Below are 106,294 nucleotides of genomic sequence, written 5' to 3'. Positions count from 1 at the left end.
GGCAAGTACTTATGTATTTTTGCGTATTGTGCCGCATGGCGGGCTCAGCGTACTCTTTCGGGCGGATGACAACGCGGCTCAAGCCGCGGATGACTAGAATGACGTAGCGGTATCGTGAGGCGACGTGAAGTTCACCCGTTGCGATATCAGCCGCAATGATCCGGCGGCCTGCGTACACGTTTCGGGTTTCCATAAAGGAAGGGACATACAGATGAACAAGGTCTATCCAGGCGCCGCCGAGGCGCTGAAGGACATCGTCAAGGACGGGCAGACGTTCGCCGTCGGCGGCTTCGGGTTGTGCGGCATTCCTGAGGCGCTGATCGCTGCGCTGCGCGATTCGAAGGTGCAGGGCATCACCTGCATCAGCAACAACGCGGGCGTCGACGGTTTCGGCCTCGGCCTGCTGCTCGAGACGCGTCAGATCAAGAAGATGATCTCGTCGTACGTCGGCGAAAACAAGGAGTTCGAGCGCCAGTACCTGGCCGGCGAACTCGAGCTCGAATTCACGCCGCAAGGCACGCTCGCCGAGAAGCTGCGCGCGGGCGGCTCGGGCATCCCGGCGTTTTTCACGAACACCGGCTACGGCACGCAGATCGCCGAGGGCAAGGAAACCCGCCAGTTCGGCGAGAACCACTACGTGCTCGAACATTCGCTGACCGCCGATGTCGCGCTCGTCAAGGCATGGAAGGCCGACAAGGCCGGCAACCTGATCTATCGCCGCACCGCGCGCAACTTCAATCCGATGTGCGCGATGGCGGGCCGCATCACCGTCGCGGAAGTCGAAGAGATCGTCGAAGTGGGCGAGCTCGATCCGGACGCGATCCATACGCCCGGCATCTTCGTGCAGCGCATCGTGCTGAATGCGCATCCGGAAAAACGCATCGAACAACGCGTCGTCCGCGCGAAAGGAGACTGATCATGGCATGGACTCGTGACGAAATGGCCGCGCGCGCGGCGAAGGAACTGCAGGACGGCTTTTACGTGAACCTCGGCATCGGCTTGCCGACGCTGGTCGCGAACCACGTGCCGGCGGGCGTCGAAGTGTGGCTGCAGTCGGAGAACGGTCTGCTCGGTATCGGCCCGTCGCCGACCGAAGACGAAGTCGACGCCGACCTGATCAACGCCGGCAAGCAAACGGTGACGACGCTGCCCGGTTCGTCGATTTTCTCTTCGGCGGATTCGTTCGCGATGATTCGCGGCGGCCACATCAATCTCGCGATTCTCGGTGCGATGCAGATCAGCAGGAAGGGCGATCTCGCGAACTGGATGATCCCGGGCAAGATGATCAAGGGCATGGGCGGCGCGATGGACCTGGTCGCGGGCGTCAAGCGCGTGGTCGTGCTGATGGAGCACGTCGCGAAGGGCGATCAGCACAAGATCCTCGAAGAATGCACGCTGCCGCTGACGGGCGTGGGTGTGGTCGACGAGATCATCACCGATCTCGGCGTGATCGAAGTGACCGAAAACGGCTTGAAAGTGACCGAACTCGCGCCGGGTGTGAGCGTCGACGAAATCAAGGCGAAAACCGGCGCGCCGCTCGATGTGAGCGCGGTGAGCTGACGCGGGTTGAACCGCCGCTGCGCGCGTCGGCGCGACCGCGCTGCGGCAACGGTGTGTTCCGGACGGGCGAGACGTGAGTCTCGCCCGTTCTGTTTTTGGCGCGCGGCGGCGGATGCGCCGGACGGTTGGATCGACCTTCCTAAGCCTTCTGGCCGATGCTTGCCGCGCGACGAAGCGGTTTACAATCGTTTGCAGCCCAATCCGCAGCGTCTTTGCAAGGACACCAGATGACCGCAACGACTTCCGCTTCCACCACCGGGCGGCCCGCGCCGCGTCAACGTTACGTGCGGTGCGCGAGCGCTGCCGGCCTGCATCGCGTCGCCTATACCGAGTGGGGCGACCCGGACAATCCCCGAGTGTTGCTGTGCGTGCACGGACTCACGCGATCGGGGCGCGATTTCGACCGCCTCGCCGCCAACTTCGCGGACACCTATCGCGTCGTGTGCCCGGACGTGGTTGGCCGGGGCTTGTCGTCGTGGCTCGCGAACCCCAACTTATACGCGGTGCCGCAGTACGTCGCCGACATGGTCACACTGATCGCGCGGCTCGACGTCGACACCGTCGACTGGTTCGGCACCTCGATGGGCGGCCTGATCGGCATGGGGCTCGCCGGCCTGCCGGACACGCCGATCCGCAAGCTGCTGCTGAACGACGTCGGGCCGCATCTGGAGCCGGTCGCGGTCAAACGCATCGGCGATTACCTTGGCAAGCCCGCACGCTTCGAAACGCTGCAGCAGGGCGTTGACTATGCCGCGCAGCTCGCGCAGAGCTTCGGACCGCTGACTCCGGACGAATGGCGCGAAATCAATACGCCGTTGCTGCGCGAAGATGACGGCGCATGGGTGCTGCGCTATGACCCGCGCATCGCGCAGCCGTTCGCGGCGGTCACCGAGGAAGCGGCGAAGCTCGGCGAGGCGGCGCTGTGGCATTCGCTCGCGTCGTTCCAGGGGCCGGTGCTGGTGGTGCGCGGCGAGCAGTCGGATTTGCTGTCGCGTGAAACGGTCGCGAAGATGGTGTCGACCGCGCGTGCCGCATCGAGCGTGGAGATCGCCGGCGTTGGGCATGCGCCGGCGTTCCTGGCGGCGGACCAGATCGCGCTCGCGAGGGAGTTCTTCATCGGTTAGGCCGCGAACGCGTCATAATATTGAGTTCCGCATGACGATTTCATCGGCAGTGTCGTGTGGGACGTAGTTCGATTAACCCCTCAGCTCAGGACTTTTCATGGCAGTCATTCGTTATCACGTCGGCAAGCGTCTCTCGGAAATGGCCGTGCACAACGGCACCGTGTACCTCGCGGGTCAGATCGCCGAAGACGACGATCAGGACATCGCCGGCCAGACGCGCGAAGTGCTCGGCCACATCGACCGTCTGCTCGCCGAAGCGAACAGCGACAAGTCGCTGTTGCTGTCGGTGCAGATCTATATCGCGGACATGGCGCATTTCGCCGGCATGAACGCCGTGTGGGACGAGTGGGTCGCGCAGGGCGACACGCCGCCGCGCGCGACCGTCGAGGCAAAGCTTGCGAATCCGAAGTGCCTCGTCGAAATCGTCGTGATCGCGGCGCAGCGCAACTGAGTCGCGGCCGTCCGGCAGCACCGTGGTTGATTTTCCGTTGAATCGTCTGGCCCGGCGGGCCGTCGCACCATGAACACCGATACCGTTCCGAGCGCGCCTCATCCCCATCGTTCCTTCGACGAAGCGATGGCGTTCGTGCGCGAACATGCGGGCGAGGTGCGGCTGTCGTCGGGCGAATTGCTCGCGGATCACGCGGCGGGCACCGCGTCGATCATGCGCAAGCTCAACGTCGATCCGCCGGCGGTGCTGGCCGCTGCGCTGTTTGCGCTGACACCGCATCTGCGCGATCCGGAGCGCGTGATCGCCGACGACTTCGGCGAAGAAGTCGCCCAACTGGTCGGCGACGTACGCAAGCTGCTGCGGCTCGGCACGGTCAGTTTGCGCGCGGCGCAAAACGCGATGCCCGAGGCCGGGCGTGACGCGCAGGCTGCGCGCCGCGTGCAGGTCGAGGCGCTGCGCAAAATGCTGCTCGCGTTCGCGCAGGACATTCGCGTCGTGCTGATCCGCCTCGCGTCGCGGTTGCAAACGCTGCGTTATTACGCGGCCGCGAAGCTCACGCCGTCGCCCGACGTCGCACGCGAAACGCTCGATATCTACGCGCCGCTCGCGAACCGCCTCGGTATCTGGCAATTGAAGTGGGAGCTCGAGGACCTCGCGTTCCGTTTCGAGGAGCCGGACACCTACAAGCGCATCGCGAAACTGCTCGACGAGAAGCGCGTCGAGCGCGAGAGCTATGTCGCGCAGGCGATCGAACGCCTGCAGCAGGAGCTGGCCGCCGCGCATATCCGCGCGGAAGTGAGCGGTCGGCCGAAGCATATCTACAGCATCTGGCGCAAGATGCGCGGCAAGGAGCTGGACTTCGCCGAGTTGTACGACGTGCGCGCGTTTCGCGTGATCGTGCCGGACATCAAGGACTGCTACACCGTGCTCGGCATCGTGCACAACCTGTGGCAGCCGGTGCCGAAGGAGTTCGACGATTACATCTCCCGGCCGAAGCCGAACGGCTACAAGTCGCTGCACACCGTCGTGATCGGCGACGACGGCCGCGCGTTCGAAGTGCAGATCCGCACGCAGGAAATGCATCGCTTCGCCGAATACGGCGTGGCCGCGCACTGGCGCTACAAGGAAGCGGGCGCGCGCGGCTATGGCGGCACGTTCACCGCGAGCGAGAAATACGACGAGAAGATCGCCTGGCTGCGACAGCTGCTCGCGTGGAAGGACGAGGTCTCCGAGGGCGAGCATGGCGAAGCGGGTTCGGCACAACCGTGGGAGCAATTGCGCCAGGCCACGCTCGACGACGATCACATCTACGTGCTGACGCCGCAGGCGCGCGTGATTCCGTTGCCGCACGGCGCGACGCCGATCGACTTCGCATTTCACCTGCACAGCGAGCTTGGGCATCGTTGCCGCGGCGCGCGCGTCGACGGCGCGATGGTGCCGCTCAACACGCCGCTGCAGAACGGCCAGACGGTCGAGATCGTGGCGGTGAAGGAGGGCGGTCCGTCGCGCGACTGGCTTAATCCGCAACTTGGCTATCTGCAAAGCCCGCGCGCGCGGCAGAAGGTGCGCGCATGGTTCAACGCGGTGGAGTTACAGGAGCACATCGCGAACGGTCGCGCGATGGTTGAAAAAACCCTGCAGCGCGAAGGCAAGACCTCGGTCAATCTCGATCAACTGGCCGCGCGGCTCGGTTTCAAGACCACCGACGACCTGTTCTCCGTGGTCGGCAAGGAGGAGTTCAGTCTGAGGCTCGTCGAGCAGGCGTTGCAGGATGCGCCGCCGCCCGAGCCCGAGGTCGATGCGCCGGAGAAGTTCGAGAAACGCAGCAGCGGCGCGAGCGTCGCGCGCGGCGCATCCACGGGGGTGCTGGTGGTCGGCGTCGATGCGTTGCTCACCCAGCTCGCGCGCTGCTGCCGGCCGGCGCCGCCCGACGACATCTGCGGATTCGTTACGCGAGGCAAGGGCATGTCGGTTCATCGCAGCGATTGCGCGACGTTCCGCCGGATGGCGGAGCGCGCGCCGGAGCGCGTCCTTCAGACGGCGTGGTCGGCGGACGTGATGAGCGGCCGCGGCCATTCCGTCTACCCGGTCGACCTCAGCATCGAGGCGACGGACCGGCAAGGTCTGCTGCGCGATATCTCCGAAGTATTCGCGCGGGAAAAGATGAACGTGATCGGCGTAAAGACGCAATCGCGCCGCAATGCCGCGTTCATGCAATTTACCGTCGAGGTGTCGAGCTCCGCGCAGATTCAGCGCGCGTGCACGCTGCTGGGCGAGATCACGGGTGTCGTGCGCGCGACGCGCAAGAACTGAGGCGCGGGCGGTTGGAAAAAGCCCCGCTAGCGGCGCGACGGATTAAAGTCGCCGCATAAAAGTACTTGCCAAGCTGCGCTATACCCCATATAATCTCGTTTCTTCAGGCTCGTAGCTCAGCTGGTTAGAGCACCACCTTGACATGGTGGGGGTCGTTGGTTCGAGTCCAATCGAGCCTACCAACGAAAATGAAATTCCGGCCTCGCTGGGGTTTCGCAAACTGCAGTAAGCGCTTTGAGCGCAAAAAGGCGAATACGGTTATGACACCGCGAACGTTGACCGAAACCACTTCGGAGCGACGCTAGTCGAGGACCACTTTCGCCAGTGAAGTTTGCATAAAATGTGAATGCGGCCCCTCGAAAGCGGGGCCGCATTTTTTTTTCTTTTTGACCCTGGTTGTATGTGCCGCCGCCGGTCGGCACCACGGAGAACGCAATGGTTTCGATACGCTTGCCCGACGGTTCTGTTCGACAGTACGAGCATCCGGTGACCGTCGCCGAAGTGGCCGCCTCGATCGGCCCCGGTCTCGCGAAAGCCGCGCTCGGCGGCAAGATCGACGGGGAGCTGGTCGATACGTCCATGCTGATCGATCACGACGTGGCGCTCGCCATCGTCACGGAGAAGGACGCAGACGGTCTCGATATCATCCGCCACTCGACGGCGCACCTGCTCGCGTACGCGGTGAAGGATCTGTACCCGGAAGCGCAGGTCACGATCGGCCCGGTCATCGACAACGGTTTCTATTACGACTTCTCCTATAACCGTCCTTTCACGCCGGAAGATCTCGAAAAGATCGAAAAGCGCATGCAGGAACTCTCGAAGAGGGACGAGCCGGTGTCGCGTCGCGTGGTGTCCCGCGACGAAGCGGTCGAGTACTTCAAGAGCATCGGTGAAAAGTACAAGGCCGAGATCATCGAATCGATCCCCGCTAGCGACGAAATCAAACTGTACTCGCATGGCGCCTTCACGGACCTGTGCCGCGGCCCCCACGTGCCGTCCACCGGCAAGCTGAAGGTCTTCAAGCTGATGAAAGTCGCGGGCGCGTACTGGCGTGGCGACTCGAAGAACGAGCAGCTGCAGCGCATTTACGGCACGGCCTGGACGAAGAAGGAAGACCAGGAAGCGTATCTCCACATGCTCGAAGAAGCCGAGAAGCGCGACCATCGCAAGCTTGGTAAGCAGCTCGACCTGTTCCACATGCAGGACGAGTCGCCGGGCATGGTGTTCTGGCATCCGCGCGGCTGGACGCTGTGGCAGCAAGTCGAGCAGTACATGCGCCGTCGCGTGAACGACGCCGGCTACCTGGAAATCAAGACGCCATTGATCATGGACCGCTCGCTGTGGGAAGCGTCGGGCCACTGGCAGAACTATCGTGAAAACATGTTCACGACGGAATCGGAAAAGCGCGACTACGCGATCAAGCCGATGAACTGCCCCGGTCACGTGCAGGTGTTCAATCACGGTCTGCGCTCGTATCGCGATCTGCCGCTGCGTTACGCGGAGTTCGGTTCGTGCCATCGCAACGAATCGTCGGGCGCGCTGCATGGACTGATGCGTGTGCGCGGCTTCGTGCAGGACGACGCGCATATTTTCTGTACCGAAGATCAGTTCATCAGCGAATCGATCGCGTTCAACACGCTGGCAATGAGCGTCTACCGCGACTTCGGCTTTGATAACGTCGAGATCAAGCTGTCACTGCGCCCGGATGCGCGCGCCGGCACCGACGAAACTTGGGATCGCGCGGAGCAGGGACTGCGCGAGGCGCTGACGGCCTGCGGCGTCACGTGGGAAGAGTTGTCCGGCGAGGGTGCATTCTACGGCCCGAAGGTCGAGTATCACATCAAGGACGCGCTCGGCCGCTCGTGGCAGTGCGGTACGCTGCAGCTCGACATGGTGTTGCCGGAGCGGCTGGGTGCCGAATACGTTGCCGAAGACAACAGTCGCCGTCGCCCGATCATGCTGCACCGGGCGATCGTCGGATCGATGGAGCGTTTCCTCGGGATTCTGATCGAGCACCATGCTGGTGCAATGCCCGCTTGGCTCGCGCCGATGCAGGTCGTTGTGATGAATATTGCGGAAAGTCAGGCCGAATACGCGCAGGCGCTAGCCCAATCGTTGCAAAAACAAGGGGTTAGAGTCGAGGCCGATTTGCGCAACGAGAAGATTAGCTATAAAATACGCGAGCACACGCTGGAAAAGGTCCCCTACCTGTTGGTGGTCGGCGACAAGGAGCGTGAAGCGCAAACGGTAGCCGTGCGTGCCCGTGGTGGTGTCGATATGGGTGTAATGCCTGTTGACGCCTTCATTGAGCGTCTGCGCCAGGACGTGCAGTCGTTCAACTGAGCCACTTGGTACCCGGCTCGTTTTTTTTAATTTTTAGAGGAAACGTAACATCGCTACTGATAAGTCTGCGCACCGCATCAACGGTGAAATTACAGCACCCGAGGTGCGACTGGTCGGCGTCGAGAACGAACCGCTCGGCATCGTGAAACTCGCTGATGCGTTCCGCATGTCGGAACAGCAGGACGTAGATCTGGTCGAAATCGCTCCGCAAGCTGTTCCGCCGGTTTGCCGCTTGATGGACTACGGCAAGTTCAAGTACCAGGAAGCGAAGAAGCAACACGAGGCCAAGCTCAAGCAGAAGGTCATCCAGGTCAAGGAAGTCAAATTCCGCCCAGGTACCGACGACGGTGATTACAACGTCAAGCTGCGCAACCTCGTCCGCTTCCTCGAAGACGGCGACAAGACGAAAATCACGTTGCGTTTCCGTGGCCGCGAAATGGCTCACCAGGAAATCGGCATGCGCATGCTCGAACGCCTGCGCACCGACCTCGACGAAGTCGGTCAGGTCGAGCAGATGCCGAAAATGGAAGGGCGCCAGATGATCATGGTGCTCGCTCCGAAGAAAAAGAAGTAAGCGCGAAGCAGTTGGCCGGAGCGACGGCGTGCCATGTGGCGCGCGCTCCGCCGGCGCAAGGTTGTTTGATGCTGTGCTGGGTGTCCGGCTTGGTGTCGGAAGGTTTCGGAACGTCGCGCATGCAAGTGCGCAGTGGTTCCCGAAAAGCGGCCGCTGGCGGTATCGGCGGTCTGCATACCAAGTGGAATGGGTTTCGAAGGGCGGGAAATGGCCATCTGGCCGACCGCACACCCATGTCCATCTAATAATGGAGTAGTCATGCCGAAGATGAAGACCAAGAAGAGCGCTGCAAAGCGCTTCGTGGTGCGTCCGGGCGGTACCGTCAAGCGCGGTCAGGCCTTCAAGCGTCACATTCTTACCAAGAAGACCACCAAGAACAAACGCCATCTGCGCGGCTCCACGGCAGTTCATGATTCCGATCTGAACTCCGTTCGCGCAATGCTGCCGTTCGCTTAACCCTTAACCGACACTCATAGGAGCGAAACATGCCTCGAGTAAAACGTGGGGTTACCGCACGGGCCCGTCACAAGAAGATCATCAAGCTGGCCAAGGGTTACCGCGGCCGTCGCAATAACGTCTATCGCATCGCCAAGCAGGCGGTCATGCGCGCAGGCCAATACGCCTACCGCGACCGCCGCAACAAGAAGCGTGTGTTCCGCGCACTGTGGATCACGCGTATCAACGCGGCGGTGCGTCAGCACGACATGACGTACAGCGTGTTCATCAACGGCCTGAAGAAGGCGTCGATCGAACTGGACCGTAAGGTGCTGGCCGACATGGCTGTGTTCGACAAGGCTGCTTTTGCTGCGATCGTTCAGCAGGTGAAAGCCGCCGTTGCAGCCTGATTGCGCTTCTGGCAATTAAAACTGCGTGGTTCGTTGCAGCGAACATCCGGTAGTCTCGGTGACGCTGCAACAAAAACGGGGCTCCTCACCGAGCCCCGTTTTTGTTGGTAGAACCAGTTTTGTTTCGATAGAACACTGACGTTGAAATGATGGGATCAATGGATCTGGACCAGATTGTCGCCGACGCGCAAAAAGCCTTCGCAGAAGCCCCCGACGTCACCACCCTCGAGAACGAGAAAGCGCGCTTCCTCGGTAAGGCGGGTGCGCTGACCGAGCTGTTGAAGGGCCTTGGCAAACTCGATCCCGAAACGCGCAAGACCGAAGGCGCACGGATCAACCTCGTCAAGCAACAGGTCGAGGCCGCGCTGACGGCACGTCGTCAGGCGCTCGCCGACGCACTTCTGAACCAGCGTCTCGCTGCTGAAGCGATCGACGTCACGCTGCCGGGCCGCGGCGCCAATGCGGGTAGCCTGCACCCGGTGATGCACACCTGGGAGCGCGTCGAACAGATTTTCCGTACGATCGGATTCGACGTGGCCGACGGCCCCGAGATCGAAACCGACTGGTACAACTTCACCTCGCTGAACAGCCCGGAAAACCATCCGGCGCGTTCGATGCAGGACACCTTCTACGTCGACGGCAAGGATGCCGACGGCCGCCCGCTGCTGCTGCGCACGCATACGAGCCCGATGCAGGTGCGCTACGCGCGCACCAACACGCCGCCGATCAAGGTGATCGTGCCGGGCCGTACGTATCGCGTGGATAGCGACGCGACGCATTCGCCGATGTTCAACCAGGTCGAAGGCCTGTGGATTGACGAGAACATCAGCTTCGCGGACCTGAAGGGCGTCTATACCGACTTCCTGAAGAAATTCTTCGAGCGCGACGACATTCTCGTGCGCTTCCGTCCGTCGTATTTCCCGTTCACCGAACCGTCGGCCGAGATCGACATGCAGTTCGAAACGGGCAAGAACGCGGGCAAGTGGCTCGAAATTTCGGGCTCCGGCCAGGTGCATCCGACTGTGATCCGCAACATGGGTCTCGACCCGGAGCGCTACATCGGCTTCGCTTTCGGCAGTGGCCTCGAGCGTCTCACGATGCTGCGTTACGGCGTGCAGGACCTGCGCCTGTTTTTCGAAAACGACCTGCGTTTCCTGCGTCAATTCGCGTGACCCGGCGCGCGCGAGCGCGACGAAGCATCAATCGCGGCAGCGCACCTGGCGCGCGCCGCGAGCGTCCCCGGCAGAGCTCGCTGAACCGGCGGAAGACCACCGGGCTTTACGAAGCATCTGCCGGACGTGGACCTAACCTGATCACAACGTACACAGAACCATGCAATTTCCGGAATCCTGGCTCAGAACTTTTGTCGATCCGCAACTGACCACCGACGAGCTGTCGCACGCGTTGACGATGGCGGGTCTCGAAGTCGAAGACCTGCGGACGGCCGCGCCGCCGACCTCGAAGATCGTCGTCGGCCAGGTGCTGGAAGTCGTCAAGCACCCGGATGCGGACAAGCTCAACGTGTGTCAGGTCGACGCTGGCACCGGCGCGACGCTCAACATCGTGTGCGGCGCGCCGAATGTTGCGCCCGGCATCAAGGTGCCGGTCGCGCTGGTCGGCGCGCAACTGCCGCCGGCCGAAGAGGGCGGCGCACCGTTCGCGATCAAGCTGTCGAAGCTGCGCGGCGTGGAAAGCCAGGGCATGCTGTGCTCGGCGCGCGAGCTGAAGCTCTCCGAAGATCACAGCGGTCTGATGATCCTGCCGGAAGACACGCCGATCGGCCAGGACATCCGCGACACGCTCAATCTCGACGACACCGTTTTTGAAATCAAGCTGACGCCGAACAAGGCCGACTGTCTGTCGGTATTCGGCGTCGCGCGAGAAACGTCGGCGATTACCGGAGCGCCGCTGCGTCCGCTCGAAATCAAGCCGGCTCCGGTCACGCTCAACGAAACGCTGCCCGTGAAAATCTCCGCGCCCGATCTGTGCGGCCGTTTCTCGGGCCGCGTGATCCGCGGCGTCAATGCGCGCGCGAAGTCGCCGCAATGGATGGTCGAGCGTCTCGAGCGCTCCGGCCAGCGCAGCATTTCCGCGCTCGTCGACATCTCGAACTATGTGATGCTCGAGCTGGGGCGTCCATCGCACGTGTTCGATCTCGACAAGATCCACGGCGGCATGGACGTACGCTGGGGCCGCAAGGGCGAAACGCTGAAGCTGCTGAACGGGAACACGGTCGAGCTCGACGAAACGGTCGGTGTGATCGCCGACGAGCAGCATATCGAAAGCCTCGCGGGCATCATGGGCGGCGACAGCACCGCGGTCACGCTCGACACCACCAACATCTATCTCGAGGCCGCGTTCTGGTGGCCCGACAGCATTCGTGGTCGCTCGCGCAAGTACAACTTTTCGACCGATGCAGGCCATCGCTTCGAGCGCGGCGTCGACTACGCGACGACCGTCGATCATATCGAGCGCATCACGCAGCTGATCCTCGACATCTGCGGCGGCGAAGCGGGTCCGGTCGACGATCAGATCGTCAACGTCCCGAAGCGCGCGCCCGTGAAGATGCGCGTTTCGCGCGCGAACCGCATCATCGGCGTCGCGATCGATGTCGATGAAATCGCGCAGATCTTCACGCGCCTCGGCCTCTCGTTCGAGCGTGACGGCGATACGTTCTCGGTGATGCCGCCGTCGTACCGCTTCGATATCGAAATCGAAGAGGACCTGATCGAAGAGGTCGCGCGTATCCACGGCTTCGAAAAGATTCCGGCGCGCCCGCCGGTCGCGACCAGCGAAATGCGCGCGACCAACGAGACGCAACGCTCCATCCACGCGATCCGTCATGCGCTCGCCGCGCGCGACTACGCGGAAACGGTGAACTTCAGCTTCGTCGACGCCGAGTGGGAGCAGGACTTCGCAGGCAACAGCAACCCCGTGCGTCTGATCAACCCGATCGCGAGCCAGCTGTCGGTGATGCGCACGACGTTGTTCGGCAGCCTGATTCATGTGTTGCGCACGAATCTGAACCGTCGCGCGGCGGACCGCGTGCGCGTGTTTGAAGCAGGTCGCGTATTCCTGCACGATCCGTCGATCAAGGCCGGCGAGCTGACCGTCGAAGGTTTCGCGCAGCCGAAGATGATCGGCGCGCTCGCCTATGGGCCCGCGCTCGACGAGCAGTGGGGCGCACCGACGCGTGCCGTCGACTTCTTCGACGTGAAGGGCGACCTCGAAGCGCTGGTCGCACCGGCGCTCGCGCGGTTCGCACAGGCCGAGCATCCGGCGCTGCATCCGGGACGCAGCGCGCGTATCGAATTGAATGGTCGCGCAGTGGGCTGGATTGGCGAATTGCATCCGCGCTGGATGCAAAAATATGATTTGCCGCATGCGCCGATTCTGTTTGAAATCGAAGCGGAAGCATTAATGCAGCGGGTATTGCCGATTCCGTCGGAAGTTTCAAAATTCCCGCCGGTACGACGTGATATCGCGGTGGTCGTCGATCAGAAAATCGAGGTTCAGGCGCTGCTCGACGAGCTTCAGAAGGCCCAGTCCGAACCGGCCTGCAAGGCTGTCCAGAAGGTTGCACTTTTCGACGAATTTCGTCCAAAATCAAACACTTCCGGTGGTCTGGCCGCGCACGAGAAAAGCCTTGCGTTCCGGGTGACCTTGCAAGATACTGGCGGAACCCTTCAGGATGAAACGGTCGATCTGGCTATTCAAACTCTGGTGGAACGTCTAGCTCGAGTATATGGCGCACGGTTGCGCGGATAACCCGCATTTAACAATTGAACGGCTGTTTCCGCATCCATTGTTTTACGCTTGGCGCGCCATTTGATAGATATGAATGAAATGAACTCGAGTGATTTCGAAGCCCTTCTTACGGCGCAACGCAGCGCCATGATTCGAGATATTCCGACATCATCCGCCGTCGTTTCCAATGAAACGCCGACACTCACCAAGGCGGAACTTGCCGAGTTGCTGTTCGACAATGTCGGGCTCAACAAGCGGGAAGCGAAGGACATGGTCGAGGCTTTCTTCGAGGTGATCCGCGATGCGCTCGAGAGCGGCGACAGCGTGAAGCTGTCGGGCTTCGGCAACTTCCAGTTGCGCGACAAACCGCAGCGTCCCGGCAGAAATCCGAAGACGGGCGAGGCGATTCCGATTGCGGCACGTCGCGTGGTGACGTTTCATGCAAGTCAAAAACTGAAGGCGCTCGTCGAAAACGGCGCCGAAGCGAGCTTCTCGCGCGCTGATTGACTGGCGCGCTTTCGGGCAACCCATCACGGCTAACTGACGATGACAGCGACGATCGAAAAAGTCGTCTTGCCTCCGATTCCGGCGAAGCGGTACTTCACGATTGGTGAGGTCAGCGAACTTTGTGGGGTAAAGCCTCACGTGCTGCGTTACTGGGAGCAGGAGTTCACCCAGTTGAGGCCGGTCAAGCGGCGCGGCAATCGTCGGTATTATCAGCATCACGAGGTGCTGCTGATCCGGCGGATTCGAGAGTTGCTGTACGAGCAGGGTTTTACGATCAACGGGGCGCGCAACCGGCTCGATTCGCATGGCGGCGGTGGGCCGGATGCGGTGGTCGAAGAGGGTGAGGCTACCGCCGGAGTCGCGGGTCAGGTGCAGGCATCGGCGGCAACGGTTGCGGTCGATGTCGAGAAGTTACGCAAGGAACTGCAGAACGTAATCGATCTGCTGGGCCACTAGTTCATGGACTTGTTCGCTTTGTTCGTGTCGAGCGGTTCTAATCGAATGAAGTGTCTGTTATAATTTTTCTTCTGTTCGGGGCGTAGCGCAGCCTGGTAGCGTACCTGCATGGGGTGCAGGTGGTCGGAGGTTCAAATCCTCTCGCCCCGACCAAAAAGATCAAAAGGACTTACGGTGAAAGCCGTAAGTCCTTTTTTCTTGCCCGTCGCGCGGGGCAGCGTTTCCCGCTGTCAACGCTGCGCCCACGCTCATCTGCATCCCGAAGCCTCGATTGCTTTGCTCATGCGCTCGGTTTCGGCTGTCTTGCACATCGCGACCACCGTGGGCAGCATCGACCCGCCGCCCCATTCTCGAGAAGCCGATTTTTTGCAGTTGGCGTCACGGCGCGTTTTCCACGCGGTGAGCCTCTTCTCGATCGCCGCTTTGCAACTCGCCGACACCGCGGCCTTGCCCTTGACGAGCTGCTCCAGCTTCTGCTCCGCGACGATCTGATCGCGCCACGCGCACAGATTCATGCTCATCTGATTCGCGTCGCAATGCGACAGGGCCGCGTCGACCTCACTGGCGGGCAGTCCACTGAGGGTTGCGATGACGTCGGCCGGATTGGATGCGGCGGCCAGTGCCGAACTGCTAACAAGCGCAAGCGCGACACACAGCCGCCTCATTGCCGGCTCTGCATCAGGAACGACGCCGCTTCTTCGCGGCAGCGATTTACCAAGCCTGGCACTCGCACTGCCGGTAGCCGTCGCCCGTGGGCATCGCGAGGATGTACATAGTCAGCTCCTCAAGAATAGGCGAGTGCAATCTGGCAGACTTGTCACCGGCACGCGTTCGCATTCGCAAGCGCACACGAATCACCGCCCTTGAGCCCCCAACGCCACAAACCGCTCCAGATGATGATCCTCATCCCCAAGCTGATGATCGATCATCACGAGCCGCTTCGCGTAATGCGCGAGCGGCAGTTCCCACGTCATACCGATCCCGCCGTGCAACTGGATGCATTCCTCCGCGACTCGCGTGCCGATCCGGCCGATGCTGTACTTCGCCGCCGACACCGCGCGCTCGCGCGCGTTTCGTTCACCGTCGAGCGCCGCCGCCGCGTTGATCACCGCCGAGCGCGCCTGCTCGATTTCAAGCAGCAAATCGGCCATGCGATGCTGCAACGCCTGGAAGCTGCCGATCGGCACGCCGAACTGCTTGCGCGTGCGCAGATAGTCGAGCGTGTAGTCTTTCGCGACGTCCATGGCGCCGACCGCTTCCGCGCACAGCGCGAGCACGCCGCAACTCACCGCATATTCGAGCGTCGCAAAGCCGTGATCCACTGAGCCGAGCACGGTGTCGTCGCCGAGCGTGACGTCGTCGAACGTCACTTCGGCCGCGCGTCCTCCGTCGATCTTGCGGTAGCCGCGCACGCTCACACCCGTCGCGTCCCTCGGCACCAGAAACAGCGTGATGCCGGCTTCGGCATCGTCCTCGCCGCTCGTGCGTGCCGAGACGAGGAACACCTGAGCATGCTCGCCATGCTGAACGACGGCCTTTGCGCCGTGCAACGTCCACACGCCGCTGTTGCCATTTACGCTGCGGCGCGCGCGCGTCGTCGCGACCCGGGCAAGCTCGTAATGACTGTCCGGCTCACCATGCGCGAGCGCAACGATCCGCGAGCCGTCGATCAACGAACCCAGCGCCGCATTCTGCAGGTCGCTGCCGCTGCGAGCGATCGCCCGGCCGACGACCAGCGTATCGAGAAACGGTTCGACGACGAGCCCGCGGCCGATGCTCTCGAACACCACGGAAATATCGAACCCGCCGCCGCCAAAACCGCCGCTCGCTTCGTCGAACAGTGCGCCGATCACGCCAAGCTCCGCGAAGCGTGCCCACAATTCGGTGCTGAAGCCTTGCGTCGAGCGTGCGATTTCATCGCGCGTCGCGAAGCCGTACTGCTCGCTGATAAACCGATTCAGCGTATCCGCCAGCATGCGGCGGTCTTCGGTGTGCTGGAAATTCATGACGTGCGCCTCTTACAGTCCGAGGATCATTTTGGAAATGATGTTCTTCTGGATTTCGTTCGAGCCGCCGAAGATCGACAGCTTGCGATTATTGAAGTACTGCGACGCGGCACTCGCGGCTTCGTCGGGGCCGACCGGCACGCCGTCGAAGCCTTCGTGCAGCGCTTGCTCGACGAATGGCTGCGCATAAGCGCCCATCGCACGCCGCGTCAGCGACGAGATCTCCTGACGGATCTCGGTGCCGCGAATCTTCAGCATCGAACTCTCGGCACCGGGCACGCCGCCGCCCGCCACGGCCGCGATCACCCGAAGATTGGTCGTCTTCATGTTCTCGAGATCGATCTCGACGCGCGCCATGCGTGCCGCGAACGCCGGATCCTCGGCGAGCGGCCGGCCGTTGCGCAGCTGTGTCGCGGCGATCTTGCGCAGACGGTTGAACGCGGCGACGGAAAAGCCGACGCCGGCGATATTGGTGCGCTCGTACGTCAGCAGATATTTCGCGTAGGTCCAGCCCTTGTTTTCTTCGCCGACGAGATTTCCGACCGGCACGCGCACGTCGGTGAAGAACACTTCATTGACCTCGTGCTCGCCGTCGAGCGTGATGATCGGCCGGACTTCGACGCCCGGCGTGTTCATGTCGATCAGCAGAAAGCTGATGCCTTCCTGTTTGCGCACGTCGGTCGCGGTGCGCACGAGGCAGAAGATCATGTTCGCGTAATGACCGAGTGTGGTCCACGTCTTCTGGCCATTGACGAGGTAGTGCTCGCCCTGCGCGTCCTTGCCGCGCACCGCCGTCGTCTTGACCGACGCGAGATCGGAGCCCGCGCCGGGCTCCGAATAGCCCTGGCACCACCAGTCGGAACCATCGAGAATGCGCGGCAGCCAGTGACGCTTCTGCGCCTCGCTGCCGTACTTGATCAGCACCGGCCCGAGCATGTTGACGCCGAACGGCACGACGCGTGGCGCGCCGGCGAGTGCGCATTCGTTTTCGAAGATGAATTTCTGCACTGCGCTCCAACCCGGGCCGCCGTACTCTTTCGGCCAGTGATTCGCGAGCCAGCCTTGCGCGTTCAGAATCGCGTGCCACTCGGCCATGTCGTCGCGCGTCAGACGCCGCCCGCCGTGCACCTTGCCGGCGAGACGTCGCGGGAGCTTGTCGCGCAGAAACGCCAGCACGCTGGCGCGAAACGCTTCTTCCTCGGAGGTGAAGTTCAGATCCATCGCAGTCGTTCCGTCAGTGTTCGTGGTGGTTCAGGCCGTCGTGTTCAGGCTCGCGAAATCGGCGCCGCGCTCGACCAGCTCGACGAGCAGCGGCGACGGCCGCCAGAACAGCGGGTCTTCCTTCGCGAACTCGCGGATGTCGGCGAGAATCGTCGGCAGGCCCACGCTATCCGCGTATTTCATCGGACCGCCGCGGTAGCGCGGAAAGCCGTAGCCGTACAGCAGGGTCACGTCGACGTCGAGCGGGCGCAGCGCGATACCTTCGTGGACGACGTTCGCGCCTTCGTTGATCATCGCGGCCAGATAGCGGCGCATGATCTGCTCGTCGGTGAAGCTGCGCGGCGTGATGCCCGCGCGCGCACGCTCGGCGTCGATGATCGCCTCGACTTCGGGATCGGGCATGCCGCCGCGCGATCCTTCGGGGTACAGATAGAATCCGCGGCCGGTCTTCTGGCCGAACCAGCCGCGCTCGCACAGGCGGTCGGCGATCTGCACGTAGCGCGCGTTCGGGTCGCGCGTGGCCGCGCGGCGTTTGCGCGCCGCCCAGCCGATGTCGCCGCCCGCGAGGTCGACCACCTGAAACGGGCCCATCGGCAAGCCGAACGCCCGCACCGCCGCGTCGATCTGATACGGCGATGCACCGTCTTCCATCAGCGCGTCCGCGGCGGCGCGGTACACGGCAAGCAGGCGATTGCCGATGAAGCCGTCGCACACGCCGGCGCGCACCGGCGTCTTGCGCAGCTTCTTCGCGAACTCGAACGCGGTCGCGACGACGTCGGCGCTGACCTGCTTCGGCACCACGACTTCGAGCAGCTTCATGATGTTGGCGGGCGAGAAGAAGTGCAGTCCGATTACGTCGGCGGGGCGCGAGATGCTGGCTGCGATCGCGTCGATGTCCAGATACGACGTGTTGGTCGCGAGCACCGCACCGGACTTGCAGACGCGATCGAGCTCGGCGAATACGGCCTTTTTGACGTCGAGATCTTCGAACACGGCTTCGATCACGAGGTCGGCGTGAGCAAGCGCATCGTACGACGTGCTGCCGCTCCAGCGCGCCATGGTCGCGGCTTTCTTCTCAGCGGTGAGGCGGCCCCTGGCGATCAGCCCGTCGTAGACCTTGTCGATGTGCGCGCGGCCGCGCGCGAGCGCCGCTTCGTCGCGTTCGATCAGCGTGACGGGCAGCCCCGCGTCGAGCACTGCGACCGCAATGCCCGCGCCCATCGTCCCGCCGCCGATCACGCCGATCGCCTCGAGCGCGCGCGGTTTCGCGTCGCGCGTTTCGGGCGCCTTCAGCACTTCGCGCTCGGCGAAGAATGCGTGAACCAGGCCGGCGCGCTGCGGGCTGTCGAGGCATTGTAGGAACAGCTTGCGTTCGAGCTTCAAGCCCTCCTCGAAGGGCTGTTCGATCGCGGCTTCGACGGCATCGACGATTTTCAGCGGCGAGAACAGGCCGCGCGCTTTCTTCGCGGTTTCGTCACGCGCTTTCGCGACGGCGGCGCGGCTCGCGGCGCGATCGATCAATGCGGCGGCGTCGCGCGTGCGGCGTACCGGCGCGTGCGCGGCGAGCAGCTCGTGCGCGTAGGCGAGCCCTTCGGCGAGGATGTCGCCGCTGTCGCCGAGACGGTCGACGAGGCCGAGCGCGAGCGCCTCCTTCGCGCTCGCGTGACGGCCGCTCAGCATCAGGTCGAGCGCCGCCGGCGCGCCGATCAGACGCGGCGTGCGTTGCGTGCCGCCCGCGCCAGGCAGCAGACCCAGCTGCACTTCGGGCAGGCCGAGCTTCGCGCCGTCGACGGCGATCCGGTAATGCGCGGCGAGCGCCACTTCGAGCCCGCCGCCGAGCGCGGCGCCATGCAGCGCAGCAATCACGAGTTTCGTACATGCCTCGATGCGGTTGCACACGTCCGGCAGCGAAGGCGGCACCGGCGGCTTGCCGAACTCGCGAATCTCGGCACCGGCGATGAAGTTGCGCCCCGCGCCGACGATCAGCACGGCTTCGACCGCGCGGTCGGCGTCGGCGGCTTCGATCGCGGCCAGCAGGCCGCGCCGCACGTCGGCGGATAGCGCGTTGACCGGCGCGTGGTCGATCGTGACGAGCAGGACCTTGCCGTGCAATTCGCGCGTGACGACGTCGGCTGAGGAGGAAAGGGTCATCGTAGGTGTCTCCGTTTGAGGATGGCGAGGCGCGCCGGATCGTCCCATTCTGGAGTGGTCAACGTTCATTGACAATTACACCGTTGATTGACAGACTGTCAAAATTATTTTGACAAAGACTGGGCCATGGACGTCAACTCGCTGACCCTGCTCGTCGACATCCTCGACGCCGGCAATCTGAGCGAAGCGGCGCGCCGGCTCAAGATGAGCCGCGCGAACGTCAGCTATCACCTGAATCAGCTCGAGCGTTCGGTCGGCCTGCAATTGGTGCGACGCACCACGCGTCGCGTCGAGGCGACCGAGATCGGTCTGCGGCTCTACGAGCACGGCCGCACGATCCGCAACGCGCTGCTGGCCGCGCGCGAGTCGGTGACCACACTGGGCCAGAGCCTGCAGGGGCGCGTGCGGCTCAGCGTGCCGAGCGGCTATGGCCAGCTCGTGATGTCCGACTGGCTGATCGCGTTCAAGCGGCTGTATCCGGGTATCGTGCTCGATGTGATGTTCGAGAACCGTGTCGAGGATCTGATGCGCGACGAGATCGACATCGCGGTGCGCGTGATGTCGGAGCCGCCGCAAAACCTCGTCGCGCGGGACATGGGGCCGGTCCGGTACGTGGCCTGCGCATCCCCCGAATTCGCGCGGACACACGGCCTGCCCGCGACGCTCGACGACCTGCGCACCGCGCCGCTGATTACCGCGGCCGTGATCGGCAAGCAGTTGCGGCTCGCCGCGTATCTGCGCGACGAGCGTCATGAAGTCCTGCTCGAACCGACGATTATTTCGGAAAACTTTCTATTTTTGCGCCAGGCGGTGCTGGCCGGTCTCGGTGTCGGACTCGTGCCCGACTACGTGGTGCAGGACGATCTGAAGCTCGGCGCCGTGCTGACCGCGCTCGATGCCTGGCGGCTCAGCATCTTCGGCACGCACATGTACATGCTGTACATGCCGGATCGGCATCACACGCGCGCGGCGGCGACGTTCATCGACTTCGTGCTGGAGCAGGCGCAGGGCTCGGGCAGGGGCGGCGCGAACTGAAGCTGCGAACTCAGGCGCCGAGTCTGCGCGCGATGGCCGTCGTGACCATCGGCACGCCGACGCGCAGCAGCTTGCGCACGCCTTCGTCGCTACCGACTTTGCCCACCGCGTTGTCGATCATCGCCTGCATCACGCTCGCCGGATAAAATTCGCGAAACAGCGTGTTGGCGCCGGTTTGCTCGAACACGTGGTGCAGGAGCGACCCAACGGGGGGGCCGATGCGCTTGAACAGGCCCATCTTGACCACCCGGTTGTTCCACAGATGCAGCGTGTAGGCATTGGAACAGAGCGCCGCGCACTCGTCGAAATAGCGCGGCAGGAACACCTTGTAGTAATCGTTGAAGTGCACCGGATAGAACAGGCTTTCGGGAAGACCGGCCTTCACGCCGTAGATGGCGGTCAGCAGACGCGGGCCCGTGTCGCCCCATTTCAGTGCCCGGCCTTTCATCGCTTCGACCCGTTCGATCGCCTCGTGCAAGCGCGGCTGATCCGGATCGAGCCTCAGAATCGCATTACAGATGCTCGACTGGGTTTCCCGGCCGATCAGATCGCCCTTGGCGTTGAGATCGAAATCGCGTAGCAGCAGCATGTCGGTATCGACCCAGATCTCATCGGTCTTCGTGAACATCACGAAGCGGAAATAGTCGGTGAAATGCTGCATCGACGGCACGCCGTGAATCGGGAAGTCGTTCAGCGAGTCGCGCGGCAGTATCGTGGTCGCGTCCTTCGCGATCACGCCGGGCGGCAGAGTGTCGATCGGCTCGTAGCTATAGAGCGCGACCTCGCTGCCGTACAGCGTGAACGAATTCAGACAGGCGATCTCGTAGGGAGAAAGTTCCGGGCCATGCCAGAACGATGCAAACCTTGCCTTGCGCATATGTCATCCAGGGTAGCGATCATGCGGCGCAACATGCGCGCCGAACCTGTGTAACGATCCTAGACGGGCACGGCACAGGTCAGATGTAAAGGGCATGAATCGCACAGGAGTTGTCGCAAAACGTTGAGTTCAGCGCCACGAGTCGGCGATTATGAGCGGGACTATGTCGTATCTGGCGAATTCAGTTGCGCACGGCAATGCATCAACTGAGTGCGCAAGGTCGTGGGCTAAACTGCGGAACACCGGTCGTGCGCGCAGACCCAGCAAGCGACGGACCATGCATCACGCCATGCAGCGACAACGATGATATCAGGAGACCCGATGAACCTCGACGGCGAGACTTACGATTCGCTCACGGCCAGATTCGCGTGGCGTATTCCACCGCGCTACAACATCGGCGTCGACACATGCGACAGGTGGGCCGATGGCTCGGGGCGTCTCGCGCTGATCTACGAAGACGCCGACGGCCGCGCGACCCGCTATACGTTCGACGAACTGAAAGCCCTGTCCGACCGCTTCGCCAATGCGCTGCTCGCGGCGGGCGCGCGGCGCGGCGAGCGCGTCGGCATCTTTCTGTCGCAATCGATCGAAACGGCCATCGCGCATCTCGCGGCCTACAAGGCCGGCATGGTCGCGGTGCCGCTGTTCGCGCTGTTCGGCGTGGACGCGATCGAGCATCGGCTCGGCGACAGCGCTGCGGTCGCGCTGATCACCGATCACGCCGGCGTGCAAAAGATCGACGAAATTCGCGGCGCGCTGCCCGAGTTGCGACACGTGTTCAGTGTCGATATCGAGCAGGATGACGATGCATCGGACGCGCCCGTGCGGTCGTTCTGGCAGGCGTTGAATGGCGCTTGCGCCGAGTTCACGCCGGCCGACACCGCCGCGGACGATCCGGCGATCATCATCTATACGTCGGGCACGACCGGAAAACCGAAGGGCGCGTTGCACGGGCATCGCGTTTTGCTCGGGCACCTGCCGGGCGTCGAGATGTCGCAGCAGGGCTTTCCCGCGCGCGCGACGCTGATGTGGACGCCCGCGGACTGGGCGTGGATCGGCGGTCTGTTCGACGTGCTGCTGCCATCGTGGCATCACGGTGTCGCGGTGCTGGCGCGCCGTTTTGCGAAATTCGACGGCCACGCCGCGTTCGATCTGCTCGCGCGTCACGCGGTCTCCCATGCGTTTCTACCGCCGACCGCGCTGAAGATGATGCGCGGCGTCGAGCGGCCCGCCAATCTGCGTCTCGCGTTGCAATCGGTCGCGAGCGGCGGCGAATCGCTGGGCGAGGAACTGATCGGCTGGGGGCGCGACGCACTCGGCGTGACGATCAACGAGTTCTACGGGCAGACCGAGTGCAACGTCGTGGTGTCGTCGTGCGCGGCGCTGTTCGAGCCGCGCTTCGGCGCGATCGGGCGCGCGGTGCCGGGGCACCATGTCGCGATCGTCGATGGCGCCGGCAACGAGCTGCCGCCCGGCGCGATCGGCGATATCGCGGTGGCCGCGCCCGATCCGGTGATGTTTCTCGGCTACTGGCGGAACGTTGCGGCCACCAACGACAAATTCCGCGGCAGGTTTCTGCTGACCGGCGATCTCGGCACGCGCGACGCGGACGGCTTCATTCGCTTCGTCGGTCGTGGCGACGACGTGATCACGAGCGCCGGTTACCGGATTGGGCCGGCGTCGATCGAGGATTCGCTGCTGCGTCATCCGGCTGTCGCGATGGCGGCCGTGGTCGGCGCCCCCGATCGCGAGCGCACCGAAATCGTGATGGCGTTCGTCGTGCTGAAAGCGGGTTTCGTCGGCGACGATGCACTCGTGCGTGAGATCCAGCAGCACGTGAAGACGCGTCTGGCCGCGCACGAATATCCGCGCGAGATTCGCTTCGTCGAAAGCCTGCCGATGACGGCCACCGGCAAGGTGATCCGCAAGACGCTGCGCGAGGCGGTGACGCACGGTCCGGACGCGATCCCACCGGCGAAAAACTGAGTCTGCTACGATGACCAACCCACGATGGGAATCACAGCGGAGAGATTGGATGCGCCCCGAGAGTGCAATGCGTTTCGACCAGGAGTTCGCGCCACGCATTGCCGAGGCGATCGCCGCGTGTATCGCAAAGACCGTGCATACCGACGTGTTGCCGCATGGCGAACAGGGTCAGCCCACCCGCGTGCGGATTCACGCCACGCCGCTCGATGAGCTCGGTCATTACCCGCATCCGTTGAATCTGTATCTGACCTGGGACAGCGACGAAATAGAAAGGCTGATGGGCGAGCAGGGCGCGACGCGTTTCGCCAGATATCTGGCCGCGCTGCCGCGCAAGCTCAATGCGTGGACCCAGGCGCGCGAACTCGATTTCTCCACGCACACGCAGGGTGAGCCGGTTACGTTGATCGGCGGGCTCGATTTCGAATCGTAGACGCTCGCGCGCGATTGCGGGCTTGCGTTCGAGAGCTGGATAAAAAAACGGCCGCTGTGCTCGAAGAGCCAGCGGCCGTTGCTTTTGCAGCGTTGGGTTACAGCGACGCTCAGCCGCCCAGCGCCGGATCGCTCATGCTGTTGTTTGCCGTCTCGACATGACCGGCGATGCGGCGCGCGAACGTCGGGTCCGTATCGACGGTGATCGCGAGATCGTACCAGCCGTATGCGTTGCGCAGATCGAGGTACAGATTGTCGGTGTCGCCGCCGCGCACCGAACGCTTGATCACATGGCTCGCGTCGTACGCGTTGACGATCGTGAACTGGCAACGCGCGCTGCCGACGTTCTCGAGCCGCAGTTGCAGATTGCCGTTCGCGACATCGTAGCCTTCGGCGACGGCCGGCCGTGCGGCGTCCGAACCATTCCACCCGTTCCGTGCGACCACCTTGCCCGCGAAGCGGCGCAGGAAGCCGTTCGGCCCGTGCACGCTGAAGTCGTAGCTGCCGTCGGCGTTGAGCAGCAGCGCGTCCTGCAGATGCTTGCCCGCTTCGACGGTATAGCTGCGCGGCGCGTCGGCGCTATTGGCCGCGTACACGAGGAACACCGCGCCCGCGCGGCCCGTGTTGACGAAGCGCATCGTCAGCTTGCCGTTCGAGCCTTCGTCGACGCGCACGAACAGTTCGTACGGCAACGCGCGCGCCGGGCGCACGCCCGCTTCCTGCTTCGGCACCGTCTGCACCGTCGGCGGTTGCGGCACGTAGTCCGGGTGACGGTTCTGGTCGGCCGGCACGTAGCCGCTCGTGCCCGGCAGCGACGGCACCGACGCGTTCGGATTCGCGAAGTTGAACGCGGAGGTCAGATCGCCGCACACCGCGCGACGCCACGGCGTGATGTTCGATTCGCCGAGATTGTGCTGCTGGCCGAAGCGCTTTTCGATGAAGCGGATCACCGACGTATGGTCGAACACTTCCGAGCACACGTAGCCGCCTTTGGACCACGGCGAGACCACCAGCATCGGCACGCGCGGTCCGAGCCCGTACGGCCCGGCGACGTTCTTCGCGTCGCCGGCATAGATTTCGTGCGTGATGTCGACGCTCGACAAACCGTTCGCGCTCGACGCGGCCGCGAACGGTGCGGCGATGTGATCGAAGAAGCCGTCGTTTTCGTCGTAGTTGATCAGCAGCACGGTCTTGCTCCACACGTCCGGGTTCGACGTGAGGATCTGCAGCACCTGATCGATGTACCACGCGCCGTAGTTGGTCGGCCAGTTCGGATGCTCGCTGTACGCTTCGGGCGCGACGATCCACGACACCTGCGGCAGCGTGCCGTTCTGCACGTCGCGCTTCAGAATGTCGAAGTAGCCGTCGCCGTTGGCCGCGTTGGTGCCGGTCCGCGCGTTGTCGTATAGCGGGTTGCCCGGCTGCGCGTTGCGGTACTGATTGAAATACAGCAGCGAGTTGTCACCGTAGTTGCCGATGTACGCGTTCTGCGTCCAGCCCCATGAGCCGTTCGCGTCGAGCCCGGTGCCGATGTCCTGATAGATCTTCCACGAGATGCCCGCGTTCTGCAGCACTTCGGGGTAGGTCGACCAGCCGTAGCCGAGTTCCGAATTGTCGATTACCGGACCGCCGCCGCTGCTGTCGTTGCCGACCCAGCCGCTCCACATGTAATAGCGATTCGGATCGGTCGGGCCCATCAGCGAGCAGTGGTAGGCGTCGCAGATCGTGAATGCGTCGGCGAGCTGATAGTGGAACGGGATGTCGTCGCGCGTCAGGTAGGCCATCGTGGTCGCGCCTTTCGACGGTACCCACTGATCGTTGCGGCCGCCGTTCCATGCGGCGTGCGTGGAGCCCCAGTCGTGCGCGAGATCCTGCAGGAATTGCAGGCCGAGGTTCGGCGCGCTCGGACGGAACGGCAGCACGTAGCCGATACCGCTGGCATCGGCGGTTTGCGGCTGATACCACACCGGCTGGCCGTTCGCGAGGTTGATCGCGCGCGTGTCGCCGAAGCCGCGCACGCCTTTGAGCGTGCCGAAGTAGTGGTCGAACGAACGGTTCTCCTGCATCAGCACGACGATGTGCTCGACGTCGCGGATCGTGCCGGTCCGGTTGTTGGCCGGAATCGCGAGCGCATTGCGGATGCCCGGCGGCAGCATGCTCAACGCGGTGAAGGAACCGGCGGCTTGCGCGGCCGAGCGCAGAAAATCACGACGATTGTTTGAGGTCATGGTTGGGGCGGTGGTGGCTTTGATCTTCGGTGGAGGAAAAAGGCACGGGGACGACAAGTTGCGGTACTGAAACGGCGATGCTGCGTCGGACGCGCGAAGGCGGGCTAGCCGCCGCGCGCGGCGCGATTCTCAATCGACGGTATGGATGACGGGGCTGGCCAGCGGCGGCGAGGTGGCGGACAGCGCCGTGCCGGCTCCGGATGCGGGTGCCGCCGGTGTCTGGATCGTCAGCGTCGGCGGCGCGGAGTCGGCCGGCGGCGGGGCGATCGATGGGTCGCCGGGGTTAGCGGCGGAATGGTCGGTTGAACTGATCGTATTCGTGCTGGCGGGCGGGGCGTCGTCGCTGCACGCTCCTGCTAGCGCGCACAGCGCGATCACCGCGATGGCGCCCGTCAAACGTTTGCGACGGGGCGCACGAATCGGCGTCGACACGAAGGGCATGGCACTGTCTCCTGGCGGGGAAGGGATGCCTCGCAATCGATGTGCCGAGGTCAGCGATGCAGCAGCATAATCGCCGATCCGTGTAATTTTTATGAAGTATCGGTAACAGACGGGCGCCGCTTATCGTTGTGCGCGCACGAACGCCGCGATGGCGTCGTTGAGCGCGGCGGGCGCGTCGCGATGCGGTGAGTGTCCGCATGCGTCGAGCTTCACGAGTTGCGCGTGCGACACGCGCGCGGCGATCGTGTCGATCTGCGCCATCGTGCCGTAGTTGTCGTCGTGGCCCTGGATCGCGAGCAGCGGTCGACGGATCGGCGCGAGCGCCTCGACGATCGACCAGCGCCTGAACGCAGGGTCGAGCCAGATATCGTTCCAGCCGTAGAACGCGGAATCGACGTCCGCGTGATAGCGGGCGAGCTTCGCGCGAAGATCGGTGGTTTCGTAAAGCTGCTTCGTTTGGGCGATGCTCTGCACCGAGATGTCTTCGACGAATACGTGCGGCGCGATCACGACCGCGCCCGCGAGCGCATCGGGGTACAGCGCCGCATACAGCAGCGCGATCGAGCCGCCGTCGCTATGACCGATCACCCACATGCGTTGGCGTTGGCGCAGGTCGATATCGAGCGCGTCGAGCAGGGTGGGGAGAATGTCGCGCGCCTGGGCGGTCATGAAATCGACCGGCCATTTGTCGTCAGGCGCACGCGCTGTCGAGAGTCCGTAGCCTGGCCGCGAATAGACGAGCCCGCGCATGCCGAGTCGCGCGCACAACGTCTGCGGCCAGTCGCGCCACATCGCGATCGAGCCGAGACCTTCGTGCAGGAATACCGCGATCGGCGAATCGTCCTGCTGAGCATTCGCCTGCTCGTTGACCCAGCGGTACTCGATGCGCAGCGGTCCATGCGATGCGCTCGCCGGCAGTTCGGCAAGGCGGCTGGCGGCACTCGCGGAGGAAGTGGCAGGGGCGGTACCTCGGTTCTGCATCAATGAATCACCTATGACTGTTCGCGTAGCTTGAAGCGTTGAATCTTGCCGGTGGCGGTCTTCGGCAGATCGTCGGTGAACACGATGTCGCGCGGGTACTTGTGCGGCGCGAGCCGTTCCTTGACGAAGGCCTTCAGTTCCTCAGCGAGCAGGTCGGACGGCATGAAGTCGCGCTTGAGCACGACGAACGCGCGCGTTTTCACGAGCCCGCCATGATCGACGCCGACCACCGCCGCTTCGAGCACCGCCGGATGCGCGACGAGCACCATCTCGACCTCGACCGGCGACACATATTGGCCGCTCACTTTCAGCATGTCGTCGCTGCGGCCCGCGTAGACATAGCAGCCGTTCGTGAGACGCCGATATTTGTCGCCGCTTCTGATCCATTCGCCGAGAAACGTCGCGCGCGTTTTCTCGCGATTGCTCCAGTACATCAGCGCCGCGCTCGGCCCCTTGATGAACAGATCGCCGACTTCGCCATCGGGCACCGGCCGCCCGGCTTCGTCGCGCAACTCGACTTCGTAGCCCGGCACGGGGCGCCCGGTCGTGCCGTATTCGACTTCGCCCGCGCGATTCGACAGGAAGATGTGCAGCATTTCCGTCGAGCCGATGCCATCGAGAATCTCGGCGCCGAAGTGCGCGGTGAAGCGTTCGCCGACGTCGCGTGGCAACGCCTCGCCGGCCGACGCGCACACGCGGATCGCGACGTCGGCGCGCGCGGGCAGGTTGGGCGACACCAGCATGTTCGCGTACAAGGTCGGCACGCCGTAGAACACGGTCGGGCGATGCCGGACGAGGCGCGCGAAAATCGCCTCGGCGGTCGGACGCTCGGCCATCAGGATCGCGGTCGCGCCGACCGACAGCGGAAACGTCAGCGCGTTGCCGAGTCCATATGCAAAGAACAGTTTCGCCGCCGAAAACACCACGTCGCTCTCGACGATGCCGAGCACCGGCTTCGCATACAGCTCGGCGGTCCAGTACAGATTCGCGTGCGTATGGACGGTGCCTTTCGGCTTGCCGGTCGAGCCCGACGAATAGAGCCAGAACGCGATGTCGTCCGCGTTGCTTGCACAGCCTTTGCCGGCGGGTAGCGCGGTGTCGACCAGCGTTTCGAAGCGGGGCGCCGCGAGCGGCGCTTCGGTGGAGGCGTGAGGTTGCGAGACGATCGGTTGGCAGCCGTCGTCGTCGATGCTGCTCAGCGCCTCCGTCACGTTAGGTAGCAACGGTTCCGATACGATCACCGCTCGCGCGTGGCTGTGCGTCAGCATGTACGTATAGTCGGCGGCGCTCAGCAAGGTGTTCGCGACGACCGGCACGATGCCGGCGTAAAGCGCGCCGAGAAATGCGACCGGCAGCGATACGGTGTCGAGCATCACGAGCAGCACGCGTTCCTCGGGATGTACGCCGAGCGCACGCAGTGCGCTGGCGCAGCGCCGCGCGCGCTGTTCGAGTTCGCCGTAGGTCATCGCGCCGTAGTCGTCTATATAGGCGACTTTGCTCGCGCGCGCTTCGTTCAACTGGAACAGATGCCTCGCGAAGTTGAACAGCGGGGGCGGCGGCGCAACCGGCTCGCGTGCGCTCGTTTCCAGCAGGGCTTCCATATGTCTCCTCCATCCGTGGACACGGTCCGGCTCTTGTGTGATCGTGATCTGCTCGCGGCTCACGCGCGCGTGAATTCGATCGCCCCTTGCGGCAGCAGATACAGCACCAGCGCCCGGCCGTTCGCGACGGTCGGACGATGCGCCGAGCCGGGGCCGTACACGCACCAGCCGGCCGGATGGCCGTCGAACGTCGCGCCGTCGGTGAGGGGCATGATCAGATCGATCTCGCCGTGCAGATGGACGTGGTGCGGACCGGCAATGTCCTGCATGTCGACGACGTCGACGGAAAAGCCGTGCGTGTCGGGCAGCGCCTTGAAGATGCGGCCGTAGCGGATGCCGCCGGCCTCGCGGTTGCACAGCCAGCCTTCGGCGACGCCGCTGCGGCATGCGTTCGCGAGTTCGTGAAAGGTGGGGCTGCCGGCGGGCCAGGTGTCGTTCAGCCAGTCGGCGAGCGCGGCGTCGAGCGGCCGCCCGGCGAGTTGCCCAGTGACGCCTGCGATCAGGCGCTGGAATTCCTGTGGGGACATGCGAGCCTCCAGAAGCGCGCTCACGCAGGCCGGCCGCCGGGTCGCCGGCCGCCGGATCGCCGGCCGCCGGAACTTGGGTGCATGCGTATTGCGGCGCCGTCTCCGTGACGCGGCCGGAATGCCAAGGCGGCGCGCGACTGTGTTTGTGATTGGATCAGCTTTTGGCGAAAATTAAACCGTTCACCTGGTGCGTGTCAAGCACTATAGTACATGTATCGTAGTCACGAGGTCGCAAAACATGAATCAAAAGTACCCTCCCGCACCGTTGGACGAAACCGACGACGGCGCGGCCCGCGCCGAACGCACCGAGCGCGCGGGTGAACGCACGGCCGAACGTGGCGGCGAGCGCGAAGAACGCGATCCGTTCCTGACCGCGATGGGCGAGCGTGTGCGTCTGCTGCGCGCGCGCCGCGGCATGACGCGCAAGACGCTGGCGGCCGAAACCGGTTTGTCGGAGCGGCATCTGGCGAACCTCGAATCGGGCGTCGGCAATGCGTCGGTGCTGGTGCTGCGGCAGCTCGCGGCCACGCTGAACTGCTCGCTCGCCGAGGTGATCGGCGACGAAACCACCGCGTCCGCCGAATGGCTGCTGATCCGCGAGCTGCTGCGGGGGCGCGACCAGGCGGCACTGCAGCGCGCGCGCATCGCGCTCGCCGAGATGTTCGCGCAGGCGCCGCGCGACCCGCACCGCAAGGACCGCATCGCGCTGATCGGCCTGCGCGGCGCGGGTAAGTCGACGCTCGGGCGCATGCTCGCGCAGGAGCGCAAGGTGCCGTTCATCGAGCTCACGCGCGTGATCGAACAGCTCGCGGGCTGTCCGCCGTCGGAGATTCATTCGCTGTACGGCCCGAGCGCGTATCGACGCTACGAGCAACGCGCGCTCGAGGCGGTGATCCATGAGCATCCGCACGCGGTGATCGCGTCGCCGGGCGGGCTCGTGTCGGAAGCGGGCACGTTCAACGTGCTGCTGTCGCACTGCTTCACCGTGTGGTTGCAGGCGACGCCCGAGGAACATATGCGCCGCGTCGTCGCGCAAGGCGATCTGCGGCCGATGTCCGGCAACCGCGAGGCGATGGACGACCTGAAGCGCATCCTTGCCGGGCGCGCCGAGCTGTACGGACGCGCGGACATGTCGTTCGACACCAGCGAAAAGACGCTCGCCGATGCGTACCTGCAGTTGCGCGACCGTCTCGCCGCGCGGCTCGCGGCGGAAGCCCCCGACGAGGCGCGCGTGAACTGACCGATCGTGGGCGCCAGGGTTTCCCCGTAAAAATGCACTAAAGTGCTTTACGCTGGTATGACGATGCACTATTGTTCAAAAAACAGATTGTATCGTCCAGTCAGGAGACGCCCCATGTCCACAGCACCCACCGCCATTGCTCAGGCCGCGCCGGTCGACTATCGCACCGACCCGTCGCAGTACAAGCATTGGAAGCTCAGCTTCAACGGTCCGGTCGCGACGCTCGGCCTCGACATCGCCGAGGACGGCGGCATTCGCGACGGCTACAAGCTGAAGCTCAATTCGTATGATCTCGGCGTCGACATCGAGCTGCACGACGCGATTCAGCGCATTCGCTTCGAGCATCCGGAAGTCCGCACGGTGGTGGTGACGAGCCTGAAGGACCGGGTGTTCTGCTCGGGCGCGAATATCTTCATGCTGGGGCTGTCATCGCACGCGTGGAAGGTCAACTTCTGCAAATTCACGAACGAAACGCGCAACGGGCTCGAAGATTCGTCGCGCCATTCGGGGCTCAAGTTTCTTGCCGCGGTGAACGGCGCGTGCGCGGGCGGCGGTTATGAACTCGCGCTCGCCTGCGATGAAATCTATCTGATCGACGATCGTTCCTCTTCGGTATCGCTGCCGGAAGTGCCGCTGCTCGGCGTGCTGCCCGGCACCGGCGGACTCACGCGCGTGACCGATAAGCGCAAGGTGCGCCACGATCGCGCGGATATCTTCTGCACGGTGGTCGAGGGCGTGCGCGGCGAACGCGCGAAGGCCTGGCGTCTCGTCGACGAAGTCGTGAAGCCGAACCAGTTCGAGCAGGCCATTCAGGCGCGCGCGCTCGAACTCGGCGCGCACAGCGATCGTCCAGCCGATGTGCAGGGCGTCGCGCTCACGCGCATCGAACGAACGGATCGCGAAGCTGGCCTCAGCTATCAGACGGTCGACGTCACGATCGATCGCGCGAAACGTGTGGCGACCTTCACCGCGCGCGCGCCACAGACCGAGCAACCGACCGGCATCGCCGCGATCGCCGCGGCCGGCGCCAACTGGTGGCCGCTGCAATTCGCCCGCGAACTCGACGACGCGATCCTCTCGATGCGCACCAACGCGCTCGACATCGGCACCTGGGTGTTCAAGACCGAAGGCGACGCGCGCCATCTGCTCGCGGTCGACGCGACGCTGCTGCAGCACCGGGATCACTGGTTCGTGCGCGAAACGATCGGCATGCTGCGCCGCACGCTCGCGCGCCTCGACGTGTCGTCGCGCTCCATCTTCACGCTGATCGAGCCGGGTTCATGCTTCGCCGGCACGTTCGCGGAACTCGCGTTCGCCGCCGATCGCATCTACATGGCCGCGCTGCCCGACAACGAGGACGAGGAGCCGGCGATCACGCTGTCGGAAGTCAACTTCGGCCTGTATCCGATGGTGACGCATCAGTCGCGGCTCGCGCGGCGCTTCTACGAGGAAGCCGAGCCGCTCGACGCGGCGCGCGCGCTGATCGGCCAGCCGGTCAAGGCGCTCGACGCGGAGCGCCTCGGTCTCGTCACCGCGTCGCCTGACGATATCGATTGGGCCGACGAAATCCGCATCGCGCTCGAAGAACGCGCGGCGATGTCGCCCGATGCCTTGACCGGCCTCGAAGCGAATCTGCGCTTCAATGGGCCGGAGACGATGGAGACGCGCATTTTCGGCCGTCTCACCGCCTGGCAGAACTGGATCTTCAACCGGCCGAACGCAGTGGGCGAGAAGGGTGCGCTCAAGGTGTACGGCAAGGGCAGCAAGGCGCAATTCGATGTGTCGCGGGTGTGAGATGCGCCGCGCTCACTCCGCCTAAACGACGCCGCCTGCCGATACGCGCCTCTCGCCACTGCAGCTTCCGAACAGGGAATTGACCCAGGGAACCGACCATGTCCTCGATCAACTACAGCGAAAAGATTCCGAACAACGTCAACCTCGCCGACGACCGCGCGCTGCAACGCGCGCTCGAACAATGGCAGCCGAACTTTCTGTCATGGTGGGGCGACATGGGCCCGGAAGGCTCGCACGGTTACGACGTGTATCTGCGCACCGCGGTCAGCGTCGATGCGGGCGGCTGGGCGCACTTCGACTACGTGAAGATGCCCGAGTACCGCTGGGGCATTTTCCTCACGCCGGGCGAGCAGGATCGCACGATCCACTTCGGCGAGCACAAGGGCGAAGCCGCGTGGCAGGACGTGCCCGGCGAGCATCGCGCGAACCTGCGCCGCATCATCGTCACGCAGGGCGATACGGAACCGGCCTCGGTCGAGCAGCAGCGTCACCTCGGTTTGACCGCGCCGTCGCTGTACGATCTGCGCAACCTGTTCCAGGTCAACGTCGAGGAAGGCCGCCACTTGTGGGCGATGGTGTACCTGCTGCATCGCTACTTCGGCCGCGACGGTCGTGAGGAAGCCGAAGCCTTGCTCGGCCGCCGCTCGGGCGACGAGGACAACCCGCGCATTCTCGGCGCGTTCAACGAGAAAACGCCGGACTGGCTCGCGTTCTACATGTTCACGTACTTCACCGACCGCGACGGCAAGTTCCAGTTGTCGGCGCTCGCGGAGTCGGGCTTCGATCCGCTCGCGCGCACGACGAAGTTCATGCTGACCGAGGAAGCGCATCACATGTTCGTCGGCGAATCGGGCGTGTCGCGCGTGATCCAGCGCACCGCTCAGGTGATGAACGAACTCGGCACCGACGACGTCGCGAAGATCCGCGCGGCCGGCGCGATCGATCTGCCGACCATCCAGCGCTATCTGAACTTCCATTACTCGGTCACGATCGACCTGTTCGGCGCCGATCATTCGTCGAACGCGGCGACGTTCTATAGCTCGGGTCTGAAGGGCCGCTACGAGGAAGGCAAGCGCGACGACGATCATCGCCTGAACGAGCATGCTTACAAGCTGCTCGACGTGCAGGACGGCAAGCTCGTCGAGCGCGAAGTGCCGATGCTCAACGCGATGAACGAAGTGCTGCGCGACGATTACATCAAGGACTCGGTTGCGGGCGTTGGGCGCTGGAACAAGGTGCTCGAGAAGGCCGGCGTCGACTTTCGCATGACGGTGCCGCACAAGGCGTTCAACCGGCAGATCGGCACGTTCGCCGGCACGCGGGTGTCGCCGGACGGCCGCGTGCTCAGCGAAGCCGAATGGGCCGCCAACGAAGCGAACTGGCTCGCCATGCCGGAAGACCGCGCGTTCGTCGCTTCGCTGATGGGCTGCGTCGCCGAGCCGGGCAAGTTCGCGAACTGGATCGCGCCGCCCGCGATGGGCGTGAACCGTCAGCCGGTCGATTTCGAATACGTGCGCTTCAACTGAAGCAGGCGAAGCACGAAAGGCTCGCTGCACGCGCGCCGTATTACCAGGTGGAGGAAGTCATGAACGGGCCAGTATCGGTCGAAGTTCTGCGGCAGCATCTGATCGATCCGGAGATCTGCATTCGCTGCAATACCTGCGAAGAGACCTGTCCGATCGATGCGATCACGCACGACGACAACAACTACGTCGTGAAGGCCGACGTCTGCAACGGCTGCATGGCCTGCGTGCCGCCGTGCCCGACCGGCGCGATCGACAATTGGCGCACGGTGCTGAAGGCCGACGCGTATTCGATCGACGAGCAGTTTACGTGGGACGTGTTGCCCGAGCAGAACACGATGGCGGTGCCGGCTGAAGAACCGGTGGCCGCGTCTATCGCGGGCGACAGCGCCGCCGAAGCGGACGGCATCGAAGTGGATACCGTGCGCGGCGCGCTCGTGCCGCCGTGGTCGGCCGCGAAGCCGTACGTGAATCTCTACACGCATAAGGCGCCGACCACCGCGACGGTGGTCGGTAACTACCGGCTCACCGACAGCGCGACGTCGAGCGACATCCATCACATCGTGCTCGATTTCGGCTCGATGCCGTTTCCGGTGCTCGAAGGCCAGTCGATCGGCATTCTGCCGCCGGGAGCTGCCGCCGACGGCCGCGTGCATCATGCGCGCCAGTACTCGATCGCGAGTCCGCGCGACGGCGAGCGGCCCGGCTATAACAACGTGTCGCTGACGGTGAAGCGGGTGTCGCAGCAGCACGGCGACGCGATCGACGGCGTGTGCTCGAACTATCTGTGCGATCTGAAGAAGGGCGACGTGGTCAACGTGATCGGTCCGTTCGGCAGCACCTTCCTGATGCCGAATCATCCGAACTCGCATCTGCTGATGATCTGCACGGGCACCGGCTCCGCGCCGATGCGCGCGATGACCGAGTACCGCCGCCGCAAGCGCCTCAAAGGCGCGACCGGCAAGCTCATGCTGTTCTTCGGCGCGCGCACCAAGGAGGAGCTGCCGTACTTTGGACCGCTGACGAATCTGCCGAAGGATTTCATCGACACCACGCTCGCGTTCTCGCGCACCCCGGGACAGGCGAAGCGCTACGTGCAGGACGCAATGCGCGAACGTTCGGCCGACGTCGCGAACCTGCTGAAGGACGACAACACCTATATCTACGTGTGCGGCCTCAAGGGCATGGAGGACGGTGTGCTGCAGGCGCTCAAGGATATCGGCGAGCAGCATCAGCTCGATTGGGAAGCGTTGTGGGCGAAGCTGAAGCGGGAAGGGCGGCTGCATCTGGAGACGTACTGAGCGGCGCGCCGACACGCCGACCCACACCGAAAGCTCCGCGAAAAGGCTCCGCAAAGGCTCGTGAAAGCATGAGCGCTTGCGGGGCCTTTTTGCCTGCGCCATATGCTTGACGGCAGAGCGCAGCGGCTGACCTGTGCGGATCGACGCACCGCGCGCGAAGCGCTTTGAAAATCGCGGACGGTTTGCTACAGTCGGCCCACACAGCCGGCCGCACGCCGGCACTCCCCGCCAAACGCGGCAGTCCGCCACCTGCGCAGGCACTCAGACGGAGCCGTCCGATGAAGCCGATTCGTTCACTTGCGATGATTGCGCTGTTGCAGGCAGCACTCGCGCATCCGGCTAGCGCCGACGATCTCGCGCGGATCAAGGCATCGGGCGTGTTCCGGATCGGCACCGAAGGTACGTACGCCCCGTTCACCTACCACGACGACGCGGGCAAGCTGACCGGCTTCGACGTCGAGCTTGGGAGCGCGATCGCGCAGCGTCTCGGCGTCAAGCCGCAATTCATCGAAGGCAAATGGGAAGGACTGATCGCCGGTCTCGACGTCAATCGCTACGACGCGGTGATCAACGAGGTCGCGATCACCGACGAGCGCAAGCTCAAATACGATTACTCGGAGCCGTACATCACGTCGCACGCGGTGCTGATCGTCGCATCGGACAACACGACGATCAAATCTTTCGACGACCTGAAGGGCCGCAAATCGGCCAATACGCTGGCCAGCAACGTCGGCAGGATCGCGGCCGCGCACGGCGCGCAGGTGATTCCGGCGCAGGGCTTCGACGAATCGATCGATCTGCTCGTCGCGGGGCGCGTCGACGCGACCGTCAACGATTCATTGTCGTTTCTCGACTACAGGAAGCGCGAGCCCGAGGCGAGGATCAAGGTCGTCGCGGTCGATACGTCGCCCGATAGCAGCGACAAGTCGGCCGTACTGATCCGCAAGGGCAATCCGAAGCTGCGCCTGGCGATCGACGACGCGCTCGCGGGCATGAGAAAAGACGGTACGTATCAGCGGATTTCGCTGAAGTACTTCGGCCGGGACGTGTTTCATTGACCGTCGGCCGACGTTGACGGGGATAAATCCCCATTAAAAAAGAAGGGGCGTCGAAACGCCCCTTCTTGGTTGTCGTCAGCCCGTCGAACATGCGGCGTGCCGCACGTTCAACGCGGCAGACGCTGCCTCACACCGTCGCGTCGCTCAGCGCGGCGTCGAAGAAGCGCTCCTGGGCATCCGTGTTCACGCGTGCATACGCGCGGTTCACGCCGCTGATCACCGCGCGGATCGACGCGGTGATCAGGTTCGCATCGACACCGACGCCGAACGCGCTGCCGGCCACATCGGTGCCGGCCATTTCGGCGATCGCGATCGCGCGCGCATCGGCGCCCTGCGTGAGCGCGCGTTCCTCGTAGTGCTGGATGCGCACGGGCACGTCGAAGGCGTGCATCAGCGCGTCGAGCGGGCCGTTGCCGGCGCCGCTCAGCACGCGCGGCGTGCCGTTGATTTCGACGTTGAGCTTGATGTGCTCGCGGCCGTCATGCTCGGACAGGCTGTGGCTGATATAGCGGACCGGCTCGGCCGTGCACACGTATTCCTGCTGGAACAGTTCCCAGATCTGCGCGGGCGTGACTTCCTGGCCGCTCTGGTCGGTGAAACGCTGCACGGCCGAGCTGAAATCGACCTGCAGACGGCGCGGCAACACGACGCCGTAGCTCTGCTCGAGCAGGTACGCGATACCGCCCTTGCCCGACTGGCTGTTCACGCGAATCACGGAGTCGTAGGTTCGGCCGAGGTCGCTCGGATCGATCGGCATGTACGGCACTTCCCAGATCGCGTCCGGCTTCTGCGCGGCGAAGCCCTTCTTGATCGCGTCCTGGTGCGAGCCCGAGAACGCGGTGAAGACGAGATCGCCGACATACGGATGACGCGGATGCACCGGCAACTGCGTGCATTCCTCGGCCGTGCGCGCGACTTCGTTGATGTTCGAGAAATCGAGCTCGGGGTCGACGCCCTGCGTGTACAGGTTCAACGCGAGCGTGACGAGGTCGACGTTGCCGGTGCGCTCGCCGTTGCCGAACAGACAACCTTCGACGCGATCCGCGCCTGCCATCACCGCGAGCTCCGCGGCGGCGACGGCCGTGCCGCGGTCGTTATGCGGGTGGACGGAGACGATCAGCGAGTCGCGACGCGCGAGATTGCGGTGCATCCATTCGATCTGGTCGGCGTAGACGTTCGGCGTGGCCATTTCGACGGTGGCCGGCAGATTGACGATCGCCTTGTGCTCGGGCGTCGGTTGCCAGATGTCGAACACCGCGTCGCAGACTTCCTTCGCGAATTCGAGTTCGGTGCCGCTGAACACTTCCGGGCTGTATTGCAGCGTGAAGTGCGTGTCCGGTTGCGCGTCGGCGAGGCGTTTCATCGTGCGCGCGGCCTTCTGCGCGAGTTCGATCACGCCGCTCTTTTCGAGGCCGAACACGATCTTGCGGAATTCCGGCGCGGTCGCGTTGTACAGATGGACGATCGCGCGCGGGGCGCCGCGCAACGATTCGAAAGTACGCTCGATCAGATCGTCGCGCGCCTGCGTGAGCACTTCGATCGTCACGTCGTCGGGAATATGGCCGCCCTCGATCAGTTCGCGCACGAAGTTGAAATCGGTCTGCGACGCCGACGGAAACGCGACTTCGATTTCCTTGAAGCCGATCTGCACCAGCGTCTTGAACATGCGCATCTTGCGCTCGGCGTTCATCGGCTCGAACAGCGCCTGGTTGCCGTCGCGCAGATCGGTGCTCATCCAGATCGGCGCGCGCGTGATGGTGCGCGACGGCCACTGGCGATCCGTCAAATTGATTGGCTTGAACGAACGGTACTTGGTAGCAGGGTTTTTCAACATTTTCATCATCCGGGGGAGAGACCGTGGAATGGGCGTCGACCGGACGACGAAAACGCGATACTGGGCCGCCGGTCGGAAACCGGGGCTGGGTCAGTTACTGGGGATTCAAGCGGTGCTTCGGTGTATCAGAGAGAAGCGGACGCGCGCAGCAGCAGACCTAGCCCGGTAGAGCGGGCTAGTAGTAGCGATAGGGTGGTCTGGGCGCGGTACATAGTGCGCAATGGGAACATATTATTGAGAAAGCGTCAAGGGCGAGGTGGAGTGGGCCGCGGCCTGCTCGGCTGCAGAAGGAGGCGAGCGGCCGCTCGCATGGAAGGTGCCGTGGGACGCTCGCGCGGCACTCGATTCAGGGGTGAGCTCACGAGGCGTCGTCAATTCACAGAGCAGGAGGTGAACATGAAAAGGGTAGCGAAGATATCCGGCCTCGCGAGGATCTGCGCGTGCGCGGCGTTGGCATGTGGGTTCGCCGGGCAGGCCGGCGCGCAGGGGCTCAGCGCGCAGAACGACATGAACGCGCCGCAGAACAGTACAGGTCTGATGCCGCAGGCGGCGCGCGGCAGCGAGTATCCGACGCATGGCAACCAGCAGGCGGGCGAGCTGAATCTGAATCCGACCGATCCGCGTGCGCAACTGGTCAACGGCTTGCCGAACAACGCGAGCGCGGGCGGCTATGGCGCGCCGCTGGCGGGCCTGCGTACATACGTGCAACCGCCCCAGCCGGCGAATTGAGACTGGCGAAGCAGGATCGGCAGACGAAGACTACGACGCTGAAGGCGGCAAGCCGAAGCCGTTGCGTGCCGCGCAGTCTTCGTCGACGCCCCGCGTTGATCACGCGCCGGACCAAAGTCGCAACGTATCGCTGTTCACCATCACCGATACGCCTATCGTGACGAGGATCAGCGGCAGCAGCGCCGAGCCGTAGCGCCGGATCGGCGCGCCGAGCAACGGGTGGTCGACCAGCCATGCCGCGCCCGCGCACCAGAGCCCGATCATCACGACGAACACGAGCGAAACCAGCGCGTTCTCGGCGGGCGTACGACTCGCGTACAGCGGCACGTAGACGGCGAGGTTGTCCGAGCCGTTGGCGATGGCGACGCTCGCGACGGTCCAGCTCGATGAGCCGCGAACGGATGGCGGAGCGCTTGCGCGGCTGTCCTCGCCATCTTCGCTGGCGTTGCGCCGCGCGTGGCCGGGACCGAAGCGCTGCCAGGCCTTGTGCAGGCCCACGACGATCGGCAGCAAGCCGAGCAGGCCCACATAACCGGCCGGCAGGCGCGTGAGCAAGGCCGCGAGCACGAGCGCCGCGGCGACGAGGATCAAAGAGCCCGCGTACTGTCCCGCGACCACGCGGCGCCGCTCAACGCCCGTTTCGGTCAGAAAGCCGAGCAGCACGAACAGGTTGTCGATATTGGTCGCGGCGTAGGCGACGATCGCGAGCAGGACGAGGCTGAGCATGAAGAAGCCGGGATCGTTACCGGGAGTAGAGTCGTTTTGAATTCGCCGCGCAATGTGGGCAACCGGGCTGCCGGCTGCGCCATCGAGCGCGCGACCGGTCAACACAATGCCGATGCGCTGGGTCAAGGTCAAGCGGCAGGCGGGCGTGAAGCCGGGCGACGGGGTCGTAAGCTACAATGACCGAGGCTTGGAACAACGGAACATCGATGAAGATTCGCCTTCTCTCTATCGCCTGTGTCGCGAGCGCCGCGGCGCTGCTGGCGGCCTGCACGATCGGTACCCGCAACTCGGGCGCATGCGAACAATTGATGCGCAGCAAGCTGGCCGAGGCGTCGTCGGGGATGTCGTCGGATACGCTGCGGGTCACGCATCGCGGGGCCGCGATTCGCGGCTCGCGCGTCGTGGTGGAAGGGACGATCGAGCACCGGGTAAGCGCGTCGGAGGTGGCGGTCTCCGCGCCGCTCGCGGCATCGGCATCGCAAGCGGCGACGGACGTCAACGTGGCCGCGAAGCAGGCCGAGCCGAAGAGGGTCAGCACGCCGGCCGCCGCCGAGTGCACGTTCCACGGCGAAGAGCTGGACGTATTCCGCTGGCTCGCGCCGGCAAAGTTGGCCGCGCCGGCCGCGCCGGCTGCGCAACCCGCCAGCGCGGCGGGCTGAGTTCCCGTCCGCGTCTCGCGCCATCGCTGCGCATCCAACCCAATCAACCTCAGAACGCGTAATACGGTCCCTGGCCGGCCGACGTATTGCGCGCCGCAATCGCCGTGTAAATGCGTTTGCCGTAAAAGAACGGCAAGCCCCAGCCGAAGCCCTGACTCGAATTGCCGGCGAGATTGTCGAACGCGTTGTTCGACGATGAGAACAGCGTGCTCGAATTGGCTATGTCGAATGACACCGTGCTCGACACGCCATCGATGCCGGTGATCGATGCGCTCGCCGACTGCGTCGAAGTCGGGCAGTACCAGAAGCCGCACAACGGGAACTGCGTCGAGTGGAAGAACAGGCCGTTCGAGCCGCTGTCGAGATAGCTCACCGCATAGGTCTGACCGCCCGAGTTCGTCGTCACGTAGCCGGTCGCGGCGTTCGCCTTCAGGACGTTCGGGCTCGTCAGCGTGTTGTTCGACTGGGTGCCGATGCCGAAGATCAACGAGCCCGACACGCTGGCCGCGCCCGCATCGGCGACGGCCGGCAGGTCGATCACGACGCCGTTGTTGTCGAGCGGGAAGCTGCTGACCGGGTTGGTCACCTGCTGTGCGAGCGGCTGCGCGGTTGCGGTGCAGCCGCTCGTCGTGCAGCTGTAGTACCAGCGCGGCAATGCGGAGTTCGAGCAACCGTCGCCGCAGTCGACCGGGAACAGGCCCACGCCGAGGATCCCGTTCGAGTGCAGGCTCGACACCGTCAGCAGCGACGCGCCGGAGTTCGCGCAGTCGGTGGGTGCGGCGGGCAGCGCACTGTCGGCGATTACCTGGATCGGAATCGATGACGCCTGTTGGCCGGCCATGCGTACGTCCGCGTTGCGGATCGAGCCCCACGCATAACCGCTGCCGAATACCGCGCATTCGGCGCTCACGCCGCCGCCCGCGGCGATGGTCGGCAGCGACAGGGTCGTCGGCAGCGCCGATGCGAGGATGCGCAGGCCGTTCGAGCCGGTGTCGACCTGGATGTCGTCGATTGTCGCGCAGTTGCTGGTGCCGGCCTGGCAGACGGTGACGCTCGTCGTCAGCATGTTGCGCGTATTGCCGGGCGATACGCCGACCGTGACCAGCTGCACGTTAGGCGTGGTCGATTGCGGCACGTTCGCGCTCTGCGTCGTGTTCGACGCGCTCGTGGAACTGGTCGACGAGGTCGGCGCGGTCGCGGACGGCGTCGGGCCCGAGCCGGACGAGCCGGACGAGGAACTGCCGCCTCCGCCGCCGCAGCCGACGAGGGCCGCGCAGACGATCAGAAGCAGGGCATGGAAACGCAAGGCGGATTTCATGGCGTGGCGATCCGTCGGGTGGAACTCAGGCGTTAAGGGGGCGCGAGCGACGCGTGCGGGGCGCACGCGTTACTGGATGTCGTCGGAGGTGACGCCGGCGGGCAAAGCCGCCGGCAGCCACGCGCGGCCGACGTAGCCGCGCATCGGTCCGCCGGACTCGACGATCACGTCGGCGCGCGTGACCCGCGACGAATGCAGATTGCCGCTGCCGGCCGCCGCCGCGGCGCCTGTCTTGTACGAGTCGCCGTATTTGCCGAGTAGCGCGTGCAGATCCGGCATCGTCGGGCCTTGCCACGCGTAGGCGACGATCAGGCCGGTGCTGGTTGCGTATTCGTTGATGGTCGTATTGCCAGCGTCGGTCCACGTGCGCTCGCGCAGTGCGCCATTGAGCAGCGTGCGCGGCGCGCTCGCGCCCGACACCGCCTGGCTCGGCATCGTGCCGCCCAATTCGGCATGCGCGCCGAAGCTCGCGCAGCACGCGACGACGGCGATCGCCGAGGCGATCGCGGATGGATTGAGACAGGACTGGGACATGAGGCCTTCCTCGTTTGGCGCCGGATTTTTTATTGAGATAACTCGATTAATCTAGCGCTGGTTTTTTCTGGTCTTTGCACATCGCGGCGGACAGGACCGCACGCCATGTTTAAAAACAAGCCGCATGCAGACCGGAAGCCCTTATTCGGCGGGCCTCCGGCAAAGACTTGGGAATACTCCCAAGGTCAACCCGAAAGTGTTATTGAGTGTTAAATTTACCTCATAAGAAGGCAAATAGCATGATGGGCGCGGACTTTTTTCCCGTGGTCGCTTCGTAGCCGTGGCATGCGGCGATTCGCGGGCAAACCCCAGTTTTTGCACAGGCCTCGCCGGGACCGGTAAAATGTTGGGTTGATCCACGGAAACTTGCCGTGGCGTAGCGGAAGGATTCCCCGAACATGACTGATTTTCGTCTCACCAAGCGGTTTGCAGTAATGCTCATGGCAGGCGGGCTGGTCGCCGGCTGCGGCACCTCGTCGCCGACCAAAATCGACTATAGGAGCGACTCCCGTTCGAAGCAGGTATCGCTTGCCGTACCGCCGAACATGATCGACGAGACGGCCGATCAGCGTTCGCTGCCGCCGCAGGGCGGCGAAACCTCGCTGTCCACGCTGAAACAGGTGCAGGCACAGGCGCCGGCCGGCGACGCGGTCGCGGTCGTGCCGCCCGTCCAGGGCATCCACATCCAGCGCGACGGCACCGAGAGCTGGCTCGTGATCGACAACAAAACGCCCGATCAGGCTTGGCCGCAAATCCGCCGCTTCTGGCAGGAGCAGGGCTTCCTGCTCGTCGTCGACCAGCGCGACAAGGGCGTGATGGAAACCGACTGGAACGAAACCCACGCGCAGATCAACGACGGCTTTATCCGCAACACGCTGTCGAAGGCGATGGGCAACAGCTACGTGAGTTCGGAGCGCAACAAGTTCCGCACGCGTCTCGAAGCGGCGCCGAAGGGCGGCACGTATGTGTTCGTCAGCCAGAAAGGCATGCGTGAGGCGATCACCGGTACGAACAACGAGTCGACCCAGTGGCAACCCAAGCCGAACGACCCGGCGCTCGAACAGGAATACCTGAAGCGCCTGATGGTCTCGCTGGCGCGGGCCGATTCGGGTAGCAACGCGGGTGGCACGCAGAACGCCGAGCTGTCGCCCGCGGGCACGCAGATCGCGCCGAACGCGGCGACGGCGGGTGCGAAGTCGGCGACGGCCGCCGTTGTCGCGCAGAACGTCGCGCTCGCGGCGCAACCGCCTATGCCGGACGCGGATTCGGCCAACAACACGTCGGCGCAGCTCTCATCGACCGAACTCACGCTCGGCGAGCCGTATGACCGCGCGTGGCTGCGCGTGGGCCTCGCGCTCGATCGCAGCAATTTCACGGTCGACGATCGCGACATGAGCCGCGGCCTCTATTTCGTGCGCTACGTCGATCCGAAGGATATGTCGTCGGCCGAGCAGGGCTTCTGGAGCCAGGTCTTCCACGGCAAGAAGGAGAAGGTCGCCAGGCAGTATCGCGTGAACGTGCGCGCGGTGACGCCGAACCAGACCCGCGTGGCCGTGGTCGACGACAAGGGGCAACTCGACGAAAGCTCGCAGGCCAAGCAGATCATGAGCCTGATGGCCGACCAGCTGCACTGATACGAGAGGCTCGCGGCCGACGCCGCCGGTTCGACGAAACCGCCCGGAGAAATCCGGGCGGTTTTTTTTGACTATGCATTTGACGCGCGAAGGGCCCGCGCGTGAGCCGATGTAACGTGACCGGATCGGCAAGCCGCGACCCGGCGCGGTTGCCGATTGACTCCGTGCGCTCAGGTATCCGCGCGCCGCGTCCCCATCCACGGCAAGCGCTTGACTACGCCGGTCGCCAACGCGGTGCCGACCAGAATCACAGCGCACCCTTCGAGCATGCCGGGCGACACCGTCTCGCCGAGAAACAACGCGCCCCACAGAATGCCGAAGATCGGAATCACGAAGGTCACGGTGATCGCGCGCGTCGGCCCGGCGACCGCGATCAGATGGAAGAACAGCATGTACGCGATGCCGGTACAGGCGACGCCGAGCGCGATCACCGCGCCCCACGCGCGCAGCGAGATCGGCGCGGCGGGCCAGTAGATGACCGCGAGCGGCAGCAGCACGATCGTCGCGCCGATCATCGTGCCGGTCGCGACGGTCAGCGCGTCGACGCCAGTCAGGTGACGCTTCGTGTAGTTGGCGGCGATGCCGTAGAGCAGCGTGGCGCCGAGCGCGGCGCCGGCCGCGAGCGCGACGCTCAGCGGCGAGGCGGCCGAGCCGGCCGGCGCCGCGATCTGATCCCACACGAGCATCAGCACGCCGAGAAAGCCGACCACGAGACCGAGCGTGCGCAGTGCGCTGAGCCGGTCGCGCAGCCACAGGAAGCCGACCAGCGCGCCCCACAGCGGCGCGCACGCATTGATCACCGACGTGACGCCCGCCGACAGTGTCAGCTCGGCATACGCGAACAGGCAGAATGGTGCCGCCGAATTGACGATACCGACCACGAGCAGCGGCACTGCGCGCGTGCGCAACACGGTGGCGGACTGTTGCAGCGGCCGTCGCGCGATCAGCACGATCGCGAGAAAGAGGGCGCCGATGCCGACGCGCAGCGCCATCAGCGGCGCGACGCCGAAGTCGGTCACGCCGACGCGGATGAACAGGAACGATGCGCCCCACAGGGCAGCGAGGATCAGCAGTTGCAGCAGGTTTCTGGTTTTCATTGGAATGGCGCCGCGCGCAGTTGAGTCGGGACGACAGCTCATCGTAACAGTGCGATCGCGCGAATCGTTTCAGTACAGGATGAAACGGCAAGATCCGGGAGACGGCCGCGTCCGGTGAGGTCGATGGTAAGCGCTGCGAGGGCGCGCGCCAAACGAGCAATTCTCGCCGATATGTGAGAAAAATTGCGATCGACGGAACGGCAGTGGGGATGGGATCGGAAACGGCGCCCGCGATGCGCGGGCGGCCGTCCGAAAAGATGTGAATTGCATTGCACCGTTACTGGCGCGACCTCAATGCGGAATCATCCATTGCAGGACGTTCTGCTGCGCCCAGACGAGCACGCCAAGCAGCACCGTTAGCAGAATCGAATGTTTGAAGGTCTTGGCGAACACGACGCCTTCCTTGCCCTTCAACTCGGTGGTCGCGACGCCGGTCGCGATGTTCTGCGGCGAGATCATCTTGCCCATCACGCCGCCCGACGAGTTGGTCGCCGCCATCAGCACCGGATTCAGATTGAGCTGGTTGGCCGCGACTACCTGCAGATTGCCGAACAGCGCATTGCCCGACGTATCGCTGCCCGACAGGAACACCGCCACCCAGCCGAGAAACGCCGACACGAGCGGAAACAGCGGCCCGACCGACGCAACGCCGAGACCGAGCGTGTAGGTGAGTCCCGAGAAGTTCATCAGGTAAGCGAGGCCGACGATCGTTGCCACGGTCAGGATCGCGATGCGCGTTTGCACCCACGTATCGGAGATCGCCTTGCCGAACTCGGCGGGCGAGAGCCGTACGACGAACGCCGTGATGAGCGCGGCGACGAGGATCGCGGTACCGGTCGCGAGCGGCTGGAAGTCCCAGATCGCGCCGTACGGCGTGTTGTAGAGCGTGATGAACACGGCCTTGTCGAGACCGGGCCACGACACCTTGATGTCGCCGATCGTGAAGATCCTCGCGATCGTCCAGATGATCACGACGACCGACACGATGATCCACGGATACCAGCCCTGTGCGCCGCCGATCTTGCCACGCACCTCGCTGATGCGATCGACGTTGACCGCGAATTTCGGATCGACGGCGGGCTTCCAGACGCGCAGGAACGCAACGGTGAGGATCAGCGAAACCAGCGACGACAGCACGTCGGTCAGGCTGTAGTTGATGAAGTTCGAGACGACGAACTGGGTCAGCGCGAAGCTCAGGCCCGAGACCAGCAGCACCGGCCAGATCCGCAGCATGTTGCGAAAGCCCGCGTACACGGCGATCACATAGAAGGGCAGCAGGACCGCGAAGAAAGGCAATTGCCGCCCGACCATCTTGCCGAGCACATCGGACGGCAGATGCGTGACCGCGCCGAGCACCGTGATCGGCACGCCGAGCGCGCCGAACGCGACCGGCGCGGTGTTGAAGATCAGCGTGAAGGTCAGCGCTTCGAGCGTCGGAAAGCCGAGCATGATCAGCAGCGAGCTCGTGATCGCGACCGGCGTGCCGAAACCCGAAATGCCCTCGAGCAGCGCGCCGAACGAAAAGCCGACCACGACGAGCACGATGCGCCGGTCGTTCGGCAGGTTGTCGATCATCCACAGGCGGAAGGCCTCGAAGCGTCCCGAGCGCTGCGCGATGTTGTACAGCAGGATCGCGGTGAACACGATCCACATCACTGGCCAGATCGCGAACACGACGCCAGCCGCGACCGAGTTGAACGCGAGCCCGACCGGAAACTGCCAGACGAAAATCGCCACGATCAAACCGATGATCAGTCCCGCGAGCGACGCTTGCCACGCGGGCCTGCGCGCCCAGCCGAGCAGCGCGAGCACGGCGATGATCGGCAGCGCGGCGACGATGAACGACGGAAAAAGCGAATTGCCAACCGGAGTGAGTAGTTGATGAAACATCACGTCTCCTTCGTTGTTGTGTAATTCGACGCGGGGGATTGCGCATGACGGCGCGTCGCTCTGATTCGGCGGACGCTCGCAAGTGGCCTCGACAAAGCGGCGTCGCCCGATTTAAGCGGGTGCTGCATGAAACCTTCCAAGGATAGAGCGCCTTACCGGCGCGTCAAGCCGGGAAAGTACGGGCGGGGTATGCGCGGTGGAGGGCGATACGCGCGGAAAAACGACTCATGAAGAAGCGCGCGCGCCGGCAGTTGAAGTGCCGGCGCGTGCACGCTCCGCGACGAAAGAGGACAGGTCAATGCGAGTGGCCGCCCCCATGACCGCCCCCATGACCGCCCCAATGGCCGCCCCAATAACCGCCAATGCCGATCGCAATCGACGGTCCGTAGTAGGCGGGGTAGCCGTAATAAGCGGGATAAGGATAAGCCGGCGGCGGATAGTAGGCGGGATAAACCGGCGGCGCCGCATACACGGGCGCGGGGACCGCATAACCGGGCGGCATGTCTTGCGGTGCGACCTGCATTTGCGCCTGGGCTTGAGGCGGCTGCTGTTGATCGGTCGCCGGCGCGGTTTGGTCGGCTGTGGTCGCGGGCGCGGTCGAATAGTACGACGGGTAATAGCCGGCGGGATAGTAGCCGGCGGGGTAATAGCAGCCTGCAAAAAAGAGACTCGAGGCGAGCACGCAAATCGCGGTGGCGGGACGCGCGAATCTCGCGGAAAAACCGGACGAATCGCGTGGCGTCGAGAGGCGCACCACGCAACGATGGGTGACGACGCGGGACTTCATGGCGCGCTCCTCGATGAACCGATGCCGCCTTGCGCGACGTCGTTATGAGGAGCTTACGCTCTTGCCGCGGCAGCGCTGTGGCAAAACCGCAACCGCATATTTCAGCCTATTCCCACGTGCGTTGTCGGGACGAGGGCGCACCGCATCCGCCGCCCTCGGCAGTCCGGATCGTGGTCCGAAAAAATGGTTTGCTGTCCTGTATGAATCGTTAGACGCGTCATCGGACGCAACGCTCACTTGCCGCTCACTTGCCGACCTGGTTACCGATGACGCCGCCTACCGCCGCGCCGCCCAACGTCGACAAGCCGCTGCCACCGATCGCCGCGCCAGCGGCGCCGCCGACACCCGCGCCGATCGCGGTATCGCGTGTGCGTGGGGACATGTCGCCGCATGCCGCGAGACCCGCGACAAGTGAAAGGGCGGCTGCGACCGTACCAAGACGAGTACCGAGATGACGGATCGATTTCATGATGCTGACTCCGCTCGTTGTTGGAAACAGATGTTTCCTTCTCTCAGCACACAACGTGCCTGCTCGATGCGGTGGAAAAGAAAAGCCCGCCATGCCGGCGGGCTTCGATACTGCACTGCTGGTTCGCGCGAATCGCGCAACCCGCTTATTGCCGCTGATAAATCTCCGCGCCTTGCTTCATGAACTCGATCGACTTTACCTCCATGCCTTTCTTCAGCGCTTCGTCGTCGGTGACGCCTTGTTGCGCGGCGAACTCGCGTACGTCCTGGGTGATCTTCATCGAGCAGAAGTGCGGGCCGCACATCGAGCAGAAATGCGCGACCTTGGCCGAATCCTTCGGCAGCGTTTCGTCGTGGAATTCGCGCGCCTTGTCCGGGTCGAGACCGAGATTGAACTGGTCTTCCCAGCGGAATTCGAAGCGCGCCTTCGACAGCGCGTTGTCGCGCACCTGCGCACCCGGATGACCCTTCGCGAGATCGGCGGCATGCGCGGCGAGCTTGTACGTGATGATGCCGGTCTTCACGTCGTCCTTGTTCGGCAGACCGAGGTGTTCCTTCGGCGTCACGTAGCACAGCATCGCGGTGCCGAACCAGCCGATCATCGCGGCGCCAATGCCCGACGTGATGTGGTCGTAGCCCGGCGCGATGTCGGTGGTCAGCGGCCCGAGCGTGTAGAACGGCGCTTCGTCGCACCAGTCGAGCTGCAGGTCCATGTTCTCCTTGATCAGCTGCATCGGCACATGGCCCGGACCTTCGATCATCACCTGCACGTCGTGCTTCCACGCGATCTGCGTGAGTTCGCCGAGCGTCTTCAGCTCGCCCAGTTGCGCTTCGTCGTTCGCGTCGTAGATCGAGCCGGGACGCAGGCCGTCGCCGAGCGAGAAGGCCACGTCGTAGGCCTTCATGATTTCGCAGATATCTTCGAAATGCTCGTACAGGAAGCTTTCCTTGTGATGCGCGAGACACCACTTCGCCATGATCGAGCCGCCGCGCGACACGATGCCGGTCATCCGGTTCGCCGTGAGCGGCACATATTGCAGACGCACGCCCGCGTGGATCGTGAAGTAGTCGACGCCTTGCTCGGCCTGCTCGATCAGCGTGTCGCGGAAGATTTCCCAGGTGAGGTCTTCAGCCTTGCCGTTGACCTTTTCGAGCGCCTGATAGATCGGCACCGTGCCGATCGGCACCGGGCTGTTGCGGATGATCCATTCGCGCGTTTCATGAATGTGCTTGCCGGTCGACAGATCCATCACCGTGTCGCCGCCCCAGCGGATCGCCCACGTCATCTTGTCGACTTCCTCGCCGATCGACGATGTCACCGCCGAGTTGCCGATGTTCGCATTGACCTTCACGAGGAAGTTGCGGCCGATGATCATCGGCTCGCTTTCCGGGTGATTGATGTTGTTCGGGATGATCGCGCGGCCGCGCGCGATTTCCTCGCGCACGAATTCCGCGGTGATTTCGGTGAGGCCGTTCGGACCGAACGCGCTCGCGCCGAATGCCTGGCCGGGGTGCTGACGGCCCATCATCGCGGCGAGCTTCGCGCCGTTCGGGCCGCTCGTCTTCAAGGTCTCGAGGTACTCGGCACGGCGCTGGTTTTCGCGAATCGCGATGTATTCCATTTCCGGCGTGATGATGCCTTGCTTCGCGTAGTGCATCTGCGTCACGTTCCTGCCGGCAATTGCACGGCGCGGCGTGCGATGCAGTCCCGGAAAACGCAGCTGCGCGGTGGCCGGATCGGCGGCGCGCTCGCGGCTGAAGCTGCTCGACAGACCGGTCAGCGGCTCGGTGTCGCCGCGCTCCTCGATCCACGCCTCGCGCAGCGCGGGCAGACCCGCGCGGATGTCGATCCTGGCGTCCGGGTCGGAGTAGGCGCCCGACGTGTCGTACACGTAGATCGGCGGATTCTTTTCGCCGCCGAAGCTGTCGGGCGTGTCGGCCTGCGAGATTTCGCGCATCGGCACGCGGATGTCGGGGCGCGAGCCGGTCACGTAGACCTTGCGCGAATTCGGCAACGGCGCGACGGCGGCCTCGTCCACGTGGGCTTCGGCGGAAATAAACTTCGGGTTGGCGTTCATGTAAGTCTCCGTACAAAGTGGGGCGGCTAAGCAGGAGACCGAGATGGAAGTAGTCGGAAATCGCGGAGAGGTGAGGCCCTTGAGGCTGGAGCGAAATCCGTACGCTTCCCTGCGCTGGCATTATCCAGATCAGGTTCAAAGGGTATTTCTCACCCACGCAACACGGACCTCCAGCTCCGCGCTACGCAGGACCCCCGCGTTAGCAGCGCACACGATACACCGGCCGCCCGCGGTTTGGCAACCTGTCTGAATGACTCAAAAAAAACTGGTCCGGATGAAACCAGACATCTCCTATGCTTGATTCGAGACCGCATCAGACAGGGCAACTTACAGCGAGGGAACGGCCGCCTTACAGTGAAAAATCGTCGGCGGCTTCAGGCTGATACAGGATTTTGTCGAGCTTGAGCACTTTCTGATCGCCGCTGGGTGGCGTGAAGCGGATGCTCTCGCCGCGGCGCGCGCCGAGCAGCGCGAGGCCTGCCGGCGAGAACACGTTCAGGCGCCCTTGCGCGAAATCGGCGTTGGGCGGATAGACGACGGTCCACGTCATCTGTTCGCCGCTCGCCGTGTCGCTCAGCGTGGCTTGCGAGTTCATCGTGACGACGTCGGCGGGGATGTCGTGCGAGTCGACGATCACCGCGCGTTCGAGCACATCGTCGAGCATGTGCTGCAACTTGGCGTCGGTGGCCGCGTATTTCTCGAGGCGCATCACGTCGAGTTCGGTCAGGTAGCAGGTTTTGATCTTCTTCATCATCAGGACTCCGGATAAGGCGGTCATGGATGGCCGCGTGCAACGACCCATGGGGTGGTCGGCGGATGAGTGGACGAATGGGAGAGCCCGGTGCCCGGCGACGCGGCCCTGGGTATTGGCGGGCTGCGTCAGCGAGGGCGCCGGGCGGCGTGAAGCGGGACCGTTCGGGACGTCTCGCCGGGGCCGTGCGACGCGACGCCCGCGCGCGCGCACTCGCCTGCGCGGCATGGGCGCAAGCGGGCGAGAGCACGGAAAGTCGGACGACGCAGAGCAGTCACGGGCAAAACGACCAGGTGTTGGGGAACAGCGATCGAGAGGTGCCGGGCGACAGAGCGTGAGGCCGCGCGGCAGCAGCGAGACGAAAGTTTGATGTTAGCACGCTGTCTCACGCAGCTCCGTTTGCGACGTCGCGCCCGTCGATTGGCCGTTTTTGTGCGGTGCGAGAAGAAAGCGGTGTGGTCCGCATTGCGTTCAAGCCAGTCAGAGGATTGCCGTTAAACAAAGTGCAGCGAAGGCCGCACTCCGGCGAAGCGATTCGCGGGATGGCGCGTGAATGGCGCGAGGCGACTCGCGCCGATTGACAAAGAGGTGCACATGAAAGCGGAAAGCAGGCGGTGGCGAACGTTCGGTCGCACAGTCGCGGGGGTGGCATTGCTTGCCGCGCCGCTGGCGGCGCCGGCGGCATCGACGGTGACGGGCGGCGTGATCCGGTTCGTGGGGATGATCGTTGCGCCGCCGATGCAGATCAGCGTGGATACGGCGCCCCCTGGCGTCGCCGTCGGTAGCGCGAGCGTGGCGGGTCAGCGCTTCTCGCGCACGGTGACGTTCAGCGCGCCGCCGGGCGTCGTCAGCGGGGCCGATGTCGCGCTCGAAGTGAACGGCGGCACGCAGTCGCGCGATCTGGTGGCGGCGCGTTTCGTCGATGGCACAGGGCGCGTCGCGACGGCCCGCGACGGCCACTACGCGGTCGATCGCGCGGGCGGCGTGCTGTCGCTGAACGCGAAGCGCACCGATACGGACACGCGCGTGACGGTGGTGGTCAGTTACGACTGAGTCGCGGGCGAGCTTTGGCTGGCTCATCCCGCGCCGGAAAAAAATTAAAAGAGGCTTGTCATAACCGGCCGCGCGGCTCGACAAACGTGCAGATTACAATCGGAGCACGTCATGTCGACCGCGCACAATCGCTCGATACTTCAGCGCTTTACGACTTTTTCGACGCCCGCCGTCGGCCTCGCGCTTTTTCTGCTGAGCGGTTCTGGCATCAGTGCGGCCGACGCGGCCGGGCCCCTATGCGCCACGCACAGCCCCGCGCACCGCGTCGCGCTCGTCGAGCTGTACAGCAGCGAGGGCTGCGATAGCTGCCCGCCCGCCGACCGCTGGCTCAGTCAATGGAAAAGCGACGGCACCGCGCACGGCATCGTGCCGCTCGCGCTGCACGTCGACTACTGGAACAGCCTCGGCTGGACCGACCGCTTTTCCCAGCATCGCTTCACCGAACGTCAGCAAACGCTGACGCGTCTCGCGGGCGCGCACACGCTCTATACGCCGGAAGTGTTCGTCGCCGGCCGCGAGCTGCGCGACTGGTCGCAACGCGACAGTTTCGAGCGCCGCATCGACGAGCTCGTCGCCGAACCCGCCCAGGCGAGCGTCGCACTTGCGCTGAGCCCGCGTGCGCCCGGCGCGTTCGATGTCGATGCGCAGTTCAGCACGACGGCAGCCGCCGCCACGGGTGCGTTGAGCGCCTATCTCGCGATCTATGAGAACGCGCTGACGACGCAGGTCGGCGCGGGCGAAAACCGCGGCGCGACGCTGCATCACGAGCGCGTCGTGCGCGCCTGGTTCGGGCCGGTGCCCCTCGTCTCCGGTCACGCGCGGATTCATCAGGACATCGATGTACACGCTGCGAGCGTCGATGCGCAAGCCGATCCGAGCGCCAACGCCGCCGACCGCTTCGGCGTGGTCGCGTTCGTCGAAAGCGACGCGAGCGGCGACGTGCTGCAAGCGACCGACCTTCCCGCGTGCCGTTGATCGACCTCGCGCGCGCCGCATTCACTACCGCTGCTCGAGGAGAGCCCCATGTCCACACCCCACGCCCTGCGCCCCAGCGCACCCGCCGCGCCCGCCGCGCCGAAGCGCGGCGTCATTCATCCGCTGTGGCTGCGCATCACGCATTGGCTGAATGCGCTCGCGGCGATCGTGATGATGCTGTCTGGCTGGCGCATCTACGACGCGTCGCCGATCTTCCCGGCGTTCAGCTTTCCGACCGCGATCACACTGGGCGGCTGGCTCGGCGGCGCGCTGCAATGGCACTTCGCGGCGATGTGGCTGCTGGTGTTCAACGGCCTCGTGTATGTCGCGCTGAATCTCGCGAGCGGGCGCTTCGTGCGCAAGTACCTGCCGCTGACGCCGCGCGCGGTACTGCGCGATTTCGTCGCCGCGTTGCGCGGGAAGCTGTCGCATGGCGATCTGCGCGTCTACAACGCGGTGCAGAAATTCGCCTACCTGTTCGCGATCGCCGATCTGATCGTGCTCGTGCTATCGGGGCTCGCGATCTGGAAGTCGGTGCAGTTTCCGCTGCTGCGCGAACTGATGGGCGGCTACGACAACGCGCGCATCGTGCACTTCAGCGCGATGTCGCTGCTGGCCGCGTTTCTCGCCGTGCATCTGGCGATGGTCGCGCTCGTGCCGCGCTCGTTGCTCGCGATGTTGCGCGGACGTTGAGCCCGCGGCTGCCCACGCGCATGCTCACGCTCATGAAATCGCAACGCGAATTCCAAACGGATACCGAATCATGAACAAGCCGATAGAGAAACCAGCGGACCCATCCACACATCGTGTGAGCCACAAGCTCGACCGCGCGTCGATCCTGCTCGATGCGAAGCGCGAACTGGCGATGCCGTCGCGGCGCCTGTTCGGCAAGCAGCTCCTGACGCTCGGCGGCCTGTCGATGCTGACCGGCTGCTCGCTGACCGACGACGCTTCCGTGAACCATTTTCTCACCGCCGTGTCGCGGCTGAACGATCGCGCGCAGGCCGCGCTGTTCGATCCGAAGCAGCTCGCGCCGACCTACACCGAAGCGCAGATCACGCGGCCGTTTCCATTCAACGCGTACTACGGCATCGACGACGTGCCGCACGTCGACGGCTCAGATTATCAATTGAAGCTGAGCGGTCTCGTAACCGGCCAGCGCGTGTGGACGCTGCCCGAGCTGTACGCGCTGCCACATGCCGAGCAGATCACGCGACATATCTGCGTCGAAGGCTGGAGCGCGATCGGCCGCTGGGGCGGCACGCCATTCGGCGATTTTCTGCGGCGCGTCGGCGCGGACACGACGGCGAAGTACGTCGGCTTCAAATGCGCGGACGACTACTACGAAAGCATCGACATGCCGACCGCTTTGCATCCGCAAACGCTGCTGACGTTTTCCTACGACGGCGAACGGCTGCCCGCGAAATACGGCTACCCGATGAAGCTGCGCATGCCGACCAAGCTCGGCTACAAGAATCCGAAGCACATCGTCGAAATATTCGTCACCAACACGTATCCCGGCGGCTATTGGGTCGACCAGGGCTACAACTGGTTCGGAGGCTCCTGACGCATGCGGGCGCACGCGCGCTTGCGGCAGCGGCTTCGGAAGCACGCCGGCTCTCGCCGGCTTCGATTCATCCACCACCAAGGAGTCATCCCATGAAGAAGATTGCAGTTACCACGATCGCGTTGTTGATGCTGGCAAGCGGCGGCACGGCCTTCGCGCAGGCGAGCGGCGCGATGTCGAACGATGAGATGTCGAAGAATGCGATGTCGAAAGATTCGATGTCCAAAGACAGCATGTCGAAGGACGGCACGAAAAAGGACACGATGAAGCACGACTCGATGAAAAAGGGCGGCGACGCGATGAAGCACGAGGCGTCGGGCGCGATGGGCAACTGAGTCGGCGTCGAGCGTGCCTAGCGATCCTTTCGATGTATGGCCGCGCATCGAAAGGATCCGACACTGACCGCAAGCCGGGGATGCGTCCCCGGCTTTTCTGTTGCGGGAAACCAAAAAGTTACGATTCTGTCGCGTGGCGTTCTCGGCGCTTACTGCATAATGCGGTGCGCGCCGCGGCCTTGCCAACCTTGCCGCCGCGCAGCGCGGCCGCGTTGCATCGTGTCGTTCTGACCGGCGCGGCCGCCACCGCCGTTTCTGGCGCTTCCGGCGCCGCCCATCGTCTTACCGTTCCACCCGACATGTCCGCCAGCCTCGCCCGTCCGACCGCATCGCCGATGCGGTGCCCGCCATCCCGCCCGAAAGGTATCGACGCAGGCTCGGCGCCTCGCGGGCATCGAGCGCATCGCGCGGGTCGAGTGGCGACGGCGGACTGAAGCATGTCGCTGCAACGTTCAGCTTTTTCTCCGCGCGGCTGGCCGCTGCGTCTGCCGCAGTCGCGCAACGGGCGGATCGCGCTCGCGCTTGCCGTCGTTTATCTGGTGTGGGGCTCGACGTACCTCGGCGTGCACGTCGCGCTCGGCTCGTTCCCGCCGCTGCTGATGTCGGGCTTGCGCAACCTGTTCGCCGGCATCGGTCTGTTCGTGTTCGCCGCGCGCCGCAAGCCGATCTGGCCGAGCTTCGCCGAAATCCGCAACGCGGGCCTCGTCGGCACGATGCTGGTGGGGCTGTCGAGCGGCATGCTCGCCTACGGCATGCGCACGGTCGGCACCGGCACCGCGGCCGTGATGGTCGCGACCGTGCCGCTGTTCGCGACCGTGATCGCGGCCGTCGCCGGACGCAAGATCGGCCGCGGCGAATGGTTCGCGGTCGGGCTGGGGCTCGCCGGCATCGTGATTCTGAGTCACGGCGACAGCACGCCGGGCTCGACGGGCGGCAGTCTCGCGATTCTGTGCGGCGCGCTGTTCTGGGCCGGCGGCGCGCATCTGGCCGGGCAGCTGAAGCTGCCGTCGGACCTGTTTCTGTCGACCTCGCTGCAGATCGGCCTCGGCGGCGCGATGTCGACGCTGGTCGCGTGGGCGTCGGGCGAGCGGATGCTCGAGCTGCATTTTCTGCCTCTCGTCGCGTTCCTGTATCTGATGTTGATTGGGACGATGGCGGCGTACGTCGCCTACGGTTATCTGATTCGCCACACGAGCCCGATCATCGCGAGCAGCTGCATGTATGTGAATCCGGTCGTCGCGGTCGCGCTGGGCGCGCTGCTGCTCGGCGAGCCGGTCACCCGCTCGACGGTAATCGCGACGATCGTGATTCTGATCAGCGTCGGCCTGTCTTTCTGGTTCGATTACCGGAACAAGCGCAGCGCCTGATAGCGGCGCGGTTCTCGTCGAACCGCGCGCCCGCTGTCAAAGCCTTGCCGCCAGCTCCGCGCCCTCGCGGATCGCGCGCTTCGCATCGAGCTCGGTCGCCGTGCCGTTTCATCGCGTTCTGAAAACGCGTCGCGTCGAGTGCCAGCCAGCACGCAATCATTCACGAAAAAAAAGCCCGCAGCGGAATCCCGCGACGGGCTTTGCAAATCCCGCTGCCATGTGCCGGCTTATTTCGCCTTATCCGCCTCGTTCGTGATGGCGTGGCCGCCCTTCGAAATATCTTCGCCGGCGCCCGCCATCGTGTTGCAGCCGGTGACAAGCATGGCGGTTCCTGCGAGCACAAGCAAAGCGATCAGTCGAGTCATGAAACTTCTCCTTGTCGAGAATGCATCGGTTGATGTCGTCCGACCGGGGCCATGCCAGTCGATCAGGTCTCGATCCGGTTTCGAACCGGTCTGATTGCATGGTAAAAAAAGGGCGGGGGCGGCGCTGTCGGCCGTGCCGCGATTTTGTCGTAGGCGTGCTCCGGTGTTGGCGTCGGCGCACTCCTACAACGGCTTGGGGGCGCTGCGGCGAGCATCTGTCAGACGGGGCTTTGCGACGAAGTGGGCGGCGTGGCCGGCGAGGTCAGCGGCTGATCGACCGAAGGCGTCGCGGCGCTTGCGCTCGGCATCACGACGTCGATGTCGGTGCCGTATTGCGCGCCACGGCGGATGTCGAAGCGCCCGCCATGCGCGGCCACGCGCTGACGCATGCCGAGCAGGCCGTGCGTATGTGTGCGCTTCAGGTCGGCCGGCATGATGCCGACGCCGTTGTCCGCGATATGCAGCGCGACCTCGCCGTCGCCGACCCGCAATGCGATTGCGACCTTCGAGGCCCGCGCGTACTTGGCGGCGTTCGTCAGCGATTCCTGCGCGACCCGAAACAGCGCGATTTCGGTCTGCTCGTCGAGCTGGATATCGTCGGCGGGCAGGTGCAGCTCGAGCGTCCAGTTGTTGCGCTGCGCGGCTTCGTCGGCGAGCGTGCGCAGCGCGGTAACGAGCCCGAAATTGGCCAGCACGGTCGGCCGCATGTCCTCGATGATGCGCCGCTTCAACGCGATGCCCTGGTCGAGATTGGCGAGCGCGCGCTGCAGCTTGTCGGCGATGTCCGGCTCGCTGTCCTTCAGCTTGCGGCGCGCCCATGCGACGTCCATCCGGCATGCGGTCAGAATCGCGCCGAGTTCGTCGTGCAACTCGCGCGCGAGCTGGGTCTTTTCGTTTTCGCTGACCGCCTGCAGATGCCAGCCGAGCGCTTCGAGCTGCCGCGTGCGCTCGTTGACGAGCTGGTCGAGTTCCTCCTGCTGCGTGATCAACTGACGCTGCGCGCGCGCCTGCCGGTCGATCTGGATGCCGAGATTGCGAAACAGCAGAATGAACAGCACGATGTTCAGCGCCGACAGACCCGCCGCGCACAGCGTCGACAGCCGCTGGTCGGCGCGGCTCGCGGCCAGCGCGTGCTGAGCGCGGCGCTCCTCGTTGTCGCGCAGCAGCGCGAGCGTACTGTCGATCAGCGACGCGTCCGCCGGGTTGACGTCGCTCGCGCTTCCGCATGCGCCGAGATCGAGCGGATGCGGCGCGGCGTGCTGCATCGCAGCGGCGCCCGCGCCGATGCGCGCGTCGATCAGCGCGAGAATCTGCGTGAAGCTCGCGAGTTCCGCGCTGTCCGCGCGGCCGCCGCGATAGAAGTGGTCCAACTGCTGGGTGGTGTCGCGGATGCGCGCGGCGCTCGCGCAGAACGCGTGGGCGGAGGCGTCGTCCTTCGTCAGAAGAAACTGGTTTTGTTGCGCGGTGAGGCGCGACAGCTCGCTCGCGAGTGTGCTCAGTCGCACGGTGACGTCGCGCGCTTCAAGCGCGGTCTCATACTCGGCGGTGATGCGCTGACGCGCGGTCTCCAGAATCACGAGGCCTCCCACCGTGATCACGATCGCCACCGTCATCGCGATCGCCCAGCTGCGATTGCGCATCCACTCGGCGAGCCGCGCCGTGGCGCGCGCGCCAGGTTGTTCCGGCGGGTTCTGCAGATTCGACACTTTCGGCTCCAGAAAGAGGGCATCGACTCCGGCATCGACTCCGGCATCGCGCGAAGCCGCGCGCGTAATGTCGTCGTAATCCAATGTAAGCGGATTCTCACACGAAAAACGGCGAGCGTCGGAATGCGCGCGGCGCCGCGCATCGATAGCATGGACCCGATCGTTCATGCAATGTTTCGGGAGGAAGCCATCATGTTGAAGTGGGCACTGTTCTTCGCGATCGTCGCGGTGATCGCCGGTCTTCTCGGCTTCACCGGCATCGCGGCCGGCGCGGCGGCGATCGCGAAGTTCCTGTTCTTCGTCTTTGTCGTGCTGTGCGTGGTGTTCCTCGTGCTGGGCTTCGTCGTGACGAAGAAAATGATCGATTAGCGCGGCCATCGCGGTGGCGGCAAGCCGCGCCCTCACAGCAGGCGAGCGATTTGCTGGTAGTCGATTGGAAGGCCAACAAAAGGGAGAAATGCCATGCTTCACTATGCCATCGTCTTCTTCGTGATTGCGATCATCGCAGCCGTGTTCGGCTTTACCGGCATCGCGGCCGGCGCGGCCGAAATCGCGAAGATCCTGTTCTACATCTTCCTCGTCGTGTTCGTGGTCACGTTGCTGCTCGGCGTGTTTCGAACCTAGCCGCGCGAGCCGGATGAACGCAACATGAGGTAGGCAGCGAAGTACGCAATGTAGAAACAGGTAGTCAACAAGGCGCGTGAACGCGCGGCGTTTGAATCCCCGATTGAGGCGCCCGCGTTCGAAGCGCGCCGTCATTCCACCCTGGGCGCATCAGGCGCGATTCGTGCCGATGCGCGATTCCCCCAAATACCGGATAAAGGAGAAGTTCGATGGCGAAGCAATCTGGCGAGACGTTCGTGATGGACATCAAGAAGATCCGCGAGGACGCGCGCAAGCATATGTCGGATGGTCCGGTCACGCAGAGCTATGGCGCGAATCGCGAGACGGTGCTCAAGCTGCTCAATGACGCGCTCGCCACCGAGATCGTCTGCACGCTGCGCTACAAGCGCCATTACTTCATGGCGAAGGGCATCAATTCCGAAGCGGTCGCGACGGAATTTGCCCAGCACGCAACCGAGGAGCAGGAGCACGCCGATCGCATCGCCGAGCGCATCGTGCAGCTTGGCGGCGAACCGGATTTCGCGCCGGACGGCATCAAGGCGCGCGCGCATTCGGAATACAAGGAAGGCACCGATCTGACCGACATGATTCGCGAGAACCTGATCGCGGAGCGCATCGCGATCGACACGTACCGCGAGATCGTACGGTATCTCGGCGAGAAGGACGTGACCACGCGCCGGCTGTTCGAGGAGATTCTCGCGGTCGAAGAAGAGCATGCCGACGATATGGCGGATCTGCTCGCGGGGCGCGAGTAGCGCACCAGGCGACAGGGAAGCGTCGAGGACCGGGTCGCGGGCGAACTCGGGAATGCCGGCAGCTGCGGTGCGAAGCCGCCTTGGCATTCCGCGTCCGGCCGTGGCCCCGGATCATTACAATGTCCGCATCGGAGCGACTCCCTTTGCACGGAACCCAACCGATGATTCGAGTGCTGATAGCTGACGATCATGCGATCGTTCGAGGTGGATTCAGACAGTTCGTCGCCGACGAGCCGGACATGTGCGTCGCCGCGGAGGCCGCCACCGGCGAGGAAGCGATCGGCCTCGTGCGCGAGCAGGCATTCGACGTCGTGCTGCTCGACATCGCGATGCCGGACAAGAACGGCATCGATACGTTGCGTGTGATCAAGCAGGTGCGTCCCGAGCAGGGCGTGCTGATTCTATCGGGCTATCCCGAGAGCCAGTACGCGATCAATCTGCTGCGCGCGGGCGCGAACGGCTATCTGAACAAGGACTGCGAGCCGGAAGAAATCGTGCGCGCGATCCGCTCGGTCGCGCGCGGGCATCGCTATCTGTCGGAGGCGGTCGCCGATACGCTTGCCGACAATCTCGACAAGCCTGCCGCCGGGCGTCCGCATGAAGCGCTGTCGGAGCGCGAATTCCAGATCTTCTGCAAGCTCGCGGCCGGCCAGTTGCCGACCGAGATTGCCGAAGAGCTGCATCTGTCGGTCAAAACGGTGAGCACGTATCGCGCGCGGGTGCTCGAGAAGATGCGTCTCGCGAACAACGCGGACCTCACGTATTACGCGATCAAGAATGGCCTGATCGAATGACGGACGATCGAGATATCCCGATGAACAGCGAATCGAACCCCGCTACCGAGTCAGCCAGCCGCGCGCCGTTGCGCGTGCTGCTGATCGAGGATTCGCCGCTGATCCGCCGCAGCCTCGTGGAGGCGATCGATGCGTCGGGCCTGCTGCGCGTGGCCGCTTATGCCGATTCCGCCGATCAGGCGATCGCGCTGCTCGGCGACGAAGCGTTCGACGCGGTGATCGTCGATTTGCAACTGAAGCTGGGCTCGGGCGTGCCGGTGCTCGCGTATCTGCAGCGCGAGGGGTTGATCGATTCGATGTTCGCGGCGGTGCTGACCAATCACGCGTTGCCCGCGTACCGCGAGCGCTGCGAGCAGTATGGCGTGCGGCACTTTTACGACAAATCGTTCGAGTTCGATCGCGTGCTCGATGCGCTGCATGAGTATGCGTTGGGGAGGGGTGGCGGGGTGTAACGACTCGACCGTGGTTGGCGTTTCTAGTCCTGTTTCCACACTCCGCGCTTCATCGCTTCTTCGAGCATCCCAAGGGTAAGCGAACGTCCGCCGAGCAATTCTCGCGCGCTGGAACTGAACGGGGACTTCAACGCGGCCACAACGATGTCGCGCTTTCGCATGTTGGCGGATGGAACGTGGTAAGCGACGTCGAAATCGCGCAGGTCCACGTGGAAGCGGTCAGCCCATGCCTGCATCACCTCGACGATTTTCGCCGGCTCCCAATCCAGATCGTGATACAGATCCATGTCACGGGTCAGCTTGTCGTCGAGAGGCAGCCCGGCGGGAGTGCGCATTTCGCGGATGAACCGAGCGAGATCGAGCCACGTGTCGTTCATTACAGACGATCCTCCGGCTGATATCAATGCCCAGCCCGCGCCGGCAACCGCAAATGATTCCACGCGCCGAGCCCGGCAAACGCGATCCCCGCGATAGTCACGCCGACCCACCCGAACACCGGCCACACGATCGCGCCGACACCCGAGCCCAGCGCCCCGCCGATGAAATACGCGACCATGTACACGGTATTCACGCGGCTGCGCGCATCGGGCTTCAAGGCGTAGATGCGCGACTGATTCGAAATCTGCGCGGCCTGCACGCCGATGTCGAGAATGATCACGCCGACCACGAGTCCCGCGATGCTCTTCGCCGACGCACCGAAGATCACGAACGCGATCACGACCAGCACGAGCGACACGGTGATGATCGCGCGCGGCCCACGCCGGTCGGCGAACTTGCCGGCGAGCGGCGCGGCCAGCGCGCCGGCCGCGCCGACGATACCGAACAGCCCTGCCGCTTGCGGCCCGAGATGAAACGGCGCGCCCGCGAGCAGCAGCGCGAGCACCGACCAGAAAATGCTGAACGCGCCGAACAACGCCGCACCGGTCAGCGATGCCTCGCGCAGCGCGCGATGCTCGGTTACCAGGTGCCACATCGACACGAGCAGCTTGCCGTACGGCAACGTCGAGGTCGGCTGACTCTTCGGCAAACGCAAAATGATGACGACCGCGAGTGCGAGCAGCGCGACGACGGATACGCCAAACACCGCGCGCCAGCCGAAGTATTCGGCGACGATGCCCGCCGCGGTCCGGGCGAGCAGGATGCCGAGCAGCAGGCCGCTCATCACGGTGCCGACCGCGTGGCCGCGCTCGGACGGCGGCGCGAGTTCGGCCGCGAACGGCACCGCCTGTTGCGCGATCGTCGCGAGCACGCCGATCGCGAGACTCGTGACGATCAGCACCGCGAGCGTCGGTGCCGACGCCGCAATGACGAGCGCGACGCACATGCCGGCGATCTGCAGCAGGATCAGCAGACGCCGGTCGAAGCGATCGCCGAGCGGCGCGAGCAACAGCATGCCGGCGGCGTAGCCGAGCTGCGTGACGGCCGGCACCGCGCCGACCCATGACGCGCTGCCCGGAAACGACTGGCGGAAGTTATCGAGCAGCGGCTGGTTGAAATAGATGTTTGCGACCGAGACACCGGCGATCGTCGCGAGCAGCAGCAACACGCCGCGCAACGACCGGGCGGAGGAAGCGGAAGTGGAAGCGTCGGAAGTGGACATGACAGGGGCGGATCGACGGACCGGCCCATGCGCGGTCCTCAAGCGTGCCGATCATACCGGAGCGGCGGGGTTCGTGCTGACGGCCGCGCGAGGCTCGCCCGCGCAGCCGGTATCAGGCGGTTGCAAAGTGTGTCCGGTGGTTCAGTCGATCAACGCGCCAGCGTCGTAGAACGGATACGGGCCGTCGGCCGCGTCGACATACGCATGATGCGTGACGATGCCCGTCGCCGGATCGTAGTAATGGAGCGCATACGCGGGCGGCTCCATCACGAACGCCGATGGTCCGTCCTCGCGAAAATCGAGCGCCACCTGGTGCGCGGGCGCTGGAATCGCGCTCGCGATCGTGCCGCCGAAGCGCACGAACATCGACCGATGCACGTGCCCGCAGAGCACGCGCTCGACGTTGGGATGCTGTGCGATCAACGCCGCGAGCTTGTGCGACGCCGCCCGGTCGAGCCGGATCTCGTCCATATGCCCGATGCCGCACGCGAACGGCGGGTGATGCAGCGCGACCACGACCGGCTTGCCGCGCGCCGCATCGAGCTGCCGCTCGAGCCACGCGAGCCGCGTGTCGCACAGCATGCCGGCGCTCGAACCGGGCACCAGCGAATCGAGCGCGATCACGCGCAGCGGGCCGACGTCGAGCGCGTACTGCACGAACTCGCCGCCGCTCAGCAATTCCTCGCGCTCGGGAAACGCCGCGCGCAGCGCGTCGCGTTCGTCGTGATTGCCGACCATCAGGAAGTAGGGGATCGCGAGCGGCGCGAGCAGTGTTTTCAGGCGTGCGTACTGCTGGGGGTCGCCCTGATCGACGAGGTCGCCGGTGATCAGCACCGCGTCGGGGCGCGGGGTGAGCGCGTTGAGCGCGTCGACGCAGCGCGCGAGGTAGGGGGCGGTATCGACGCGGCGATACGCGAGTGCGCCGGGTTGCTTGATATGCAGGTCGCTAATTTGAGCCAGCAGCATGACAGAGGTCCTTCGGGTTGCTTCATGTCGGGCGCCAGGATGCGGCGCTGTTTTTACCTACGATAGCGCAATCAGTGCGTCCGGCTCGATCGAGATGCCGACCGGCGTGCCGCGCGCGAGCTCGATGCGGCCCGCGACGTCGACGAAGAGCGGCTCGGGCGCGGCACCGCCAATCGTCAGCCGCGTGCGTTCGCCGAGGAACGCGGTGCTTTCGATCTGGCCGCGCAGCTGCGCGAGCGCGGGGTCGGTGAGCCGGGCATCCTCGGGGCGAAAGAAGATTTCGTGCGCGCCGCGTGCGTTCGACGCATGCGCGGGCAACGGCACGGCGCCGCCGCTCGTCGCGAGCATGCCGTCGCGGGGCTCGCCTGCGACACGGTTGATCGTGCCGACGAACTGCGCGACCGTGCGATTGGCCGGACGATAGTAGATGTCGCGCGGCGAACCGATCTGCTCGATGCGTCCCGCGCTCATCACGACGATGCGATCGCCGAGCTCCATCGCTTCGGCCTGATCGTGCGTCACGTAGACGGTCGTGATGCCGAGTTCGCGCAACAGCGCGTTCATCTCGCTGCGCAATGCGTCGCGCAGACGCGCGTCGAGCGCGGTCAGCGGTTCGTCGAGCAGCAGCACGCGCGGCTGCACCGCGAGTGCGCGGGCGAGCGCCACACGTTGACGCTGGCCGCCCGACAGTTGATCGATCGGTTTGTCGGCGTGCGCGATGAGCCGCATCATGCCGAGCAGTTCGTCGACGCGTTGTCGCGCGACTGCGGCCGGCACGCGTTTGATCTTCAGGCCGTAGCCGATGTTGCCGCGCACGGTCAGGTTCGGAAACAGCGCGTAGCTCTGGAACACCATGCCGACCGCGCGTTTTTCGATCGGCAGCGTGGTCACGTCGTCGTCGCCGAATGCGATGCGGCCGCCCGCGTCAGGTGTTTCGAGGCCCGCGATCAGGCGCAGCGTCGTCGTCTTGCCGCAGCCCGACGGTCCGAGCAGCACGAGGGTTTCGCCCGCGCCGATCGTCAGGTCGAGCGGTTCGAGCACGCGCGTGCCGCGAAACGTTTTGGCGCACTGCGTGAGCGTGATGGGAACCGAGGTCAGTTTCATGGTGTGTCGATGGGCTTCGCGGAAGAGGCGGCGCCGCGCTTCTTCGACGCGCTGCGCTGGCCGGTCGCATCGACGCCGAGCCATTGCATCGCGACGAGCAGCGGCATCGTCATGATGAAGAACAGGATCGTGTACGCGCTGCCGATCTCGATGCGCATCGACGCGTAGGTGTCGGCCAGGCCGACCGGCAGCGTCTTCGTGTCGGGCGTGTGCAGCATCCACGTGAGGTTGAATTCGCCGATCGACAGCGTGAGCACCGCGAGCGCGCCCGCGACGATGCCTGGCCGCGCGTTCGGCAGCACGATCGTGACGAAGCGCGTGAAGAAGCTCGCGCCGAGGCTCGCCGCGCCTTCTTCGAGCGTGCGCAGATCGCTGCTCGCGCAGACCGCCGCGACTGCGCGCACCATGAACGGCAGCGTGAACACCACATGCCCGACGACGATGAATGCGGCGCTCATCCGAAACGCCGTGAAGCCGCCGTAGATCACCAGCAGCGCGAGTGCCGATGCGAGGCCGGGCAGCGCGATCGGCAGCACCAGAAACTCCTCGACGATGCGTGCGAAGCGCGTCTTGCTGCGCGCGAGCACATAGCCCGCGGGCACGCCGGTCAGCAGCGTGACGACGAGCGTCGCCGCGGCCACTTCGAGCGATAGCCACACCGAGTCGTGATACTGGGTCCACACTTCGACGAGCCAGCGCAGCGTGAGCCCGCTCGACACGCCCTTGAAGTAGTTGACCGTCAGCCCGGCGACGATCGACATGACGACCGGCACGATCAGGAACGCGCACAGCAGTAGTGTGACGAACCATTGACCCGCGGCGAGCCATGTTCGCGTGGAAGGCCACGCGCGTCGCGCGCGCGGTCCCGCTGCCGGTTGCGAAGACGGCGAAGGGGCGGTGATTGAGTTCATAGGTAGGTAGTCGTTGCGTTCGCGAACGCGCGGCTCCGGCGACGCGCCGTTCACGCGCTCGCCGCCACGCCCGAACCGCTCGCGCTGCGCGCGATCGCCAGCACTGCCCACGTGACGATGCCCAGCACGATCGACAGGCCCGCGGCCGTCACCATGTTCGCGTTCAGCGTGAACTCGGTATAGATGGTCATCGGCAGCACGTCGATGTCGGTGGCGAGCGTGAACGCCGTGCCGAACGCGCCCATCGCGGTCGCGAAGCACACGGCGCCCGCCGCGATCAGTCCGGGCGACAGCGCCGGCAACACGATGTCGCGCATGATGCGCCACGGCGATGCGCCGAGCGAGCGCGCGGCCTCTTCGAGCGATGCATCGAGCTTGGTCGCCGAAGCCATCACGGTGACGATCACGCGCGGAATCGAGAAGTACAGATAGCCCAGAAACAGGCCGCTCATCGAATACGCGAACACCCAGCGATCGCCCGCGAGTTTCAGCGACAGCGCGCCGATCAACCCTTGACGTCCCGCGAGCATGATGACCATGAAGCCCACGACGACACCCGGAAACGCGAGCGGAAACGTCAGCAGCGCGAGCAGCGTGCGCTTGCCGGCGAACTCTCGACGCGCGAGCAGCAGCCCCGCGATCACCGACAGCACCAGCGTGGCCGCCGTGACCCCCGCCGCCAGCACGACGGTCGCACCAAGGCTCGACATGTAACGCGCATTCGTCAGCATTGCGCGATACGTCGCGAACGCATGGCCGCCGCCGGAGAGCTGCGCGAGCGCGACCATCGGCAGCAGCCAGAACGCGATGAAGACCGCGAGCGCGGGCGCGAGCAACGTGATGCGCCAGCGCAGCGGGAACGTGACGTCGTTCAATGCATCACCTGTAGATAGCGCTCGCCGAAGCTCGACTGCTTGTCGGCCATCTTCGCGAAGTCGACCGGCTTCGCGCGCGCGTATTCGCTCGCGGGCAGGAACTGCGCAGCCGTCTCGGCGCTCATCGTGCTCGCGCGCACCGGCCGCAGATACGCCTGCGCCCACAGCTTCTGGCCTTCGTCGGACAGTACGAAATCGAGCACCTTCTTGCCGTTCGCTTCGTGCGGCGCGCCCTTCACGAGGCTCATCACGTACGGCACCGAGATCGTGCCTTCCTGCGGAATCACGAACTCGACGTTCGCGTGATCCTTATACTTCGCGCGGTACGCGTCGAAGTCGTAGTCGAGCAGGATCGGAATTTCGCCGGACAGCACGCGCGCGTACGCGGTTTGCTTCGGCACGATCGGCGCGTTCGCCTTGAGCTTTCTGAACCAGTCGAGACCCGGCTCGAAGTTGTCGAGCGTGCCGCCGAGCGCCTGGTTCACCGCGACCGCGCCCGCATAGCCGACGAACGCGCTCGACGGATCGAGATAACCGATCATGCCTTTGTATTCGGGCTTCAGCAGATCGGCCCACGAGCGCGGCACCGGCTTGCCTTCGAGCGCGTCCTTGTTGACGAAGAAGCCGAGCGTGCCCGAGTGGATCGTGAACCAGTAGCCTTGCGGGTCTTTCAGGCCGGCGGGAATGTCGTCCCAGTGCGCGGGCTTGTACGGCTGGATCACGCCCTTGTCCTTGGCCTGGAACGCCGACGATACGCCGAGATACACGACGTCGGCGACCGGACTTTTCTGCTCGGCCATCAGCTGCGCGATCGATTGTCCCGAGTTCTTGTTGTCGAACGGCACGCGAATGCCGGTCTTTTGCTGGATCGCCTTGATCTGGCTCGCCCAGTCGGCCCATTCGGGCGGGCAGTTGTAGCAGATCGCGGTTTCGTCGGCGCGCGCGGCTTGCGGCGCGAGCGCGACGAGCGCCGCGCCGGCGACGAGCAGGCTCGCCGGCAGTGCGGTCGCGGCGGCGCGCGAGAGTTTCTGCCACAGCGGTATGAGCGAGGATGCGAAGCGTGAGGTTGAGCGGGGCACTGCGGGTCTCCCTGTGTCGGATGGGTTGCGAGGGTTGGGAATGACAGCCAGGGCGCGCGTATGCGCGTGCCTTCATTGGGCTTCTTATGCGAGCGGCTTTTCGGTGGTGGCCGCAGCGCTCGGGACGTGGGTCGGCGACGCTTCGTCGAGATTCGCGTGCGAGCCGAGCGCTGCGATCGTCGCGCCTTCGCGCAAGCTGTGCGGCAGCGTCAACGCGCGCGAGGTTGGGCAGAACGCGCGCTCGTCGCGCGCGCCGCCGATGCGTGCGAGCAGGCGCTGCCACGCCGCACAGCCGATTTCGCGATTCGGCGCGCAGATGCTCGCGAGCGCCGGCGACAGCAGTTCGCCCATTGCGAGGCCGTCGAAGCCGAGAATCGACATGTCCTGCGGAATCCTCAGACGCGCGCGGCGCAGGCCGCGCATCACGACCATCGCGAGCAGATCGTTGCTGCAGAAGAGGGCGGTCGGACGGTTTGCGCCGTGCGTCAGGTGCGCGAGCACGGATGGCGCGAGTTCGTCGGCGTTGAAATCGACTTCGAGCGCGGGCGCGGCCGTGAGGCCGGCCTGCTGCATCGCCTGCGTGTAGCCGAGATGACGCTGACGCGCGCGATCCGAGGCCGCGAACGAGCCGGCCAGCATCAGGATGCGACGATGGCCGTGCGCGATGAGCCGGCGCACGCCGTCGTAGGCGGCGAGGCGATTGTCGACCGACACCGACGGGCGGCGCACCGTGTCGTTGTGCATCAGCACGTATAGCAGGCCGTCGCGGTCGAGTTCGTCGAGCAGCGGATGGGTGTCGGCATCGGCGACGGTCAGGATCAGTCCTTCGACGCGATGCTCGCGCAGCGTTTCGATTGCGTGACGTTCACGGTCCACGTCGTACTGCGTGGTCATCAGCATCAGCCGATAGCCTTGCGCTGACGCGAGATCGTCGATGCCTTGCAGGCATTCGGCGAACACCGGGTTCGCGAGCGTCGGCAGAACGACACCGACGAGGCGCGTGCGCTCGCCGCGCAATTGCCGGCCGAGCGGGCTCGGGCGGAAGTTCAGCGCGTCGATCGACTGACGTACCTTGTCGAGCGTGACGGGGTTCACGGTGTGCGGCGCGTTGATCGCGCGCGATACCGTGGCGATGGAAAAGCCCGCGTGGGCGGCGACATCCTTGATCGTCGGCGTCATCGGTTTTCGGCCCGCTGTAATCGTTTTCGTGAGCGGATTATCGGCAACGTTTGTGACTTTGGGATGAATGCGGGTGTCGGGCGCTTTTTTGGGGCTGCCGCGAGGCGATGGTAGAATTCGCGACCACGCGCGATTGCCACCTCTGCCGGGGTGATGAAATTGGTAAACATAGCGGACTTAAAATCCGCCGCCTTCGGGCTTGCCGGTTCAAGTCCGGTCCCCGGCACCACTAGAGTTCACACGGGTTTAGCCGGCGCTATTGCGCCGCCTCGAGTGTGAGGACAAACCCGGCGCTCTGATTGGATTACGGGCGTGGACGGTTCCACACAAATGAGATGCCCGCGTGCGAGCGAGCCGATTCCCTGGATCAGGCATCCGCGTCACGATGGAAGTGCGAACACATCAAGTTCGGGCACGACATGCGCAGCCTACGTCGCGTCATCAATCTACGCGCTTACTTCTCCTCCGATATTTGCGCCATAGTCTCACGATTCCCATATAGGCAAGAACTGTAACGAGCAGTTCGATAACTACCATTGCCGGGATATAAATATCGTCAGGATCGTGCAGACCAAACCCGTTCGCGATGGAAAGCCAGGCAAGCGCCTGGCTTTCGGGCATAGGCCACGGATACGTATGGACATAGCGAGCTGAAACGAGGAAGAGGCCGATAAACAGGGCGACCTTGCAGAGCCTACGGGCAAGTGTTGCCATACGCGACGACCTCCAGCGTTCCATAAGCGCGAAGCCCCGAAGTGCGGACCGGGACAGTGACGGTGTGCAGAAGAGCGCGGCGGATTATTTCGAAGTCACTATAGCTCGGCAGGGTAATACAGCCGAGTGAAAGTCCACTACCGCCGATCGGATGCAGCCTGAACTGTCCGCGCTTGATGCCGTTGACCCATGCAAAGTCATCAATGTTTCCATCGTCACGATAGAGCGCGAACCATTCATTGTGATGAGATGGGCGACCATTAGCCGTATTCCACACGTCTTTCGCGGCAGCAATAGCTGGGTGCGGACGCCGCCTGTAGGGCGGTCCACGATCCAGTATTTCCCGGCCGGGATCGGGCCGTTATCGGGAATGGCTGTGCATCCGCCTCGATCGCGATAAAGTGCGGCCCATAACACTCACTCAGGGGCGACCGCGCCCCCCTCAATTACCAGATGTGCGGCATCGTTGCCCGGCGCGAAGAAGCGCCAGTCCTCGTCATCTTCAACGCCGTCCGGGACCACCACAAGGCGATACCCTCGCGAGAACGAAACGACGATGCCGCCTGCGTCGTCTGCCGATGCATCCTCGACCCTGATAGGCCCTTGCCCTACGAGTATTTCATGCAAGCGCCGGGCCGTGGCGTGCGCCTTTTCATCCGAGCCCCGCAGATCCTCTCTCGTCGCTACGGTGAAGCCCTCTCGTTCGAGCTGCCAGGCACATTGCACATGGAGCGCCCACGCTCCATCCTCCCGACTTCTTCCCCTAAGCGTGTACCGTCGCTGTGGGCCAAATTGCATAGTGACCATGTCTCCCGCATGGCTAACCCAGCTCACATCAATCCCGACGAGCACAGCAAGCCGCCCCGCAATTTCTGTCCTTGTATCAATCATCACCACCTCCAAACATGTGCTGCCCCCGCTCCAACATTTCGTGATACCCGAGGCCTTGCTTACTGATATCGTCATGGAGTTGCCTAGCCTGATTTTTATTCAGCCCCAGCGCCTTTACAACAGCCTTGAACTGCTTGTTTTACGCCTGATTGTTGCGAGGTGTTCCCTCACTACCCGCGACCTGCATGGCGTCCACATTAGGCATGTCCGGCTGATAGTCGAACGGCTGCGCATCGCCAGGCAGCGTTGATGCGCCTCCATCGCCAGCCCTGGTTGCGCGCGCAGCGGCCAACCGGGCTTGCGAGGTGGCCGGATCATACTGGACGGACAGAATGCGTTCACCGTCCGGGTGACTGCCTGTCCTCGCTACGGCATTCCTCAACGGCGTGCTGCTGTCGGGTGACGGAAACAGGCCATTACGCGGGCCTTTAATGGCAAGCAAGTTGCCCCGGCGAACCTCTTCGAGAAGAGCAAGAATGACCCACCAGCCATCGGTGTCAGGGTTTCGGTCCCGTACACCATGAAAAAACAGCCAGTGACAGCCAATGAGATCCTTGACCAGCTTCCGGTCCTCCTGCCACGTCCTACCATTCAATTGGGCAATGTCAAGAAATTCCCTGGTCTCTGCCTTGGCCCTCTGAAGGTCTGCGGCCTTGCCGAGGCACGCCTTGTAGTGCCATTCGTCGCAGATGACATAACGGGCACCCGGTGGCCGCTGGCAGAACAGCTCCACGGAGCGCATCTCAAATACGGACTGGGACATAGGTGTGTCGATGATCTATCTGAAGTCGCTGCTGGGGTTGACAGCAGTAAGATGATTACCTTGTGACAGGCAGTCCGTACATGGGCGACAGCCCAAAATCTCCGCGGCTTTCGATGAAACAGAAAAAGCGCTTCACGAATCTTCGGTACTTCGAACGGAGCGGCATCCGGAAAATGCCCAACCTTGTCCATCAGCGCGACCATGCGTAACATCACCCCCGCCAACCTCACTCCGCCTTCATGTCCCCCCTCAAATACCTCGCCGGCTACCCCGCACCGTTGCAAGACAAGGTGAGAAAGCTGATCGCCGCCGATCAGCTCGGCTCCTACGTCGCGCAGAAGTACCCGAGCACGCACGAGGTGCAAACCGACCGCGCGCTCTACGAGTACTGCGCGGAACTCAAACGCGAACACCTGCGCAACGCCGAGCAGATCGACAAGGTCACTTACGACAGCAAACTCGACGTGATGCGTCACGCGCTCGGCCTGCACACGAGCGTTTCGCGGGTGCAGGGCAGCAAGCTGAAAGCGAAGAAGGAAATCCGCATCGCGTCGTTATTCAAGGCCGCGGCGCCGGAGTTTCTGAAGATGATCGTCGTGCACGAACTCGCTCATCTGAAGGAGAGCGATCACAACAAAGCGTTCTATCGTCTGTGCGAGTTCATGCAGCCGGGTTATCACCAGATCGAATTCGATCTACGTCTGTATCTGACGCATCGCGATCTGGCGAAGAAGACCGTGTGAGGTACGCCGCGCGGCGGGCGCGGCAGGCGCGACAAACGGAGCTGACTTCAAGCCGCCAGGTCCGAGGCATCCTCCACTATGGACGCCGTTAACAACACCGGAATCGACTTCGACGTCGGCGTACCCGCGCCATCCGCGACCGAGGAGAGCGGCACCAGCGGATTCGTCTCCGGATAATAAGCGCCGAGGCAGCCGCGCGGAATGTCGTACTCGACGAGCAGAAAACCGTCCACGCGTCGCTCGATGCCATCGGCCCACACGCTCGTGATATCGACGCGCTGACCAGCCGCGAACCCGAGCATCGCGAGATCGTCCTGGTTGGCGAACAGCACGCGCCGCTGTCCGTACACGCCGCGATAGCGATCGTCGAGACCGTAAATCGTCGTGTTGTACTGATCATGTGAGCGGGTGGTCATCAGCGTCATCAGGCGTTCGCCATGTTGCTTCTTCGCCTGATGAATCGGCGTGTCGAGCGCGATCGCGTGGACGATGAACTGTGCCTTGCCGCTCGGCGTTTTCCAGATGCGATCGCGCGATGCGACGCCGAGATGGAAGCCGCCCGGCTTCTTCAGACGCTCGTTGTAGTCGTCGAAACCGTCGATCACCTTCGCGATGCCGTCGCGAATCAGCGCGTAGTCGCCCGCATGGGCGAGCCAGTCCACCTTGCCGCTGCCCAAAGTCGCATGCGCCATGCGCGCGACGATCGCCACTTCGGAAAGCAGATTGTCCGACGCCGGCTTGTTCATCCCATACGAGATGTGCACCATGCTCATCGAATCCTCGACGCTGACGCCTTGCGCCACGCCGTTCTGAACATCGATCTCGGTGCGTCCGAGCGTCGGCAGGATCAGCGCGTCGCGGCCATGCACGAGGTGGCTGCGATTGAGCTTCGTCGTCACGTGCACGGTCAGATCGCATGCGCGCATCGCGTCCCACGTGCGCGGCGTGTCCGGCGTCGCGATCGAGAAATTGCCGCCCAGCCCGATGAATACCTTCACCTTGCCGTCGAGCATCGCCTGAATCGTGTTGACGACGTCGAGTCCGTGCTCGCGCGGCGGCGCGAAGTCGTAGGCTGCGCCGAGCTTGTCGAGAAACGCTTCAGTAGGCTTTTCCTCGATACCGACCGTGCGGTCGCCCTGCACGTTCGAGTGGCCGCGCACCGGGCACAGCCCCGCGCCGCGCCGGCCGATATTGCCGCGCATCATCATCAGATTCGACAGCAGCTGTACCGTCGCGACCGAGTTCTTGTGCTGCGTGAGACCCATGCCCCAGGTCGAAATCACCGCGCGGCCCTTCACGTAGATATCGGCGAGCTTCAGCACCTCATCGAGCGGCACGCCTGCCTCGGCGACGATCGTGTCCCAGCGCTCGGCGCGCAGATCGTCGGCGAAGGCAGCGAAGCCGACTGTGTGCTGGGCGATGAAGCCGAAGTCGAGCACGCGCTCGAGGCCCGACACGAGCGCTTCGTCATCCAGTTCGAGCACGCGTTTGGCGACGCCCTTGATCAGCGCGAAATCGCCGCCGACCTTCGGACGGATGAATACCGAGCTGATTTTCGTGCTGCCCATCGTCAGCATTTCGACCGGATGCTGCGGGCTGGCGAAGCGTTCGAGGCCGCGCTCCTTCAGCGGATTGATCGACACGATCGTGGCGCCGCGCTTCGCGCATTCGCGCAGCTCGCCGAGCATGCGCGGATGGTTGGTGGCCGGATTCTGGCCGAAGATCAGCAGCGTATCCGCGTGTTCGAAGTCATCGAGCGTGACCGTGCCCTTGCCGATGCCGACCGTGTGCGGCAGGCCACGGCTCGTCGCCTCGTGGCACATGTTCGAGCAATCGGGAAAATTGTTGGTGCCGTACATGCGCACGAACAGCTGGTACAGGAACGCGGCTTCGTTGCTCGCGCGGCCCGAGGTATAGAACGCGGCGCGGTCAGGATCGTCGAGACGCTTCAGATGGCTCGCGATCAGCGCGAATGCGTCGTCCCAGCCGATCGGCACATAGCGGTCGCGCGCGGCGTCGTAGACGAGCGGATCGGTCAGGCGGCCGTGCTGCTCGAGTTCGAAGTCGGATTGCGTCATCAGCTCCGTGACGCTGTGCCGCTCGAAGAACGCGGGCGTCACGCGCTTGCCGGTGGCCTCGGCGGCCACGGCCTTCACGCCGTTTTCGCAGAACTCGAATGTCGACGCGTGCTCGCGATCCGGCCACGCGCAGCCGGGGCAGTCGAAGCCGTCAGGCTGGTTCTGCCTGAGCAGCGTGCGGTAGTTGCCGCCCGCGACCTTTTCCTTGAGCAGGTTGATGGCGACATACTTCAGCGCGCCCCAGCCAGCGGCGGGGTGCTTGTACGGCTCGATGCGGGCTTCGGCTTGTGTTTCGTTCTTCATGACGTGGCGGTGGACAGATTCGACAGGCTTTGCAGCCCAATGCTGGAGAGCGTACTGTGTTCCACCAACCACGTTGGATACAGAAAATCGGAAAGAATAGGCGTACAGTTGCGCGACGATGCCTGAAGCCGCCCGAATCCACCCGAATCGCATGAAGCTCTACGAAAAACTCGCCGACGAAATCACCGAAGCCGTGCGCCGCGGCGTGTTCGCGGCCGGCGAGCGGATTGCGTCGGTGCGTCAGGCGAGCCAGCAGCACGGCGTCAGCATCAAGACGGTGCTGCACGCGTATGCGCTGCTGGAGAGCCGCGGCATCGTCGAGAGCCGGCCGCAGTCTGGCTATTTCGTGCGCGACGCGGCCGCGCGGGCGCTCGCGCCGGCGCCCGCCGCGGCCCGCGCGGGCCGCGAGTCCGCGCCGCCGCCAGTGCCCGCGACGGTCGATGTGAGCCGGCTCGTGCTGTCGACGCTACGCAGCATCCGCGCGCACGACGCCGTGCCGTTCGGCTCGCCGTATCCCGATCCGTCGCTGTTCCCGTGGCGGCGCATCAACCAGTACGCCAACGCGATCGCGCGGCGGCACGCGAGCTGGAATCTGATCGACGATCTGCCGCCGGGCAACCCCGAGCTGATCCGACAGATCGCGCGGCGCTATGCGGAAAACGGTCTGCCGGTCGATCCGGGCGAAATCGTGATCACGCTCGGCGCGACCGAGGCGATCAACCTGAGCCTGCAGGCGGTCGCCAAGCCGGGCGACACCGTCGCGGTCGAGTCGCCGACCTACTACGCGATGCTGCACGCCATCGAGCGCCTGGGCATGCGCGCGATCGAGGTGGCGACGCATCCGGTCGACGGCATCGACATCGACGCGCTCGCGAAGGCGATCGCGCGGCAGAAGATCGCCGCGTGCATGGTGATGCCGAATTTCCAGAATCCCCTCGGTTTCTGCATGTCCGACGAGCGCAAGCGGCAACTGGTCGAACTGCTGGCCGCGCACGAGATTCCGGCGATCGAGAACGATGTCTACCAGGAGCTGTATTTCGGCGACACGCGGCCGTCGACGCTGAAGACCTTCGACACCCAGGGGCTCGTGCTGCACTGTGCGTCGTTTTCGAAAAGCCTGACGGCGTCGTACCGGATCGGCTGGGCGCTGCCGGGGCGCTATCGCGCGCAGGTCGAGAAGCTCAAGTTCCTGAATACGCTGACGACGCCGTCGGTGCCCCAGATCGCGGTCGCCGATTATTTGCGTCAGGACGGCTACGACCGCCATCTGCGGCACCTGCGCCGCGTGTACCGGCAGCAGGCGAGCATCATGAGCGCGCTGGTGCTGCGCTTTTTCCCGGTCGGCACGCGCGTGTCGACGCCGCGGGGCGGCTACGTACTGTGGGTCGAGTTGCCCGTTGCGATCGATTCGATGCGGCTTTATCAGGCGGCGCTCGAACGCGGGATCACGGTCGGGCCGGGGATGATGTTTTCGACGCGCAACGATTATCGGCACTTCATCCGCCTCAACTACAGCTATCCGTGGACCGCGCAGGCTGAAGCGGCGTTGAAGACGCTCGGTGAGCTGGCTACGGCGATGGCGTGACAGGCGCTACGGCGATGCAAAACGACACATCACGACAGGTAGACCGACATGGATGACGACGACATCGACCCGCAACTCGCCGCGATACTCGCGCAGCTATGGCGCGCGCATCGCGAGACACCCTGGCGCGCGTGGTCGCTCGCGAAGCTGTCGAAGCAGGCCGGCGTGCCGATGAGCAGCTTGCGGCGGCAATTGACGGCACTCTCGGGAAGCGGTCTCGTTGATACGATGATCCACGACGATGGCACCGGAGCCGCGTCGCTGAGCGAAATCGGCGCGCAGCTTTGCGCGGAGCTGTTCGGCACGAGCGAGGGCGGCGAGCCGTCGGCCGCCGGCTGAGCGTCCCGGCGCAACTGCCGCCGGCGCGCAATTGATCCGGCGCACGGGTTGATTGTTGTCGTAGTCAGCGCGTTCCGCCGTCTCATGGCCCGACGCTCGCCTGCACCTGCGGTTGTGATTGCGATGGCGCCATGTCCGCCGCCTCGAGCGTGGCCACGCCGCAGAACCAGTCGGCATCGCGCGGCTGATACTTCCACCGCTTGCTGGACTGCCCGATCACGCTCGCACACTGCTCGTTCACCACAAGGCCGGGCTGCGCGGCCGTACATTGCAGCGTCGACGGGTCGGAGTGCGCATCCGCATCCACGGACGCCGCGTGCCGCGCGCCGCTCGGCAGGCTCGCCAGCAGTCGCTGCAATTCGTCGATACGCGTCGCGTACCACGTCCGCAGACACGCGGCGTCGCGGCAGTTCGCTTCGCGCCAGGCCCACTTGCTGTCGCTGTCGTCGATGAACGCGCGGCGCTGGGCGACTTGCCGACGTGCCTTCCAGTAGAGTTGGCCCAGCGTGTCGTCGAGCGTCGACAGGGCGGCGTCGCCGCAAATCATGCGCTCGGCCGGCGAGCGGCCGCGCTGGCAATCGAAGCTCGCAGCGTTGGCGTACGGATGCGCGAGCAGCAGTCCGGCGATCAGGAGGGGGCGGAAGGGGGTCATCAGGGTGTGGGCGGTGCATCGGTTGATCATGCCGCCGATGATCGACCGGTCGCGCGCCTCGCGGACGTCCGAACAACGCGGGAATTCGGGCGGGTCGTTACCAGATGTTGCCGCGCGGGCTGCCGGCCCAGGTCGGCGCTCGCGCACCTTCGCGTGTCATGAAGTAGGCGCAACGTCTATATATTGGAAGTGGGGGCACTTGGGCCGGCGTGGTCAAAGGCGGCCATCGAAAGAGGGAAAACGAATGCAATGACGACTCGTGATCGGTCTTTGCATGGCAGCGGGCCTTCTGACTTTACCCGGCGCGGCCAGTGCGCAGTCACAGGCCTATACGAACAGCGGGTCCAACGTGCGCGCGGGCCCTGCGGCCGACTGCCCGATCGTCGCGTAACTGCCGGCCCAGCGTCGAGCCGCTGCGGCGCCTGCGGGCCACGAACAGACGGCGCCCGCACTGCCGTCGCCCGTCGTACCGGCATCAACCGATGCTGGCACGCCACACCGGAGTCGTCCGCACGCGATGCATGGCAGATTTTCACGCTGGACTTAGCGTAAACCCCGGTGTGCCGCGTACACTAACTTGCCGATGTTGGGTTTGGGGGGCGCAACTATGATTTGCGAAGCAACATCACGTGGCACGACGACAGCCGCGCCGGAGGGCGCCCGCTATCGGCCGGAACGGGCCGAGGAGGTACTCGCGTCCGAGCGCAGCGTGTTGCGGCTGATCACCCGCAACACGCCGCTGCCCGAACTGCTCGACGAAGTCTGCCGTCGCGCCGAGGCGCTGCTCGGCGACGGCGCGTGCTGCTCGATCCTGCTGCTCGACCCGGACGGCGTGCATGTGCGCGTCGGCGGCGCGCCGTCGCTGCCGCCCGCGTACAGCGCCGCAATCGAGGGCGCGGCGATCGGTCCGCGCGTCGGCTCGTGCGGCACGGCGATGTTCGAGCGGCGTCTGGTGATCGTCGACGACATCGAATCCGATCCGCTGTGGGAAAACTTCCGCGATTTCGCGTTGCCGCACGGCTTGCGCGCATGCTGGTCCGTGCCCTTCGAAAACGACGCGGGCATCGTGCTCGGCGCGTTCGCCGTCTACTACCGCGCCACCCGCTGTCCGACCCCCGAGGAAGAGGCGATGCTGCGCGACATCGGCAGCAGCGTCGGCCTCGCAGTCCATCAGGACGCGATGGCGCAGCGCCTCGCGCATAGCGAGGAGCGTCACCGGCTGGTCGTCGATCATCTCAGCGAGGGCATCGTCGTGCAGTCGCGCACCGGCATCGTGCTCGCCTGCAATCCGAGTGCGCAGCGCATGCTGCACGTGACACCGGAGGTCGTCGGCAGCAGCATGCGGACCGTGATGACACGCGCGTTCGGCGAGGACGGCTCGGTCATCGGCGAAGTCAACCGTCCGGTCTCGGAGGTCTTTGCGACCGGCAAGCCGATGCTCGGCGTGACGGTCGGCCTCGAACTCATCGGCGGCGAAGTCGTGTGGATCACGCAGAACGTCGTGCCGATCCTGCGGCCCGGCGACAGCGAGCCGGACTCCGTGCTGATTTCGTTTTCCGACATCGGGCCGGTGCGCGAGGCGCAGCGCCAGCTGAAGTACCTCGCCACGCGCGATTCGCTGACCGGCCTCTACAACCGCGCCTACCTGACCGAGCGGATGCGCGACCTGTTCGCGCCGCGCGCGGCCGGCGACCATGACGGCGAGCTCACCAGCGTCGCCGTGCTGTTCGTCGATCTCGACGGCTTCAAGAAGGTCAACGACACCGCCGGTCACGAAGCCGGCGACGCCTTGCTGTGCAGCGTCGCCGAGCGGCTGTCGGCCTGCGTCGGGCGCGGCGACACGCTGGCGCGCGTCGGCGGCGACGAGTTCGTGATCGTCGCCAGCGCGTACGGCAACACCGGCGAGCTGATCGGCCTCGCGCACCGCATTCTGGACATGATCGCGGTGCCGTTCGCGGTGGCGGGCAACGAGTACTACCTGGGCGCGTCTATCGGCATCAGCCTGTTTCCCGAAGACGGCCAGGACGTCGCGACGCTGATGCGCAACGCCGACTCGGCGATGTATCACGCGAAGCAGCGCGGCCGCAACAACTTCCAGTTCTTCACCGCCGAGCTGAACCAGCATCTGCAGCGGCGTTTCACGATCGAACAGTCGCTGCGGCGCGCGCTCGCGGCCAACGAGCTGAGCCTCGTGTACCAGCCGATCGTCGATAGCCAGAGCGGCCGCACGATCGGTGCGGAAGCGCTGCTGCGCTGGTACAACAGCGAACTGGGCAACGTGTCGCCGGGCGAATTCATTCCGGTCGCCGAGGATGCCGGGCTGATCGTCGAGATCGGCGACTGGGTGCTCGAGCACGCCTGCCAGCAGGTCGCGCAGTGGCGGCGCTCGCTCGCGCCGCATCTGATCGTCGCGGTCAATCTGTCGCCGCGGCAGTTCAACGACGGGCTGCTCGAGCGCATCGAACGTTGTCTTGCGCAGTCCAGGCTCGAACCGGCCGCGCTCGAACTCGAGATCACCGAGCGGTTGCTGATGAGCGACAGCGATACCGTGCTGCCGATGCTGAGCGCGCTGAACGCAATGGGCGTGCGCGTCTCGGTCGACGATTTCGGCACCGGTTATTCGTCGCTGTCGTACCTGAAGCGCTTTCCGCTGCATAACCTGAAAATCGACCGGTCGTTCGTCGCGGGGCTGCCCGATCATCGCGATTCGGTCGCGATCACCCAGGCGGTCGTCGCGATGGCGCACTCGCTCGGCATGAACGTCACCGCCGAGGGCGTCGAGACCGCCGAGCAGGCGGCGTTCCTGCGCGCGATCGATTGCGACAAGCAGCAGGGCTACCTGTACAGCCGGCCGGTCGGCGCGAGCGCGTATGCGCGCACGCTGTACGACGCGCAGCTGATCGGCATGGCGAAGGCGTCCTGACGCGATTGTTCAGATTGCCGAACAAGTGACTTCGCGTTGCCGCTATTTATCGGCGGCGACGCACTCCCTAAAATTCCCCCATCGAAACATTATTGGTGCGCGGTGCCGAAGCGGCGCCCCGCGTTTGGGGGTCGTCATGTCAGAGTTGATCAGAAACCAGTTTTACCGGCCAGCGGTCGTACTGCCGATGGTCGCGCTGATGCAGGTGATGGTGTCGCAGGACTTCAATCTCGGTCAGGTCGGCTGGGTGTTCGCGGCGCGCGGCGCGCAGGCCGCACTGCAACGTTCGCGCGAGTTGATTTGCGCGGTTCATTGCCACGCCTGAGATTTCCCGCGCAGCATACGCAGTAATCCCAACTGATTGGCGCCGCCTCGCGCGCGGCGCCTGGCAAGACGGGCCGTCGCCAAAGCGCCCGCACAATCAGACATGACATGGCAGCGCGTGGCACTAAGCGTAAGATGCTACGACCTGCACCCAGCCGGGGAGAGTTGCCATGCCACAGCACTTCGACGCAGTCGTGATCGGTACCGGACAAGGCGGTTCGCCGCTCGCCGTGCGCCTCGCTCAAAGCGGGCGCCGCACCGCGGTGATCGAACGCGCGGAGTTTGGCGGCACTTGCGTGAACGTCGGCTGCACGCCGACCAAATCCTATGTGGCGAGCGCCCGCGCGGCGCACGTGGCGCGCCATGCGGCGGAGCTCGGCGTGCAGGTGGGTTCGGTCGGCGTCGATCTGGCGGCCGTGAAGGCGCGCAAGGACCAGATCATCGGAGAGGCGCGCAGCGGCGTCGAGAAATGGCTGCGCGGCACGGAAAACATCACGGTGTTCAACGGCCACGCGCGCTTCACCGGCGCGCGCACGCTCGCTATCTGCGGGCGCGACGGGGAATTGCTGAACGAGTTCAGCGCGTTCGAAATCTTCATCAACACCGGCACGCGCGCCGTCGTGCCGCCGCTCGAAGGCATCCAGCGGATTCCGTACTACACGAACTCGACGCTGCTCGAACTGACCGCGTTGCCGGATCATCTGGTGATCGTCGGCGGCAGTTATATCGCGCTCGAATTCGCGCAGGTGTTTCGCCGCTTCGGGAGCCGCGTCAGCGTGCTCGTGCGCGGCGAGCGCGTGTTGAACCGCGAGGATGCCGATTTCGCGGAGTCGGTGCAGAAGGTGCTCGCGCGCGAGGGCGTCGAGTTTCATTTCGGCGTGCAGCCGACGCGCGTCGAGCCGCATGCGCATCGCGCGAACGACGTGTGCATCGGCTTCGAGCAGAACATCCCGGCCATGGAGGCGTCGCATCTGCTGTTGGCCACCGGCCGCAGGCCGAACACCGACGACCTCGGCCTCGACGTCGCCGGCATCGAGACCGACCGGCACGGCACGATCATCGTCGACGGCCAGTTGCGCACCAGCGTGCCGGGCGTGTGGGCGATCGGCGACGTGAACGGCCGCGGCGCGTTCACGCATACGTCCTACGACGACTACCAGATCGTCGCGGCGAACCTGCTCGACGGCGGCGCGCGCAGCGTCGACACGCGGATCATGACGTATGCGGTGTTCGTCGATCCGCCGCTCGCGCGCGTCGGCATGTCCGAGCAGGAGGTGCGCAACAGCGGCCGCGAAGCGCTGATCGCGACGATGCCGATGTCGCGCGTGGGCCGTGCGCGCGAGCGTGGCGAAACCGACGGCTTCATGAAGGCGCTCGTCGATGCGAACAGCAAACAGATACTCGGCGCGGCAATTCACGGCATCGAGGGCGACGAGGCGATCCATACGTTCGTCGACATCATGACCGCGGGCGCGCCGTATCCGACTTTGCAATACGCGATGCACGTGCATCCGACCATCAGCGAACTGGTGCCGACGCTGCTCGATGGGCTCAAGCCGATGCAATGAACTGCCTTGACGCTGGCGCGACACGCTGATGACAAGCCCGCTCAAACCCGCACGTAACAGCGGCAATCTTTTCGACATCGTCGCGCAGTCGGGGACGACGCCCGAGGAGCAGGTCGACGCGCTCGTCGAGCGGGGCGGCGTGACGATCGAGCGGATCGTCTCGACCGGGCAGGCGAGTCCGCCCGGCTTCTGGTACGACAGCCCGCGCGCCGAATGGGTCGTGCTGCTCACCGGCGCGGCGATGCTCGAATTCGACAACGACCCCCAGCCGCATCCGATGAAGCCCGGCGATCACGTGCTGATCGAGGCGCATTGCCGCCACCGCGTCGCATGGACGAGCGACACCGAGCCGAGCGTGTGGCTCGCCGTCCATTACCCGTGAGCCGCGGCGGATCGAGCCATCCGCGCGGCCGGCTCTCGCGCATCGACAAATCCTCACATCATCACCGATAATCGGCAGCGGCGCGGCCCGCGCGCAACGCGAAGGCGGGCTGTGCGCCCCACCGCATTGATCTTCGGGATTCGCATGGGCAAGGGACGCGTCGAAGCCTTCAGCGATGGCGTAATCGCCATCATCATCACGATCATGGTGCTCGAGCTGAAGGTGCCCGAAGGACACGATCTCGCGGCGCTGCGCCCGGTCGTACCGGTGTTCTGCGCATACGTGCTGAGCTTCGTCTACGTCGGCATTTACTGGAACAATCACCATCACATGTTCCATGCGGTGCAGAAGGTCAACGGCAAGGTGTTGTGGGCGAACCTGCATCTGCTGTTCTGGCTATCCCTCTTGCCGGCCGTGACGCACTGGGTCGGCGAAAACCATCTGGCCGCGTGGCCGACCGCGATGTATGGCATCGTGCTGTTCATGGCGGCGATCGCGTATTTCATCCTGACGCGCACGCTGATTTCGCAGCATGGACACGACTCGACGCTGGCCAAGGCGCTCGGCAACGACTTCAAGGGCAAGGTCTCCGTCGTCATTTACCTGACCGGCATCGGGCTCGCGTTCGTCGTGCCGTGGGCGTCGGCCGTGCTGTACGCGCTCGCCGCCGCATGGTGGTTCGTACCGGACCGTCGCATCGAACACGTGCTGGAGGCCTGAGCATGCTGCTCGCGCTGAAGCTCGTGCTGGTGCCGGCCTTTCTCGCCGCGCTGACGGCGGCCGCGCGCGTCTGGGGGCCGTCGGTCGCGGGATGGCTCGCGGGACTGCCGGTCGTCGCCGGCCCGATCATGCTGCTGCTCGCAGTCGAGCGCGGGCCGGCGTTCGCGGCGCAGGCGTCGGCGGCGTCGGTTGCGGCGATCGCCGCATCCGAGGCATTCAATCTTGCTTATGGATGGAGCTGCCTACGCTTCGACTGGCCGCTCGCACTGGTCGCGGGCATGGCCGGCTGGCTCGGCGCGGGACTGCTGATCGTGCGGATGCCCGGCTCGCTTGGGTGGGCGCTGGCGGCGGCGTGCGCGGCCGTCGCGGTGTCGCAGAGCTGCTTGCCGCGCGCGACGGGCCATGTGCCGGCGGCGCGCGTCGGGCGCGCGGATCTGGCTGTGCGGATGCTCGCGGGCGCATTGCTGACGCTCGCGGTGACGGCCGCCTCGGCATCGATGGGCGCCGCGTGGAGTGGCGTGGTGTCGGTGTTTCCGCTGCTCGGCATCGTGCTCGCGGTGTCGGCGCAGCGTGCGCATGGCGCGGACTTCGTGGCGCTCTTGATGCGCGGCATGGTGGTCGGGCGCGGCTCGTTCGCGGCGTTCTTCGCGGTGACGGCGATGCTGCTGCCGCAGTACGGTGTGGCGACGGGGTTTGCGTGCGCGGCGGTGGTGTCGGTCGTCGTGCAGGGGTTGACGCGGCGCATGCTGGCCGGGCAGCGCCGTGCTCAGGCGGCGGCGCGAGAGTTGGCGCAGCCGCAGACCGAGTGAGACTGCGCATGGCTTCACATCGCTCACCTTCGACCGCTACCCGCATCGGGCTCATCTCGGATACGCACAACCTCGTGCGTCCCGAAGCGTTGCGCTATCTCGACGGCTGCGACGCGATCATTCACGCGGGCGATATCTGCAACCCGGACGTGCTCGACGCGCTCGCGCGGATCGCGCCGCTGACCGCGGTGCGCGGCAACAACGATACCGGTGACTGGGCCGCGTCTCTACCGACGCATGCGCGGCTGACGATCCAGCAGGTGACGATTCTGGTCGTGCACGACATCGCCGAGCTGGGCTGCGTGCCGCAGCACGATGGCATTCGCGTCGTGGTGAGCGGCCACTCGCACAAGCCGTCGATCGCCGAGCGCGACGGCGTGCTGTACGTCAATCCTGGCAGCGCGGGGCCGCGGCGCTTCAGGCTGCCGGTGTGCGCGGGCACGCTGACCGTCGAAGGCGCGCAGGTTGGCGCGACGTTCGATTCGCTGCTGACGTAAAAAAGCGGGCCGGCGAATGTCGCCGGCCCGCTTCAGAAACTACGCCTGACGTGATGACTGCGCAGGTCAGGCACGCGCGGTCGCGGCCGCCGCGAACCGTTCATCCATCTCCTCGGCCTCGCGCTCACCGCGCAGTACCGCGTGCGCTTCAGCGCGCGTCGCGACGCACGGACCCGAGCCGAGCAGCGGCTTGCGCGCGGTTTCGCGCAGCGCGAGTACCGACACGATGCCGATCAGCGATGCGCCCATCAGGTAGTACGCGGGCATCATCAGATTGCCGGTCCGGTCGACGAGCCATGCGGTCACGAGCGGCGTCGTGCCGCCGAACAGCGACACCGAGATATTGAAGCCGATCGCGAGCGCACCGTAGCGGATCCGGGTCGGGAACAGCGCCGGCAGCGCCGACGGCATCACCCCGGTGAAGCACGACAGCAGCACGCCGAGAATCATCAGACCGCCGAACACGGGCAGCACCGTGCCCATCCGAATCAGCAGCAGCGCGGGAATCGACAGCGCGAACAGACCGACGCAGCCGAGCAGCATCACGGGCTTGCGGCCGATCGCATCGGACAGACGGCCGGCGGCGAGCGTCATCGGCATCATCAGGATCATCACGAGCAGCACGAGGAACAGACCGTGCGTTTCGTTGAAGTGCAGCGTGGCGGACAGGTAGCTCGGCAGATACGACAGCGCCATATAGTCGGTCACGTTGAAAATCAGCACGAGGCCGACACACAGCAGCAGCGGCTTCCACTGCTGCACGAGCAGCTGGCGCAGCGACTGGCTGGGCAGCGCGCGGTCCTCGGCTTCGCGCTCTTCGGCCTGTTTCTTGAACGCGGGCGTTTCCTCGAGCTTCATGCGGATGTAGAGACCCACCAGGCCGAGCGGTCCGGCGATCAGGAACGGTACGCGCCAGCCCCAGGACAGCAGCGCGTCGTTCGACAGCGTCGCCGTCAGCAGCGCGACCGTGCCCGCGCCGAGCACGTAGCCGATCAGCGTGCCGAACTCGAGAAAGCTGCCCATGAAGCCGCGGCGCTTGTCGGTCGAGAATTCGGCGATGAAGGTCGCGGCGCCGCCGTATTCGCCGCCGGTCGAGAAACCCTGCACGAGGCGCGCAAGCAGCAACAGCGCCGGCGCGAGAATGCCGATCGTCGCGTAGTTGGGGATCAGGCCGATCGCGAAGGTGCCCGCGGCCATCATGATCATCGTCATTGCCAGCACGCGCTGACGGCCGATGCGGTCACCGAGCGGCCCGAATACCATGCCGCCGATCGGCCGCACGAGAAACGCCGCGGCAAACGTGCCGAAGGTCGCAATGAGTTGCGCCGATGGGCTCGACGAGGGGAAGAACACCTTGCCGAGCGTGACCGCGATGTAGCTGTATACGCCGAAATCGAACCATTCCATCGCGTTGCCGAGCGCCATGGCGCCGACGGCCCGTTTCAGGAGGGAGTGATCGACGACGGTGATGTCGTCGAGGGAAAGACGCTGTTCCGGTTTGTGATGTCGCCAGAAGCCGTTGCTGGAAGCGGTCAAGGTTGAAACTCCAATGACTGCGACGAAACTCGTGATGCGTTCCGCCACGGTTGCTGGGAAGTGTAATTTCGTGAGCAAGGCGAGGCTATTCGCGGCACCGGTTATCCGGCGGCGCAACGGATGGCGAAAAGAAGCAAACGCCCGTGCCTCGCGGTAAGTTCGCGAAAAAACACTCGACTAGATTGTGCTGACTGTTGCACCTGCGTGGCCGTGGAAGGGGGGCAGATGCATGAGGGACGCGGGGCTGGCGGGAAACTGACCCATGCGCCACTGAAGGCTTGAAACGAAAAAGGCCGGTCTTGAATTTTCCGCTTTAGGCGGGGAAACGACCGACGAGCCTTCTTGTTTAAAAACAGTTCAATTCAGGATGGCGCGTGCGCGGAAAAACACACGATGAACCAACTTGAAAGAACACGAATGAAGGTGAATTGCGGCTGAAACGAGGGCACATGTTAGCACGATGCCAGAGGATCATGCAAATCGGCGGTGCGAGGTAGGGCCGCCAATGTGACTCGATCCGTTGCGGGACGGGAGATTTGGCGGGGTCGGAACGGCCCTGAAAAACGGACCGCTTAGAACATTGGCGAGCGCTTTTTGAGGCGAAGACGATGCGAGCGGCGGGCGCGATGCGCGGCCGATGTTGGTGCGAAAAAAATCCGCGCTCGCGGCGCGGATTGTGGGCGTGCGTTCATCCGGTTCGGGCGACACGTTGTGTCGTCCCGGACGAGGCAAGCTCAGGCTGACGGCGGCACGTAGCCCGACGCGGTATCCGCGCCTTCGCCGAAGAAGAACTTTTCGGTCTGCTTCATCAGATACTGCCGCGCGCGCGGATCGGCCATGTTCAGGCGGTTTTCGTTGATCAACATGGTCTGCTGCTTCAACCAGCTCTGCCAGGCTTCCTTCGAGATACTTTCGTAGATCCGCTTGCCGAGTTCGCCCGGCAGCGGCGGGAAATCGAGGCCTTCGGCTTCCTTGCCGAGCTTCGCGCATTGAACCATACGAGTCATGCTGTGCTTCTCCTGTAATCGATGTGGGGCGGGCAGACGCCGGTTCGGATCAGATGGGGGCGATCACGAAGTACTCAAAGCTGTTTCATCAGCACGAGCGATTTGCGCTGCCAGTTATAGAGTCGGCGGCGGTCTTCGGGCAAGTCGTCGACCGTAACCTTGACGAAGCCGCGCTTCAGGAACCAGTGTTCGGTGCGCGTGGTGAGCACGAAAATGCGCGTGAGGCCGCGTGCCCGCGCGCGCTGTTCGATGCGCTTGAGCAGGCGCTCGCCGTCGCCGGTGCCTTGAGCTTCGGGCGCGACGGTCAGGCACGCCATTTCGCCGATGCGCTCCTGCGGATACGGATACAGCGCCGCGCAGCCGAACAGCACGCCGTCGTGCTCGATCACCGAGAAATGGTCGATATCGCGTTCGATCTGGTGACGGCCGCGCCGTACCAGCGTGCCGTCTGTTTCGAGCGGCTCGATCAGCGCGAGAATGCCGCCGACGTCGTCCGGCGTTGCTTCGCGCAGGCTTTCGAGGTTCTCGTACGAAATCATCGTGCCGACGCCATCGTGCAGGAACAGTTCGAGCAGCAGGCTGCCGTCGAGCGCGTACGGGATGATGTGCGCACGCGGCACGCCGCCGCGGCAGCCGCGGATCGAATGCTTCAGGTAGAACGCGGCGTCGCCGGTCACTTCGCCGCTTTCGTGCAGCTTGTAGGCGTCGTCGAGCGACAGTTCGCGGATCAGCTCGGTGCCGCTTTCGCCGGTTTCCATCAGGCCCGGCGTTTCGGTCAGGAACACGATCTTGTCGGCGCGCAGCGCGATCGCCGCGGCCGAGGCCACGTCTTCCATCGACAGATTGAATGCCTCACCGGTGGGCGAGAAGCCGAGCGGCGACAGCAGCACGAGCTTGCGGCTCGCAAGCGAGTGTCGGATCGAATCCGCGTCGATCTTGCGCACGAGGCCCGTGTGCTGGAAGTCGACGCCGTCCAGAATGCCGACGGGGCGCGCCGTGACGAAGTTGCCCGATACGACGCTGATGTGCGCGTGCGCCATTGGCGTGTTCGGCAGACCCTGGCTGATCGCGGCTTCGATGTCGAGACGCACTTCGCCGGCCGCCTCCTTCGCGGACTCGAGCGCGCGCGCGTCGGTGATGCGCATGCCGTGTGAAAACTCCGATTCGACGCCGTGCAGGCTCATCTGCTCCTCGACCTGCGGGCGCGAGCCATGCACGAGCACGATCTGGATGCCCATTGCCTGCAGCAGCGCGATGTCGGACACGAGCGCATTCAGCAGCCCCTGATGCACCACTTCGCCGCCGAAACCCACGACGAATGTCTTGTTTCGGAACGCGTGGATATACGGGGCGACGGAACGCATCCAGTCGACGAATTGCGCGTGCTGGGCGAGGGTTTCCGGCGAGTCGGCGGGGGCCAGGACGCTCGCGGGCGCGGGGACGAGGTCGGTTTGGGAATTCATGCCGGGGATTATAATGCGCCCCCATGTCGAATGTACCCAAAAGTCCCGCTGGGGCGAACGAGAAACCGGCGTCGGCCGGCGAGCCGGCCAACCCCGGCGACACGATGCGCCGCCCAGCGCAGGATGCGAAACCCGATCAGGCGCGTGACGCGCGTCGGGGGGCGGGCGCGTCTGCGCGAAAGGTGCCGCCTGAAGGGGGCGGTGCAGGTCGAAAAGGTCGCGAAGAGCACGCTGGCGCGCGTGACGAACGGCGCGGTGAATCCCGCGATGAATCGGATGACGCGTCTGGTGCGAAGCGGGGCGGTGGGGCTCGTGACGAGCAACGTGGCGCTTCGTTGAGCGAGCAGCTTGGCCAATTCCGTACTGCACTTCATAACGCGGCCCGTGAGCAGCAGAGCGATGTGCCGCAAAGCGGGCCGCAAGGCGATCGCCGCAATACGCCTTCGGCCGCGCCTCGCGGTGATCATGGCCAGCAGGCTCTCGACGAGGGAGGTGATGCGCGGCAAAGCGAGCAGCGCAATGAAATCCGCGACGCGCGCTCGGACACGCCTCGCGTTGAACAGCGTCGTGCGTCTCGCAACGAACAGGGAGATCGCGGGCCACGTAGCGAGCAACGCGGATCGACCCGCGGCGAGCAACGTCACGGATTGCGCGACAAACAATCGGGCGAGCCGCGCAAGGAACCTCGCGCGCCGCGCGAAGCGCGGCCGCCGCGGGTCGTCGAGCCGAATCCGATTCCACCGGTCACGTTCCCCGAAGCGCTTCCTGTCTCCGGTCGTCGCGACGAGATCGCGCGGGCGATCGCGCAGAATCAGGTCGTGATCGTGTCGGGCGAAACCGGCTCGGGCAAGACCACGCAGTTGCCGAAAATCTGCCTCGCGCTTGGCCGTGGTCTCGGTGCCGGCGGCAATGGTCTGATCGGCCATACGCAGCCGCGCCGGATCGCCGCGTCGGCGACCGGGCGCCGTATCGCCGAGGAACTCGGCACGCGGTTCGGCGAAGTGGTCGGCTATAAGGTGCGCTTCAACGACAACCTCGCGCCGGGCGCATCGGTCAAGCTGATGACCGACGGCATTCTGCTTGCGGAAACGCAGACCGATCCGCTGCTGAAAGCCTACGACACGCTGATCATCGACGAAGCACACGAGCGCAGCCTCAACATCGATTTTCTGCTCGGCTACCTGAAGGAGATTCTTCCCAAGCGTCCCGACCTGAAGCTGATCGTCACCTCGGCGACGATCGACGCCGACCGTTTTGCGCGTCATTTCGGCAGCGACGACAAACCCGCGCCGGTGATCGAAGTGAGCGGCCGGATGTATCCGGTCGAGGTACGTTACCGTCCGGTCGTCGAGGACAGCCCGGCGGTCAAGGCGGCGCAAGGGACCTCGGGTGCAACCTCGTCTGGCCGCGAGCGCCCGAAGACGCAGCGCGAGACTGATCGTGATCTGATGGAGGCGATCGTCGACGCTGTCGACGAACTGTGCCGCGAAGGCCCCGGCGACGTACTGGTATTCCTGCCCGGCGAGCGCGAGATTCGCGACGCCGCCGAGGCGCTGCGCAAACATCATCCGCCCCACACGGAGATCCTGCCGCTGTTCGCGCGGCTCTCGGCCGCCGAGCAGGAGCGCGTGTTCCGCGCGTCGAACGCGCGCCGCATCGTGCTCGCGACCAACGTCGCCGAAACTTCGCTGACGGTACCCGGCATCCGCTACGTGGTCGACACCGGCCTTGCGCGCGTGAAGCGCTACTCGTATCGCAACAAGGTTGAGCAATTGCAGGTCGAGTCGATTTCGCAAGCCGCCGCGAACCAGCGCGCGGGGCGTTGCGGTCGGGTCGCCGATGGCATCTGCATTCGTCTGTATGAGGACAGCGACTTCCAGGGCCGCGCGCGCTTCACCGATCCGGAAATTCTGCGCTCGTCGCTTGCTTCGGTGATTCTGCGCATGAAGTCGCTGCATCTGACGGCGATCGAAACCTTCCCGTTTATTGAACCGCCGCCGGGCCGTGCGATTTCCGATGGCTACCAGTTGCTCAACGAGCTCGGCGCCGTCGACGACGACACCCACCTGACGCCGCTCGGCCGCGAACTCGCGCGCCTGCCGCTCGATCCGCGCGTCGGCCGCATGATCCTCGCCGCGCGCGACCAGCAGGCGCTGAAGGAAGTGCTGATCATCGCGAGTGCGCTGTCCGTGCAGGACCCGCGCGATCGCCCGATCGAAGCGCAGGAGCAGGCGGACCAGGCGCATCGCCGGTTCGCCGACGAGCGCTCCGAATTCCTGCAGTGGCTGAAGATCTGGAACTGGTTCGACGAAGCGATCGCGCACAAGAAATCGAACCGGCAACTGCAGGACGACTGCCGCAAGAACTTCCTGTCGCAACTGCGGCTGCGCGAATGGCGCGACGTCCACTCGCAGCTGCTGACGGTGGTGCGCGAGCACGGCTGGCGGCTGAACGAAGCGGAGGCAACATTCGAGCAGATCCATCTGGCGCTGCTGACCGGTCTGCTCGGCAACATCGGCCTGAAAGCCGACGACGAGCCGTACTACCTCGGCGCGCGCGGCATCAAGTTCTATTTGTGGCCCGGCTCGGCGCTCGTGAAAAAGGCAGGCAAGTGGGTGATGGCCGCCGAGCTCGTCGAAACGAGCCGTCTGTACGCGCGCTGTATCGCGAAAATCGAGCCGGAGTGGGTCGAGAAGGTCGGCGCGCATCTGCTCAAGAAGTCGTTGTCCGAGCCGCATTGGGAAAAGCGCGCGGCGCAGGTGTCCGCGTTCGAGCGCGCGATGCTGTACGGCCTGCCGATCTATCACCGGCGGCGCGTCGCATTCGGCAAGCAGGACCCGGCGCGGGCGCGCGAGCTGTTCATTCGCGGTGCGCTTGTTGAAGGGGAGTTCGACACGAAGCTTGCGTTCTTCGCGCACAACCGCAAGTTGCTCGCCGACATCGAGCAGCTCGAGCACAAGTCGCGCCGCCAGGACGTGCTGGTCGACGACGAATTGATCTACGCGTTCTACGATCAGGCGCTGCCGGACGGCATCCATACCGGCGCCGCGTTCGAGCGCTGGTATCGCGACGAGGTCGAAAAGAGCGGCCAGGCGGAGGACAAGCTGCGGCTGTTGTATTTGTCCCGAGACGATCTGATGCGGCACGAGGCGGCGGGTGTCACGACGGATCTGTTCCCTAAGCGGCTGACGATGGCGGGCATCGAGATGGCGCTGACCTATCACTTCGAGCCGGGCACGCCGCGCGACGGCGTGACGCTCGCAGTGCCGCTGTACGCGCTGAACCAGGTCGACGCGCGCCGCTGTGAGTGGCTCGTGCCCGGGATGCTGAAAGAAAAGGCGCAGATGCTGCTGAAGTCGCTGCCGCAAAAGCTGCGTCGGCATTGCGTGCCGCTCCCCGAGTACGCGGCGGGCTTCGCCGAACGGCACGGCGCACAGCGCTTCGGAGGAGGAGGCTTGCTCGAGGCGCTGATCGCCGACCTGCGCGAGCAGACCCAGGTCACGATGAAGCAGTCCGACTTCAAGCTCGAGACGCTGCCCGCGCATCTGTTCATGAACTTCAAGGTCATCGACGAACATGGCCGGCAGCTCGCGATGGGGCGCAATTTGTCGCAACTGCGCGCCGAGCTCGGCGCTCAGGCGCAGCAGCATTTCCAGAAGCTCGTTTCGGGCGCGGCGGGCGCCGCCTTGGCCGACGCGGGCGGCGGCGGTGTTGCGGCACCTGCACGCTCTCCAGATTTGGCTCAGAGTGGCGCGTCGCGCGGCAAGGGCGCGGCCGCGCCGCAACCCGCGACACCCGAAGGCGCACCAGCCACCGCGCTCTATGAAAACCTGACCACGTGGAATTTCGGCAAGTTGCCCGAGTTGCTCGAAATTCGCCGTGGTGGTCAGACGCTGTTTGGCTACCCGGCGCTCGTGGACCGTGGCACCCATTGCGACGTCGAGGTGTTCGATTCGCCGGAAGAAGCCGCGCGGATTCATCGGGCGGGCTTGCGTCGGCTCTTCGCGCTGCAGTTGAAGGAGCCGATCAAGTATCTGGAGAAGAATCTGCCGGGCCTGCGCGAAATGGCCATGCAGTTCATGCCGCGCGGCACGCAGGAGGAACTGCGCGATCAGCTGGTCGACACCGCACTCGACCGCGCGTGTCTGCAGGATCCGCTGCCCGACGACGATGCGAGCTTCCATGTCCGCCGCGACGAAGGGCGTAGCCGCCTCACGTTGCTCGCGCAGGAAATTTCGCGGCTGGTCGGTCAGATTCTTGGCGAATACACGAGCCTGACGAAGAAGCTCCTGCAGGCGAAGCCATTCGCGGCCGCGTACACCGATCTGCAGAATCAGCTCGATGCGCTGATCGGCAAGCGTTTTGTCGTCGATACGCCGTATGCCCAACTCGCACATTTCCCGCGTTATCTGAAGGGGATGGCGCTGCGTATCGACAAGCTGCGCGCGGACGCCATACGCGACGCGCGCCAGTTCGCCGAATTCCAGCCGCTGCTGCAGCACTATCTGCGCGCGGTGTCGCAGCGCGGCGGCGTCGTGGATCCGCGGCTTGCGGAATTCCGCTGGCTGCTCGAAGAATTGCGCATCTCGCTGTTTGCGCAGGAGTTGCGCACCCCGATGCCGGTTTCGGTGAAGCGCCTGCACAAGGTGTGGGAGTCGATGCAGCGCTAAAGCCAGGGCGCTCGCTCGCGGACGCTGGACACTGGGTGTGCACCGCGGCCGATGAGCGGGCCCGCGCACCGGTGCGCGCGGGGCACACCGAGCGTCCTCTGAGCGCCGTCGCGGCCGGACTCGGTCCGATACGTTCACTCGAGCTGATTTCACCAATGCATCCCCGCGCCGATCGATGCGCCGAACTGTCGGCGAGAGTCGGTGCTGCCTTGGACCTTGTAGATCCATTTGCCGGTGTCCGACAACTGAGACACGCTGATTGCGAGCGCAGATTGACCACCGTACGTGCCACCCGCCATGGCGACCATGCCGTGTCCCGGCAGGACCGCTTGTGGCAAAGCTGCCATCGCGAGCGCCGATGCCGTGCCCCCGTAGCTGTCCCGACGGGCTGAGCGGATCTGGTCGTCCGTATAGCGATTCGACGCGCTGATCGCGCCGCTCACGCTTTGCTGCAACTGATTGACGTTGACCGCGTCGGTGCCTCGTACGCCGGCCGCGACGTTGGCGATCTGGCGTTCCTGGCCCGCCGCGCCAACCGATACCGTGTTCGCTCGGTCGGCGACGGAGCCCTGGCCTAACGCCACCGCGTTGTCGGCGCTCGCGCTGGCCGCGGCACCGACCGCCGTCGCGTTGTTGCCGCTGGCGATGGCGTTCGCTCCGATGCTTGCCGCGTTGGCGCCGCTTGCTTGTGCATTCGCTCCGACGGCAATCGCGTTCGTGCCGGCCGCCTCTGCGTTCGCACCCTCGGCGACCGTGTTGACGCCGCTCGCCCGCGCGTTCGCCCCGGCCGCAATCGCGTGCGCGCCGGACGCCTGCGCGCTCTCAGTCGCGCTATCGCCTGCCGCGCTGAACAACGCGTCGGCCGTGCCGATCGTCGCGTTATTGATCGCGCCTTCGAGCGCCGCGTTCAGCTGACCGAGGTTGACCGCGTCGGACGCCTGTACGCCGTCCGCGACGTTGTGGATGACGGTGCCCTCCGTGGTATCGCCGCCGAGCGTAACGCTGTTCCGGTTGATGCTGCCGTCGGCGTTCGTGTCGTACATGACCGCGCCGTCGAGCTTCGCTGCGGTCGCGCTGCTCTGGTCGCTCACCGCTTTCAGCTGGGCGACGTTGACCGCATCGGTGTCGGCGGTGCCAGCCGCGACGTTGGTGATCTGGCGCTCGTTGCCCGTTGAACCGACCGACACGGTACCCGCGCGATCGGCGATCGAGCCCTGGCCGAGCGCGACGGAGTTTGCAACTAGCGCGCTCGAGTTAGATCCGAGCGAAAGTGCGTTGTCGGCGGCTGCGCTGGCACCGGAGCCGAGCGCGAGGGCGCCGGCGCCGTTCGCCGTGGCGTTGGAGCCGAGCGCCGTCGCACCGGAGCCGTAGGCCGACGCTGATGCGCCCAGCGAGGTCGCGTCGGCCGTGCCGGCGACGGCGCCCGCGCCGATCGCGGTCGAGTCGGTTGCGCTGGCGCTGGCGCTGGTGCCGAATGCGGTTGCGTTGCTGCCCATAGCGCTGGCGTTGCTGCCCGCGGCAAGCGCGTGCGTGCCGTCTGCGAGCGCCTCGTTGGAGCCGTCGACCGGGTCAGCAGCGCTGAAGTAATGCAGCGCGCTGCTTTGAGCGAGTGCATCGACCTTGTTGTCGACCGCGCTCAACTGGCTCACGTTGACCGCGTCGGTGGGCGCGGCGCCCGCGGCGACGTTGGTCAGGCGACGCTCGTTGTTCGCCGAGCCGAGCGAGACTTCGCCCGTCGCGCTGGAGGCCGCGATCGGGGTGGCACCCGTTCCCACGGGCACAAACGCGCTTTGCGACAGGTCCGTCGCGGTGCTGGCGTTGGCGCCTAGCGCGACGCTATTGTCGGCGCTCGCGTTTGCGTTGCTGCCGAGCGCGATCGCGCCGGCTCCCGCGGCCGTTGCGCCGAAGCCGATTGCGCTGGCGTAGGCGCCGCGTGCCTGCGCGGCAACGCCGAGGGCGATGGCGCCGACGCCGCTGACGACGGCATTACTGCCAAGCGCGACGCTCGAGTCCGCGAGCGCCGAGGCCCATGCTCCGGCGGCGAGCGAGTTGGCGCCTCCGGCCTGCGCGACATAGCCGAGCGCGGTCGATCCGACGCTGGTTGCCGTGGATAGGGAGCCAAACGCGGAGGCGGCCGAGTCCGCCGCTATTGAACCGGAGCCCGCTGCGACCGAGTCGACGCCAAGCGCCGACGCGTTCAGACCGAGCGCGGTCGCGCGTTCCGCTTGCGCATTCGCATAAGGCCCGAAGGCGCTCGCGCCTTCGCCTTGTGCGGAAGAGGAGAGGCCCATGGCGACGGCGCTATCGCCCTGCGCCGTGGCGTTCGCCCCTACCGCGATCGTGCCGTCGTTTTGCGCGTTCGCCTGCGAGCCGACCGCCAGCGATGAGTCGCCGCTTGCGGTGGCCTGTGCACCTATCGCGACCGCGATGTCGCCGGGCGCGCTGGCCGTGCCTACCTCGACGGAATCGACGCCGGCGCCTGTCGCTTCCGTGACGTAAAGGGCCGCCGCCGCTATTGCAACACCCGCGGTACTTCGAACCGCCCGTGCGATGCTTTTCTGGCGCGCGGAAGCACGGTGTGTTTGCAGGCAGGCAGTTCGCGGCGCTGCGACTTTTATTTGAGACGTGGTATGGCGAATTATCGAAATATTCTTGTTCATCAATTAAAAATCCTCCGCATTATTGTGGTTAGTGGCACGCAGCGCGTATTCCGACTTTGACGTGAAGTTATTGCCTGGTGGGTTTGAAAATATTGAAAATACAAAAACGCCGGTCATTGGTAAGGCTTGCGTTATTTGGCCGAGCGCGCGCCAGCCCGGCGATGTACGCTCGGGATTCATGGGGGAGGCGCAACCGGGGCGGCGCGTATGGAGAATTCTCCGGTGTCCGCGTGCAATTCAGATATCAGCAAACTCCGAAATTCAATCGGGCTAAAAAATATATTAGTACGGCTAGGTTTTTATTGATAAGGAAAGAGGAGTATTCTTATTGCTCCCGCTAATCATTTGCGCGATTTTAACGTGTGGCTGATGCATGATTGACCCTGACAGGGAGAGCACATTGATTCCTCACTCGAAAACCCGCGGCGCGAGCATCAAACCGGACGTGGCAGACGAAACCCCCCGCACGCGGTCGCGCTTCATCGCACCCATCATTTTTCGGTCGTCGCCAGTGACTTACGTCAACCGCCCGGACCGGCAAACGTTCTACAATGACCGTTGTTCTCCGAAGCGAGTTTTCATGCGTAAATTTTTTCTTCCCGGATTGAGTGCCACGTTCGCCGCGACCGCGGTGCTGGTCGCCGCCGCAGGCTTTTTTTCTCCGGCGGCGCACGCCAATAACGTGATCGTGCTCAATTCCGGCGAGGCCACGCTGAGCCTGATCGACGAGAACAGCCGCCAGGTCATCGGCACCGTGCCCACGGGCAAGGAACCGCATCACCTGATGGCCACGCCGGACAATTCCTCGCTGATCGTCGCCAATTCGGTGTCGAACAGCCTGATGTTCGTCGATCCGAAGACGGGGCAGTTACAGCGCTGGGCCGAGAACATCGAAGATCCCTATCAGATCGGTTTTTCGCCTGATCGCAAGTGGCTCGTCACTACGGGACTTCGGCTCGATCGACTCGACATCTATCACTACGACAACCCGAAAAACCAGATGACGCTGGCTTCACGGCTGCCGCTCGCGGTGATGCCGAGCCACATGGCGTTCTCGAATGACAGCAAGACGGTGTTCGTCTCGCTGCAGATCTCGGGCGAACTCGCCGCCATCGACCTGCCCACGCAAACCGTCAAATGGAAGATGAAGGTCGGCAAGGTGCCCGCGGGTCTGTGGATGACGCCGGGGGAAAAGTACCTGCTCGTCGGCATGACCGGCGAGGACTGCGTCGCCGTGGTGGACTGGCGCAACCAGAAGGTCGTCAAGACGATTCACACGGGCAAGGGCGCTCACAATTTCCGCTCGCTCGCCGACGGCAAGCATGTCGCGGTGTCGAACCGCGTCGCTAGCACGATCAGCATCATCGACGAAGACACGCTCACCAACGTCGGCGACATCACCGGCCTGATGCCGGGACCGGACGATATGGAACTTTCCGCCGACAAACGCTATCTGTGGGTGACCTTCCGCTTCGCGAAGCACGTTGGCATCATCGATCTCAACACGCGCAAGCTGATCCAGACCATTGCGGTGGGCCGCTCGCCGCACGGCATCTATTTCTTCGACCGCGCGCCGGTGACGGCGCCGAACGGCGCTTGAGGGGCCTGAGGGCGCCCGACAGTGCCTGAGGGCAACAGAGCAGAGCCAGGACGCCACGAGCCACCAAGGATGAAGTAACAGGCCAGCATCATGTTCCATCTGATTTTCTCCTCACTCGACAGCTTCGTTTCAGCCGCGCAGACGTGGCTGTACGTCGACGTGGTGCAGCCGCTGCTGTTCCGGTTCAATCTGATGGACTACGACGAGGACACCTACGACAGCCTGTACTGGGTCATCGTCGGTGTGCTCGAGGTGCTCGCGATGTACGCGATCCTGCGTCCGCTCGAGGCGCTGCGCCCGGTCGAGCAATGGGAGAACCGCAAGGCCGTGCGCGTCGACGTGCTGTACACGTGGATCGCCAAGCTCGGCATTCTGAACCTGTTCTTTTTCTTCGCGCTGCAACCGTTCTTCGACAACGTGCAAGGCTGGCTGCGGCTGCACGGCATCGCCAACCTGAACTTCGACAACCTGTGGCCCGGCGTGACCACGCAGCCGCTCGTCACGTTCGTCATGTATCTGCTCGTACTCGATTTCGCCGGCTACTGGTATCACCGCTGGCAGCACCGCTTCGGCGTGTGGTGGGAGCTGCATGCGGTACACCATAGTCAGCGGCAGATGTCGCTGTGGTCCGACGATCGCAACCATCTGCTCGACGATCTGCTGCAGGCGTCGTTCTTCGCGATGATCGCGCTCGCAATCGGTGTGTCGCCGTCGCAGTTCGTCGTGCTGGTTGCGATCACGAATCTCGCGCAAAGCGTGCAGCACGCGAACATCCGCCTGTATTACGGCTGGCTCGGCGAGCGGCTGCTCGTCAGCCCGGCGTTCCACCGCCGTCACCACGCGATCGGGTACGGTCATGAAGGGCTCAATTACGGTTGCAATTTCGGCGTGCTGTTCCCGTGGTGGGACATGTTGTTCCGCAGCGTGTCGTGGAGCCGCGACATGGAGCCGACCGGTATCAGCGATCAGCTCGAAGGCCGCCGCTATGGCGATGGATTCTGGGCGCAGCACTGGTTCGCCTTCGTGCGCATCGCGCATCGCCTCGTATCGAAGCGCCGCGCACCCGGCAACGACACCGCTGCCGTTTGAGTCGGTTCAAAGTCCGTTCTGAGTCCATTGCGGATCCATTCGAGCGCGCACTCCGCCGCGCTGCTCACTTCCGCCGGCGGCGCGTCCCTTGGTTTATGCTGTGCACGTTCGAGCGCACCCTCCAGTGCCCCAGCATGCCTGGCCCGGGCGCGGCGCGATTCTCCCGTCCATCGTTTCGTTCGCAGGCACTGGCTCGCATGAATGATCTGTTGCGCTCGTTTGGGCGCGCACTCGCAAGCGCGTTGCATCCGCGCATGCTCTGGCTGACCTTCAAACCGTTTATCGTCGCGACGGTCGGCTGGGGCGTACTCCTGTGGTTCTTCTGGCAGACGCTGACCGGCGCGACCCGCACCTGGCTCGACGATTGGTCTTTCACCGCCACGCTTTATCATCTGTTCGACGTGCTCGGTTTTTCGACGCTGCACGCGGTCATCGCGCCGTTCATCGTGATTGCGATGGCGATCCCGCTGATCGTCGTCACGGTGCTGCTGCTGATCGCCATGCTGTCGATGCCGGCCGTGATCCGCTTTCTCGCGGCCCGCCAGTTCGCCGGGCTGGAGATGCGCCACGGCGGAACGTGGTACGGTAGCCTCGGTCAGGCGCTCTGGACCACGCTGCTGTGTCTGGCGCTGCTGATCGTCACGTTGCCGCTGTGGCTCGTGCCGCCGTTCTTCGCGTTGATTCCACCGCTGCTGTGGGGATGGCTCACGTATCGCGTGATGACCTACGACGCGCTCTCGTTGCATGCGACGCGCGACGAGCGGCGCGAACTGGTGCGGCGCCACCGGCTGCCGTTGCTGCTGATCGGTATCGTGAGCGGCCTGCTAGGTTCGCTGCCGACGCTGTTGTGGGCGTCGTCGGTATGGCTGATTGTGCTGTTCCCGGTGATCACGACGGTGACGATCTGGATTTACGCGTTCATCCTCGTGTTCTCGGCGCTATGGTTCGGCAACTACTGCCTGCGCGCGCTGCAGCGCATGCGGGCGGAAGCGCCTGGTGGCGCGCGCGAGGTCGCGCCGGTTCCCTATTGATCAAACGAAAGAGGCGGCAATGGCATTTGGCGTCATCATCATCGGCGATGAAATCCTCTCGGGCAGACGCGTCGACAAGCATCTGCCGAAGGTCATCGAGTTGCTCCGCGGGCGCGGGCTGTCGCTCGGCTGGGCGGAGTACGTCGGCGACGATCCGGAGCGCATCACGGCGACGCTGCGGCGCACGTTCGCGTCGGGCGACATCGTGTTCTCGACGGGCGGTATCGGTGCGACACCGGACGACCACACGCGCCAGTGCGCGGCGGCCGCGCTCGGCGTGCCGCTCGAGCTGCATCCGGAAGCCGCGAAGCTGATTCAGGAGCGTATCCGCGACATGTATCCGGCGAACTCGCCGGCGCCGCTCGATCTGAACTCGCCCGAGAACCGGCATCGCCTGAATATGGGCACGTACCCGCAGGGCGCCGACATCATTCCGAACGGCTACAACAAGATTCCGGGCTTTTCGATCCGCCAACACCATTTCGTGCCGGGTTTCCCGGTGATGGCTTGGCCGATGATCGAGTGGGTGCTCGACACGCAGTACGCGCATCTGCATCACACGACGCCGCACGCTGAAAAATCGCTGCTGGTGTTCGAGTTGCCGGAGTCGCGCGTGACGCCGCTGATGGAGAAAATCGAGCGCGATTTTCCGGGCGTGCGGGTGTTCAGTCTGCCGAGCGTCGGGGATGCGGAGCGCGGCGGCGTGTATGCGCGGCATCACATCGATCTGGGTGTGAAGGGTGAACCGGAAGCCGTCGCCGCGGCGTTCGTGAAACTGCGAGAGGGAGTGCATCTGCTCGGTGGCGACATCATCGAGCCTGAAGCGGCGGCAGCGGCGGCGGCGGCCGCGGGTAAGCCGTGAAGCTGAGCGGACCCTCAATACGATTCAGGTAAGTAGTCAGGACACGGCTGCGCTGACGAAGTTTTATACGGCGTTCTATCACGCGCTGTGGGCGCCGAGCGTATTCAGCGATTCCAACGGCCAATATATCGGCTTCGACCAGCAGGTCCATACGGTCAGCGCGGGCCACGCGGCGTAGTACCGCAGTACACCAGCTTTTCGGGCTGGGACATCTACCGCTCGCTGATTGCGCTCAAAGCCACGCTGTTTCCTCGGGAAACCAGCGATATGGCGCAGTCGCTAGTCAACGATGCGGATCAGTGCGGCGCGATTCCGCATCGGGTCAACGACAACGTCGAGGATGGCGTGATGCCCGGCGACGCCGGCTCGCTGATCGTGGCGGGCGCCTATGCATTCGGCGCGCGAGCGTTCGATACCTCGGGCGCGCTGAAGCACACGACAACTGGGCAATTCAACGATCCCGAAGATGCTGCTGAGCCGCTCGGCCTATTGGCAGAACCTGCTTAACGCGTCGCTGCCGCCGCCTCTGATCGCCGCGCGCAACTCGGACGGAAGCTGGATTGCGGAGACGCAGAGCAGCACCGACAACTACGTCGAAGGCAATGCCGGGCAGTACACGTGGATGGTGCCGTTCAACCCGGTCGGACTGTTTGCGCAACTGGGCGGCAACACGGCGGCGGTGTCGCGCCTGAACGCGTTCTTTACGGTGTTGAACGCGGGGATGAGCCTGCCCAATTTCTATATGGGCGACGAACTGACCTTCGAGGTGCCGTGGCTATATAACTGGGCGGGTTCGCCGTCGGGCACGCAGAACGTGGTCCAGCAGATCATGGCGAGCGCCTTCGGCACAGGGCCGAACGGTTTGCCCGGCAATGACGACCTCGGCGCGGTGTCGGGATGGTACGTGTGGGGGGCGTTGGGTCTTTATCCGGAGATACCGGGTGTCGGCGATCTCGCGATTGGCACTCCGCAGTTTGCGTCGCTCACCGTTCATCTGGGCAACGGCAAGACGCTGCGTATCCACGCGCCCTTGCATGTGTTCGGGATTTCGGCCGCGCCCTGAACACAATGGAGCGCCGCGCGCGCGGCGCTCGACAAAACAAGCGGTCCGCGCCTGAGGGTTAGGTTGGCGCGAACCGCGACATCGCAGTGTCACAACCCGCGCCGACGATGCAATCAATGCGTGGTCGGCGCGAACCGTTTCAATCGGCGTGCTTCAGCGCCGCGCCACGGGCTCCCGCAGATGCGGGCAGTGCGCCACGCGCCATCAGGCTCCGATCCACGGCAAGCCGCGAAAACACCATCCCGACACTGTCTTCCGATGCCCCTGGCCGTCCTTGTCGCCTTCGAAGCCTTCCAGCAGGTCATACGCCTTCGTGAAGCCGGCCTGGGTCGCGGCGATCGCGGCGAGCTTCGAGCGCGCGGCGCTGCGGCACAGGAACAGCACCGGCGTGTCGGGCGAGGCGACCTGCGCCAGTTGCTGCACGAACTCCTGATTGGGCACCGCGCCCGGATAGCGCGTCCATTCGACATGCGCGTATTGGCCATCACCGATCACCGGCCGGCCGACCCAGTCGAGCTCGGCGCGGGTACGCACGTCGACGAGACGCGTGCGCGGATCGAGTTCCAGCAGTTCGAACGCCTCGGCCGGCGATACCGCGCCCGCGTAGGGCAGTTGGTTCTCGGTGCGGCGGGCGTCCGCCTTCGCGTAAAGCTGTTCGAGCGTGCTCATGAGCGTCAATCTCCTTCGGACCAAATGATCATTCTAGCGCGCTGCAGGCAGCGCACAGACCTGTGTAGACTGGACGGCGCCAGGCAGTCGCGGGCGCCGTCCCAACCTCGATGCGCAAATATGGTGCATTTCCTGCTGAATGCACCAAGATGGTATGGACCGTCGTTTCCAAAGCGGTGAATGCGCGAAATTGGTGCGTTGCAATGCCCGCACGTTTGTTTGCGACGCTGCTCGCGCCTCGTGCGTGGCCGGCAAACGTAAGCGGCGCAATGGTGTGCGCCGGATTGGCCCATACGAGGCCCAGAGGTGGCACACTATCTGCTTTATTGGTGCCGATCGATTTGTCCCGGCAGAATTTTCCGCCCGCGACGCCATATAAGTGGACGTTCCGGGATGGGTCAGCTAGATTGGGCGGCGGCTGAATCCGCCGAAATTGTTAATCAGGAGATAGGTTATGAGTAAATCCGTGGCCGACGTCATTCAACTCGTCAAGGACGAAGACGTCAAGTTTGTCGACTTCCGTTTCACCGACACGCGCGGCAAGGAACAACACGTTTCGGTGCCGGTGTCGGCATTCGATGAAGACAAGTTCGAAAGCGGCCATGCGTTTGACGGATCGTCGATTGCCGGCTGGAAGGGCATCGAAGCATCGGACATGTTGCTGGTCCCGGACGCGAACACGGCCTTCATCGACCCGTTCTACGAAGAATCGACCCTCGTGCTGACCTGTGACGTCGTCGAACCGGCTGACGGCAAGGGCTACGAGCGCGACCCGCGCTCGCTCGCGAAGCGCGCCGAAGCGTACCTGAAGAGCTCGGGCCTCGGCGACACCGCGTACTTCGGTCCGGAACCGGAATTCTTCATTTTCGACTCGGTCCAGTGGAACACGGATCAGTCGGGCTGCTTCGTGAAGATCGGTTCGGAAGAAGCACCGTGGTCGTCAGCGAAGGAATTCGAAGGCGGTAACACCGGCCACCGTCCGGGCACCAAGGGCGGCTACTTCCCGGTCGCGCCGGTCGATTCGTTCCAGGACATCCGTTCGGAAATGTGTCTGCTGCTCGAACAGATCGGCATTCCGGTCGAAGTGCATCACCACGAAGTGGGGGGCATGGGCCAGAATGAAATCGGCACGAAGTTCTCGACGCTGGTTCAGCGCGCCGACTGGACGCAGCAACTGAAGTACATCATCCAAAACGTCGCGCACACGTACGGCAAGACGGCAACGTTCATGCCGAAGCCGGTCGTCGGCGATAACGGTTCGGGCATGCACGTTCACCAGTCGATCTGGAAGGACGGCACGAACCTGTTCGCAGGCAATGGCTACGCAGGTCTGTCGGAATTCGCGCTGTTCTACATCGGCGGCATCATCAAGCATGCTCGCGCGCTGAACGCGATCACGAATCCGGGTACGAACTCGTACAAGCGTCTCGTGCCGCACTTCGAAGCGCCGGTCAAGCTCGCTTACTCGGCTCGCAACCGTTCGGCATCGATCCGAATTCCGCACGTGTCGAACCCGAAGGGCCGCCGTATCGAAACGCGCTTCCCGGATCCGCTGGCGAATCCGTACCTGTGCTTCTCCGCGCTGATGATGGCGGGTCTGGACGGCGTGCAGAACAAGATTCACCCGGGCGAAGCCGCCGACAAGAACCTGTACGACCTGCCACCGGAAGAGGATGCAAAGATCCCGACCGTGTGCGCGGGCCTCGACCAGGCTCTCGACTCGCTCGACGCGGACCGCGAGTTCCTGACGCGCGGCGGCGTATTCACGGATGCGATGCTCGACGCGTACATCGAACTGAAGACGACGGAACTGCAGCGTTTTCGTCAGTCGGTGCACCCGATCGAATTCGAAATGTATTACTCGCTGTAAGCGGCCATGGCGCTTCGCCCTTCACCCGGCGAAGCGCTTTGCCCGACGCTCGCGATCGGTCACGAAGGGACGGCGGCGCCGTCCCTTTTTCGTTAGACCGTACGCACGGCCGGCCGCGCGCGGGCAACCCGGCATTCGGTGAAGCACAATAAAGCAGCACTCCTGATTTATCACCATCTCCCACCGGCCAGACTGCAAGATGGTTCTCAAGAATCTGATCAAGGCAAGGAAAGGACACGAACAGACGCTGTCGGACGACATGCAGCTCGTGAGTTCTGGCTTGCTGCCGGGCTTCGAGGCGCTGCCGACCGTCTTGCTGGTGCTCGAGAAGCGCACGCTGCGCGTCGCGTTCGCGAATCCGTCGGCGGAGTCGATGCTGGAGATGTCTCGCAAGCAACTCACGCAGATGGCGTGGCCAGACATCTTCTCGAACGCGGACGAACTGGTCGCGACGATCACCGCGATCGCCGCGCACCGTTTTCACGCGACGCATCTGGACGCCGTGCTCGAGCGTCCCGGCCACGAACCGCTGCACGTGCATGCGATCGTCGGTTTTCTGGAAAGCGCGCAGGACTACGTGTTGCTCGAACTGTTCGAGAACGAGCGGCATCTGCGCACCGACCGCGAAGAGCGCATCAACGACCTGACGGCCGTCAACAAGCATCTGATCCGCAATCTCGCGCACGAAATCAAGAATCCGCTGGGGGGCATTCGCGGCGCCGCGCAACTGCTCGAGTTCGAACTCGGCGAACGTCAGCGCGACGAGTTGCGCGAGTACACCCAGGTCATCATCAAGGAGTCGGACCGTCTGCAGACGCTGGTCGACCGCTTGCTCGAACCGCACCGGCATCCGCATATCGTCGGCGACGTGAATGTTCACGAGGTGTGCGAGCGCGTGCGTCAGGTGATTCTCGCGGAGTTTCCGCGCGGCCTGACGATCGAGCGCGACTACGACGTCAGCGTGCCGGATCTGCGCGGCGACAAGGAGCAGTTGATCCAGGCGCTGCTGAACATCGTGCGCAATGCGGCCGAGGCGTTGCGCGAGCGGATCTCGCAGGGCGATGCGCGCATCGAATTGCGCACGCGCATCGCGCGCAAGGTCACGATTTCAAAACGCCTGTGCAAGCTGGCATTGGACTTGCATATCATCGACAACGGCCCAGGCATTCCCGAAGAGATTCGCGACCGCATTTTCTATCCGCTCGTGTCGGGGCGCGAGGACGGCAGCGGTCTCGGTCTCACGCTAGCGCAGACCTTCGTGCAGCAGCACGAAGGTCTGATCGAGGTGGACAGCCGGCCGGGCCATACCGAGTTTCAGATTCTGCTGCCGCTCGACCTCTAGATAACACAAGCACCTCAAGACTTCTGACCGACCTATATGAAGCCGATCTGGATAGTAGACGACGATCAATCAATTCGCTGGGTGCTCGAGAAAGCGCTGGCGCGCGAGAACTTCGCGACGCGCAGCTTCGCGAACGTGCGCGAAGCGTCGGCCGCGCTCGATCACGACAGCCCGCAGGTGCTGGTCTCCGATATCCGCATGCCTGGCGGCTCCGGGCTGGAGCTGCTGCAAACCGTACGCGACAAGGTGCCGGGCTTGCCGGTCATCATCATGACCGCGTTCTCGGATCTCGATAGCGCGGTCGCCGCATTCCAGGGCGGCGCGTTCGAGTATCTGGCGAAGCCGTTCGACGTCGACAAGGCCGTCGAGCTGATTCGCCGCGCGGTCGACGAAAGCATGCGCGGCGAGCAGACGTGGGACGACCGCGTCGCCGAAGCGCCCGAGATGCTCGGCCAGGCGCCCGCGATGCAGGACATGTTTCGCGCGATCGGCCGCCTGTCGCATTCGGCGGCCACCGTGCTCATTACCGGCGAATCAGGCACCGGGAAGGAACTGGTCGCGCGTGCGCTGCACCGACATAGCCCACGCGCGAACGGCCCCTTCATCGCGTTGAACACGGCCGCGATTCCGAAGGATTTGCTGGAGTCCGAACTGTTCGGTCATGAGCGCGGGGCGTTCACCGGCGCGCAGGCGATGCGCCAGGGACGCTTCGAGCAGGCCGAGAACGGCACGCTGTTTCTCGACGAAATCGGCGACATGCCGTTCGATCTGCAGACGCGTTTGTTGCGCGTGCTGTCGGACGGGCAGTTCTATCGCGTGGGCGGCCACAATCCGTTGCGCGCGAATGTGCGGGTGATCGCGGCGACGCACCAGAATCTCGAATCGCGCGTGCGGCAGGGACTGTTTCGCGAGGACCTGTATCACCGTCTGAACGTGATCCGTCTGCGCTTGCCCGCGTTGCGCGAGCGCAACGAGGATATCCCGCTGCTGACGCGGCATTTCCTGCAAAAGAGTGCGCGCGATCTCGGCGTCGAACCGAAGCGCGTGTCCGAGGAGGCGCTCGCGTATCTCGCGTCGCTGCCGTTTCCGGGCAACGTGCGGCAACTCGAGAACCTCGCGAACTGGCTCACGGTGATGGCGCCCGCGCAGACGATCGAAACCAAGGATCTGCCACCCGATCTCGGTCCCGCGCACGGCGCCGGGAGCGAGCTTGGTGCGGGCGCCGCTGCCGGCGCGACGACGGATGGCACCGTGGCGACCCATGCGGGAATCGCGGGCGGCGTGCCGCTCGCTGGCACGAACGGCGGCGCGCTCGTGCATCCGGGTGGGGCGGCCGGTGCGTCGGTCGCCACCGCGCTGAGCGCATGGGAAGGCGGCTTGCGCACCGAAGTCGCGCGCATGCTGCGCGAAAACGCGGCCGACGTGATGGACGAACTCGCGCGCCGCTTCGAAGCGGCCGTGATCCGCGAAGCGCTCGACTTCACGCGCGGCCGCAAGGTCGAGGCGGCCGAGCGGCTCGGCATCGGGCGCAATACGATTACGCGCAAGATTCAGGAGCTCAATCTGGAGCCTTGACGCGGCCGTTCTGAGCGATGCTGCATGGCAGGCGG

The 106,294-nt window shown here is 64.5% G+C and carries 94 protein-coding genes, 3 tRNA genes, 2 pseudogenes and 1 riboswitch; of the genes and pseudogenes, 57 read left to right on the top strand and 42 right to left on the bottom strand.

From position 1 onward, the window contains the following. Positions 1–211: 211 nt before the first annotated feature. The 15 genes from F6X39_RS03200 (at position 212) to F6X39_RS03130 (ending at position 14,073) form a co-directional block, all read left to right on the top strand. Complete coding sequence (locus F6X39_RS03200) at positions 212–916, top strand: CoA transferase subunit A (protein WP_090800989.1); 705 nt, start codon at positions 212–214, stop codon at positions 914–916. Positions 917–918: 2 nt separating this feature from the next. Then, positions 919–1,560: a CoA transferase subunit B gene (locus F6X39_RS03195; RefSeq protein ID WP_184021841.1), complete on the top strand. Its 642-nt coding sequence runs from the start codon at positions 919–921 to the stop codon at positions 1,558–1,560. Positions 1,561–1,787: 227 nt separating this feature from the next. Continuing rightward, on the top strand, positions 1,788–2,684 hold the full coding sequence (locus F6X39_RS03190) for an alpha/beta fold hydrolase (protein ID WP_187615531.1): 897 nt from the start codon (positions 1,788–1,790) through the stop codon (positions 2,682–2,684). 97 nt (positions 2,685–2,781) lie between these two features. Next, positions 2,782–3,135: a RidA family protein gene (locus F6X39_RS03185; RefSeq protein WP_187615530.1), complete on the top strand. Its 354-nt coding sequence runs from the start codon at positions 2,782–2,784 to the stop codon at positions 3,133–3,135. Positions 3,136–3,204: 69 nt separating this feature from the next. Continuing rightward, complete coding sequence (locus tag F6X39_RS03180; RefSeq protein ID WP_187615529.1) at positions 3,205–5,448, top strand: RelA/SpoT family protein; 2,244 nt, start codon at positions 3,205–3,207, stop codon at positions 5,446–5,448. 105 nt (positions 5,449–5,553) lie between these two features. Further along, a tRNA-Val gene (locus F6X39_RS03175) sits at positions 5,554–5,630 on the top strand. Between the two features lie 253 nt (positions 5,631–5,883). Continuing rightward, positions 5,884–7,791, top strand: a complete 1,908-nt coding sequence (gene thrS, locus F6X39_RS03170; RefSeq protein ID WP_187615528.1) for a threonine--tRNA ligase — start codon at positions 5,884–5,886, stop codon at positions 7,789–7,791. Between the two features lie 49 nt (positions 7,792–7,840). Further along, a complete protein-coding gene (gene infC / locus F6X39_RS03165; protein WP_075643713.1) occupies positions 7,841–8,365 on the top strand; it encodes a translation initiation factor IF-3 in 525 nt (174 codons plus the stop codon). A 258-nt stretch (positions 8,366–8,623) separates the two neighbouring features. Further along, entirely contained in the window at positions 8,624–8,821 is a 198-nt protein-coding gene (gene rpmI, locus F6X39_RS03160) for a 50S ribosomal protein L35 (RefSeq protein WP_006052501.1), read from the top strand. A gap of 29 nt (positions 8,822–8,850) precedes the next feature. Then, a complete protein-coding gene (gene rplT, locus F6X39_RS03155) occupies positions 8,851–9,210 on the top strand; it encodes a 50S ribosomal protein L20 (RefSeq protein ID WP_006052502.1) in 360 nt (119 codons plus the stop codon). Positions 9,211–9,368: 158 nt separating this feature from the next. Continuing rightward, on the top strand, positions 9,369–10,382 hold the full coding sequence (gene pheS / locus F6X39_RS03150; RefSeq protein ID WP_187615527.1) for a phenylalanine--tRNA ligase subunit alpha: 1,014 nt from the start codon (positions 9,369–9,371) through the stop codon (positions 10,380–10,382). A gap of 160 nt (positions 10,383–10,542) precedes the next feature. Then, complete coding sequence (pheT, locus tag F6X39_RS03145; protein WP_187615526.1) at positions 10,543–12,978, top strand: phenylalanine--tRNA ligase subunit beta; 2,436 nt, start codon at positions 10,543–10,545, stop codon at positions 12,976–12,978. 69 nt (positions 12,979–13,047) lie between these two features. Further along, complete coding sequence (locus tag F6X39_RS03140; protein WP_090800976.1) at positions 13,048–13,464, top strand: integration host factor subunit alpha; 417 nt, start codon at positions 13,048–13,050, stop codon at positions 13,462–13,464. Positions 13,465–13,503: 39 nt separating this feature from the next. Beyond that, positions 13,504–13,920: a MerR family transcriptional regulator gene (locus tag F6X39_RS03135; protein ID WP_184021872.1), complete on the top strand. Its 417-nt coding sequence runs from the start codon at positions 13,504–13,506 to the stop codon at positions 13,918–13,920. A gap of 76 nt (positions 13,921–13,996) precedes the next feature. Further along, positions 13,997–14,073 (top strand) — tRNA-Pro (locus F6X39_RS03130). A 95-nt stretch (positions 14,074–14,168) separates the two neighbouring features. Here F6X39_RS03130 and F6X39_RS03125 read toward each other — a convergent pair. From F6X39_RS03125 to F6X39_RS03110, 4 genes are all read right to left on the bottom strand, one after another. After that, positions 14,169–14,585 (bottom strand): lysozyme inhibitor LprI family protein, encoded by a 417-nt coding sequence (locus F6X39_RS03125; protein WP_187615525.1) that lies wholly within the window; start codon positions 14,583–14,585, stop codon positions 14,169–14,171. A 189-nt stretch (positions 14,586–14,774) separates the two neighbouring features. Continuing rightward, positions 14,775–15,926, bottom strand: a complete 1,152-nt coding sequence (locus F6X39_RS03120; RefSeq protein ID WP_187615524.1) for an acyl-CoA dehydrogenase family protein — start codon at positions 15,924–15,926, stop codon at positions 14,775–14,777. A 12-nt stretch (positions 15,927–15,938) separates the two neighbouring features. Then, complete coding sequence (locus F6X39_RS03115; RefSeq protein ID WP_187615523.1) at positions 15,939–17,147, bottom strand: acyl-CoA dehydrogenase family protein; 1,209 nt, start codon at positions 17,145–17,147, stop codon at positions 15,939–15,941. A 30-nt stretch (positions 17,148–17,177) separates the two neighbouring features. Beyond that, a complete protein-coding gene (locus F6X39_RS03110) occupies positions 17,178–19,298 on the bottom strand; it encodes a 3-hydroxyacyl-CoA dehydrogenase NAD-binding domain-containing protein (protein ID WP_187615522.1) in 2,121 nt (706 codons plus the stop codon). A 126-nt stretch (positions 19,299–19,424) separates the two neighbouring features. Here F6X39_RS03110 and F6X39_RS03105 point away from each other — a divergent pair, with 126 nt between their 5' ends. After that, positions 19,425–20,333 carry a LysR family transcriptional regulator gene (locus F6X39_RS03105; RefSeq protein WP_187615521.1) on the top strand — a complete coding sequence of 303 codons (909 nt, stop codon included), beginning with the start codon at positions 19,425–19,427 and terminating at the stop codon, positions 20,331–20,333. Positions 20,334–20,343: 10 nt separating this feature from the next. Here F6X39_RS03105 and F6X39_RS03100 read toward each other — a convergent pair whose 3' ends face one another. Beyond that, the gene (locus F6X39_RS03100) at positions 20,344–21,210 is read right to left on the bottom strand and encodes a hypothetical protein (protein ID WP_184063706.1); all 867 of its coding nucleotides are present in this window, start codon (positions 21,208–21,210) and stop codon (positions 20,344–20,346) included. A 321-nt stretch (positions 21,211–21,531) separates the two neighbouring features. Between F6X39_RS03100 and F6X39_RS03095 the strand changes: the two genes are divergently transcribed. Both F6X39_RS03095 and F6X39_RS03090 read left to right on the top strand, forming a co-directional pair. After that, positions 21,532–23,196: an acyl-CoA synthetase gene (locus F6X39_RS03095; RefSeq protein WP_187615520.1), complete on the top strand. Its 1,665-nt coding sequence runs from the start codon at positions 21,532–21,534 to the stop codon at positions 23,194–23,196. Between the two features lie 49 nt (positions 23,197–23,245). After that, on the top strand, positions 23,246–23,626 hold the full coding sequence (locus tag F6X39_RS03090; RefSeq protein ID WP_090800962.1) for a DUF5594 family protein: 381 nt from the start codon (positions 23,246–23,248) through the stop codon (positions 23,624–23,626). Positions 23,627–23,735: 109 nt separating this feature from the next. Here F6X39_RS03090 and F6X39_RS03085 read toward each other — a convergent pair whose 3' ends face one another. From F6X39_RS03085 to F6X39_RS03065, 5 genes are all read right to left on the bottom strand, one after another. Further along, the gene (locus F6X39_RS03085; RefSeq protein ID WP_187615519.1) at positions 23,736–25,853 is read right to left on the bottom strand and encodes a phosphocholine-specific phospholipase C; all 2,118 of its coding nucleotides are present in this window, start codon (positions 25,851–25,853) and stop codon (positions 23,736–23,738) included. A 129-nt stretch (positions 25,854–25,982) separates the two neighbouring features. After that, positions 25,983–26,294 (bottom strand): hypothetical protein, encoded by a 312-nt coding sequence (locus F6X39_RS03080; protein ID WP_187615518.1) that lies wholly within the window; start codon positions 26,292–26,294, stop codon positions 25,983–25,985. A gap of 120 nt (positions 26,295–26,414) precedes the next feature. Continuing rightward, positions 26,415–27,275 carry an alpha/beta fold hydrolase gene (locus F6X39_RS03075; protein ID WP_187615517.1) on the bottom strand — a complete coding sequence of 287 codons (861 nt, stop codon included), beginning with the start codon at positions 27,273–27,275 and terminating at the stop codon, positions 26,415–26,417. Positions 27,276–27,286: 11 nt separating this feature from the next. Continuing rightward, the gene (locus F6X39_RS03070) at positions 27,287–28,876 is read right to left on the bottom strand and encodes a benzoate-CoA ligase family protein (RefSeq protein ID WP_187615516.1); all 1,590 of its coding nucleotides are present in this window, start codon (positions 28,874–28,876) and stop codon (positions 27,287–27,289) included. Positions 28,877–28,935: 59 nt separating this feature from the next. Continuing rightward, positions 28,936–29,403, bottom strand: a complete 468-nt coding sequence (locus F6X39_RS03065) for a DUF4863 family protein (protein WP_187615515.1) — start codon at positions 29,401–29,403, stop codon at positions 28,936–28,938. A 238-nt stretch (positions 29,404–29,641) separates the two neighbouring features. Here F6X39_RS03065 and F6X39_RS03060 point away from each other — a divergent pair, with 238 nt between their 5' ends. The 5 genes from F6X39_RS03060 to F6X39_RS03040 all read left to right on the top strand — a co-directional run bounded on the left by F6X39_RS03060 (position 29,642) and on the right by F6X39_RS03040 (position 36,319). Then, on the top strand, positions 29,642–30,643 hold the full coding sequence (locus F6X39_RS03060) for a helix-turn-helix transcriptional regulator (RefSeq protein WP_187615514.1): 1,002 nt from the start codon (positions 29,642–29,644) through the stop codon (positions 30,641–30,643). Between the two features lie 114 nt (positions 30,644–30,757). Then, positions 30,758–32,437 (top strand): 2,3-epoxybenzoyl-CoA dihydrolase, encoded by a 1,680-nt coding sequence (gene boxC / locus F6X39_RS03055; protein WP_187615513.1) that lies wholly within the window; start codon positions 30,758–30,760, stop codon positions 32,435–32,437. A 98-nt stretch (positions 32,438–32,535) separates the two neighbouring features. After that, the gene (gene boxB, locus F6X39_RS03050) at positions 32,536–33,963 is read left to right on the top strand and encodes a benzoyl-CoA 2,3-epoxidase subunit BoxB (RefSeq protein ID WP_187615512.1); all 1,428 of its coding nucleotides are present in this window, start codon (positions 32,536–32,538) and stop codon (positions 33,961–33,963) included. Between the two features lie 59 nt (positions 33,964–34,022). Further along, positions 34,023–35,261, top strand: a complete 1,239-nt coding sequence (boxA, locus tag F6X39_RS03045; protein ID WP_187615511.1) for a benzoyl-CoA 2,3-epoxidase subunit BoxA — start codon at positions 34,023–34,025, stop codon at positions 35,259–35,261. A gap of 278 nt (positions 35,262–35,539) precedes the next feature. Continuing rightward, positions 35,540–36,319 carry an amino acid ABC transporter substrate-binding protein gene (locus F6X39_RS03040; RefSeq protein WP_187615510.1) on the top strand — a complete coding sequence of 260 codons (780 nt, stop codon included), beginning with the start codon at positions 35,540–35,542 and terminating at the stop codon, positions 36,317–36,319. A 127-nt stretch (positions 36,320–36,446) separates the two neighbouring features. Here the strand turns inward: F6X39_RS03040 and leuA are convergent, their stop codons facing one another. Next, on the bottom strand, positions 36,447–38,153 hold the full coding sequence (leuA, locus tag F6X39_RS03035; protein WP_187615509.1) for a 2-isopropylmalate synthase: 1,707 nt from the start codon (positions 38,151–38,153) through the stop codon (positions 36,447–36,449). A 396-nt stretch (positions 38,154–38,549) separates the two neighbouring features. Here leuA and F6X39_RS03030 point away from each other — a divergent pair, with 396 nt between their 5' ends. Further along, positions 38,550–38,882, top strand: a complete 333-nt coding sequence (locus F6X39_RS03030; protein WP_187615508.1) for a hypothetical protein — start codon at positions 38,550–38,552, stop codon at positions 38,880–38,882. A 99-nt stretch (positions 38,883–38,981) separates the two neighbouring features. Here F6X39_RS03030 and F6X39_RS03025 read toward each other — a convergent pair whose 3' ends face one another. Then, entirely contained in the window at positions 38,982–39,608 is a 627-nt protein-coding gene (locus F6X39_RS03025; protein WP_187615507.1) for a cadmium resistance transporter, read from the bottom strand. Between the two features lie 206 nt (positions 39,609–39,814). Between F6X39_RS03025 and F6X39_RS03020 the strand changes: the two genes are divergently transcribed. Continuing rightward, entirely contained in the window at positions 39,815–40,267 is a 453-nt protein-coding gene (locus tag F6X39_RS03020) for a hypothetical protein (protein WP_187615506.1), read from the top strand. A gap of 49 nt (positions 40,268–40,316) precedes the next feature. Here the strand turns inward: F6X39_RS03020 and F6X39_RS03015 are convergent, their stop codons facing one another. Together F6X39_RS03015 and F6X39_RS03010 are read right to left on the bottom strand one after the other, a co-directional pair. Continuing rightward, the gene (locus tag F6X39_RS03015) at positions 40,317–41,585 is read right to left on the bottom strand and encodes a DUF3443 domain-containing protein (RefSeq protein WP_187615505.1); all 1,269 of its coding nucleotides are present in this window, start codon (positions 41,583–41,585) and stop codon (positions 40,317–40,319) included. A gap of 69 nt (positions 41,586–41,654) precedes the next feature. After that, positions 41,655–42,119: a DUF2844 domain-containing protein gene (locus F6X39_RS03010; protein ID WP_018421123.1), complete on the bottom strand. Its 465-nt coding sequence runs from the start codon at positions 42,117–42,119 to the stop codon at positions 41,655–41,657. A 398-nt stretch (positions 42,120–42,517) separates the two neighbouring features. On the opposite strand from F6X39_RS03010, the gene bamC reads away from it, so the two are divergent. Continuing rightward, positions 42,518–43,753 carry an outer membrane protein assembly factor BamC gene (gene bamC / locus F6X39_RS03005; RefSeq protein WP_184022020.1) on the top strand — a complete coding sequence of 412 codons (1,236 nt, stop codon included), beginning with the start codon at positions 42,518–42,520 and terminating at the stop codon, positions 43,751–43,753. Between the two features lie 170 nt (positions 43,754–43,923). Here bamC and F6X39_RS03000 read toward each other — a convergent pair whose 3' ends face one another. The 6 genes from F6X39_RS03000 to F6X39_RS02975 form a co-directional block, all read right to left on the bottom strand. Further along, positions 43,924–44,850 carry a DMT family transporter gene (locus F6X39_RS03000; protein WP_260330284.1) on the bottom strand — a complete coding sequence of 309 codons (927 nt, stop codon included), beginning with the start codon at positions 44,848–44,850 and terminating at the stop codon, positions 43,924–43,926. Between the two features lie 291 nt (positions 44,851–45,141). Next, positions 45,142–46,740 carry an L-lactate permease gene (locus tag F6X39_RS02995; protein ID WP_187615503.1) on the bottom strand — a complete coding sequence of 533 codons (1,599 nt, stop codon included), beginning with the start codon at positions 46,738–46,740 and terminating at the stop codon, positions 45,142–45,144. A gap of 295 nt (positions 46,741–47,035) precedes the next feature. Further along, positions 47,036–47,527, bottom strand: coding sequence for a hypothetical protein (locus F6X39_RS02990; RefSeq protein ID WP_187615502.1), 492 nt, complete (start codon positions 47,525–47,527; stop codon positions 47,036–47,038). Positions 47,528–47,771: 244 nt separating this feature from the next. After that, entirely contained in the window at positions 47,772–47,996 is a 225-nt protein-coding gene (locus F6X39_RS02985) for a glycine zipper 2TM domain-containing protein (RefSeq protein WP_184047976.1), read from the bottom strand. Between the two features lie 145 nt (positions 47,997–48,141). Beyond that, entirely contained in the window at positions 48,142–50,073 is a 1,932-nt protein-coding gene (gene thiC, locus F6X39_RS02980; RefSeq protein ID WP_187615501.1) for a phosphomethylpyrimidine synthase ThiC, read from the bottom strand. 88 nt (positions 50,074–50,161) lie between these two features. Then, positions 50,162–50,279, bottom strand: a riboswitch (TPP riboswitch). 143 nt (positions 50,280–50,422) lie between these two features. Further along, a complete protein-coding gene (locus F6X39_RS02975; RefSeq protein WP_262413148.1) occupies positions 50,423–50,827 on the bottom strand; it encodes a GreA/GreB family elongation factor in 405 nt (134 codons plus the stop codon). 591 nt (positions 50,828–51,418) lie between these two features. Between F6X39_RS02975 and F6X39_RS02970 the strand changes: the two genes are divergently transcribed. The 6 genes from F6X39_RS02970 to F6X39_RS02945 all read left to right on the top strand — a co-directional run bounded on the left by F6X39_RS02970 (position 51,419) and on the right by F6X39_RS02945 (position 56,121). Beyond that, entirely contained in the window at positions 51,419–51,877 is a 459-nt protein-coding gene (locus F6X39_RS02970; RefSeq protein ID WP_187615500.1) for a hypothetical protein, read from the top strand. A 111-nt stretch (positions 51,878–51,988) separates the two neighbouring features. Beyond that, positions 51,989–52,852: a DUF1223 domain-containing protein gene (locus F6X39_RS02965; RefSeq protein ID WP_187615499.1), complete on the top strand. Its 864-nt coding sequence runs from the start codon at positions 51,989–51,991 to the stop codon at positions 52,850–52,852. Positions 52,853–52,900: 48 nt separating this feature from the next. Beyond that, positions 52,901–53,545, top strand: a complete 645-nt coding sequence (locus F6X39_RS02960; RefSeq protein WP_187615498.1) for a cytochrome b/b6 domain-containing protein — start codon at positions 52,901–52,903, stop codon at positions 53,543–53,545. 70 nt (positions 53,546–53,615) lie between these two features. Then, the gene (locus F6X39_RS02955; RefSeq protein WP_187615497.1) at positions 53,616–54,419 is read left to right on the top strand and encodes a molybdopterin-dependent oxidoreductase; all 804 of its coding nucleotides are present in this window, start codon (positions 53,616–53,618) and stop codon (positions 54,417–54,419) included. A gap of 92 nt (positions 54,420–54,511) precedes the next feature. After that, on the top strand, positions 54,512–54,754 hold the full coding sequence (locus F6X39_RS02950; RefSeq protein WP_184022049.1) for a pentapeptide MXKDX repeat protein: 243 nt from the start codon (positions 54,512–54,514) through the stop codon (positions 54,752–54,754). A 437-nt stretch (positions 54,755–55,191) separates the two neighbouring features. Continuing rightward, the gene (locus F6X39_RS02945; RefSeq protein WP_187610929.1) at positions 55,192–56,121 is read left to right on the top strand and encodes an EamA family transporter; all 930 of its coding nucleotides are present in this window, start codon (positions 55,192–55,194) and stop codon (positions 56,119–56,121) included. A 227-nt stretch (positions 56,122–56,348) separates the two neighbouring features. Here F6X39_RS02945 and F6X39_RS02940 read toward each other — a convergent pair whose 3' ends face one another. Beyond that, positions 56,349–56,486 (bottom strand): entericidin A/B family lipoprotein, encoded by a 138-nt coding sequence (locus tag F6X39_RS02940; protein WP_018421109.1) that lies wholly within the window; start codon positions 56,484–56,486, stop codon positions 56,349–56,351. Positions 56,487–56,704: 218 nt separating this feature from the next. Next, positions 56,705–58,360, bottom strand: a complete 1,656-nt coding sequence (locus tag F6X39_RS02935; RefSeq protein ID WP_262413138.1) for a sensor histidine kinase — start codon at positions 58,358–58,360, stop codon at positions 56,705–56,707. A gap of 24 nt (positions 58,361–58,384) precedes the next feature. Between F6X39_RS02935 and F6X39_RS02930 the strand changes: the two genes are divergently transcribed. The 5 genes from F6X39_RS02930 (at position 58,385) to F6X39_RS02910 (ending at position 60,817) form a co-directional block, all read left to right on the top strand. Continuing rightward, complete coding sequence (locus tag F6X39_RS02930) at positions 58,385–58,561, top strand: DUF1328 family protein (protein WP_090805380.1); 177 nt, start codon at positions 58,385–58,387, stop codon at positions 58,559–58,561. A gap of 93 nt (positions 58,562–58,654) precedes the next feature. Beyond that, on the top strand, positions 58,655–58,816 hold the full coding sequence (locus tag F6X39_RS02925; RefSeq protein WP_006052455.1) for a DUF1328 domain-containing protein: 162 nt from the start codon (positions 58,655–58,657) through the stop codon (positions 58,814–58,816). 209 nt (positions 58,817–59,025) lie between these two features. Then, positions 59,026–59,571 (top strand): bacterioferritin, encoded by a 546-nt coding sequence (locus tag F6X39_RS02920; protein ID WP_187615496.1) that lies wholly within the window; start codon positions 59,026–59,028, stop codon positions 59,569–59,571. Between the two features lie 161 nt (positions 59,572–59,732). Beyond that, a complete protein-coding gene (locus F6X39_RS02915; RefSeq protein WP_013089872.1) occupies positions 59,733–60,365 on the top strand; it encodes a response regulator transcription factor in 633 nt (210 codons plus the stop codon). A gap of 20 nt (positions 60,366–60,385) precedes the next feature. Further along, positions 60,386–60,817, top strand: a complete 432-nt coding sequence (locus F6X39_RS02910; protein WP_187615495.1) for a response regulator — start codon at positions 60,386–60,388, stop codon at positions 60,815–60,817. 23 nt (positions 60,818–60,840) lie between these two features. Here F6X39_RS02910 and F6X39_RS02905 read toward each other — a convergent pair whose 3' ends face one another. The 8 genes from F6X39_RS02905 to F6X39_RS02870 form a co-directional block, all read right to left on the bottom strand. Continuing rightward, on the bottom strand, positions 60,841–61,194 hold the full coding sequence (locus F6X39_RS02905; protein ID WP_187615494.1) for a DUF1493 family protein: 354 nt from the start codon (positions 61,192–61,194) through the stop codon (positions 60,841–60,843). A gap of 23 nt (positions 61,195–61,217) precedes the next feature. Continuing rightward, the gene (locus F6X39_RS02900; protein ID WP_187615493.1) at positions 61,218–62,417 is read right to left on the bottom strand and encodes an MFS transporter; all 1,200 of its coding nucleotides are present in this window, start codon (positions 62,415–62,417) and stop codon (positions 61,218–61,220) included. A gap of 141 nt (positions 62,418–62,558) precedes the next feature. Beyond that, complete coding sequence (locus tag F6X39_RS02895; RefSeq protein WP_187615492.1) at positions 62,559–63,383, bottom strand: phosphodiesterase; 825 nt, start codon at positions 63,381–63,383, stop codon at positions 62,559–62,561. A gap of 57 nt (positions 63,384–63,440) precedes the next feature. Continuing rightward, positions 63,441–64,487: an ABC transporter ATP-binding protein gene (locus F6X39_RS02890; RefSeq protein ID WP_184071030.1), complete on the bottom strand. Its 1,047-nt coding sequence runs from the start codon at positions 64,485–64,487 to the stop codon at positions 63,441–63,443. Further along, positions 64,484–65,398, bottom strand: coding sequence for an ABC transporter permease (locus tag F6X39_RS02885; protein WP_184063806.1), 915 nt, complete (start codon positions 65,396–65,398; stop codon positions 64,484–64,486). The genes F6X39_RS02890 and F6X39_RS02885 overlap by 4 nt, the downstream gene beginning before the upstream one ends. Positions 65,399–65,448: 50 nt before the next feature. Then, the gene (locus tag F6X39_RS02880) at positions 65,449–66,273 is read right to left on the bottom strand and encodes an ABC transporter permease (protein ID WP_187615491.1); all 825 of its coding nucleotides are present in this window, start codon (positions 66,271–66,273) and stop codon (positions 65,449–65,451) included. After that, positions 66,270–67,352 (bottom strand): ABC transporter substrate-binding protein, encoded by a 1,083-nt coding sequence (locus tag F6X39_RS02875; RefSeq protein WP_187615490.1) that lies wholly within the window; start codon positions 67,350–67,352, stop codon positions 66,270–66,272. The genes F6X39_RS02880 and F6X39_RS02875 overlap by 4 nt, the downstream gene beginning before the upstream one ends. An 84-nt stretch (positions 67,353–67,436) precedes the next feature. Beyond that, positions 67,437–68,531, bottom strand: coding sequence for a LacI family DNA-binding transcriptional regulator (locus tag F6X39_RS02870; protein WP_187615489.1), 1,095 nt, complete (start codon positions 68,529–68,531; stop codon positions 67,437–67,439). 144 nt (positions 68,532–68,675) lie between these two features. On the opposite strand from F6X39_RS02870, the gene F6X39_RS02865 reads away from it, so the two are divergent. After that, a tRNA-Leu gene (locus F6X39_RS02865) sits at positions 68,676–68,760 on the top strand. 212 nt (positions 68,761–68,972) lie between these two features. On the opposite strand, the gene F6X39_RS02860 is transcribed toward F6X39_RS02865, so the two are convergent. The 4 genes and pseudogenes from F6X39_RS02860 to F6X39_RS02845 all read right to left on the bottom strand — a co-directional run bounded on the left by F6X39_RS02860 (position 68,973) and on the right by F6X39_RS02845 (position 70,899). Next, complete coding sequence (locus F6X39_RS02860) at positions 68,973–69,245, bottom strand: hypothetical protein (protein WP_187615488.1); 273 nt, start codon at positions 69,243–69,245, stop codon at positions 68,973–68,975. Beyond that, a pseudogene (locus F6X39_RS02855) lies at positions 69,226–69,644 on the bottom strand (DUF2778 domain-containing protein); the annotation flags it as partial. The pseudogene F6X39_RS02855 and the gene F6X39_RS02860, both read right to left, overlap by 20 nt. Positions 69,645–69,662: 18 nt before the next feature. Next, entirely contained in the window at positions 69,663–70,136 is a 474-nt protein-coding gene (locus F6X39_RS02850) for a hypothetical protein (RefSeq protein WP_187615487.1), read from the bottom strand. Positions 70,137–70,275: 139 nt separating this feature from the next. Beyond that, positions 70,276–70,899: a hypothetical protein gene (locus F6X39_RS02845; protein ID WP_262413124.1), complete on the bottom strand. Its 624-nt coding sequence runs from the start codon at positions 70,897–70,899 to the stop codon at positions 70,276–70,278. A 239-nt stretch (positions 70,900–71,138) separates the two neighbouring features. Here F6X39_RS02845 and F6X39_RS02840 point away from each other — a divergent pair, with 239 nt between their 5' ends. Further along, positions 71,139–71,642 carry a M48 family metallopeptidase gene (locus tag F6X39_RS02840; RefSeq protein WP_187615486.1) on the top strand — a complete coding sequence of 168 codons (504 nt, stop codon included), beginning with the start codon at positions 71,139–71,141 and terminating at the stop codon, positions 71,640–71,642. Positions 71,643–71,689: 47 nt separating this feature from the next. On the opposite strand, the gene F6X39_RS02835 is transcribed toward F6X39_RS02840, so the two are convergent. Continuing rightward, positions 71,690–74,023 (bottom strand): FdhF/YdeP family oxidoreductase, encoded by a 2,334-nt coding sequence (locus F6X39_RS02835; protein WP_187615485.1) that lies wholly within the window; start codon positions 74,021–74,023, stop codon positions 71,690–71,692. Positions 74,024–74,174: 151 nt separating this feature from the next. On the opposite strand from F6X39_RS02835, the gene F6X39_RS02830 reads away from it, so the two are divergent. Next, complete coding sequence (locus F6X39_RS02830; protein ID WP_187615484.1) at positions 74,175–75,608, top strand: PLP-dependent aminotransferase family protein; 1,434 nt, start codon at positions 74,175–74,177, stop codon at positions 75,606–75,608. Positions 75,609–75,656: 48 nt separating this feature from the next. After that, entirely contained in the window at positions 75,657–75,947 is a 291-nt protein-coding gene (locus tag F6X39_RS02825) for a helix-turn-helix domain-containing protein (RefSeq protein ID WP_187615483.1), read from the top strand. An 82-nt stretch (positions 75,948–76,029) separates the two neighbouring features. Here the strand turns inward: F6X39_RS02825 and F6X39_RS02820 are convergent, their stop codons facing one another. Next, positions 76,030–76,599 (bottom strand): lysozyme inhibitor LprI family protein, encoded by a 570-nt coding sequence (locus tag F6X39_RS02820; protein WP_187615537.1) that lies wholly within the window; start codon positions 76,597–76,599, stop codon positions 76,030–76,032. Between the two features lie 607 nt (positions 76,600–77,206). On the opposite strand from F6X39_RS02820, the gene F6X39_RS02815 reads away from it, so the two are divergent. From F6X39_RS02815 to F6X39_RS02785, 7 genes are all read left to right on the top strand, one after another. After that, on the top strand, positions 77,207–79,522 hold the full coding sequence (locus F6X39_RS02815) for a putative bifunctional diguanylate cyclase/phosphodiesterase (protein ID WP_187615482.1): 2,316 nt from the start codon (positions 77,207–77,209) through the stop codon (positions 79,520–79,522). A gap of 136 nt (positions 79,523–79,658) precedes the next feature. Further along, entirely contained in the window at positions 79,659–79,847 is a 189-nt protein-coding gene (locus F6X39_RS02810; protein WP_184063847.1) for a hypothetical protein, read from the top strand. A 169-nt stretch (positions 79,848–80,016) separates the two neighbouring features. After that, entirely contained in the window at positions 80,017–81,414 is a 1,398-nt protein-coding gene (locus tag F6X39_RS02805; protein ID WP_187615481.1) for an FAD-containing oxidoreductase, read from the top strand. Positions 81,415–81,442: 28 nt separating this feature from the next. Beyond that, complete coding sequence (locus F6X39_RS02800; protein ID WP_187615480.1) at positions 81,443–81,796, top strand: cupin domain-containing protein; 354 nt, start codon at positions 81,443–81,445, stop codon at positions 81,794–81,796. Positions 81,797–81,940: 144 nt separating this feature from the next. Further along, positions 81,941–82,516 (top strand): TMEM175 family protein, encoded by a 576-nt coding sequence (locus F6X39_RS02795; RefSeq protein WP_184022166.1) that lies wholly within the window; start codon positions 81,941–81,943, stop codon positions 82,514–82,516. A gap of 2 nt (positions 82,517–82,518) precedes the next feature. Further along, a complete protein-coding gene (locus tag F6X39_RS02790) occupies positions 82,519–83,325 on the top strand; it encodes a hypothetical protein (protein WP_187615479.1) in 807 nt (268 codons plus the stop codon). Positions 83,326–83,333: 8 nt separating this feature from the next. Then, positions 83,334–83,822 (top strand): metallophosphoesterase family protein, encoded by a 489-nt coding sequence (locus F6X39_RS02785; protein ID WP_184022172.1) that lies wholly within the window; start codon positions 83,334–83,336, stop codon positions 83,820–83,822. A 66-nt stretch (positions 83,823–83,888) separates the two neighbouring features. Here F6X39_RS02785 and proP read toward each other — a convergent pair whose 3' ends face one another. The 4 genes from proP to F6X39_RS36485 all read right to left on the bottom strand — a co-directional run bounded on the left by proP (position 83,889) and on the right by F6X39_RS36485 (position 88,472). Continuing rightward, positions 83,889–85,358, bottom strand: a complete 1,470-nt coding sequence (gene proP / locus F6X39_RS02780; protein WP_090800879.1) for a glycine betaine/L-proline transporter ProP — start codon at positions 85,356–85,358, stop codon at positions 83,889–83,891. Between the two features lie 734 nt (positions 85,359–86,092). Next, positions 86,093–86,365, bottom strand: coding sequence for an oxidative damage protection protein (locus tag F6X39_RS02775; protein WP_026225286.1), 273 nt, complete (start codon positions 86,363–86,365; stop codon positions 86,093–86,095). A 74-nt stretch (positions 86,366–86,439) separates the two neighbouring features. Next, positions 86,440–87,828 (bottom strand): amino-acid N-acetyltransferase, encoded by a 1,389-nt coding sequence (argA, locus tag F6X39_RS02770; RefSeq protein WP_187615478.1) that lies wholly within the window; start codon positions 87,826–87,828, stop codon positions 86,440–86,442. A gap of 8 nt (positions 87,829–87,836) precedes the next feature. Then, on the bottom strand, positions 87,837–88,472 hold the full coding sequence (locus F6X39_RS36485) for a hypothetical protein (RefSeq protein ID WP_262413117.1): 636 nt from the start codon (positions 88,470–88,472) through the stop codon (positions 87,837–87,839). Between the two features lie 3 nt (positions 88,473–88,475). Here F6X39_RS36485 and hrpA point away from each other — a divergent pair, with 3 nt between their 5' ends. Continuing rightward, complete coding sequence (hrpA, locus tag F6X39_RS02760) at positions 88,476–92,498, top strand: ATP-dependent RNA helicase HrpA (RefSeq protein ID WP_262413116.1); 4,023 nt, start codon at positions 88,476–88,478, stop codon at positions 92,496–92,498. A gap of 149 nt (positions 92,499–92,647) precedes the next feature. Here hrpA and F6X39_RS02755 read toward each other — a convergent pair whose 3' ends face one another. Continuing rightward, positions 92,648–95,158, bottom strand: coding sequence for a YadA family autotransporter adhesin (locus tag F6X39_RS02755; protein ID WP_187615475.1), 2,511 nt, complete (start codon positions 95,156–95,158; stop codon positions 92,648–92,650). 580 nt (positions 95,159–95,738) lie between these two features. Here F6X39_RS02755 and F6X39_RS02750 point away from each other — a divergent pair. The 5 genes and pseudogenes from F6X39_RS02750 to F6X39_RS02730 all read left to right on the top strand — a co-directional run. Next, positions 95,739–96,758, top strand: coding sequence for a beta-propeller fold lactonase family protein (locus tag F6X39_RS02750; RefSeq protein WP_187615474.1), 1,020 nt, complete (start codon positions 95,739–95,741; stop codon positions 96,756–96,758). Positions 96,759–96,848: 90 nt separating this feature from the next. Further along, positions 96,849–97,847 carry a sterol desaturase family protein gene (locus F6X39_RS02745; RefSeq protein ID WP_187615473.1) on the top strand — a complete coding sequence of 333 codons (999 nt, stop codon included), beginning with the start codon at positions 96,849–96,851 and terminating at the stop codon, positions 97,845–97,847. A gap of 197 nt (positions 97,848–98,044) precedes the next feature. Further along, positions 98,045–98,878: an EI24 domain-containing protein gene (locus F6X39_RS02740; RefSeq protein WP_184048089.1), complete on the top strand. Its 834-nt coding sequence runs from the start codon at positions 98,045–98,047 to the stop codon at positions 98,876–98,878. A gap of 19 nt (positions 98,879–98,897) precedes the next feature. Next, positions 98,898–99,740 carry a competence/damage-inducible protein A gene (locus F6X39_RS02735; protein WP_187615472.1) on the top strand — a complete coding sequence of 281 codons (843 nt, stop codon included), beginning with the start codon at positions 98,898–98,900 and terminating at the stop codon, positions 99,738–99,740. 13 nt (positions 99,741–99,753) lie between these two features. After that, positions 99,754–100,770, top strand: a pseudogene (locus F6X39_RS02730) (glycoside hydrolase domain-containing protein); the annotation flags it as partial. Between the two features lie 237 nt (positions 100,771–101,007). Here the strand turns inward: F6X39_RS02730 and F6X39_RS02725 are convergent. Continuing rightward, positions 101,008–101,472, bottom strand: a complete 465-nt coding sequence (locus F6X39_RS02725) for a rhodanese-like domain-containing protein (protein ID WP_184022229.1) — start codon at positions 101,470–101,472, stop codon at positions 101,008–101,010. 454 nt (positions 101,473–101,926) lie between these two features. Here F6X39_RS02725 and glnA point away from each other — a divergent pair, with 454 nt between their 5' ends. The 3 genes from glnA (at position 101,927) to ntrC (ending at position 106,259) form a co-directional block, all read left to right on the top strand. Beyond that, positions 101,927–103,342 (top strand): type I glutamate--ammonia ligase, encoded by a 1,416-nt coding sequence (gene glnA / locus F6X39_RS02720; RefSeq protein WP_184022232.1) that lies wholly within the window; start codon positions 101,927–101,929, stop codon positions 103,340–103,342. Between the two features lie 199 nt (positions 103,343–103,541). Then, positions 103,542–104,684, top strand: a complete 1,143-nt coding sequence (glnL, locus tag F6X39_RS02715) for a nitrogen regulation protein NR(II) (protein WP_184022235.1) — start codon at positions 103,542–103,544, stop codon at positions 104,682–104,684. A gap of 36 nt (positions 104,685–104,720) precedes the next feature. Then, on the top strand, positions 104,721–106,259 hold the full coding sequence (ntrC, locus tag F6X39_RS02710) for a nitrogen regulation protein NR(I) (RefSeq protein ID WP_187615471.1): 1,539 nt from the start codon (positions 104,721–104,723) through the stop codon (positions 106,257–106,259). Positions 106,260–106,294: the final 35 nt, after the last annotated feature.

It is taken from the genome of Paraburkholderia sp. UCT2 (assembly GCF_014397665.1).
Classification (GTDB): Bacteria; Pseudomonadota; Gammaproteobacteria; order Burkholderiales; family Burkholderiaceae; genus Paraburkholderia; species Paraburkholderia tuberum.
Note: the sequence above shows the minus strand (reverse complement) of the source record. Positions and strands in the feature narration are given on the sequence as shown.

Coding starts and splice junctions, on each gene's coding strand:
- boxC (WP_187615513.1), top strand. CDS start 30,758: ATGTCCACAGCACCCACCGCCATTGCTCAGGCCGCGCCGGTCGACTAT.
- F6X39_RS03075 (WP_187615517.1), bottom strand. CDS start 27,275: ATGCAGAACCGAGGTACCGCCCCTGCCACTTCCTCCGCGAGTGCCGCC.
- F6X39_RS02955 (WP_187615497.1), top strand. CDS start 53,616: ATGAACAAGCCGATAGAGAAACCAGCGGACCCATCCACACATCGTGTG.
- F6X39_RS03100 (WP_184063706.1), bottom strand. CDS start 21,210: ATGCGCAAGGCAAGGTTTGCATCGTTCTGGCATGGCCCGGAACTTTCT.
- F6X39_RS03200 (WP_090800989.1), top strand. CDS start 212: ATGAACAAGGTCTATCCAGGCGCCGCCGAGGCGCTGAAGGACATCGTC.
- F6X39_RS02850 (WP_187615487.1), bottom strand. CDS start 70,136: ATGATTGATACAAGGACAGAAATTGCGGGGCGGCTTGCTGTGCTCGTC.
- rplT (WP_006052502.1), top strand. CDS start 8,851: ATGCCTCGAGTAAAACGTGGGGTTACCGCACGGGCCCGTCACAAGAAG.
- F6X39_RS02870 (WP_187615489.1), bottom strand. CDS start 68,531: ATGACGCCGACGATCAAGGATGTCGCCGCCCACGCGGGCTTTTCCATC.
- F6X39_RS02885 (WP_184063806.1), bottom strand. CDS start 65,398: ATGAACTCAATCACCGCCCCTTCGCCGTCTTCGCAACCGGCAGCGGGA.
- F6X39_RS03015 (WP_187615505.1), bottom strand. CDS start 41,585: ATGAAATCCGCCTTGCGTTTCCATGCCCTGCTTCTGATCGTCTGCGCG.
- F6X39_RS03080 (WP_187615518.1), bottom strand. CDS start 26,294: ATGCCCTTCGTGTCGACGCCGATTCGTGCGCCCCGTCGCAAACGTTTG.
- F6X39_RS02785 (WP_184022172.1), top strand. CDS start 83,334: ATGGCTTCACATCGCTCACCTTCGACCGCTACCCGCATCGGGCTCATC.
- boxA (WP_187615511.1), top strand. CDS start 34,023: ATGAACGGGCCAGTATCGGTCGAAGTTCTGCGGCAGCATCTGATCGAT.
- F6X39_RS02825 (WP_187615483.1), top strand. CDS start 75,657: ATGGATGACGACGACATCGACCCGCAACTCGCCGCGATACTCGCGCAG.
- bamC (WP_184022020.1), top strand. CDS start 42,518: ATGACTGATTTTCGTCTCACCAAGCGGTTTGCAGTAATGCTCATGGCA.
- F6X39_RS02790 (WP_187615479.1), top strand. CDS start 82,519: ATGCTGCTCGCGCTGAAGCTCGTGCTGGTGCCGGCCTTTCTCGCCGCG.
- F6X39_RS02810 (WP_184063847.1), top strand. CDS start 79,659: ATGTCAGAGTTGATCAGAAACCAGTTTTACCGGCCAGCGGTCGTACTG.
- F6X39_RS02935 (WP_262413138.1), bottom strand. CDS start 58,360: ATGAACGATCGGGTCCATGCTATCGATGCGCGGCGCCGCGCGCATTCC.
- F6X39_RS02755 (WP_187615475.1), bottom strand. CDS start 95,158: ATGAACAAGAATATTTCGATAATTCGCCATACCACGTCTCAAATAAAA.
- boxB (WP_187615512.1), top strand. CDS start 32,536: ATGTCCTCGATCAACTACAGCGAAAAGATTCCGAACAACGTCAACCTC.
- F6X39_RS02910 (WP_187615495.1), top strand. CDS start 60,386: ATGAACAGCGAATCGAACCCCGCTACCGAGTCAGCCAGCCGCGCGCCG.
- argA (WP_187615478.1), bottom strand. CDS start 87,828: ATGAATTCCCAAACCGACCTCGTCCCCGCGCCCGCGAGCGTCCTGGCC.
- F6X39_RS02840 (WP_187615486.1), top strand. CDS start 71,139: ATGTCCCCCCTCAAATACCTCGCCGGCTACCCCGCACCGTTGCAAGAC.
- F6X39_RS02745 (WP_187615473.1), top strand. CDS start 96,849: ATGTTCCATCTGATTTTCTCCTCACTCGACAGCTTCGTTTCAGCCGCG.
- F6X39_RS02970 (WP_187615500.1), top strand. CDS start 51,419: ATGAAAGCGGAAAGCAGGCGGTGGCGAACGTTCGGTCGCACAGTCGCG.
- F6X39_RS02960 (WP_187615498.1), top strand. CDS start 52,901: ATGTCCACACCCCACGCCCTGCGCCCCAGCGCACCCGCCGCGCCCGCC.
- F6X39_RS02925 (WP_006052455.1), top strand. CDS start 58,655: ATGCTTCACTATGCCATCGTCTTCTTCGTGATTGCGATCATCGCAGCC.
- F6X39_RS02920 (WP_187615496.1), top strand. CDS start 59,026: ATGGCGAAGCAATCTGGCGAGACGTTCGTGATGGACATCAAGAAGATC.
- F6X39_RS02985 (WP_184047976.1), bottom strand. CDS start 47,996: ATGAAATCGATCCGTCATCTCGGTACTCGTCTTGGTACGGTCGCAGCC.
- F6X39_RS03030 (WP_187615508.1), top strand. CDS start 38,550: ATGAAAAGGGTAGCGAAGATATCCGGCCTCGCGAGGATCTGCGCGTGC.
- F6X39_RS02845 (WP_262413124.1), bottom strand. CDS start 70,899: ATGTCCCAGTCCGTATTTGAGATGCGCTCCGTGGAGCTGTTCTGCCAG.
- rpmI (WP_006052501.1), top strand. CDS start 8,624: ATGCCGAAGATGAAGACCAAGAAGAGCGCTGCAAAGCGCTTCGTGGTG.
- F6X39_RS03180 (WP_187615529.1), top strand. CDS start 3,205: ATGAACACCGATACCGTTCCGAGCGCGCCTCATCCCCATCGTTCCTTC.
- F6X39_RS02800 (WP_187615480.1), top strand. CDS start 81,443: ATGACAAGCCCGCTCAAACCCGCACGTAACAGCGGCAATCTTTTCGAC.
- F6X39_RS02775 (WP_026225286.1), bottom strand. CDS start 86,365: ATGACTCGTATGGTTCAATGCGCGAAGCTCGGCAAGGAAGCCGAAGGC.
- F6X39_RS02995 (WP_187615503.1), bottom strand. CDS start 46,740: ATGTTTCATCAACTACTCACTCCGGTTGGCAATTCGCTTTTTCCGTCG.
- F6X39_RS02735 (WP_187615472.1), top strand. CDS start 98,898: ATGGCATTTGGCGTCATCATCATCGGCGATGAAATCCTCTCGGGCAGA.
- F6X39_RS02890 (WP_184071030.1), bottom strand. CDS start 64,487: ATGAAACTGACCTCGGTTCCCATCACGCTCACGCAGTGCGCCAAAACG.
- F6X39_RS03125 (WP_187615525.1), bottom strand. CDS start 14,585: ATGAGGCGGCTGTGTGTCGCGCTTGCGCTTGTTAGCAGTTCGGCACTG.
- F6X39_RS03065 (WP_187615515.1), bottom strand. CDS start 29,403: ATGTCCCCACAGGAATTCCAGCGCCTGATCGCAGGCGTCACTGGGCAA.
- F6X39_RS03040 (WP_187615510.1), top strand. CDS start 35,540: ATGAAGCCGATTCGTTCACTTGCGATGATTGCGCTGTTGCAGGCAGCA.
- F6X39_RS02930 (WP_090805380.1), top strand. CDS start 58,385: ATGTTGAAGTGGGCACTGTTCTTCGCGATCGTCGCGGTGATCGCCGGT.
- leuA (WP_187615509.1), bottom strand. CDS start 38,153: ATGTTGAAAAACCCTGCTACCAAGTACCGTTCGTTCAAGCCAATCAAT.
- F6X39_RS02860 (WP_187615488.1), bottom strand. CDS start 69,245: ATGGCAACACTTGCCCGTAGGCTCTGCAAGGTCGCCCTGTTTATCGGC.
- F6X39_RS03115 (WP_187615523.1), bottom strand. CDS start 17,147: ATGGATCTGAACTTCACCTCCGAGGAAGAAGCGTTTCGCGCCAGCGTG.
- F6X39_RS03020 (WP_187615506.1), top strand. CDS start 39,815: ATGAAGATTCGCCTTCTCTCTATCGCCTGTGTCGCGAGCGCCGCGGCG.
- F6X39_RS03025 (WP_187615507.1), bottom strand. CDS start 39,608: ATGCTCAGCCTCGTCCTGCTCGCGATCGTCGCCTACGCCGCGACCAAT.
- F6X39_RS03185 (WP_187615530.1), top strand. CDS start 2,782: ATGGCAGTCATTCGTTATCACGTCGGCAAGCGTCTCTCGGAAATGGCC.
- F6X39_RS02940 (WP_018421109.1), bottom strand. CDS start 56,486: ATGACTCGACTGATCGCTTTGCTTGTGCTCGCAGGAACCGCCATGCTT.
- F6X39_RS02725 (WP_184022229.1), bottom strand. CDS start 101,472: ATGAGCACGCTCGAACAGCTTTACGCGAAGGCGGACGCCCGCCGCACC.
- F6X39_RS03085 (WP_187615519.1), bottom strand. CDS start 25,853: ATGACCTCAAACAATCGTCGTGATTTTCTGCGCTCGGCCGCGCAAGCC.
- F6X39_RS02950 (WP_184022049.1), top strand. CDS start 54,512: ATGAAGAAGATTGCAGTTACCACGATCGCGTTGTTGATGCTGGCAAGC.
- F6X39_RS02915 (WP_013089872.1), top strand. CDS start 59,733: ATGATTCGAGTGCTGATAGCTGACGATCATGCGATCGTTCGAGGTGGA.
- F6X39_RS03195 (WP_184021841.1), top strand. CDS start 919: ATGGCATGGACTCGTGACGAAATGGCCGCGCGCGCGGCGAAGGAACTG.
- F6X39_RS02750 (WP_187615474.1), top strand. CDS start 95,739: ATGCGTAAATTTTTTCTTCCCGGATTGAGTGCCACGTTCGCCGCGACC.
- pheT (WP_187615526.1), top strand. CDS start 10,543: ATGCAATTTCCGGAATCCTGGCTCAGAACTTTTGTCGATCCGCAACTG.
- F6X39_RS02895 (WP_187615492.1), bottom strand. CDS start 63,383: ATGCTGCTGGCTCAAATTAGCGACCTGCATATCAAGCAACCCGGCGCA.
- F6X39_RS02945 (WP_187610929.1), top strand. CDS start 55,192: ATGTCGCTGCAACGTTCAGCTTTTTCTCCGCGCGGCTGGCCGCTGCGT.
- F6X39_RS02830 (WP_187615484.1), top strand. CDS start 74,175: ATGAAGCTCTACGAAAAACTCGCCGACGAAATCACCGAAGCCGTGCGC.
- F6X39_RS03070 (WP_187615516.1), bottom strand. CDS start 28,876: ATGGAAGCCCTGCTGGAAACGAGCGCACGCGAGCCGGTTGCGCCGCCG.
- F6X39_RS02795 (WP_184022166.1), top strand. CDS start 81,941: ATGGGCAAGGGACGCGTCGAAGCCTTCAGCGATGGCGTAATCGCCATC.
- F6X39_RS02975 (WP_262413148.1), bottom strand. CDS start 50,827: ATGATGAAGAAGATCAAAACCTGCTACCTGACCGAACTCGACGTGATG.
- F6X39_RS03140 (WP_090800976.1), top strand. CDS start 13,048: ATGAATGAAATGAACTCGAGTGATTTCGAAGCCCTTCTTACGGCGCAA.
- F6X39_RS02835 (WP_187615485.1), bottom strand. CDS start 74,023: ATGAAGAACGAAACACAAGCCGAAGCCCGCATCGAGCCGTACAAGCAC.
- F6X39_RS03120 (WP_187615524.1), bottom strand. CDS start 15,926: ATGAATTTCCAGCACACCGAAGACCGCCGCATGCTGGCGGATACGCTG.
- thiC (WP_187615501.1), bottom strand. CDS start 50,073: ATGAACGCCAACCCGAAGTTTATTTCCGCCGAAGCCCACGTGGACGAG.
- glnA (WP_184022232.1), top strand. CDS start 101,927: ATGAGTAAATCCGTGGCCGACGTCATTCAACTCGTCAAGGACGAAGAC.
- F6X39_RS03090 (WP_090800962.1), top strand. CDS start 23,246: ATGCGCCCCGAGAGTGCAATGCGTTTCGACCAGGAGTTCGCGCCACGC.
- F6X39_RS03110 (WP_187615522.1), bottom strand. CDS start 19,298: ATGACCCTTTCCTCCTCAGCCGACGTCGTCACGCGCGAATTGCACGGC.
- F6X39_RS02820 (WP_187615537.1), bottom strand. CDS start 76,599: ATGACCCCCTTCCGCCCCCTCCTGATCGCCGGACTGCTGCTCGCGCAT.
- F6X39_RS02740 (WP_184048089.1), top strand. CDS start 98,045: ATGAATGATCTGTTGCGCTCGTTTGGGCGCGCACTCGCAAGCGCGTTG.
- F6X39_RS02805 (WP_187615481.1), top strand. CDS start 80,017: ATGCCACAGCACTTCGACGCAGTCGTGATCGGTACCGGACAAGGCGGT.
- F6X39_RS02815 (WP_187615482.1), top strand. CDS start 77,207: ATGATTTGCGAAGCAACATCACGTGGCACGACGACAGCCGCGCCGGAG.
- F6X39_RS03060 (WP_187615514.1), top strand. CDS start 29,642: ATGAATCAAAAGTACCCTCCCGCACCGTTGGACGAAACCGACGACGGC.
- F6X39_RS03010 (WP_018421123.1), bottom strand. CDS start 42,119: ATGTCCCAGTCCTGTCTCAATCCATCCGCGATCGCCTCGGCGATCGCC.
- F6X39_RS03105 (WP_187615521.1), top strand. CDS start 19,425: ATGGACGTCAACTCGCTGACCCTGCTCGTCGACATCCTCGACGCCGGC.
- F6X39_RS02965 (WP_187615499.1), top strand. CDS start 51,989: ATGTCGACCGCGCACAATCGCTCGATACTTCAGCGCTTTACGACTTTT.
- pheS (WP_187615527.1), top strand. CDS start 9,369: ATGGATCTGGACCAGATTGTCGCCGACGCGCAAAAAGCCTTCGCAGAA.
- glnL (WP_184022235.1), top strand. CDS start 103,542: ATGGTTCTCAAGAATCTGATCAAGGCAAGGAAAGGACACGAACAGACG.
- thrS (WP_187615528.1), top strand. CDS start 5,884: ATGGTTTCGATACGCTTGCCCGACGGTTCTGTTCGACAGTACGAGCAT.
- ntrC (WP_187615471.1), top strand. CDS start 104,721: ATGAAGCCGATCTGGATAGTAGACGACGATCAATCAATTCGCTGGGTG.
- F6X39_RS03095 (WP_187615520.1), top strand. CDS start 21,532: ATGAACCTCGACGGCGAGACTTACGATTCGCTCACGGCCAGATTCGCG.
- F6X39_RS02900 (WP_187615493.1), bottom strand. CDS start 62,417: ATGTCCACTTCCGACGCTTCCACTTCCGCTTCCTCCGCCCGGTCGTTG.
- F6X39_RS03000 (WP_260330284.1), bottom strand. CDS start 44,850: ATGAAAACCAGAAACCTGCTGCAACTGCTGATCCTCGCTGCCCTGTGG.
- F6X39_RS03135 (WP_184021872.1), top strand. CDS start 13,504: ATGACAGCGACGATCGAAAAAGTCGTCTTGCCTCCGATTCCGGCGAAG.
- F6X39_RS03190 (WP_187615531.1), top strand. CDS start 1,788: ATGACCGCAACGACTTCCGCTTCCACCACCGGGCGGCCCGCGCCGCGT.
- F6X39_RS02990 (WP_187615502.1), bottom strand. CDS start 47,527: ATGAAGTCCCGCGTCGTCACCCATCGTTGCGTGGTGCGCCTCTCGACG.
- F6X39_RS02905 (WP_187615494.1), bottom strand. CDS start 61,194: ATGAACGACACGTGGCTCGATCTCGCTCGGTTCATCCGCGAAATGCGC.